At 40.8% G+C, this 114,363-nt stretch carries 137 protein-coding genes (1 of these 137 only partly in view); 29 read left to right on the top strand and 108 right to left on the bottom strand.

The features are described 5' to 3' along the window. Nucleotides 1-457: 457 nt before the first annotated feature. Nucleotides 458-1,192, bottom strand: coding sequence for a peroxiredoxin (locus HUO09_RS05055; RefSeq protein WP_223159325.1), 735 nt, complete (start codon nt 1,190-1,192; stop codon nt 458-460). A gap of 132 nt (nt 1,193-1,324) precedes the next feature. Next, nucleotides 1,325-2,122: a helix-turn-helix domain-containing protein gene (locus tag HUO09_RS05060; RefSeq protein ID WP_167413614.1), complete on the bottom strand. Its 798-nt coding sequence runs from the start codon at nt 2,120-2,122 to the stop codon at nt 1,325-1,327. A 121-nt stretch (nt 2,123-2,243) separates the two neighbouring features. On the opposite strand from HUO09_RS05060, the gene HUO09_RS05065 reads away from it, so the two are divergent. From HUO09_RS05065 to HUO09_RS05075, 3 genes are all read left to right on the top strand, one after another. Beyond that, the gene (locus HUO09_RS05065; protein ID WP_188233207.1) at nt 2,244-3,641 is read left to right on the top strand and encodes an SLC13 family permease; all 1,398 of its coding nucleotides are present in this window, start codon (nt 2,244-2,246) and stop codon (nt 3,639-3,641) included. Nucleotides 3,642-4,084: 443 nt separating this feature from the next. Continuing rightward, a complete protein-coding gene (locus HUO09_RS05070) occupies nt 4,085-5,065 on the top strand; it encodes an SLAC1 anion channel family protein (RefSeq protein ID WP_188233208.1) in 981 nt (326 codons plus the stop codon). Nucleotides 5,066-5,096: 31 nt separating this feature from the next. After that, nucleotides 5,097-5,438: a carboxymuconolactone decarboxylase family protein gene (locus HUO09_RS05075; protein WP_188233209.1), complete on the top strand. Its 342-nt coding sequence runs from the start codon at nt 5,097-5,099 to the stop codon at nt 5,436-5,438. Nucleotides 5,439-5,707: 269 nt separating this feature from the next. Here the strand turns inward: HUO09_RS05075 and HUO09_RS05080 are convergent, their stop codons facing one another. Continuing rightward, nucleotides 5,708-7,279: a sensor domain-containing diguanylate cyclase gene (locus HUO09_RS05080; RefSeq protein ID WP_188233210.1), complete on the bottom strand. Its 1,572-nt coding sequence runs from the start codon at nt 7,277-7,279 to the stop codon at nt 5,708-5,710. 347 nt (nt 7,280-7,626) lie between these two features. Then, the gene (locus HUO09_RS05085; protein WP_223159326.1) at nt 7,627-8,133 is read right to left on the bottom strand and encodes a GNAT family N-acetyltransferase; all 507 of its coding nucleotides are present in this window, start codon (nt 8,131-8,133) and stop codon (nt 7,627-7,629) included. A gap of 433 nt (nt 8,134-8,566) precedes the next feature. On the opposite strand from HUO09_RS05085, the gene HUO09_RS05090 reads away from it, so the two are divergent. Further along, nucleotides 8,567-8,905 (top strand): cytosolic protein, encoded by a 339-nt coding sequence (locus HUO09_RS05090; protein ID WP_167413792.1) that lies wholly within the window; start codon nt 8,567-8,569, stop codon nt 8,903-8,905. Nucleotides 8,906-9,069: 164 nt separating this feature from the next. Here HUO09_RS05090 and HUO09_RS05095 read toward each other — a convergent pair whose 3' ends face one another. The 6 genes from HUO09_RS05095 to HUO09_RS05120 form a co-directional block, all read right to left on the bottom strand. Beyond that, the gene (locus HUO09_RS05095; RefSeq protein WP_167413793.1) at nt 9,070-9,564 is read right to left on the bottom strand and encodes a YcxB family protein; all 495 of its coding nucleotides are present in this window, start codon (nt 9,562-9,564) and stop codon (nt 9,070-9,072) included. A 282-nt stretch (nt 9,565-9,846) separates the two neighbouring features. After that, complete coding sequence (locus HUO09_RS05100) at nt 9,847-10,107, bottom strand: DUF5062 family protein (RefSeq protein ID WP_167410567.1); 261 nt, start codon at nt 10,105-10,107, stop codon at nt 9,847-9,849. Nucleotides 10,108-10,352: 245 nt separating this feature from the next. After that, entirely contained in the window at nt 10,353-11,069 is a 717-nt protein-coding gene (locus tag HUO09_RS05105; protein ID WP_188233212.1) for a hypothetical protein, read from the bottom strand. A 95-nt stretch (nt 11,070-11,164) separates the two neighbouring features. Next, complete coding sequence (locus HUO09_RS05110; RefSeq protein ID WP_188233213.1) at nt 11,165-13,051, bottom strand: methyl-accepting chemotaxis protein; 1,887 nt, start codon at nt 13,049-13,051, stop codon at nt 11,165-11,167. Nucleotides 13,052-13,161: 110 nt separating this feature from the next. Beyond that, nucleotides 13,162-15,735, bottom strand: coding sequence for a bifunctional aconitate hydratase 2/2-methylisocitrate dehydratase (locus tag HUO09_RS05115; protein WP_373563687.1), 2,574 nt, complete (start codon nt 15,733-15,735; stop codon nt 13,162-13,164). A 130-nt stretch (nt 15,736-15,865) separates the two neighbouring features. Further along, a complete protein-coding gene (locus HUO09_RS05120; RefSeq protein ID WP_188233215.1) occupies nt 15,866-17,470 on the bottom strand; it encodes an ATP-binding protein in 1,605 nt (534 codons plus the stop codon). Between the two features lie 265 nt (nt 17,471-17,735). Between HUO09_RS05120 and HUO09_RS05125 the strand changes: the two genes are divergently transcribed. The 4 genes from HUO09_RS05125 to HUO09_RS05140 all read left to right on the top strand — a co-directional run bounded on the left by HUO09_RS05125 (nt 17,736) and on the right by HUO09_RS05140 (nt 22,054). Then, nucleotides 17,736-18,719, top strand: coding sequence for a tripartite tricarboxylate transporter substrate binding protein (locus tag HUO09_RS05125; RefSeq protein ID WP_188233216.1), 984 nt, complete (start codon nt 17,736-17,738; stop codon nt 18,717-18,719). 14 nt (nt 18,720-18,733) lie between these two features. Next, a complete protein-coding gene (locus HUO09_RS05130) occupies nt 18,734-19,219 on the top strand; it encodes a tripartite tricarboxylate transporter TctB family protein (protein WP_188233217.1) in 486 nt (161 codons plus the stop codon). Nucleotides 19,220-19,239: 20 nt separating this feature from the next. Beyond that, on the top strand, nt 19,240-20,754 hold the full coding sequence (locus HUO09_RS05135; protein WP_188233218.1) for a tripartite tricarboxylate transporter permease: 1,515 nt from the start codon (nt 19,240-19,242) through the stop codon (nt 20,752-20,754). Between the two features lie 244 nt (nt 20,755-20,998). Further along, on the top strand, nt 20,999-22,054 hold the full coding sequence (locus tag HUO09_RS05140) for a 4-oxalomesaconate tautomerase (RefSeq protein ID WP_188233219.1): 1,056 nt from the start codon (nt 20,999-21,001) through the stop codon (nt 22,052-22,054). A 59-nt stretch (nt 22,055-22,113) separates the two neighbouring features. Here HUO09_RS05140 and HUO09_RS05145 read toward each other — a convergent pair whose 3' ends face one another. The 3 genes from HUO09_RS05145 to HUO09_RS05155 all read right to left on the bottom strand — a co-directional run bounded on the left by HUO09_RS05145 (nt 22,114) and on the right by HUO09_RS05155 (nt 25,258). Further along, nucleotides 22,114-22,812 (bottom strand): response regulator, encoded by a 699-nt coding sequence (locus tag HUO09_RS05145; protein ID WP_167410576.1) that lies wholly within the window; start codon nt 22,810-22,812, stop codon nt 22,114-22,116. A gap of 401 nt (nt 22,813-23,213) precedes the next feature. After that, nucleotides 23,214-23,762 carry a DUF2127 domain-containing protein gene (locus tag HUO09_RS05150; RefSeq protein ID WP_306464306.1) on the bottom strand — a complete coding sequence of 183 codons (549 nt, stop codon included), beginning with the start codon at nt 23,760-23,762 and terminating at the stop codon, nt 23,214-23,216. Nucleotides 23,763-23,884: 122 nt separating this feature from the next. After that, complete coding sequence (locus HUO09_RS05155; protein WP_188233220.1) at nt 23,885-25,258, bottom strand: L-cystine transporter; 1,374 nt, start codon at nt 25,256-25,258, stop codon at nt 23,885-23,887. A gap of 544 nt (nt 25,259-25,802) precedes the next feature. Between HUO09_RS05155 and HUO09_RS05160 the strand changes: the two genes are divergently transcribed. Continuing rightward, a complete protein-coding gene (locus tag HUO09_RS05160; RefSeq protein ID WP_188233221.1) occupies nt 25,803-26,798 on the top strand; it encodes a transporter in 996 nt (331 codons plus the stop codon). A gap of 40 nt (nt 26,799-26,838) precedes the next feature. Here HUO09_RS05160 and HUO09_RS05165 read toward each other — a convergent pair whose 3' ends face one another. The 4 genes from HUO09_RS05165 to HUO09_RS05180 are packed head-to-tail and all read right to left on the bottom strand — an operon-like array spanning nt 26,839 to nt 29,064. Continuing rightward, nucleotides 26,839-27,393 (bottom strand): hypothetical protein, encoded by a 555-nt coding sequence (locus tag HUO09_RS05165; RefSeq protein WP_167410579.1) that lies wholly within the window; start codon nt 27,391-27,393, stop codon nt 26,839-26,841. A 17-nt stretch (nt 27,394-27,410) separates the two neighbouring features. Continuing rightward, entirely contained in the window at nt 27,411-28,088 is a 678-nt protein-coding gene (locus tag HUO09_RS05170; protein ID WP_188233222.1) for a C39 family peptidase, read from the bottom strand. 1 nt (nt 28,089) lies between these two features. After that, nucleotides 28,090-28,416, bottom strand: coding sequence for a carbon storage regulator (locus HUO09_RS05175; protein WP_102939584.1), 327 nt, complete (start codon nt 28,414-28,416; stop codon nt 28,090-28,092). Between the two features lie 24 nt (nt 28,417-28,440). Next, nucleotides 28,441-29,064, bottom strand: a complete 624-nt coding sequence (locus HUO09_RS05180; protein WP_167410581.1) for a hypothetical protein — start codon at nt 29,062-29,064, stop codon at nt 28,441-28,443. Nucleotides 29,065-29,548: 484 nt separating this feature from the next. Between HUO09_RS05180 and HUO09_RS05185 the strand changes: the two genes are divergently transcribed. Beyond that, the gene (locus tag HUO09_RS05185) at nt 29,549-30,169 is read left to right on the top strand and encodes a response regulator transcription factor (RefSeq protein ID WP_167410582.1); all 621 of its coding nucleotides are present in this window, start codon (nt 29,549-29,551) and stop codon (nt 30,167-30,169) included. Between the two features lie 64 nt (nt 30,170-30,233). Here HUO09_RS05185 and HUO09_RS05190 read toward each other — a convergent pair whose 3' ends face one another. The 9 genes from HUO09_RS05190 to HUO09_RS05230 all read right to left on the bottom strand — a co-directional run bounded on the left by HUO09_RS05190 (nt 30,234) and on the right by HUO09_RS05230 (nt 40,626). Next, nucleotides 30,234-31,217 carry an HAD family hydrolase gene (locus tag HUO09_RS05190; RefSeq protein ID WP_188233223.1) on the bottom strand — a complete coding sequence of 328 codons (984 nt, stop codon included), beginning with the start codon at nt 31,215-31,217 and terminating at the stop codon, nt 30,234-30,236. Nucleotides 31,218-31,283: 66 nt separating this feature from the next. Continuing rightward, on the bottom strand, nt 31,284-32,531 hold the full coding sequence (locus tag HUO09_RS05195; protein ID WP_223159327.1) for a BatD family protein: 1,248 nt from the start codon (nt 32,529-32,531) through the stop codon (nt 31,284-31,286). Then, a complete protein-coding gene (locus tag HUO09_RS05200; RefSeq protein ID WP_188233224.1) occupies nt 32,524-34,233 on the bottom strand; it encodes a VWA domain-containing protein in 1,710 nt (569 codons plus the stop codon). The genes HUO09_RS05195 and HUO09_RS05200 overlap by 8 nt, the downstream gene beginning before the upstream one ends. Then, complete coding sequence (locus HUO09_RS05205; RefSeq protein ID WP_188233225.1) at nt 34,226-35,221, bottom strand: VWA domain-containing protein; 996 nt, start codon at nt 35,219-35,221, stop codon at nt 34,226-34,228. The genes HUO09_RS05200 and HUO09_RS05205 overlap by 8 nt, the downstream gene beginning before the upstream one ends. Further along, nucleotides 35,214-35,741, bottom strand: a complete 528-nt coding sequence (locus tag HUO09_RS05210; protein WP_188233226.1) for a DUF4381 domain-containing protein — start codon at nt 35,739-35,741, stop codon at nt 35,214-35,216. Before HUO09_RS05210 ends, HUO09_RS05205 begins: the two co-directional genes overlap by 8 nt. Continuing rightward, nucleotides 35,738-36,688, bottom strand: coding sequence for a DUF58 domain-containing protein (locus HUO09_RS05215; protein WP_188233227.1), 951 nt, complete (start codon nt 36,686-36,688; stop codon nt 35,738-35,740). Before HUO09_RS05215 ends, HUO09_RS05210 begins: the two co-directional genes overlap by 4 nt. A 5-nt stretch (nt 36,689-36,693) precedes the next feature. Continuing rightward, nucleotides 36,694-37,677: a MoxR family ATPase gene (locus tag HUO09_RS05220; protein WP_188233771.1), complete on the bottom strand. Its 984-nt coding sequence runs from the start codon at nt 37,675-37,677 to the stop codon at nt 36,694-36,696. Between the two features lie 66 nt (nt 37,678-37,743). After that, entirely contained in the window at nt 37,744-39,042 is a 1,299-nt protein-coding gene (locus HUO09_RS05225) for an anaerobic sulfatase maturase (RefSeq protein ID WP_188233228.1), read from the bottom strand. Nucleotides 39,043-39,108: 66 nt separating this feature from the next. Then, nucleotides 39,109-40,626, bottom strand: a complete 1,518-nt coding sequence (locus HUO09_RS05230) for an arylsulfatase (protein ID WP_188233229.1) — start codon at nt 40,624-40,626, stop codon at nt 39,109-39,111. Between the two features lie 141 nt (nt 40,627-40,767). On the opposite strand from HUO09_RS05230, the gene HUO09_RS05235 reads away from it, so the two are divergent. Then, nucleotides 40,768-41,610, top strand: coding sequence for a LysR family transcriptional regulator (locus HUO09_RS05235; RefSeq protein WP_188233230.1), 843 nt, complete (start codon nt 40,768-40,770; stop codon nt 41,608-41,610). On the opposite strand, the gene HUO09_RS05240 is transcribed toward HUO09_RS05235, so the two are convergent. Beyond that, on the bottom strand, nt 41,607-42,575 hold the full coding sequence (locus tag HUO09_RS05240; RefSeq protein ID WP_167410583.1) for a diguanylate cyclase: 969 nt from the start codon (nt 42,573-42,575) through the stop codon (nt 41,607-41,609). The genes HUO09_RS05235 and HUO09_RS05240 overlap by 4 nt on opposite strands. Before the next feature lie 140 nt (nt 42,576-42,715). On the opposite strand from HUO09_RS05240, the gene HUO09_RS05245 reads away from it, so the two are divergent. Further along, nucleotides 42,716-43,153: a DUF3069 domain-containing protein gene (locus HUO09_RS05245; protein WP_167410584.1), complete on the top strand. Its 438-nt coding sequence runs from the start codon at nt 42,716-42,718 to the stop codon at nt 43,151-43,153. 70 nt (nt 43,154-43,223) lie between these two features. Here HUO09_RS05245 and HUO09_RS05250 read toward each other — a convergent pair whose 3' ends face one another. From HUO09_RS05250 to HUO09_RS05260, 3 genes are all read right to left on the bottom strand, one after another. After that, a complete protein-coding gene (locus tag HUO09_RS05250) occupies nt 43,224-44,267 on the bottom strand; it encodes an AbrB family transcriptional regulator (RefSeq protein WP_188233231.1) in 1,044 nt (347 codons plus the stop codon). A 73-nt stretch (nt 44,268-44,340) separates the two neighbouring features. Continuing rightward, nucleotides 44,341-45,036 carry an aspartate/glutamate racemase family protein gene (locus tag HUO09_RS05255; protein WP_188233232.1) on the bottom strand — a complete coding sequence of 232 codons (696 nt, stop codon included), beginning with the start codon at nt 45,034-45,036 and terminating at the stop codon, nt 44,341-44,343. Nucleotides 45,037-45,061: 25 nt separating this feature from the next. Then, nucleotides 45,062-45,529, bottom strand: coding sequence for an HAD family hydrolase (locus HUO09_RS05260; protein ID WP_188233233.1), 468 nt, complete (start codon nt 45,527-45,529; stop codon nt 45,062-45,064). A 313-nt stretch (nt 45,530-45,842) separates the two neighbouring features. On the opposite strand from HUO09_RS05260, the gene HUO09_RS05265 reads away from it, so the two are divergent. Together HUO09_RS05265 and HUO09_RS05270 are read left to right on the top strand one after the other, a co-directional pair. Next, nucleotides 45,843-46,517 (top strand): SDR family oxidoreductase, encoded by a 675-nt coding sequence (locus tag HUO09_RS05265; RefSeq protein ID WP_188233234.1) that lies wholly within the window; start codon nt 45,843-45,845, stop codon nt 46,515-46,517. A 157-nt stretch (nt 46,518-46,674) separates the two neighbouring features. Further along, nucleotides 46,675-47,358: a tRNA (adenine(22)-N(1))-methyltransferase TrmK gene (locus tag HUO09_RS05270; RefSeq protein WP_188233235.1), complete on the top strand. Its 684-nt coding sequence runs from the start codon at nt 46,675-46,677 to the stop codon at nt 47,356-47,358. 56 nt (nt 47,359-47,414) lie between these two features. Here the strand turns inward: HUO09_RS05270 and HUO09_RS05275 are convergent, their stop codons facing one another. Beyond that, the gene (locus HUO09_RS05275) at nt 47,415-47,915 is read right to left on the bottom strand and encodes a GNAT family N-acetyltransferase (RefSeq protein ID WP_188233236.1); all 501 of its coding nucleotides are present in this window, start codon (nt 47,913-47,915) and stop codon (nt 47,415-47,417) included. 230 nt (nt 47,916-48,145) lie between these two features. Between HUO09_RS05275 and HUO09_RS05280 the strand changes: the two genes are divergently transcribed. Then, a complete protein-coding gene (locus tag HUO09_RS05280) occupies nt 48,146-48,667 on the top strand; it encodes a DUF2058 domain-containing protein (RefSeq protein ID WP_188233772.1) in 522 nt (173 codons plus the stop codon). 78 nt (nt 48,668-48,745) lie between these two features. On the opposite strand, the gene HUO09_RS05285 is transcribed toward HUO09_RS05280, so the two are convergent. The 8 genes from HUO09_RS05285 to HUO09_RS05320 form a co-directional block, all read right to left on the bottom strand. Then, nucleotides 48,746-49,180, bottom strand: a complete 435-nt coding sequence (locus HUO09_RS05285) for a GNAT family N-acetyltransferase (RefSeq protein ID WP_188233237.1) — start codon at nt 49,178-49,180, stop codon at nt 48,746-48,748. 14 nt (nt 49,181-49,194) lie between these two features. Continuing rightward, a complete protein-coding gene (locus HUO09_RS05290; protein WP_188233238.1) occupies nt 49,195-49,686 on the bottom strand; it encodes a GNAT family N-acetyltransferase in 492 nt (163 codons plus the stop codon). A 23-nt stretch (nt 49,687-49,709) separates the two neighbouring features. After that, nucleotides 49,710-49,913 carry a DUF1289 domain-containing protein gene (locus HUO09_RS05295; protein ID WP_188233239.1) on the bottom strand — a complete coding sequence of 68 codons (204 nt, stop codon included), beginning with the start codon at nt 49,911-49,913 and terminating at the stop codon, nt 49,710-49,712. A 36-nt stretch (nt 49,914-49,949) separates the two neighbouring features. Then, nucleotides 49,950-50,744, bottom strand: coding sequence for a PhzF family phenazine biosynthesis protein (locus tag HUO09_RS05300; RefSeq protein ID WP_188233240.1), 795 nt, complete (start codon nt 50,742-50,744; stop codon nt 49,950-49,952). 47 nt (nt 50,745-50,791) lie between these two features. Further along, a complete protein-coding gene (locus HUO09_RS05305) occupies nt 50,792-51,262 on the bottom strand; it encodes a GNAT family N-acetyltransferase (protein ID WP_188233241.1) in 471 nt (156 codons plus the stop codon). Between the two features lie 240 nt (nt 51,263-51,502). Then, nucleotides 51,503-51,868: a VOC family protein gene (locus HUO09_RS05310; protein ID WP_167410596.1), complete on the bottom strand. Its 366-nt coding sequence runs from the start codon at nt 51,866-51,868 to the stop codon at nt 51,503-51,505. A 385-nt stretch (nt 51,869-52,253) separates the two neighbouring features. Next, on the bottom strand, nt 52,254-52,502 hold the full coding sequence (locus HUO09_RS05315; protein WP_042485816.1) for a DUF3297 family protein: 249 nt from the start codon (nt 52,500-52,502) through the stop codon (nt 52,254-52,256). A 114-nt stretch (nt 52,503-52,616) separates the two neighbouring features. Then, a complete protein-coding gene (locus tag HUO09_RS05320) occupies nt 52,617-53,111 on the bottom strand; it encodes an arsinothricin resistance N-acetyltransferase ArsN1 family B (protein ID WP_188233242.1) in 495 nt (164 codons plus the stop codon). Between the two features lie 189 nt (nt 53,112-53,300). On the opposite strand from HUO09_RS05320, the gene HUO09_RS05325 reads away from it, so the two are divergent. Beyond that, entirely contained in the window at nt 53,301-53,465 is a 165-nt protein-coding gene (locus HUO09_RS05325; protein WP_223159328.1) for a hypothetical protein, read from the top strand. 37 nt (nt 53,466-53,502) lie between these two features. On the opposite strand, the gene HUO09_RS05330 is transcribed toward HUO09_RS05325, so the two are convergent. From HUO09_RS05330 to thrS, 12 genes are all read right to left on the bottom strand, one after another. Continuing rightward, nucleotides 53,503-53,721 carry a VF530 family DNA-binding protein gene (locus HUO09_RS05330; RefSeq protein ID WP_042485806.1) on the bottom strand — a complete coding sequence of 73 codons (219 nt, stop codon included), beginning with the start codon at nt 53,719-53,721 and terminating at the stop codon, nt 53,503-53,505. An 89-nt stretch (nt 53,722-53,810) separates the two neighbouring features. Further along, nucleotides 53,811-54,086, bottom strand: a complete 276-nt coding sequence (locus HUO09_RS05335; RefSeq protein ID WP_167410599.1) for a putative quinol monooxygenase — start codon at nt 54,084-54,086, stop codon at nt 53,811-53,813. 28 nt (nt 54,087-54,114) lie between these two features. Beyond that, nucleotides 54,115-54,537: a GFA family protein gene (locus tag HUO09_RS05340; RefSeq protein WP_188233244.1), complete on the bottom strand. Its 423-nt coding sequence runs from the start codon at nt 54,535-54,537 to the stop codon at nt 54,115-54,117. A gap of 31 nt (nt 54,538-54,568) precedes the next feature. Then, on the bottom strand, nt 54,569-54,904 hold the full coding sequence (locus tag HUO09_RS05345; RefSeq protein WP_188233245.1) for a 5-carboxymethyl-2-hydroxymuconate Delta-isomerase: 336 nt from the start codon (nt 54,902-54,904) through the stop codon (nt 54,569-54,571). Between the two features lie 52 nt (nt 54,905-54,956). Continuing rightward, nucleotides 54,957-55,910, bottom strand: a complete 954-nt coding sequence (locus HUO09_RS05350; protein ID WP_188233246.1) for a D-2-hydroxyacid dehydrogenase family protein — start codon at nt 55,908-55,910, stop codon at nt 54,957-54,959. Nucleotides 55,911-55,985: 75 nt separating this feature from the next. Next, a complete protein-coding gene (locus HUO09_RS05355) occupies nt 55,986-56,450 on the bottom strand; it encodes an ASCH domain-containing protein (RefSeq protein ID WP_188233247.1) in 465 nt (154 codons plus the stop codon). Between the two features lie 48 nt (nt 56,451-56,498). Then, complete coding sequence (locus HUO09_RS05360; protein WP_188233248.1) at nt 56,499-56,966, bottom strand: GNAT family N-acetyltransferase; 468 nt, start codon at nt 56,964-56,966, stop codon at nt 56,499-56,501. Between the two features lie 64 nt (nt 56,967-57,030). Beyond that, complete coding sequence (locus tag HUO09_RS05365; protein WP_188233249.1) at nt 57,031-57,480, bottom strand: N-acetyltransferase; 450 nt, start codon at nt 57,478-57,480, stop codon at nt 57,031-57,033. Between the two features lie 152 nt (nt 57,481-57,632). Further along, entirely contained in the window at nt 57,633-57,986 is a 354-nt protein-coding gene (rplT, locus tag HUO09_RS05370; protein WP_102939616.1) for a 50S ribosomal protein L20, read from the bottom strand. 41 nt (nt 57,987-58,027) lie between these two features. Further along, entirely contained in the window at nt 58,028-58,222 is a 195-nt protein-coding gene (rpmI, locus tag HUO09_RS05375) for a 50S ribosomal protein L35 (RefSeq protein WP_167410606.1), read from the bottom strand. A 117-nt stretch (nt 58,223-58,339) separates the two neighbouring features. Further along, a complete protein-coding gene (infC, locus tag HUO09_RS05380) occupies nt 58,340-58,891 on the bottom strand; it encodes a translation initiation factor IF-3 (RefSeq protein ID WP_167410682.1) in 552 nt (183 codons plus the stop codon). Between the two features lie 3 nt (nt 58,892-58,894). Beyond that, on the bottom strand, nt 58,895-60,823 hold the full coding sequence (gene thrS, locus HUO09_RS05385; protein WP_188233250.1) for a threonine--tRNA ligase: 1,929 nt from the start codon (nt 60,821-60,823) through the stop codon (nt 58,895-58,897). A 659-nt stretch (nt 60,824-61,482) separates the two neighbouring features. Here thrS and HUO09_RS05390 point away from each other — a divergent pair. Continuing rightward, nucleotides 61,483-62,013: a hypothetical protein gene (locus tag HUO09_RS05390; RefSeq protein ID WP_188233251.1), complete on the top strand. Its 531-nt coding sequence runs from the start codon at nt 61,483-61,485 to the stop codon at nt 62,011-62,013. Here HUO09_RS05390 and HUO09_RS05395 read toward each other — a convergent pair whose 3' ends face one another. The 32 genes from HUO09_RS05395 to HUO09_RS05550 form a co-directional block, all read right to left on the bottom strand. After that, entirely contained in the window at nt 62,014-62,754 is a 741-nt protein-coding gene (locus HUO09_RS05395) for an immunoglobulin domain-containing protein (RefSeq protein ID WP_188233252.1), read from the bottom strand. 2 nt (nt 62,755-62,756) lie between these two features. Beyond that, on the bottom strand, nt 62,757-63,098 hold the full coding sequence (locus HUO09_RS05400; RefSeq protein WP_167410610.1) for a hypothetical protein: 342 nt from the start codon (nt 63,096-63,098) through the stop codon (nt 62,757-62,759). After that, nucleotides 63,095-63,718: a hypothetical protein gene (locus HUO09_RS05405; protein ID WP_188233253.1), complete on the bottom strand. Its 624-nt coding sequence runs from the start codon at nt 63,716-63,718 to the stop codon at nt 63,095-63,097. Before HUO09_RS05405 ends, HUO09_RS05400 begins: the two co-directional genes overlap by 4 nt. A gap of 6 nt (nt 63,719-63,724) precedes the next feature. Continuing rightward, the gene (locus HUO09_RS05410) at nt 63,725-64,537 is read right to left on the bottom strand and encodes a hypothetical protein (RefSeq protein WP_188233254.1); all 813 of its coding nucleotides are present in this window, start codon (nt 64,535-64,537) and stop codon (nt 63,725-63,727) included. Beyond that, on the bottom strand, nt 64,534-64,848 hold the full coding sequence (locus tag HUO09_RS05415) for a hypothetical protein (RefSeq protein WP_188233255.1): 315 nt from the start codon (nt 64,846-64,848) through the stop codon (nt 64,534-64,536). The genes HUO09_RS05410 and HUO09_RS05415 overlap by 4 nt, the downstream gene beginning before the upstream one ends. A gap of 2 nt (nt 64,849-64,850) precedes the next feature. After that, nucleotides 64,851-65,213 (bottom strand): hypothetical protein, encoded by a 363-nt coding sequence (locus tag HUO09_RS05420; RefSeq protein WP_188233256.1) that lies wholly within the window; start codon nt 65,211-65,213, stop codon nt 64,851-64,853. Nucleotides 65,214-65,216: 3 nt separating this feature from the next. Further along, the gene (locus HUO09_RS05425) at nt 65,217-65,663 is read right to left on the bottom strand and encodes a hypothetical protein (protein WP_188233257.1); all 447 of its coding nucleotides are present in this window, start codon (nt 65,661-65,663) and stop codon (nt 65,217-65,219) included. Further along, the gene (locus HUO09_RS05430) at nt 65,647-65,973 is read right to left on the bottom strand and encodes a hypothetical protein (RefSeq protein WP_188233258.1); all 327 of its coding nucleotides are present in this window, start codon (nt 65,971-65,973) and stop codon (nt 65,647-65,649) included. Before HUO09_RS05430 ends, HUO09_RS05425 begins: the two co-directional genes overlap by 17 nt. Next, nucleotides 65,970-66,551, bottom strand: a complete 582-nt coding sequence (locus HUO09_RS05435) for a hypothetical protein (protein WP_167410617.1) — start codon at nt 66,549-66,551, stop codon at nt 65,970-65,972. Before HUO09_RS05435 ends, HUO09_RS05430 begins: the two co-directional genes overlap by 4 nt. A 6-nt stretch (nt 66,552-66,557) precedes the next feature. Further along, nucleotides 66,558-67,832 carry a hypothetical protein gene (locus HUO09_RS05440; RefSeq protein WP_188233259.1) on the bottom strand — a complete coding sequence of 425 codons (1,275 nt, stop codon included), beginning with the start codon at nt 67,830-67,832 and terminating at the stop codon, nt 66,558-66,560. Between the two features lie 162 nt (nt 67,833-67,994). Beyond that, entirely contained in the window at nt 67,995-68,357 is a 363-nt protein-coding gene (locus HUO09_RS05445; RefSeq protein WP_188233260.1) for a hypothetical protein, read from the bottom strand. Further along, a complete protein-coding gene (locus HUO09_RS05450) occupies nt 68,354-68,794 on the bottom strand; it encodes a hypothetical protein (protein ID WP_188233261.1) in 441 nt (146 codons plus the stop codon). Before HUO09_RS05450 ends, HUO09_RS05445 begins: the two co-directional genes overlap by 4 nt. Beyond that, on the bottom strand, nt 68,794-69,843 hold the full coding sequence (locus HUO09_RS05455; protein ID WP_188233262.1) for a hypothetical protein: 1,050 nt from the start codon (nt 69,841-69,843) through the stop codon (nt 68,794-68,796). The genes HUO09_RS05450 and HUO09_RS05455 overlap by 1 nt, the downstream gene beginning before the upstream one ends. Next, entirely contained in the window at nt 69,836-70,246 is a 411-nt protein-coding gene (locus HUO09_RS05460) for a hypothetical protein (RefSeq protein WP_167410622.1), read from the bottom strand. The genes HUO09_RS05455 and HUO09_RS05460 overlap by 8 nt, the downstream gene beginning before the upstream one ends. Next, a complete protein-coding gene (locus HUO09_RS05465; protein ID WP_188233263.1) occupies nt 70,239-70,775 on the bottom strand; it encodes a hypothetical protein in 537 nt (178 codons plus the stop codon). The genes HUO09_RS05460 and HUO09_RS05465 overlap by 8 nt, the downstream gene beginning before the upstream one ends. Continuing rightward, on the bottom strand, nt 70,775-71,071 hold the full coding sequence (locus HUO09_RS05470; protein WP_188233264.1) for a hypothetical protein: 297 nt from the start codon (nt 71,069-71,071) through the stop codon (nt 70,775-70,777). Before HUO09_RS05470 ends, HUO09_RS05465 begins: the two co-directional genes overlap by 1 nt. A gap of 45 nt (nt 71,072-71,116) precedes the next feature. Next, on the bottom strand, nt 71,117-72,043 hold the full coding sequence (locus HUO09_RS05475; RefSeq protein ID WP_188233265.1) for a hypothetical protein: 927 nt from the start codon (nt 72,041-72,043) through the stop codon (nt 71,117-71,119). A gap of 111 nt (nt 72,044-72,154) precedes the next feature. Then, nucleotides 72,155-72,787: a hypothetical protein gene (locus HUO09_RS05480; protein ID WP_188233266.1), complete on the bottom strand. Its 633-nt coding sequence runs from the start codon at nt 72,785-72,787 to the stop codon at nt 72,155-72,157. A gap of 34 nt (nt 72,788-72,821) precedes the next feature. After that, on the bottom strand, nt 72,822-73,718 hold the full coding sequence (locus HUO09_RS05485) for a hypothetical protein (protein WP_188233267.1): 897 nt from the start codon (nt 73,716-73,718) through the stop codon (nt 72,822-72,824). 2 nt (nt 73,719-73,720) lie between these two features. Continuing rightward, complete coding sequence (locus tag HUO09_RS05490) at nt 73,721-74,209, bottom strand: hypothetical protein (RefSeq protein WP_188233268.1); 489 nt, start codon at nt 74,207-74,209, stop codon at nt 73,721-73,723. Between the two features lie 9 nt (nt 74,210-74,218). Next, the gene (locus HUO09_RS05495; protein ID WP_167410629.1) at nt 74,219-75,289 is read right to left on the bottom strand and encodes a DUF1073 domain-containing protein; all 1,071 of its coding nucleotides are present in this window, start codon (nt 75,287-75,289) and stop codon (nt 74,219-74,221) included. A 1-nt stretch (nt 75,290) separates the two neighbouring features. Beyond that, a complete protein-coding gene (locus HUO09_RS05500; protein ID WP_188233269.1) occupies nt 75,291-76,727 on the bottom strand; it encodes a phage terminase large subunit in 1,437 nt (478 codons plus the stop codon). Further along, complete coding sequence (locus tag HUO09_RS05505) at nt 76,708-77,181, bottom strand: hypothetical protein (RefSeq protein WP_188233270.1); 474 nt, start codon at nt 77,179-77,181, stop codon at nt 76,708-76,710. The genes HUO09_RS05500 and HUO09_RS05505 overlap by 20 nt, the downstream gene beginning before the upstream one ends. Nucleotides 77,182-77,378: 197 nt before the next feature. Continuing rightward, on the bottom strand, nt 77,379-78,023 hold the full coding sequence (locus HUO09_RS05510; RefSeq protein ID WP_167410632.1) for a methyltransferase domain-containing protein: 645 nt from the start codon (nt 78,021-78,023) through the stop codon (nt 77,379-77,381). Further along, entirely contained in the window at nt 78,020-79,531 is a 1,512-nt protein-coding gene (locus tag HUO09_RS05515; RefSeq protein ID WP_188233271.1) for a ParB N-terminal domain-containing protein, read from the bottom strand. Before HUO09_RS05515 ends, HUO09_RS05510 begins: the two co-directional genes overlap by 4 nt. Continuing rightward, nucleotides 79,516-80,154 carry a ParB/Srx family N-terminal domain-containing protein gene (locus HUO09_RS05520; RefSeq protein WP_188233272.1) on the bottom strand — a complete coding sequence of 213 codons (639 nt, stop codon included), beginning with the start codon at nt 80,152-80,154 and terminating at the stop codon, nt 79,516-79,518. The genes HUO09_RS05515 and HUO09_RS05520 overlap by 16 nt, the downstream gene beginning before the upstream one ends. A 586-nt stretch (nt 80,155-80,740) precedes the next feature. Next, nucleotides 80,741-80,908, bottom strand: coding sequence for a hypothetical protein (locus HUO09_RS05525; RefSeq protein ID WP_188233273.1), 168 nt, complete (start codon nt 80,906-80,908; stop codon nt 80,741-80,743). Next, nucleotides 80,905-81,723, bottom strand: a complete 819-nt coding sequence (locus HUO09_RS05530; protein ID WP_188233274.1) for a peptidoglycan-binding protein — start codon at nt 81,721-81,723, stop codon at nt 80,905-80,907. The genes HUO09_RS05525 and HUO09_RS05530 overlap by 4 nt, the downstream gene beginning before the upstream one ends. Nucleotides 81,724-81,883: 160 nt before the next feature. Next, the gene (locus tag HUO09_RS05535; RefSeq protein WP_188233275.1) at nt 81,884-82,192 is read right to left on the bottom strand and encodes a hypothetical protein; all 309 of its coding nucleotides are present in this window, start codon (nt 82,190-82,192) and stop codon (nt 81,884-81,886) included. Between the two features lie 109 nt (nt 82,193-82,301). Continuing rightward, nucleotides 82,302-82,892: a hypothetical protein gene (locus tag HUO09_RS05540; RefSeq protein ID WP_188233276.1), complete on the bottom strand. Its 591-nt coding sequence runs from the start codon at nt 82,890-82,892 to the stop codon at nt 82,302-82,304. 142 nt (nt 82,893-83,034) lie between these two features. Further along, nucleotides 83,035-83,760, bottom strand: coding sequence for a hypothetical protein (locus tag HUO09_RS05545; RefSeq protein WP_188233277.1), 726 nt, complete (start codon nt 83,758-83,760; stop codon nt 83,035-83,037). Nucleotides 83,761-83,957: 197 nt separating this feature from the next. Then, a complete protein-coding gene (locus tag HUO09_RS05550) occupies nt 83,958-84,674 on the bottom strand; it encodes a phospholipase D-like domain-containing protein (protein ID WP_188233278.1) in 717 nt (238 codons plus the stop codon). A gap of 220 nt (nt 84,675-84,894) precedes the next feature. Between HUO09_RS05550 and HUO09_RS05555 the strand changes: the two genes are divergently transcribed. Further along, nucleotides 84,895-85,227: a PBPRA1643 family SWIM/SEC-C metal-binding motif protein gene (locus HUO09_RS05555; RefSeq protein ID WP_188233279.1), complete on the top strand. Its 333-nt coding sequence runs from the start codon at nt 84,895-84,897 to the stop codon at nt 85,225-85,227. A gap of 201 nt (nt 85,228-85,428) precedes the next feature. Here the strand turns inward: HUO09_RS05555 and HUO09_RS05560 are convergent, their stop codons facing one another. From HUO09_RS05560 to HUO09_RS05660, 20 genes are all read right to left on the bottom strand, one after another. Next, entirely contained in the window at nt 85,429-86,220 is a 792-nt protein-coding gene (locus HUO09_RS05560) for a hypothetical protein (RefSeq protein WP_188233280.1), read from the bottom strand. Nucleotides 86,221-86,361: 141 nt separating this feature from the next. After that, nucleotides 86,362-86,988 (bottom strand): hypothetical protein, encoded by a 627-nt coding sequence (locus HUO09_RS05565; protein ID WP_188233281.1) that lies wholly within the window; start codon nt 86,986-86,988, stop codon nt 86,362-86,364. A 27-nt stretch (nt 86,989-87,015) separates the two neighbouring features. Next, complete coding sequence (locus HUO09_RS05570) at nt 87,016-87,399, bottom strand: hypothetical protein (protein WP_223159329.1); 384 nt, start codon at nt 87,397-87,399, stop codon at nt 87,016-87,018. A gap of 239 nt (nt 87,400-87,638) precedes the next feature. Continuing rightward, on the bottom strand, nt 87,639-88,553 hold the full coding sequence (locus tag HUO09_RS05575; RefSeq protein WP_188233283.1) for an HNH endonuclease: 915 nt from the start codon (nt 88,551-88,553) through the stop codon (nt 87,639-87,641). A 140-nt stretch (nt 88,554-88,693) separates the two neighbouring features. Further along, nucleotides 88,694-89,446, bottom strand: coding sequence for a hypothetical protein (locus tag HUO09_RS05580; protein ID WP_188233284.1), 753 nt, complete (start codon nt 89,444-89,446; stop codon nt 88,694-88,696). Between the two features lie 108 nt (nt 89,447-89,554). Next, nucleotides 89,555-90,439, bottom strand: coding sequence for a hypothetical protein (locus HUO09_RS05585; RefSeq protein ID WP_188233285.1), 885 nt, complete (start codon nt 90,437-90,439; stop codon nt 89,555-89,557). Nucleotides 90,440-90,556: 117 nt separating this feature from the next. Then, complete coding sequence (locus tag HUO09_RS05590) at nt 90,557-91,063, bottom strand: hypothetical protein (RefSeq protein WP_188233286.1); 507 nt, start codon at nt 91,061-91,063, stop codon at nt 90,557-90,559. 141 nt (nt 91,064-91,204) lie between these two features. After that, a complete protein-coding gene (locus HUO09_RS05595) occupies nt 91,205-91,732 on the bottom strand; it encodes a hypothetical protein (protein ID WP_188233287.1) in 528 nt (175 codons plus the stop codon). Nucleotides 91,733-91,838: 106 nt separating this feature from the next. Further along, nucleotides 91,839-92,753, bottom strand: coding sequence for a hypothetical protein (locus tag HUO09_RS05600; RefSeq protein WP_188233288.1), 915 nt, complete (start codon nt 92,751-92,753; stop codon nt 91,839-91,841). Nucleotides 92,754-92,873: 120 nt separating this feature from the next. Continuing rightward, nucleotides 92,874-93,026, bottom strand: a complete 153-nt coding sequence (locus HUO09_RS05605) for a hypothetical protein (RefSeq protein ID WP_223159330.1) — start codon at nt 93,024-93,026, stop codon at nt 92,874-92,876. Between the two features lie 145 nt (nt 93,027-93,171). Then, a complete protein-coding gene (locus HUO09_RS05610; RefSeq protein WP_188233289.1) occupies nt 93,172-94,269 on the bottom strand; it encodes a DUF2971 domain-containing protein in 1,098 nt (365 codons plus the stop codon). 154 nt (nt 94,270-94,423) lie between these two features. Next, on the bottom strand, nt 94,424-95,023 hold the full coding sequence (locus tag HUO09_RS05620) for a hypothetical protein (protein ID WP_188233290.1): 600 nt from the start codon (nt 95,021-95,023) through the stop codon (nt 94,424-94,426). 247 nt (nt 95,024-95,270) lie between these two features. After that, nucleotides 95,271-95,447, bottom strand: coding sequence for a hypothetical protein (locus tag HUO09_RS05625; protein WP_188233291.1), 177 nt, complete (start codon nt 95,445-95,447; stop codon nt 95,271-95,273). A 58-nt stretch (nt 95,448-95,505) separates the two neighbouring features. Further along, complete coding sequence (locus tag HUO09_RS05630) at nt 95,506-95,994, bottom strand: hypothetical protein (protein WP_188233292.1); 489 nt, start codon at nt 95,992-95,994, stop codon at nt 95,506-95,508. Continuing rightward, complete coding sequence (locus HUO09_RS05635; RefSeq protein WP_188233293.1) at nt 95,981-96,391, bottom strand: recombination protein NinG; 411 nt, start codon at nt 96,389-96,391, stop codon at nt 95,981-95,983. The genes HUO09_RS05630 and HUO09_RS05635 overlap by 14 nt, the downstream gene beginning before the upstream one ends. Further along, nucleotides 96,388-97,029: a DUF1367 family protein gene (locus tag HUO09_RS05640; RefSeq protein ID WP_188233294.1), complete on the bottom strand. Its 642-nt coding sequence runs from the start codon at nt 97,027-97,029 to the stop codon at nt 96,388-96,390. The genes HUO09_RS05635 and HUO09_RS05640 overlap by 4 nt, the downstream gene beginning before the upstream one ends. Continuing rightward, nucleotides 97,022-97,303: a hypothetical protein gene (locus HUO09_RS05645; RefSeq protein WP_167410652.1), complete on the bottom strand. Its 282-nt coding sequence runs from the start codon at nt 97,301-97,303 to the stop codon at nt 97,022-97,024. The genes HUO09_RS05640 and HUO09_RS05645 overlap by 8 nt, the downstream gene beginning before the upstream one ends. Before the next feature lie 84 nt (nt 97,304-97,387). After that, nucleotides 97,388-98,374, bottom strand: coding sequence for a helix-turn-helix domain-containing protein (locus HUO09_RS05650; RefSeq protein WP_188233295.1), 987 nt, complete (start codon nt 98,372-98,374; stop codon nt 97,388-97,390). Nucleotides 98,375-98,425: 51 nt separating this feature from the next. Continuing rightward, nucleotides 98,426-98,887 (bottom strand): YmfL family putative regulatory protein, encoded by a 462-nt coding sequence (locus HUO09_RS05655; protein ID WP_167410654.1) that lies wholly within the window; start codon nt 98,885-98,887, stop codon nt 98,426-98,428. 19 nt (nt 98,888-98,906) lie between these two features. Further along, nucleotides 98,907-99,143 (bottom strand): helix-turn-helix transcriptional regulator, encoded by a 237-nt coding sequence (locus tag HUO09_RS05660; RefSeq protein ID WP_188233296.1) that lies wholly within the window; start codon nt 99,141-99,143, stop codon nt 98,907-98,909. Nucleotides 99,144-99,284: 141 nt separating this feature from the next. On the opposite strand from HUO09_RS05660, the gene HUO09_RS05665 reads away from it, so the two are divergent. Next, nucleotides 99,285-99,917: a LexA family transcriptional regulator gene (locus HUO09_RS05665; protein ID WP_223159331.1), complete on the top strand. Its 633-nt coding sequence runs from the start codon at nt 99,285-99,287 to the stop codon at nt 99,915-99,917. Nucleotides 99,918-100,423: 506 nt separating this feature from the next. Here the strand turns inward: HUO09_RS05665 and HUO09_RS05670 are convergent. Continuing rightward, the gene (locus tag HUO09_RS05670; protein WP_188233298.1) at nt 100,424-101,119 is read right to left on the bottom strand and encodes a hypothetical protein; all 696 of its coding nucleotides are present in this window, start codon (nt 101,117-101,119) and stop codon (nt 100,424-100,426) included. A gap of 27 nt (nt 101,120-101,146) precedes the next feature. After that, nucleotides 101,147-101,431, bottom strand: a complete 285-nt coding sequence (locus HUO09_RS05675) for a hypothetical protein (protein WP_188233299.1) — start codon at nt 101,429-101,431, stop codon at nt 101,147-101,149. Nucleotides 101,432-101,642: 211 nt separating this feature from the next. Here HUO09_RS05675 and HUO09_RS05680 point away from each other — a divergent pair, with 211 nt between their 5' ends. The 6 genes from HUO09_RS05680 to HUO09_RS05705 all read left to right on the top strand — a co-directional run bounded on the left by HUO09_RS05680 (nt 101,643) and on the right by HUO09_RS05705 (nt 106,308). Further along, nucleotides 101,643-101,822 (top strand): hypothetical protein, encoded by a 180-nt coding sequence (locus HUO09_RS05680; RefSeq protein ID WP_167410659.1) that lies wholly within the window; start codon nt 101,643-101,645, stop codon nt 101,820-101,822. A gap of 10 nt (nt 101,823-101,832) precedes the next feature. Continuing rightward, the gene (locus tag HUO09_RS05685) at nt 101,833-104,781 is read left to right on the top strand and encodes a hypothetical protein (RefSeq protein WP_188233300.1); all 2,949 of its coding nucleotides are present in this window, start codon (nt 101,833-101,835) and stop codon (nt 104,779-104,781) included. Then, nucleotides 104,774-105,301: a siphovirus Gp157 family protein gene (locus tag HUO09_RS05690; protein WP_188233301.1), complete on the top strand. Its 528-nt coding sequence runs from the start codon at nt 104,774-104,776 to the stop codon at nt 105,299-105,301. Before HUO09_RS05685 ends, HUO09_RS05690 begins: the two co-directional genes overlap by 8 nt. A gap of 376 nt (nt 105,302-105,677) precedes the next feature. Continuing rightward, nucleotides 105,678-105,854: a hypothetical protein gene (locus HUO09_RS05695; protein WP_188233302.1), complete on the top strand. Its 177-nt coding sequence runs from the start codon at nt 105,678-105,680 to the stop codon at nt 105,852-105,854. 2 nt (nt 105,855-105,856) lie between these two features. Continuing rightward, complete coding sequence (locus HUO09_RS05700; RefSeq protein ID WP_167410663.1) at nt 105,857-106,084, top strand: hypothetical protein; 228 nt, start codon at nt 105,857-105,859, stop codon at nt 106,082-106,084. 11 nt (nt 106,085-106,095) lie between these two features. Continuing rightward, a complete protein-coding gene (locus HUO09_RS05705; RefSeq protein WP_188233303.1) occupies nt 106,096-106,308 on the top strand; it encodes an AlpA family transcriptional regulator in 213 nt (70 codons plus the stop codon). A gap of 557 nt (nt 106,309-106,865) precedes the next feature. Here HUO09_RS05705 and HUO09_RS05710 read toward each other — a convergent pair. From HUO09_RS05710 to HUO09_RS05720, 3 genes are all read right to left on the bottom strand, one after another. Beyond that, a complete protein-coding gene (locus tag HUO09_RS05710) occupies nt 106,866-107,912 on the bottom strand; it encodes a ParA family protein (RefSeq protein ID WP_188233304.1) in 1,047 nt (348 codons plus the stop codon). A gap of 546 nt (nt 107,913-108,458) precedes the next feature. Beyond that, complete coding sequence (locus HUO09_RS05715; RefSeq protein ID WP_188233305.1) at nt 108,459-108,980, bottom strand: hypothetical protein; 522 nt, start codon at nt 108,978-108,980, stop codon at nt 108,459-108,461. Nucleotides 108,981-109,052: 72 nt separating this feature from the next. Continuing rightward, entirely contained in the window at nt 109,053-110,090 is a 1,038-nt protein-coding gene (locus HUO09_RS05720) for a DUF4917 family protein (protein ID WP_188233306.1), read from the bottom strand. 213 nt (nt 110,091-110,303) lie between these two features. On the opposite strand from HUO09_RS05720, the gene HUO09_RS05725 reads away from it, so the two are divergent. From HUO09_RS05725 to HUO09_RS05740, 4 genes are all read left to right on the top strand, one after another. Then, complete coding sequence (locus HUO09_RS05725) at nt 110,304-110,717, top strand: LexA family transcriptional regulator (RefSeq protein ID WP_188233307.1); 414 nt, start codon at nt 110,304-110,306, stop codon at nt 110,715-110,717. Further along, nucleotides 110,717-111,304, top strand: a complete 588-nt coding sequence (locus HUO09_RS05730) for a DUF4113 domain-containing protein (RefSeq protein WP_188233308.1) — start codon at nt 110,717-110,719, stop codon at nt 111,302-111,304. Before HUO09_RS05725 ends, HUO09_RS05730 begins: the two co-directional genes overlap by 1 nt. A gap of 198 nt (nt 111,305-111,502) precedes the next feature. Further along, complete coding sequence (locus HUO09_RS05735) at nt 111,503-113,620, top strand: retron Eco8 family effector endonuclease (protein WP_188233309.1); 2,118 nt, start codon at nt 111,503-111,505, stop codon at nt 113,618-113,620. A 133-nt stretch (nt 113,621-113,753) separates the two neighbouring features. After that, nucleotides 113,754-114,363, top strand: the 5' portion of a protein-coding gene (locus tag HUO09_RS05740) for a reverse transcriptase family protein (protein ID WP_188233310.1). 488 nt of this gene lie beyond the right edge of the window; only the first 610 of its 1,098 coding nucleotides appear in the window; the start codon lies at nt 113,754-113,756; its stop codon lies off the right edge, out of view.

Here is a 114,363-nt window from a genome sequence, read left to right on the forward strand (position 1 = left end):
AGAAAGGTTGATTCTTATTGCAGATGAATTCACAAAAAAAATAAGAGTTGCTTAATATATTTTCAGCTGTGATATTGTTCAAAGAAATATAGTGGGAATATGCTACGCGCATAGAAAATAATGAGAACTGCCTGTAAATACACTATTGCTCGTGAAGCGGAACGTTCTTGCATCGTAATCTCTCAGCAACTCATATGGAAAAGTGTGGTGAAGTTTGTGGCTCGGCCTGCTACTGAACATGGCATAAGAAATGTACGCAAACTTTAGGTTGGCAGACTTTTAAACATTTCTGAGCTAGCCACATCAGTTAAATCGAAGATGGACAAAACCTTGCTAGTGTTTTTACTTAAACTAGCAAATCACAAATTACCACAGGTAATGGAAAAGATGATTGTATAGATTTGATCTATTGAAGCCGACGAATAAACGTCGGCCTATTCCGATAGTCGTTGAAAAATCAGCTCATGATTTCGTCAATAGTAATATAGTCACCAACACGACCAGCCATTTGCTCTGCTTCTGTATTTACAGGTAATGTTTTTTTACCTGGACGCCATCCAGCAGGACAAACCTCACCAGTTTTTGTTGCGTATTGCCATGCTTCAACCTGACGTAAAAATTCATTCACGTTACGCCCTACTGAATCAGCTTGTACTTCCTGAGCAACACAAATACCGTCTGGGTTAAACAAGAATCGTCCACGTAATGCTACGCCTTCTTCTTCAACCAGCACTCCAAACATTCTACTGACTTCCTGGTTTGAATCTGCACCAATGGTGAGTTTTAATCCTTTTAGTAATGGCTCTGTTTCAACAAAACGTTTGTGAGAGAATTTTGAATCAACAGAAACGGCCAGAATCTCTGTATTCAGCTCCTGAAATTCGTCATATTTAGCATTCATCGCCGCAATTTCAGTTGGGCAAACAAAAGTAAAATCAGCAGGGTAAAAACATACTACTACCCATTTACCCTTGTAGTCAGAACTAGAAACCGAAGTGAAATGTCCAGTCTTCGCATCAAAGGCATCCATGGTGAATTCAGGCATTTCACGTCGCACCATTGTTGAACTCATACTTACTTTCTCCTTAGGTAATTCCTCAGAAACATTTTGCTCAATCTTTTTACTTTTTATTGGGATTAACCCTGTATCACAGCCCATAGGAATCCACTCCTTTCTTAAACCTATTTGCATGCAAAATTATTAGCATATGCCAATAATTATTATGTCAAATGTCACAAATATGCAAGGGAGTTTTTGTGTGAGTATAAAAATAGGAAAGGCTAAACAAGTTTATTGCTCAACAAACGTAATAAAACAAAAGAATTACCTTTGAGCATATTCCTGAGGTGTACAACCAAACAATTTTTTAAAAGAAGAGATAAAGCTGCTCACACTGCTATAACCCAGCTCATGCGCAACCAAAGTAGTATTATAACCCTGAGAGATCTTCTCCAGAGAATTCATCAAACGAAAACGGCTACGCCATTGACGGAATGTGAGTCCTGTCTCTGCTTTAAACAACCTTTCGATAGTACGGACACTTGCCCCTACTTGATTTGCCAACTGTTCAAGTAACAAAAATTGGTCAGGTTGATTAACAATAAGGCTGATGAGACGTTGCAGGCGAGGATCATGTCCTGATGGAATATAGAGTTCTAATGCTTCCAAAGACTCAAGTTCATCAAGAGCAACCAAGCCTAAGTTATTTGCTCTTTCTTTTGTGAGAGAGTCTGCGCGTTCTGTAAGCCTGAGTATTACTTCTCGCATTAACGAGCTCATTTTTAACATGACGACTTTATCGGAATTCTGGCGAACACAAAACGAAGGATCGACATATAAATTCCGGGTCTGAGTGGCAGTTTCATTACTCACCTGATGGTAATGACCGCCCGGAATCCACACAGCATGCGTAGATGGAACGACCCACACCGCTTTTTCACTGGTTACACGTAATATCCCCTTAGCTCCCCAAAGAAGTTGCCCTCTGGGATGAGCATGCAGCTCGATCGCAGACTCAGCAACCATACTACGACTGTGGGTAAGCACCGGTTTAGCAGGGTCTAAGACAAAAGCAACATCACTGGGTGATAACATTGTCGTGTTAGGAATATGTTTTGACATCCTGTCTCGTTAAAACGTAGCAAAAAAAGGTATTTTAGAAATAACTCAACAATATATCTAGAGCCTATTGATCCTTTAAGTCAACAGAGCCTAATAATTATAAATTTCAGGAGAAATACATATGGTCAGCCGGCTAAATGTAAAGTCATTCGCTGTAATTATCGCTTTGGTATTTGCACTTGTTATTAGTATTTATCCATTTCCAGGTCAGTCCGGGATATTTTCCCGGAGTGCCTCAGTTGTCTTAGTTACACTCGTTTTTTGGAGCTCAGGATTCGTTCCTCCCTTTCTGGCTAGTTTGATCTTCTTTTCTTTAGTCACAATATTGGGCCTGATTTCACCATCGATCGTATTCGCGGGGTTTGCTTCTACCGCTGTATGGCTTATCATTTCAGGGTTTATCATTGGCGCGGCAATTTCCAAATCCGGGTTGGGCCAAAAACTTGCGACATTGATTTCACCCTATTTAACAGTCAGTTATCCACGCCTTATCGCCGGTTTGGTATTTAGTGCTATGGCGCTGGGGTTTATTATGCCCTCTTCTGTCGGTAGGGCTGTGGTATTAATTCCTATCGGCATGGCATTAGCTGACACTATTGGACTTAAAAAAGGCAGTAACGGGAGAATAGGAATTGCCACTGCCCTAGCAATTTCATGTAATATGCCCAGTTTTGCGGTATTGCCCGCCAATATTCCAAACATGATTTTAGCTGGTTCCAGTGAAAACCTTCTAAATATTACCTTTGGCTACACTGAATACCTGCTACTTCACTTTCCCATATTAGGTATCGTTAAATCTTTGGTCGTCATTTGGTTGGTACTGCGTATTTTCCCTGACGAAATTTCAGCTCCGTCAGCCAATAAAGACACCAGTAACGAAAGTTTCATTTCCGACCAAAAGATGCAGAAGAAAGTAGGTATTTTGCTCGCTATCACATTGTTATTCTGGATAACGGATACTATTCACGGCATTAATCCTGCCTGGGTAGGTTTAGTGACAGCAATTATTCTCCTGCTACCTAAATGGGGAGTTGTAGAACCAAAAGCATTTAATAGCTCCGTTGATTTTGCCACAGTAATTTTCGTTGCAGGTGCTTTAGGGCTAGGAGCGCTAGTTAATGAATCAGGAATTGGCTCGGCATTAGGTCAGCTATTCGGACATATACTTCCAGCAGACCAAGACAGCTCATTTCTGAGCTTCATGGCACTGTCTATCATTTCAACTCTCACAGGATTAATCGCAACAATCCCAGGTGTTCCAACGGTATTAACACCTATGGCCGGAGATTTCTCTCAAATAACTGGCTTCTCTCTACCCGCAGTAATAATGACTCAGGTAATTGGTTTTTCAACCGTGATTTTTCCATATCAAGTGGGACCATTGGTCGTTGCAATGCAATTATCAAAAGAGCCTTTGTCTAAGCTGTTAAAAATTACTCTGCCGTTAACAGCCATTACTGTTGTTGTGCTGATGCCTTTAGATTTCCTATGGTGGCAACTACTAGGCTGGATTAGTTAATAGCTCCCCGCCACTAATAACTTATTTAGTCAAAAAGCAAAATAAATAGAGCCTGACTCCTGCAATGCGGTCAGCTTCATTAATGCCTATATTGATAGTTTACATAGTAGCCCTTTGATTTATTAGAATCATTCTGCAGATAAATGTAGAAAATCTCGTATACGCATAAAGTTATTCGACCTACTTATATAGCGTATGCAATATATATGTACTCTATAACAATTCATTTGGTTAAAAGCTACTTGTCGCATTGGAAATATAACTTGGCACATTACCTACTTAAAACGCCAACCATACGAGAGTATATTAGCTTTAACTAATGGCAATACCCAACACATAACTGACGACGCAGTTAAGCGTGTTAAACCATGTGGTGGATAGACCTGAATGATAGTTTGAGGTTAGTTAGATTTCGCTACAACCTACCAAATAAAAGGCTTGATATGAAAGACTTATCCATAAACCATCTACCCTCTGAGAAGGAAGAAAGCCGACTAATACATTTCCCTATTTCAATGTTCTCTGTTGTTATGGGTTTGAGCGGGTTTTCAATTGCATGGCAAAAAGCTCTGGGGATGTCCTTTCCTCTGGTGACAACATTTACCAGTGCTTTGGCGAGTGTCGTAATGATACTGGTTAGTGGAATTTATCTGCTAAAACTCATCCGCTATCCAAATGCAGTAACCGCAGAAACAAAACACCCAATCAAGATTAATTTCTTTGCCGCTTTCTCGATAAGCCTTTTGCTTCTTTCCGTCGTTTGGCACAGGTTTGAATCTCTTTCCTGTTTTTTGTGGGGGATTGGAGCGATCGTTCAGCTGTCGTTAACTTTATTGGTTATGCATAGCTGGATACACCACGACCACTACCGACTAGAGCACGCTAACCCGAGTTGGTTTATCCCTGTTGTCGGTAACATCATTGCTCCAATTACAGGCGCTAAGCTGGGCTTTATCGAAATAAGCTGGTTCTTCTTCGGCGTTGGTATTGTTTTCTGGATGGTACTATTAACCATCATTACCAACCGTTTGATTTTCCATGAAACGTTACCAGCACGTTTTAAACCTATGCTGTTTATATTGTTAGCGCCACCATCTATTGGGTTTGTCTCCTATAGTGCGCTAGTGCCAGAACTGACTGATTTATCGAGAATACTTGCCTCTGTAGCACTATTTATCGCTATCTTGCTAGCAATCAATATTAATCAATTTAGGAAATGTGGTTTTTATCTTTCTTCGTGGGCTTTTTCATTCCCGCTAGCTGCCTTTAACGTAGCTCTATTTAGATATGCAGAGTTAACGCAATCATCAACGTGTTTATATCTTGGTAAAACACTATTAGGGGGCCTGACTCTTCTTATTCTGTGGCTTTCGTTTAATACACTCAAAGCAATAAAAGCCGGTGAAATATGCAAACCAGAGTAAATAAATTTAAATATACAACTGAGGTAACGTTATGAGCAAAAATTATACAGACATTAATCAGCAACAGCGCAAATTAGGTTCCGCTTTTCGAAAAGAGAGCCCGGATACATTTAACGCTTTTTTAAGCCTTCACAAGGCTGCTTTCGCGCCCGGTGCAATGGAAACTAAGTACAAAGAGCTGATCGCTGTTGCTATTGCTATCAATGTCCGTTGTGATGGCTGTATTGGTTCCCACGTTGAAGCGGCTGTCAAAGCAGGAGCTTCCAGAGAAGAGCTAATTGAAACCATTAACGTGGCTATTTTGATGGGAGGTGGCCCTGCCGTTATTTATGGAACGCAAGCGTTTGCTGCTGTGGACGAGTTTTACCAATAATTAATTGTTCCAGTTACTATACCCAAACTACATGGCTCTACAGGTAAGAGAAGTAAAGATTTCTTATATGAGTATCCTTTGAGAGGTTATCAAAGGATACTTTCAAAAGATGTTAATTCTTTTTTAAACTGACCTAATACAGTCATACATTACTACAGGTAGACCAATTAATGGCAGGAGAAGTGTGCACTAAGTATTAGGCTAACAACTATTGGGACAAAGGTGTGTTTACCGTAATTAGCGATGGTACACCTCAGGGCTACTACATCTCAGTTTCTCATTGCAAATGAATGTAACTCGGTACGATTTCGACCATTACGCTTAGCCTCATATAGCGCATTGTCTGCATGTTTAATCGCTTCACGTACAGATTCCGTTTGTCCTTGCCAATAAGATACACCAATTGAAATGGTCACACGGCCAACAGCCTCAAAATGACAGACTTCAATGGAACGACGTATTCGCTCTGCAACAGCAAAGGCCTGCTCGGAATCTGTATCAGCAAGAAAAATAACGAATTCTTCCCCCCCAGAGCGGCAAACGATGTCTTGAGTTCTTGCTTGGGCTGTCATTTTTTTACTCACGCGTTTTATTAGCTCGTCCCCCATATCATGACCAAAGGTATCATTGACCTTCTTGAAATGGTCAATGTCCAAGGCCAATAACGAAAACGGCCTGTTCTGCTCCTTAAATTGATCAATCGCTTTCTCAAGGCCTCTGCGATTGAGTAATCCCGTCATGGCATCAGTCAACGTATCAGAATGCAGCTTATTGATGGTATTCGATACGATGCTAAAGGCATTCAAAAAGCTCCGCCTTAAGTGGTTGACTTCAAAATACCACGCGTTGATTCGTGTTAAATTTGATACCGTGGTTTGATCATTTTCTATATCAGTAACGGCATTAGCTAACTGTTTTAGCGGTCGTGTAATAAATACAGAAAGTCCCCATATCAACAACAACGTTACTAAACCAAGTGGTAGTCCCTCCCACATAACGTCATACATTTGTTCATCAAGGCTTTCTAGGGCATTACTCTTCGGTTTCTGAACCACCACACCCCATCTGGAATTGTTCACAGGCGCATAACCCGCTAACATTTCAATTCCCTGAGAGTTGGTGATTTCAGCGTACCCATCTTCACCGTTGATAACGGCAGTGATAACCGCGTTATTTTTGATAACTTGCCCAATCCGCATTTCATCAGAGTGAAAAATGATGGTTCCGTTCCGGTCCACTACATACATATATGAGCCATCACGATAGCTGTGCTTACCTAAAATCGTATTTAAGATGTTTGCCTGCTCAAGATACAACGTACCACTGACATACCCTAGGTAGTCTCCGGTTTCAGAGTAAATAGGATGGGAAATGCTGGTAATATAATTACCCGAAGGTGATACAAAAGGGTCCGTGATGAGAGGAGCTTTGGCATTCAAAGATTGACGAGCTTTCTCTTGAGTTAAGACAACGCCTTTCACTGCTAACGTCTCAGGCGATATTGCAATGATGGTGCTTTCCGTATCCACAATAACCACTGAGTTAAAAGAGTTTGTCTGCAATCTCAAACGGTCAACTTCACTGTCTAATGCTTGAACATCGTCCATTTTGTCACTCAACTTACTTGCGCTGAAATTCAATTGAGACATTGCGGAATCAATGAAAGTATCCGTCATACTTGCCATTTTTTCTGCATAGACCCAATTCGACTCCATCGTATTGTTGAGTATCAAGGCTTTCTGTACTCGGTACACCGAATAAAAAGCATTCAGCAACGTGATGGCGACACTGAATACGCATAAAAGCAAAATCAATTTTCTTAAATTTAATTTATTAAACATTTAGAACGATTGACTCCAAACCATCATTCGGTATGTAGACCGAGACTTACACTCGGCCACATAAAAGAAATTCATTAAAAAGAATTCAAAGAATGTTACAACACATCGAACGTTTTAGCATATTAACAACCCCATAAAAACAATTAGCTGTTATGCACGCTATATATGCATTGGAGATAATATTTGGCCGAAATACGATAAGCTCCATTTTACTAAACGCTAAACTGATTAGAAAAAATAGGTCAAACATCCATCAGTAAAGTTTAACGGAAAAGCGTGCTAACTTTAAATGGGGCAAAGGTGAGCCAGCAGAAGCTAGCGCACAAAAATGAAGCTCTAGTCGATTGTCATGCTCGTTCGTTAATTTTGGACGTGAGGATATGATCTTCCCATTTCCCTGCTATTTTTAAGTATTTCCTAGCAATACCTTCTTTCTCGAAACCAAGTTTAAAAAGCACTCTTTCACTCGCAGCATTATGTGGCATGTACGTCGCCATTATTCGGTTAAGACCAACGACGTCAAACATGTAGCCTATCGAAGCTTCAAGTATTTCGGTCATATAGCCTTGGCCTTCAAACTTTTTGGCAATGGAGTAACCTAAAAAGCAGGCTTGAAAAACACCACGAGCTATAGCCGTAAAACTGCACACACCAACAATTTCACCAGTATCTTTGTCCAAAGCAACAAACTTGACTTCACTACCTTTCTCAAACGCCAACTCACTGGCTTCACACAGAGACCGCCAATTGTCTAAAGTATAAAATTCATCTGTACGAAGTGGTGACCATGGAGCTAAATGTTCACGATTTTCGAGTTCGTAAGAAAGCAGATTTGAAGCATGCCTGTTAGACATTACTTCTATTCTAGTCCTTGTCGTATTTATCATTATCTCTCCGGGCACAAAGTGCTTATTAGTGGCCTAAAGGTCGCTTTTTCATCGCGTTATTATGCTGCCAGCCTCTTAGCACATCAATTGATTATCCGTTGGTTAATGACAAGAAAATGAAGTTAGATTGCAAATGGCGCACCTCTACTCCCCCCTCGGATAACTTGAATTAGGTCAAACTGTGATTTTTGAATCTGAGCTGAAAGACAACCCTGAGAAACTTTGGGGTACTTCCGAGTTAGAAACTGCCTACTGAAACGACTTCAGGCAAAGACCGTTTCAAGTTGACCTAATGAATGCACAGAAATGGCACAGAACTACCGTCTTTAGCAACTAAACCACTACTAACTCCACCCCTGGTAATGATAAAATCTCTGCACCAGATTTACCGAGAAACCCTATGTTTATTCATCATGTTAATGGCATCGACTGGCTGGTGATTACAGCTTTTGAAGAATTGAAAACTATATTTATCGAAGAAGCGGGGGCCATCCCCTCTTACTTCTCTGCCGCCAGCGAATTAAACCCGCTTGATCAAGCCAAGCGTGCTTATGGATATTTGCCTCCACTCCAGGGCGTGATCACTGATACCGGAACATTTCAAAGCCAAGATAACGAAGAAGATTTGAACCCACAGCTTGCCTGCCTAGTTGAGGGGCATGGTCGGGTGTTTATCTATCACAGCGGCTTTGTGGCTTTTGTGAATGACGAACAAACTTTTATTACCCGAATGGGCTGAACATTATTCAGTCATTTGAAATTGGAGAATTGGCATCCTTAGTCGTTCGTCCAAAAGCGTTTTGTTTATTAACTGGGGGCGAATTGAACGGGGCCGAACCAATCGATTCACCTTTTGTTGGCTGAGGACTTGAACACTAGAGCTGATAACTCGCTACAATAACATCAGTTCGTTTTTGAGGCGGCGTGCTGCTCAATCATGAATACGATCACTTCTTCCTTTAAGCAAGATTTGCTGACATATTGGCGCTGTTTACCTAGATGAAGGATGAATCCTAAATCGGTTTGTTCAAGTTGGTCAATTTCACTCCAAGCGATGTAGCGGTCGATTTCACCGCTTTTGTAATTCACACCGTTCGCGTTAACTTGAAACACCACTTTGTTGCCACGACTTGAGCTGATGGTTTGTCGCCATAACCACCAAGTTCGCTTACAGTAAACACTGAACGCTTCAATAACACTCAATACGATAAAGAACCAACCGACATAACCGTTAGGTAACAGCTCAAACTCTAATAGAACCGTGCCAAAAATAAGAAAGAGTATCCCTTTCAGATACGCTTTTGGGAACTTAGCAGGCTGACTAGTTTGATCATAACACTCGGCAAAGAAAGGCTTATCGAGCGTATATTCTGTGGTGAAATCGAAATCTTTAGACATGTATGGGTACTTTAAGGTCTCTGTGAATAGGTATTCCAGTTGCAATCTTGGAACACGAGCATTGTATCGCGTCTCAGAGCTTATCTTTAGCAATATTGATTCTGTTTTGTAAAACAATAATACCAAAAGATGCTAGGCGCTCTGTATGCGATACACAGACAACTCAATACTAACCCTTGGTACGCAGAGGATGCGGAAAATAAGTTAGAGTTACGCTCGATACTTGATGAGTGTATGGTTTGTTTATTTCTATTTAACACCTGTTTCAGACAGCATAGTTTTTTATTTTAGAGGGTCGTTATCTGGCAATGCATTATGCATCCAAAGCGCAAGTCTGTGTTTAATGTTTGCGCCGTCGAGCTTGCTGTCAGGTAATGGAGTGATTTGTTTGGCATCGACCAAAAATAGGTAAATCGCTTTTACTCTTACTGGTTGTGGCGACTTAGGAAGGTCAAAACCTTGCAGTGTTGCCATCTTCCCACCTATCTCAAGCGCCTTCTTAACCAGTTTGTCTTCATTCTTAAGCATGGATTTTTGTGACATTGATAGAAGCCTCTTCTTAGTTTCAACTAAGAATACATTAAGTGTCTCCAATGGCGTGTTAGTAAACTCTCATATTGATAAGTTTAGGCTGCAACATTCATTAAGTGCTTAAAAAACACACGAAACAGCGAGTTAATGGGAGATTCCATGCAGAGATATTGCGCGATCTGACAACATCAAGCTGACACGTTGATGGATAAATGTGAGTCATCGCGGATTGGCTTTCTCGGTAAAAACTTAATGAATCATGAAACCGGGATGATACATACCGCTGTCCAACCATTAGGGTAATCTGTGAATGGAACCTTATTATCACTGGTTACATGGTTAACTCCGAAATGTTTTAGATCCTCAACTGAATAAGTCCAACCGTCTAAATGCCCTTTCTTATCTGCAGCAATACAAGATGGTTCTGCTTTCATTAGAGCGAAATCATTCAACTGACCGTAGATAGTAATATCTTCATTTACTCCTATGTGTTTAAAAAAATTGCGTTCTAATGTGGTTATAGTGTGCCAATGTCTCCAATCATATGAATCTGCATCGGCACCAGGCTTGAAATTCTTTTGTAATGCTCCCCCATGCCACCCTACAACAGCTCCCTTGTTAATATGAACTGAGGCAGCCGCAGTAAAAAAATAATTAGCGCAGGAGGAAAAACATTGATCCACTGTTAATGCGATATCGTGATCATAAATCCACCGTCCCAACTGCATTGCAGGAATAATATCTCCACCTTCACTCTTAACCGTCATATAACGAATATCACCTTCATATTTTTCTATTTCTGAAAAGGCATAGTTTATTGAGTCATGGGTGATTTCTCCTCGAAAAAACAACCGGTCATTTTTTACATATATTTTTTTTGCTAATGTGGAAATGTCCTGACTTGCACTCACGCTTGAACTATTAGAAAAAGAAATGCTTAAAAATAAAAGAACTAAATAACGACAAGTATTCAAAACACCCTCCATAATCAACAGATTGAATATAGGTGGTAATACTATTCCTTTTATACGAAAAAACAACTCTTAGTAAACTTCGATTGCCTGACAACCTAAATCTTGAATTTATGGACTTGCTCTGTCAGTTCATGAGCAAACCTATTTAACACAATTGAATGTTCAGCACCTTTGCTTGCTTCTTCATTTAACTGATCTGAAATTTGCTTAATCAATTCGGTGTTACCATTTATTTCACGGCTAACAGCAGCCTGCTGTTCGGCTGCAGTAGCAATATGAGTAAACATATTATTGATATCGACTGCAGAGCTACGAATGATAGAGAATACGTCCACAGCGTCACTGGTATTCTTCACACTTTGCTCTGCTAACTCATGGCAATGATTCATTCCATTAACCGCTTTCATAGCGGTATTCTGAAGTTGACTGATCATTTGACTAATTTCTTCTGTAGAATTTCGAGTCTTCAAAGATAAGCTTCTTACTTCATCCGCGACTACAGCAAAGCCTCTACCCTGTTCACCAGCTCTAGCTGCTTCAATTGCAGCATTTAGTGCCAATAGGTTAGTTTGTTCTGCAATTTCATTTATTGCCGAAACAATTAGGGTAATTCTTTCCCCCTGTTTATGCAGCGCATCAACTACGGAGCCAGCATTTTGTACTTCTTCCAACAGCTCGCTAATTGATGCCTGACTTTTATAGACTAAATCGTTCGCGTTTTGACTAACGTCCGTCATTTGACGCATGCGTTCCGCGGCGTGTTCAGCATTGTCCGCAATATCATCTGTTGTAGCAGACATTTCTGTCATCGCGCTTGCAACCATAATGACCTCCGCCTGCTGATTGACTATCATCGCTTGTCTCTCATTGGAAGCATCAGAAATAATTTCCGCTTGCTCTTGAACTTCCGCTGAAAGCTGGCTGATAGAAAATATTAAGCTGTGCATTTTTTTGACAAATAGATTGAAACTAATTGCTAGTTTTCCAACTTCGTCATTACTTTTAGAGTGGATAGATACGGTGAGATCACCCTGCCCACTAGCAATATTGTCTAGTTCAGTTGCGACTGTTTTTAGGTTTGACAACAAATATCTCAATATCATTGTCAGCATAATGATAGATACTAAAATAATAACTACTGTTGCCAACACCTGATATATTAATAGCTCTTTAACCGGCTCTAACAATAATAATTTCTGACTCATCATAACCAAGTACCAATTAGTATTCGGTACTGATGAAATCGTGCCCAAGTAATCAATACCATTGATAGATATCGGAATTAACTGCTCGCTGTCTTGTTGCTCAATGAGTGTTTTAACAGAAGAATTGTTTCTCACAGATGCAAAGATCTCATCTTCTTTAAACTTACTAGAATGCGAGATAATCTTGCCATCTTCAGAAAACAAAACAGAAAAACCATCACCCGGAACTTTCACACTCAGGATGTCATTGTGTATTTTATCCAGTGGAATAGATGCCATCGCTACACCACGTAACTTGTTACCAGATAATATTTTTTTTGATACTGTGGTAATGAGTTTTCCACTGGATGAACCAATATAGGGTTGGCTAAGGTATACCGTATCCCTCGACAATGCATTCTTATACCAAGGACGTATCGTTGGATCATAATTATCCTTGGTATTCAAACCTTCTGCTCTGTATGTATCTCCATTCGGTGTACTAAACAACACCGAACCAAATTCTCCAGCACGGCTTACTGTATCGATTTCACCTATTAGTACAGAGGCGTCATCAATTCTGTCTAGTGCAGAGGAAAAAGCTTGTAATACATTCATTCTTTGACCAAACCACTCTCCAATAGCTTCTGCATTTCTTCTTACATAGAGGCTATTTGATATGGAAATGTTATCCATTATTTGTGCTTGAATTCGATTAATAGCAATACTCGCTTGTATTACACTAAAAATAGATACAATGACGCAGCAAATAACTAAGATTTTCTTAGTAAGAGACATATAAAATTAAACCTTATCGACTTTATCTCCAATTTCTATTAAGAAATAAACGAACAAAAACTGGATCATGAAATGTACTATCCATAAAAATGGATAGTACATGTGTTGAATTAAGCAGTAAGAAGATTTAACTCTTTGTTATAAAGAGGGTCCTTATCAAAAGCCAAGTAATGATAGATTTTGTCTTTATTCTCTTGAAGTCCAGACATTGCCTCTAGATATTCGCCTACCGTCGGAAGCCGTCCAATAATTGCCGTAATTGCCGCCAGTTCCGCTGATGCAAGAAACACATTTGTATTTGTTCCCATACGGTTAGGGAAGTTACGAGTAGAGGTTGAAACAACTGTTGTACCTTCCATTGCTCTCGCTTGATTACCCATACATAGAGAACATCCAGGTTCTTCTATACGTCCACCAAATCGGACGAAGGTGTTAAAACACCCTTCTTTACGGAGGCGAACATCGTCCATCTTGGTAGGTGGTGCTAGCCATAATTTCGATTGGACAATTTGGTTCTGTTCTGACAGCAACTGCGCAACCGCTCTGAAGTGACCAACATGAGTCATACATGAACCAATAAAGACTTCTTCTACCTCAGTTCCTGTTACATCTGACAAAAGCTTCGCATCATCAGGATCGTTAGGACAACAGAGAATAGGTTCTTTAATTTCATTGAGGTCAATTTCGATAATTTCTGCATACTCAGCATCTTCATCGGCTTTAATTAGAGTCGGCTCTTTCAACCACGTTTCAATAGCATGGATTCTATTTGACAGAGCCGTACGATCGCCATAGCCGTTATCTATCATCCAGTTCAACAGAGTGATATTAGACTTCATATGTTCGATCACTTTATCTTCTGAAAGTGCAATGCTACAAGCTGAAGAAGACCGCTCAGCAGAAGCGTCCGTTAGTTCGAATGCCTCATCAACACTTAGATGTTCAAGTCCCTGAATTTCGATGATACGACCAGAAAAAACGTTCTTCTTATTTGCTTTTTCCAGAGTGAGCAAGCCTTTCTGAATAGCGAAATATGGAATCGCGTGAACCAGATCTCGCAAGGTAATACCTGCCTGCATCTCGCCGGTAAACCGAACAAGCACAGATTCCGGCATATCTATTGGCATAGTGCCTGTCGTCGCAGCATAAGCGACCATTCCAGAGCCTGCTGGGAATGAAATTCCCACAGGGAAACGCGTATGGCTGTCTCCACCAGTACCAAGAGTGTCTGGAACCAGCATACGGTTCAACCATGAGTGAATGACACCATCGCCCGGACGAAGGGCTATACCACCTCGAGAATGGAAGAAACCCGGTAATGTATCATGCAGTTTGCTATCGATAGCTCTTGGGTAAGCAGAGGTATGACAGAAAGATTGCATAACAAGGTCAGCGCTAAATTTCGTACAGGCGAGATCTTTTATCTCATCGCGAGTCATACCACCCGTTGTGTCCTGTGAACCGACAGTAGTCACTTTAGGTGTGCAAAACATTCCAGGTTTTATTCCTTCAACACCGCATGCTCTACCGACTATTTTTTGCGCCTGAGTAAACGGCCCTGTTGCCTTCTCGCTACCCTTTTCTGTTGATGGCAAGCTTAGTGCGTTACGCACCCGATTCGTTAGAGACTGACCGATTAGGTAAGGAACCCGACCACCAGCGCGAACCTGTTCCAAAATTGAATCATGCTTTAACTTGAAGGCCGCAATTTCCGAATTAGAACCGTGCTTACAGATAACACCCTGATAAGGGTAAATATCGATAACGTCGCCAGTATTTAGCTGAGTAACATCAACTTCAATTGGCAAGCTTCCGGAATCTTCCAGTGTGTTGAAGAATATCGGCGCAATTTTCCCGCCTAGTACAACGCCACCAGCCTTTTTATTGGGCACATAAGGAATATTGTCACCGATATACCAAATTAGTGAGTTAGCCGCGGATTTTCGAGAGGAGCCCGTACCGACAACATCCCCAACAAAGCAGATAGGATGGCCTTTAGATTTTAGCTGTTCTATTTGAGCTACCGGACCGGTGACACCATCTTCATCTGGATGTACACCATCGCGTGGGTTCTTATACATACTTCTCGCATGTAGAGGAATGTCGGGGCGAGACCAAGCATCCGGAGCAGGTGAAAAATCATCCGTTGTGCTCTCGCCAGACACTTTAAATACTGTCATCGTCAAGCACTGAGCAACCTCGGGACGACGAGTAAACCATTCTTTGTTTACCCAGCTATCTACCACTTCCGCTGCGTATTTATTACCCGCTTGCGCTTTAGCAACAACATCATCCGATTTTTCGTAAACCAAGATGATACTTTTCAATTGATCAGCCGCTGTCTGGGCTAATTCATCGTCATCTAGGATTGTTATGAGCTTATCAACACAATACCCGCCTACCATACTTCCTAACAGCTTTGTTGCTTCTTCTGGGCTAATACCATTTACACTTAGCTTCTGTTGCGCGATAGCAAACAGCTTTTCAGCTTTGACAAACGCTGCGTCATCCACGCCTGCTGGAGTTTGATAGGTAATAAGTTCAACCAATTCAGCAACGCGTAAGTCATTGGTCTCAGTCTCAAGCAATGAAAAGCAAGCGGTTACCTCTTCAGCAGATAAAGAGGGTTTAGTCACGCCAATCACATCACGCTCTTTACACTTATTAATGTAATGCTGGTAAATTGTATCCATAATACTATTCCTATTTTAATGAATAGTACTATTGTCATTACTTTGTATTGTCGGTAACGTGATTAATAACTAACTGCCCACGTAGCATAAAGAACACTATGTTTTTTATGAACATAAATTTTTATGATTCTTCGGCTAGGCTCATTTCCGTACTGGGAATATATATGGAGAATAGCGCGCCTCCCAACTCTGATTGATCGACTACAATAGTTCCATTAGAACTGGTTACAATATTATTTATTAGATTCAAGCCAATCCCATGATTCGGATCTTTTTTTCTGGTGAATTTTCTATCAAATATTTTATCTATTTCTTGCTCACTAATACCGCAACCACTGTCTTCAACTTCTATTATAAAATCGTCACCTTCATACACATACAGTCGAACCGTTCGGTCACTACCTTTTGTTGAAATAATAGCTTCAAACGCATTATTTAATAGATTACCAACAATACAATTCAGTTCATTTTCACTGATAGGCATGGTATCTGACTGAACATAGCTAAACGGATCGACTTCTAGAACAATGCCAAGCTCTTTAGCTCTTGAGAGCTTGCTTAAAATTAAAGCTACAAAAGTAGAACACTGAAACATTTTTGACAGGTTAAAAATGTCACTTTGCTTACTTTTATGTTCGTCTTTAATAAAGTTAATGGCTTTATCGTATTGTTCCATTTGCAGTAAGCCATATACGATTGACAGCTGATTATTAAATTCATGGATTATCGCACGTAAGTTTTCTTTGTCATTGTTGGCATAATTTATAATTTGCTCGAGTTCTTCTAATCCCTTTTTAATACGTAAGCTAATGACAACACCGGATTTTTCACCTTGCTCATCATACATAAAGCGTCTGTTCGCAATAAACTCTTCCCCATTGCATGTCATGGGATAGTTTACAATCTCATCCTTGTTTGAAATATCAAAAAATTCAATAGGATATAAGTAGTCTGAAATGTGTGAACCATTCACTTTATCGCGCCCATCTAGAATGTTTAGGTCGCGCAAAGCGGAGTCATTAATCACTAAAATCTGGTTAGATTTATCTACAGCGACAACACCTTCAAAGACTGTATTAAGTATTCCTTGTCTCAACTTTAAAGCCATCTCAATCTGCTGAGGTGTTTGGTGAGACATTTTTTTTCTGAGGTAATGAACAAATTTCAAGCTAAAGAAACCAAAGAAAGACAGAAGTAGCAACGCCACTATGAGTGTCGATAAATACCTTTTCGACAACGGACCCAAAGCCTTGTGGTAATTAATTCCAACGGATACGACACCACAAAATTTTTCATCAAAAAAAACTGGAACTCTCGCTTTTATTAAAAGCTTATTTTCTATTCCCGTACTAATTGAAGTAACGTCGTTTCCATTTTTTATTTTCTCAAAATCGGCATTCACTAAAGGCTGCCCAACACCTCTACCTTCACTATGATAAAGTCGAATTTGTTGTGTATTTGTTATAGAAACATAGTCTATATCTTCTGGAGGAATATAGTTTTCCATTAATCTAGAGATCATAAGGCTATCTTGATTATATACAGCCTGTCTCAGATTCTGATTGGATGTGATAAGTTTAGCCTGACTTAATGCGAGAGATTTTATGCTATCAACTCTTACAGAGTTAATATTCTCATAAAGAACATACTCAAATACAAATACTACAATAAAAACTGAACATAGCATTATAAGTAAAATTTTCTGAAAAAATGATATCGGCTTCACAATGGTATTTCTCTGAATAAAATTCACTAGCTCAAAGTATACATAAAATCCCTATGTAAGAAACTAATAGAGTTAAAAATTTCATCCTTTAAAAAACATGAAGTTAGGATAGTTATCTTATTTTGTCCATTAACTTCATACTATCAATTATGTTCCAGATTGATATCAATAACCATCACAATCCTAATCTAATTGGAGCGATATGATTGGTTCTATATTCAAGTTTTTGAACCAGCATTAAATCCAATAATTTGAGGATGTAAATATGAAAAAGTTAATTGCTCTATCAAGCGTTGCAGCTGCATTATTACTTGCAGGCTGTGGGCAAGAAAACAAAGCAGAAGATAAAGCAGTATACCCAGCAAAACCCATTGAAATGATTATTCCTTTTGGTGAAGGTGGTGCTAGCGATACTTTCGCTCGTAAATTTTCTACGCTAATGGCCAACGATATGTCTCAACCTATTCAGGCGATCAATAAAAAAGGAAGTAGTGGCCTTGTCGGAATGGTTTATGCGGCTCAACAACCTAGCGATGGATACACTATCTTAGAAGTGACCCCTTCTATGGTGATTGCGGATGCGCTAGGCGTCAGTAAGGCGGTTAAATTTATGCGTGATTTTGAACCGCTTGCACGGATTCAATCAGATGTATACGTATTGTGCCTACCTGAAAACAGTCAATTTTCGTCATTCGAAGATCTGGTTAAATTCGGACAAACTCACCCGGTCACATTTGGTGGCGTAAGCCCTGGCGGACTGGACGATTTAACTCTTAACGCATTAGCTGATGAAACTGGCGTTCAAGTAAAATTCATCCCTTACCGTTCTGGTTCAGAAGTAAAAGCGGCTGTACTGGGCGGTGAAGTCGACATTTACTTGGACAAAATTGTATCAGCGGTCAATTACATTAAAGACGGTAAAGTGAAACCAGTTCTGGTATTGAATGACCAACGTATTGATCAAATTGATGTATTTAAAGAAGTGCCAACTGCCGTTGAACTTGGCTACAACGTTACTATCGGTTCATGGCGTGGGTTTGTTGTTAAGAAAGGTACAGCTCCAGAAGTTAAACAGTATCTGATTGATAAAATGAAATCGGCCTATGACACAAAAGAATATAAAGACTTTGCAGAGCTGAACTTAGTTAATATTCGCCCAGGATACCTTGATGCGGAAGGTTTTTATAAACAATGGGAATCTGAATATAAGAAATTTGACAAAGTCGCCATTAAAGTTGGGCTTAAATAAGCGAGGTAAATAAAATGGGCGAGATAATCTTCCATGTATTTCTTTTAACTGTGCTAGGGTTATTTTTTAACGCTTCACTCGATATCAACACTGCTCGCATGAGTGACCCAATTGGTCCTGCCGGATTTCCTCAGGTCGTTATTATTTTGGCTGTTTTACTTTTAATCCCTTCACTCTATAAAGCCTTTAAGGCTTATAAAGCCCAAGGTGAAATTAGTAAGAATAACGGCAAGATTAAAGAGTTAGATCCAGGTTTCCTTGCGGTTTTATCCGTGATTGTCATGTTCGTATTGGTTATTGATTATGTCGGTTTTTGGTTTGGCGCGGCCATTATCGTTTCGTCGGTAATGTACATTCTTAATCAAAGAAAGCCATTACAACTGGCCTTAACCACTGTAATTAGTGCAATCGCGTTCACTGTTGTATTTGGTAATATTTTGAGCATACCACTTCCGCGCGGTATCAGTATTTTCCAATCAATTAGTTACCTACTCTACTAATATTAATCTGGAGTAAAATAATGGACTTCTCATTATTGTTAGACGCATTACAAGTTATCTTTGTACCTGCGAACTTTATCTTGATCATCGTCGGTATGTTCTTGGGTGTGTGTTTTGGTACACTTCCGGGTATCAGTTCCTCAATGGGTATCGTTCTGATGATCCCATTCACCTATTACATGGGGATCTACCCTTCTATTATTCTGCTTGTTGCGTTGTATGCTGGTTCCGCTTACGGAGGCTCAATTACTGCAATACTATTCAACACACCGGGAACAGCAGAGTCGGTAGCGACCACATTTGACGGTTACCCAATGGCACAACAAGGCAAAGCTGGTAAAGCTCTTGGGCTTGCTATGTCTGGATCTTCATTCGGTGGCATCTTTTCCGTATTAGTCATGCTATTTCTGGCACCCGCACTGTCTACCATCGCATTAGAAATCCAAAGTGCTGAATACTTTGCCCTCACTCTTCTTGGTATGGCATGTATCTCTTCTGTGGGTTCAAAAAACCTTGGAAAAGCACTTGCTACAGGCCTTATCGGTATTCTTATCGCAATGGTTGGTATGGACCCAATGACCGGGGTTTCTCGCCTGACATTTGGCAGACTGGAATTCCTTAATGGTATTGAATATATCCCTATCATGATCGGTTCATTCGCCATGGCAGAGGTATTCAAACAAATCATTGACCGTGCAAATAACAACAATAATACGACTGGTGACACTGGCAAAGTCTCGCTTGAAAGCATCAGCCTTAAAGAGTTCTGGTCTTACAAGGCTACTGTGCTTAAGTCTGCTATCATCGGCACTGCTGTTGGTATCTTACCGGGTACAGGCGGCTCAATTGCTTCTATCGTTAGTTATGGCGAAGCCGCTCGCTCAAGTAAACATAAAGAACAGTTTGGTAAAGGTGCGGAAGAAGGTGTACTAGCTCCAGAAACAGCAAACAATGCTGCGGGTGGCGGTGCGATGATTCCAACGTTGGTACTGGGAATTCCAGGTTCACCAACAACCGCGATCATTCTTGCTGCATTGGTATTGCAAGGTTTGCAACCTGGACCACAGTTGATGACAGAGCAACCTTTACTGCTTTACTGCATCTTCTTCTCAATGTTGATTGCAAGCATCATCGTGTTCTTCAGTGGTCGTATTGCGGTGAAAGCATTCGCGGCAGTTCTTAGATTACCTTACGGCTTAATTGCTCCAATGATTGTGATGTTCTCAATTATTGGTGCTTATGCAAGAACGAACGATGTGTTCCAAATCTGGATTATGTTAGCGTTTGGTATTTTCGGCTACTTTGTTAAGAAATTTAAGTTCTCTTCTGCTTCTTTAATTTTGGGTATTGTATTGGGAAATATGATGGAAGAGACCTTCCGTCGCCAACTACTTATTTCAAATGGTGACTATTTATCTTTCTTCCAACGTCCAATTACCGTTATTATTTTTATTGCTGTAGTGGGCATGATCTTCTGGCCAATGATTAGCTCAAAGCTTGCTATAAGAAAGGAAAAGAAAATAGCTTCAGCTTAAATCGAATTAAACATAACCTAAATTGATCTTAAAAGAAGCCGTTGCATAATATGTAACGGCTTTATTTTTATACCTATTTCATTTTTATCTGAAATTAGTAAACAAATAGGAAGCGTAATTTTATCCATTACGTTCATAGTATCTTTTATTTCCCAAGCAACTCGCTTTGATTATCGCAATTCTCTCTCTTCATTTATCCGAATATAGCCTGACTCCACACAAACAATCTATTAATGAGGATCTTATGACTGAGCAAAAGCTGCCATGTACTCTAATGAGAGGCGGTACTTCCCGCGGGCCCTATTTCCTTTCTACCGATTTACCACAAAGCCAAGAAGAAATAGCCAAAATTTTAGTGAATGTAATGGGTTCAGGTCACGAACTCCAAGTAGAAGGCATTGGTGGTGGCAATAGTTTAACCAGTAAAGTAGCGATTGTCGGCCCCTCCAACCAACCAGATGTTGACGTTGATTATTTGTTTGCTCAAGTAGGCATAGAAGAGCGAACTGTCGATTTTTCACCTAACTGCGGAAATATTCTCTCTGGTGTTGGCCCTTTTGCAATTGAAAAAGGATTGGTTGAAGTTCAAGGAGAAATGACAACGGTAAAAATCCGCAACGTGAATACCAACAAAATCATTCACGCGAACGTACAAACACCAAACGGAAAAGTAAGCTACGAGGGTGACACCTATATCAGTGGTGTAAATAGCCCAGGAGCGCCAATTGAACTTAACTTCATCGGCGTTGAAGGCGCGAAAACGGGCAAGCTATTTCCCACTGGGAATACCACCGACCACATTGGCGAATTTAGTATTAGTTGTATTGATGCAGCCATCCCCGTAATGATTGTTGATGCGACACAATTCGGTAAAACGGGTTATGAATCTCCTGCTGAACTGGATGCCGATACTGAATTCACGAATAAACTTGAAGCACTGCGTTGCCAAGCTGGTGAGATGATGGGGCTTGGAGATGTATCAGAAAAAGTGATACCTAAACCTGTATTAATTGCTAAGCCAGCCAGCAGCCGCGGTACAATCTGCGCTCGATATTATGTACCCAAACGTTGCCACAAAGCGATTGCAGTTACAGGAAGTATTGCTATTACCATGTCACTTTGTCATGACGGAACGGTAAGTTCAGATTTGCTTAAGTTAGAAGAGAAACTTGTAGAATGTTGCATTGAACATCCATCTGGTTTTATCGATCTTAAAATTGCCAGAGAAGGCGATAAGGTATCTTCTGTTTCTTTAATCCGAACGGCTAAGAAAATTTTTGAAGGCTACGTATCACTTTAAAATGACAAATCCTCAGTGACATACCTCATATATAGTATGTCACTGAGGACATCAACAATTTAACCTTTCTGCTTATTATATACTTTGCGAAATACTCGCTGAGGCCGGCCTACTTTTCCATATTCAATATCCGCAACAAGCTGACCTATATTCGTTGCATATTCTAAATATCTTCTGGCAGTTGTTCTGCTAATTGTCGTTTTCTCACTAATATCTACAGAGGTATAACTTTCACCATTATCGAATGCTTCCAATACCCTTTGCAGAGTAATTGAATCAATCCCTTTTGGTCGTTTGGTCATGCTGTCAGAATTGAGGTGTGTATTGTATATCCGTTTCACAAACGACTGGTTGATATTCTCACCTTTCTCAATATACACGCTACGATTAAACTCAAAATAGCGTTCTAATGAGTCAGTAACCTGCTCCAAAGAGAAGGGTTTTAACAAGTAATCAAAAGCACCGTATCGGACAGTTGTAACTGCAGTCTGAGAATCATTGGCAGCTGTTACAAAAATAACATCGACTGGATTGTCCTTGGCTCGTAAATATTTTAACAGATCAAGACCCGTACCATCAGGAAGGAAGTTGTCTAGAATAATTAACGCAGGTTTAAGATGGTTAATCATCACCTTCGCTTCAGCTATGGTCGGGGCTATGCCAATCACTTGGTAAGGATAAAGTCCAGAAATATGCTCGGATAACATACTGGACATTTCTTTAATGTCCTCAACTATTAAGACTGGAATGTTAAACATAGTATGCTCGCTCTAAATACATAAAATTTGTGCACTAAGTTTCATTATTATAATCGTGCTAAAAAAATACCTTTTCTACTAATGTGGCTGAGCACGCACACTATACTCAGTTGACTTAACTAAAACGTAGACTTGTGTACGTAATTTTTTGGCCACAATAACCAGTATGGTTTTAATGGTATTAATTATTAGCGGTGAGGGTGAAAGCAATAATATATGAACGGCTATTGCCGAGAGATGAGATGAGTCAAACTACCACGTGAAACATTGAATCTGATTATAGGTCGCAGTACATACTATAAGGTTAACAGTAAGGTATCTTTAAGCGTCAAATCCAACCACCAGCATACCCACAAGTAAAAGTGGCATACCGGCATGTTGGATCACCTATCACCACCGACTCAAACTTCCTCAGATACCACACGCCTCTCTTTTCGTTTGATCAACAGAATACGCGCCATGTACCAGACAACTACGACATTCACCAAGAAAATACCAACCCCGATAGCACTAATATGAGTAACCATTTCATAAATTTCGAAAGGTAAATAAACACCACCACTTATCAGGGCAAACCACTCAATCCAAACAAAACCTCGCCACAGCCCATACGCTTCAACAAAGCGAATCATTGCATATACAAAGACACCGATAGATAGAATCAGTATTTTCCCTTCCGGTAATGTGCTCATATCGTGGATAAACAAACTGGGAATACGGCCAGCTGGATTCAAATGGGCATGGCTCACAATGGTTTCAGCCACGCGTTGAAGATTCTGCCCTGCCAAAACATGAAGCCCAAAGGCAACGATAAGAGAAAGAAGACCTTTAAATGCTTCTAAAGCCGCAATGGCCTTTAAACCTTTTTGAGAAGAAGTCATACCCACCTCGGGAAACTCAAAATGCATAGCAATCAGACGGCAGTCATCAATATAAGTTCCTATGATCATCGACTACCTTCTGCCACTTTTCCACTTTACCACTTTACCAACCAATTTCTGAACGAAACAGCTAGAAACAAAAAAGGCAGGTTTCAATTACCTGCCTTTATAAAATCAATTAACGTATTTTCTTATGCTTTTTGAGTTTGCAGCTCTTCGTCTGAAACTGTTTCACCCAAAATTCGACTCGTGATAGTACCCGCCGTCATTGCACCTGAAACGTTTAGCGCCGTACGTGCCATATCGATTAGCGGTTCAATCGAGATAAGCAAAGCAGCAATTGTTACTGGTAAGCCCATCGCTGGCAGAACAATCAATGCCGCAAATGTCGCACCACCACCCACACCAGCAATACCGAATGAGCTAATCGTGATCATCGCAACCAGAGAAACAATGAAGTGAATGCTCAGTGGGTCAATACCAACACTAGGCGCAACCATCACAGCCAACATCGCGGGATAGATACCCGCACAACCATTCTGACCGATTGTCGCGCCGAATGAAGCCGATAGGTTTGCTATCGCAGGCGGAACACGTAACTTCTCAATTTGCGCTTCCACGTTTAGCGGAATCGTTGCCGCAGAACTGCGTGAAGTGAAGGCAAACGTCAGCACTGGCAGAATTTTAGTGAAGTACTCTTTCGGACTTACACCAACAAAAGAAACCAACACACCGTGCACCACAAACATCAAAGCAATAGCGACATAAGAAGCGACAATGAAGCTCAAAAGATTCAAAATGTCTGACGCGCTAGACGTCGCCACCACTTTTGTCATCAATGCAGCAACACCGTATGGAGTCAGTGCCATGATCATTTTTACAAGGCGCATAACTACAAACTGAGCGTTTTCCACAAAGCTACGGATAGACGATGCTGACTCTTCTTTTTCAATCATCACTTTGCGTGCTGCAATACCCGTTAGAACACCGAAAATAACCACGGCAATGATTGATGTTGAACGAGCGCCAGTTAAATCAGCAAACGGGTTTGTTGGAATAAAGCTGATGAGCATTTGAGGAATAGTCAGATCGCTTACGCTAGCAGAACGGCTTTCCAGTACCGCAATACGGGCAGTTTCACGCGCACCTTCCGTCAGGCCTTCTGCACTCAAACCAAATACATGGGCAATACCAATACCGATAAACGCAGAGATTGCCGTGGTGAAAAGAAGCACACCAATGGTTAGAGCAGAAATTTTGCCCAGTGAACCGCCTTTCTCCAGTTTTACAACCGCAGAAATCATGGAAACGAGAACAAGTGGCATGATGACCATTTTCAGCAAACCGACATAACCGCTGCCAACCACTTTTACCCAGTCTAGGATTTGACTAACAACAGGGTTACTTTCACCGAAAATGAGTTGCAGACCAAGACCAAATAAGCTGCCTGACACAAGGCCCAAAAGAACTAGACGTGAAAGTGTGTGTGTTTTTTGCTGCTGTTTAAACAACAAGAAGAGAATACCGGTAAATACTGCTAAAGCAGCGATAACCGCAACTGACATACTGCATTCCTCAGACATTGGAAAATGGGAGGTTAGATATAATTCTAACAAAGGAGCGTAAAGTAGTTGTTTATGCTGCATTAATCCAATGAACATTTGTTCTTGGATATGCAAAATTGTTCTTAATCGTTCAATCGAAACAACAAATGGTCAGTAGCAACGGAACCAAGCCAAACCGTTTCATAGATATCCATGAGTCTAGAAAGGGTTCATTAGGAAATGAACAATGACGTCTCAAGCAATTTCAACTGGTATCCATAAGTTCTTATCATTCCCATAGATCGTCCAATAAATAGAAGAGACCGCTTCAATTTGAAATATTTTAACCATTAGTATGATGAAAGTAGGATAAGAAAAAACATCCATAAACTTTACTATTATATTTGCTGTCTTATTTAAATTTTACACACAATATCCCACTTACAAAGTAACAAGAATTACAATTCCAACAAGCAATAACAGAGCATATTCAGAACACCATTAATAAGATTTTTCTCGACTATTTACCTAAGTTAAATAGAACCTAACAAAATAGAAAAATCATATGTTAATAAAATATAAATCGGTCGTTTTTCTTCCAGTGGTATTCAGCTTATTTCAACCCGTATTTGCTGAAGATAAAGATGAGGCGAAGCGCCCACAATCCGTCAGTGACATAATTGAAAGACCAGGTGTTTTAACGCCAAAAGGTAAATTCGCTGTCGATACTTCAATAAGTTATACCCAAAATTCATCGAATAAGGTTTCCGTGGTGGGTTACACTATTTTGCCAACCCTTCTCGTAGGTAGAATAGAAGTCTCCGACTCGGATAGGACAACAATTACCACGGGGCTAACCATGCGCTACGGATTAACCCGAAGCACTGAATTGGAACTCCGGCTACCTTACGTTTATCGAAATGATCAAATCTCCACCAGACCCATACAAGACGGGGCTGAAGCAAACACCATCAATACGACCCTAGACGGTGGAGGCCTTGGCGATATTGAGTTTGCGCTTCGTCAACAACTCAATTTTGATACCACTCCCTATTGGGTAGCGGGCTTAATTGTGAAATCCGATTCGGGTAAATCCCCTTACGATGTTGAAGTCGATTCAACCACCAACTCGTTTTTGGAAGTCCCTACTGGTTCGGGTTTTTGGAGCGCAGAGCCTTCAATTTCCATGATCTTCCCCTCTGATCCCGCCGTCATCTATTCAAGCCTCAGCTACATCTACAACTTTAAAGACGATGTGGAAATCGGCAACCAGCAGGTCGAAGTTGATTTAGGAGACACGATTTCACTCAGTGGTGGATTTGGTTTTGCTATTAACCCTGACTTTTCATTTTCCGTTGGGCTTAACCATAAAACCATATTGAAAAGCAAAATAAACGGTGTGGAAAATGACGATGCGAAGTTGCTCCAACTGGACTCCCTTAACTTTGGAATCAACTATGCGATTAGTAAGAAAACATCACTGGGAATAAGCGCTCAAGCGGGTCTTACAGAAGACACTCCTGATTTCCAGCTCTCAGTAAGAGTACCTGTAACGTTTTAAGATATCCTTTCTACAAATAGTAGAAAGGATATAAAGGTTATCAATAGAATCGAGCCATAACGGCTTCTTCAAGCTGCTTTGCCACACGTACTTGTTGCAACGCAGAACCTACCTGTGCGTCCACGTCAACAATCGTGCTCAAACCAATCACACTGTTATCCAGTGTATTTTGAACAATATTGGTGATAGAAGAAGCAGTGACAACTTCAGGACGATATGAAGAAGAGATCTCATCGACAGAAATATGGTTTCCACCACCATTCTGAATGACGTTCACTAGGCCTACATCTTGTTGGCTTTGCTCGCTCGTAATGGCGAGGTTTTTCAAATTCCCATTCTTTATCACTAAATTGGCAATTCTTGAATTGAGCATCACATTACCATCAATGGCAGTCTTGATACTCAAACCAATATTCACAATATAGTCATTTTGAAATTTAAACCCACCGCGATAACTGGCTAGTTGCTGGTCATCGAGGGGATTAACAGAGCCAACCATTAACAGTGAGTCAGCGTTAGTATTTGGGTTCGCCACCACCTCTCCTACCGGAATATTTAAAGCTATCATGACTCCAAATAGGTAACGATATTTCATACATCCCTCCATAGAATTCAATACTGTCCTACGTTTGGCCGAAGAACACCGAGATTTCCGGAACTTGCTCTTATGACACCTTGCTTAATGGGCGACGACGCATATACCGAAAAATCGTTATCCGTAATAAACGTGGTTCTTCCCACTTCAGCACGATTGCGAATAAGCAAAACAATTCCCTGATAGTGTTCCTCAAACCTTTCGTACTTCATTTTCATAGTCCCTCTTGATGGATCACCCAAAATGACAAAACCATCATTCATTCCTTTAATCACAACAAAATGTAGGTAACCGTCGAAGTTAACCAGCGTAATTCCTGGTACACCAAGCTTACGGATTTTGTCTAAATTGAGTTTAAAGCCATCGGATTTAAGACCAACAGATTCCAAGTACATTTTCATATCCAGCAATGAAAATCCCTGCTGTTCAATAAGTTTTTTATCACCTTTATCAAACATACTCTGGAATATGTCTTGCTCTTCAGAAGGCATATCGTAATGAAAGGAAAGTAAGGATGCCAAAGCAGCTGAACCACAACTGAAATCGTATTTTTGGCGTAATACTTTGCCAAACACAACTTCACTGTAGCTCTTTACTGGCACTGAAAATTGACCACGACTGGGCAGTATATTTAATGAGTGTGACGGTGCTGACACGAACAGCACCGTCACTATTAAAAAACGATAAACGTTCATATTATTTGAGTGTCAGGTTTACGACCGTTGAGTTTTGTATCAGCACGTTGTTTCCACTATTCTGAATAACGCTGTTAATGCCGGAACTATTGGCCAATGCACCTGAAGACATAATATTGTTACCTGTCACAGAATCATTAACCGTATTTCCAGCATTGACACCATTCAGTTCAGACGATGCCGTTATACTCTCAATGTCGATGTAATATTGACCACCTCGTGAACTTTCCATGACATCTGGAGACAGTTCTTGTTCAGTCAAATTAATATCATCGGCACTAGCGGATAGCGAAGCCATCGCACTCAAGGCGATTATTGCTAAGCGCATCGCTTTCTCCTGCTTAGATATTAATTAATCCGTAAACAATGATGCGTTAGTAGTCACCGCTTGTTGTGTCAATGAGTTCGCACCAGAGTTCTGAGAAACAGTAACAATACCTGCTGCACCGCTCATTCCATCTAGTGAATTCATGTTGTTAACACTGACACCCGCACTAACAAAACCACCACCATAACTGACGCCAACACCAGATACATTACCGCTAAGAGAGGCATTCGCCACCACAACTTCGGAATCAATGCTCAACTCATAACTTTCTGAATTGCTGTATGTGTTTGCACTGTCAGTCCAACTCGCGGAGTTTGAAGAGTTGCCACTGTTGTTCACACTGTTGTCAGTATTGTTACTGAGCAGATCAACATCTGTATCATTGTCATTGCTGGTCAGCGTATTCGTTTCAGTGTCGTTATTACTCAATAGATCAACGTCAGTAGAGCTGTTGTTGCTGTTCGTATCATTGAAACTATTGTTATCGCTCAAGTCTGTATTGGTTGTTGTCGTTGTAGTGTCACTCGCATCAACATACGTTGTGTTATTACTCAACACATCATTATTATTGTCTACTACTGCCCAAGCAGCACCACTAGCCATTAATGTGCTGACGGCGATAGCGATACCTGTTTTACATATATTCATAATATCCACTCCATGTGAATTAAGTGTTTTATTTACTGCTTAGATGCCAATTGGCAAATTCATTATAGGTAGTAATAAAAAATAAATTTACGTTAAGAATAAATATGATAAATATTAAATAAATTAACCAAACGTGCAGTAAATAAACTTAATCAAAATCAAATCATTATGAACACTTTTTAACAAGTAGTATGCAAGTATGTTTTTAAAAGAAATTTAATCCAACTAAAAAAATACTTTTCACCTTTCAAAAACTGACAAAACAACACAAAGAAAAATCAAAAAACCAATCACAGAAAATTCAACAGTTTATTTAATATAACATTATTAATAAAATTACACTTAGTGGTACTAAAGTTTATTTATGACTAACTTTCTAATATTTACATCCTAAAAAATGGTCAATTCATCCAGTCATTGCTAATCTATTAAAAATACCATGAATACAATTACTACCCATATAACCCAATAACTAGGTTTTTCTATGAACATCAAAAACTTGTTGATAATCTCAGAGAACGCCTTGCAAAATAATTTAATAAAAAATCAATTAAATGAAATTGAGAATATAAAGATTGAGACGAGTGAAGTATCCGAATTATCAACACAAAATAAAGTCGATTTAGTGGTCATTGATTTCAATGTTTGTCAGGAGCTAGAAGCATCAAATCAACTGCCTGATTTTGATGTGCTTAACTTAGGGGTGCTGGTTTTCAATGTGCCAGAAAAGAAACAAAATGATGTCTGTATTCGCTGGAAAGCTTTGAAAGGACTACTGCTAGAGGACGCAAAGATAGAGCACTTACGTGAAAGCATTGCGTGCATCTTAAACGGTGGGTTATGGCTCCCCCGAGATTGCTTAGAGAGAATGCTCAACATATACCGGATTCCTGGTTGCTCAAGTCATCAATGCTTAGAACAATTGACTAACCGAGAGAGACAAATACTGAACCTCATGTCTAATGGCAGCTCAAACTGTGAAATTGCCAAATCGCTTTTTTTGGCTGAAAGCACAGTCAAAACTCATATCTATAAAATCTACAAAAAGCTGGATGTTCATAAACGACGAGATGCCGTAAAACTAATGAAGCTGGCTCGGGCTTAATTAAAAAAGCCGCTATCAGTGAGTCAATTGCGGCTTTTTCAAGACATTTTTTTATTTCATTAGGTTAGTTTGGATAAACAGTTTTCCACTCTTTCGCCATGTCCACCACTGTCCAGTCTTTGGCTTTGGCTTCATCTAGACCTTTATCTAAACGACCAAGTTCTATTTCGCGATCGTATTTGTACTCGCGTTTCGCGTCAGTGTGATGGATGTACATTGGGAAGCGTAAACCTTTACCTGCGTATGTCCATTGCAGCATCGCTAAATCGCCATCTGAGTTACCAAAAGCAGCGATTGGGCGATGACCAATACGCTCATAAATTTCCAATGGTTTCGTTACTTTATCATCGTTAACCAAAATTTCTGGCAATCGCTTGATCTCTGGTACGTCGTTATTCATCACAAACTCAGTTTTGAAGGTAGTACCTACTACTTGCTCTGGTGGAATACCGTAAACAGATTCAACCCAAGCGCGCATAAATCCAGTACCGCCACCCGATACGATGAAGGTTTTAAAATCATTAGCGCGCAGATAATCCAACAGCTCTAGCATTGGCTGATACACCATTTCTGGGTATTTCTTTCCTGTGACTGGGTGTTTCGCGGTTGCAATCCAGTCTTTTACAATCGCATCAAATTCATCCGTATTCATGCCAGAATGAGTGACATACATCATCTTCACAAGATCTTCTGTGTGCAGGCTCTTCAAATCACCTTTCAGAACGCTGGCAAACGGTTCTTCTGTCTGCCAATTAGGGTGTGAAGGCGCTAATGCTTTCACTCTATCGAGCGCAAACTGAACCTGAAAAGGAAGAGGTTGCTCAGACCATAGCGTTCCATCGTTATCAAACGTGGCAATACGTTCAGCCTTTGGAACAAAGTCCGGAGAATCTACATTGGTTACCGACTGAACAAACTTAATAATCGCGGTTTTTGAAGGACCAGAGTTCCATGACGGAAGGGGATCTTCAGCAGCCCAAGCAAGATTTAGAGAAGCTAAGCTAAACAATATTGCTAAAGCATAGGTTTTTAATTGAGCCAATTTCACGTTGTTCTCCTTATTAGTATCATTCACTAGCCAGATATCAATGACTTACAACAAATAGTATCAGTTTCATTTTTCCAACTCCGGTAATGCTTTGGGTATGATGTTTCTGCGGTTCACTTTGCGTTTTACGTTCTGCCATAGCGTCGACATAACCATACGGTTAACGTCACCCACCTGAACTTGCAAAGATTTGGTTTGTAAGTGTTCTGGCATTGTATGGGAAATTTCTAAGCTGCCAGAAGTCTTGCGAACTTTTCTGTACAGCAAGGTACGCGCTTGCGGCCACTGTCCTTTAAACACAGATAAATAATAATTCACCCATGCAGGAGAAGGATGAGTACGGTAATAACGACGGGCGGTAAGCATAAGCATTACCAACGTGAACAGAACCATAGCAGTAACAAGGATCATATAACGATAGGCTTTTAACCATGAGGCTAGCGTGTGCTTAACATGCACCTTGTACCCTTCTATCGTGATTTTCTCCAAGCTTTGCTTTTTCGAATTCCACCACCAAATTTCATAACTCGGCCAAGTAATGTCACCACCTTGCTGTAATACATAAGTGAGGCTGTCTTTACGTTTTGATAGGTAACCATCACGGCTTTGAGTATCCGTTAGTTCAGGAGGATTTGGGTACCCCTGCCATGCGTCATTGACTGAATTAGTCATTAAATTCGGCAATAATACTGATAGAGAATCTTGCGCCTGAACTTCAATTAAGCGAGTGATAGTGTCGCCAACTTTAGGTTCGTCTGAAGAAACTTGCCAATCTTGTTTAACCTTAACATCACTGGCGGCGAACCAACTTTGCGTCCCGCCAAGTTCAGCACTCGGAAGTTCTACTCTGAATTGCTGAGGAGTTGTCTCTAATATAACTTTTTGCTTGTCGCCGTTTGAACCAGTAACTTGTACCTCCAGAGAGACTGGCGGAACAATAAAGTCGCCACTTTTCTGCGGATAGAGAACCACTTCCCACAACTGACGAGACCATGTTTGTCCTTTGTCGCGCTGCGTTGAGTTCACAGCAAAGGGGTTGCGGCGTTTGACCAATACATCCGGTATTTCTAACGATGAAATTTTTGTGCCTGCGGTATACCAAGTGTTAGTAGACACTTCGATATTGAGGATGATTTGTTGAGTAGGCGCAAACACTTGCCGCTCATCTGTCGGTTTGCTACCAAGCCAGGTTTTCACTGTCACTTGTGTAGGCTGAGCCTCGTCAGCAAATGTCATTCCGCTCAAAATCAGCAACACCACTAATGTCATGGCGCGCATAAATTCTGAAAAGCGTTGCAGAGTCCACTTAATCATTTCCCGTATCCTCCGCTCTGTTCACTGCAGAACCTGCTTGGTTGTACTGAATCTGGAACTTAGACTGTAAGAAGCGACTTGGATCGGCTTCTACACGCTTCAGCCATACTTCCGCAAACTTTGGGTCACCTAAGATATCGTCTGCACTGAGCTGCTGCTTTTTCATATTTTCTTCAGAAGTGTTTTCATCTGCGCCATCAGCTGTTTGCGGCTGGCCGTCAGGCAGTTCAATGGAAACCTCCTGATCGAGATCTAAGCTGTTGGCCTGAGATTCACTCATGATGTTGATTTCATCAATGATTGCAGTGATGGCTTTAAGGTTGTGAGCGATATTCTGTTGCAGAACGCTATCGAGATCGGGCAACTCGTTTAATTGCCTTAACAGAGCACGAGCTGCTACGTACTCGCGTTGTCTGGCTAATGCACTAGCCGCGTAATAAAGCCCTTGTGGGGTGTTATCTTGCATAAAGGCAGAATGCGCCAGTTTGAACTCACCTGCGTAGTAATATGCAATGCCTTTGTTCAGAGGTTTTTGATAGTGAGCGGCCGCTTGCTTGTAATCGCCGCGATTAAACAACCTCTGCGCTTGTTGATCAGGCGTTAACCATAAATCCATCCACCACTGTTCGGTTTTGTCCCATAACGTCGCTTGCTCTGTAGCAACTGTCGATTCTGTTTTGCTCGATACCATACCCGCAGCGTTCGCAGCGTTTGGCATAAGTGAGGGCATACTCACTACCAACACCAAGCTCCACTTCACTAGCCAACCTTTACGGAACCACAGCAACATCAGCAATACTAGTGGATATAACAGGCGATAGCCTTCATCTTGCCAGGGCATGGAAGAATCACTATTAATCAACATAAAGCGCTCAATTTGGCTATTAAGTTGAGTAACATCAGCTTCATCAATACTCATTTCAATCAGCTTGCCATTAGTCTTTGCTGCCAGTGTGCGCAAAGAGGCCATATCCATCGGAGAATCAACAGTTACATTCGAATTACCGATTGCGAGAATGAGTAGCTGATAAGGCTGATTTTCAAAATAGCGTTCAAACTCGTTTACCGCGTTGGCATCAACGCCATCCGTCACTAATAGGATTGAGTTGCCCTTATTGGCTTCAATTTGATGTGATAACAAAGGTAACGCGGTTTGAGGAGCCTTCCCCGCAAGTGGCATGATGTCTGAGTTTAACGCCGATAAATATGGAAATATTACCTGATTATCTTTGGTAAGCGGCATCGCCACATGGGAGCTGCCCGCATACACCATCAGTCCTGTCTTACCACCAGCACGCAACTCTGTTAAATCAGTGATCTTGTGTTTTGCTCGCTCCAATCGACTCGGTGCGACATCTTTCTGCTGCATGCTTTCGCTATTATCAAGCAGAATCATTAGCGACGCTGAATCTTCACCAAATGGAGAAGCTTGTCTTTGCCATGCCGGGCCAGCACAGATCAGAACAGACAGGACAAGCAGTACCATAAGCATTTTGAGCGGCAGTTGATTTGCCCAGCCTGAACGTTGCACGGTTAATGCCTTGCGTAGATGAGGTGGAAAAAAAGCAAAGCGATTTTCATCAGAACTCTCCTTCCAGCGTAGATAGAAAATCACTGCCAATGGTATTAATGCCAGTAACCACCAAGGGCGTAAAAAATGAAACTGCAAAAGATATTGCCATTCAAGCTGCCAATCACTCATTTGGCACCTCTCGAATACGTTTGATGGTGAGAGCGCCAAACACAAACAGATGCATGACCACTAAAGCAATAATCAAATAATGATGAAGACTGATTTTAGGACGATTGGTCGCCATGCTGTAAGTTTGCGGTTCCAGCTCATCAATCAGCTTGTAGGCATCACTTAGTGCTTGTTGATCAATTGCGGTAAACGAGCGTGCTTTGGTCAGAGCGGATACCCGTTCTATCACGTCCATATCCAGCGGTTGTTCACCGACAGTTTCAGGATCACCCATTGCAATCATGTAGATTTTAATGCCTTTAGCCGCAGCGATCTTGGCTGCATCAATAGGCTCAACGAAACTGCCTGTATCATTGCCGTCAGTCAGTACAATCATTACTTTTTGCTGTTCTGGATCGCGGTTCTGCTCAAACACTTTAATACCAAGCCCCATTGCATCACCAAGGTTAGTGCTCTGTCCTGCCATGGCGACATCGGATTCGTTAAGTAAACTCAGCCACACGGAGCGGTCTGCGGTAAATGGCGTTTGTACAAATGCAGAATCGCCAAACAGAATCAAACCAAAACGGTCACCTTCTCGGTTAGCCACAAATTCTTTCAATACCTGTTTTGCCGCTTGCAAACGCGTTAAACTTTTTCCGTCTGTTGTAAAATCTTGTTCTGCCATCGAACCGGACAAATCGACCACCACCATAACATCACGGCCAAACTCTTCTCTGGTTTGAACTTCGCCCAAAATACTTGGATGAGCCAAAGCCGTCACAATCAATAACCATGAAATAAACAGCGTGGCTTTTTGCCACAATTGGGAAGTAAGCAAACCTGCCGCTTCTTTCGGTGATTCGTTTAAGGCTTCAAGGATCTGAGAAAAGAAAGGCACTTTAATTGCGCTTTCACGGCTGTGATAAGCCGGTACCAACCAGTACACCAGCAAAGGAAGTGGCAACAATAAAAAGTACCAAGGGTGCGCAAATTCAATACTACTCATGCTCACCTTCCGATATCACTTGATGCGTTTTTACCCAAACAACTAAGCCACTTCGCACACGGTCAAAATCCGGCTTTTCCAACTTGGAATTTTCGACACAAGCCAACCATTGAAGATATACATCATCATGTTGCAAACCCGCTTGTAGCCCAGCAGAACTGTTTTTTTCAGACAAGCTATCTGTAGATAAGTAATCCATTTGAGACAGTAATTGAACCCCATACAAAGCTGCGTTTCTTTTGTCCAGATACACCATTACAGCTTTCACTATCTTAACCATTTGATAGGGCCAATTGGCGTCATCAGGAGTGAGAGACAAAAGTGCGGCTATCGCTTCCTGACGATAACGGTTGTTCCACCAGTGCTTCGCATAACGATAAATACGATAACTGGCGTATAACACGATCAAGGTAAAGACGATTTTCCAGCCTATCGTCTGAGGAAACCAACTGAATACTTCCGGCAACTCAACATCGCGAATGTTTCTTAACATGTAGCTGTCTGGCGGCTTAGGGATCATTTCATCACCTCCAGATATTTGGCGAGCTCGACAAAGTGGTCACCATGAGTACCAATTTCTATACACGGCAGTATTTGCGCAGCCATTAGCTTTTTCAGCTGTGCTCGCTTTTCTTCATGACGTTGCTGCAGGGTTTCATAAGCCTTTTCACTCTGTTTTCCTTGCTCCAAAGCAAACTGATATTCGCCATCACCGATAACCCAAGGTGAACCCGAGCTGTGAGTAGGCATAGACGACTCTAAAGGATCAGAGACAAAGACACTGATTACATCGTTGTGTTGATGCAAATATTGCAGTTGGCGAAGCGTCTGGTCATCGGCATCGGTAAAGTCGCTGATGATGATGAACGTGGCTGATTTTAATTTTTTCGCCTGTAACGCTTTTAGCCAGTGGCTCATACCGACAGTGGCAGAGTTTTGCACGTCGACATTAAGCTTATGGTTAGCTTCCACCAGATCGTTCAGACCAAGCAGATACGATTTACCGCCGCGTTTAGCAGAGCGCCAGTGGAATCTTTGATGGTCACAAATGAGAAAACCCACACGGTCATTCTGTGCTAACGCCATCCAACCCATCAGTGCTGCAATTTCAGCTGCAACCACAGACTTCATATGACTTACCGAACCAAAGTACATAGCGCTGCGTTGATCAACACAGAGGATAATTTGACGATCTTTCTCTTCGGTATAACTACGGACGTGCGGCTTGCCCGTTCGTTGGGTCACTTTCCAGTCCATCTGACGAATATCGTCACCTTTTTGGTAGTGACGTAACTCTTCAAAATTCAGACCTCGGCCGCGAGCGTGGGAATGATAGCGGCCTGACATCTGCGCACGAGAATAACGAGCACCCAGTAAATTAATGCTGCTTACGTGGCTTTGCGTACGATTGAGCTGTTTGATGTCAACGTAAATGCGTGGGTCTAAGCGTTCTTGCTTATCATCCATATCAATTACCCAATATTGACGACGTCCAGTAGTTCCATGACCAAATCTTGCTGACTGATACCATCAGCGAGTGCTTCATAAGACAAGCTCAGTCTGTGCCCCATCACCATCGGTGCCACGGCTCGAACGTCATCTACAATCACATGGTCACGGCCTTCTAACCAAGCCAGTGCTCGGGAACATTTGTCTAAAGCAATAGAAGCACGAGGGCTTGCACCAATGGCAAGCCAGTTAGACAACTTAGACTCTGGATACTGCTCCGGCTCACGTGTCGCCATCACCAAATTGACGATATAGGTTTCCACCAGTTCGGAAAGCTCAATTTTCGTAATTTCTTTTCGTGCCAGAGTAATACAAGCTGGATCGATAGAGACTCGTTCCATACCAGAAGAAAACCACTCTCCCGCCTCTTCCTGACGCACTAAACGGATGATATCGCGTTCAGCGCTGTGGGTTGGGTAATCGACACACACTTTGAGCAGGAAACGGTCCATCTGAGCTTCAGGCAGAGGATAAGTACCTTCTTGCTCTATTGGGTTTTGCGTAGCCAGAACCATGAATAACTCAGGTAAGGAGTGAGTCTCACCTGCAACCGTAATAGTGCCTTCTGCCATTGCTTCAAGCAGTGCTGCCTGAACTTTGGCAGGAGCTCGGTTGATTTCATCCGCCAGAACAATCTGGTTAAACACTGGCCCCGGTTGGAAATGCAGTGAAGATTTACCTTCTGATTCCTGCAGTACCTCAGTACCTGTTACGTCAGAAGGTAACAGATCGGGCGTGAACTGAATTCGACCAAATGAAATAGACAGGGCATTCGCCAGCGCTTTAACGGAACGAGTTTTCGCAGTTCCCGGTAGCCCTTCCAACAGAACGTGCCCGCTGCTCAACAGACCAAGTAGAATTCCTTTGACGACCGATTTCTGACCAACAACTTGTGAATCTAAATAGTTTAATAATGTCACCACATCAGAGTGAGCTTGATTAGTCATATCGTCAGTTGCTGCCATTGTTGTTTCCTACTAAGTCGTTTTGTCCAAGCCAATATGTTGTTCAATCTATTTGTTGTTTTGCCCAAGTAAGACAGAAATGCCCGTTAAGATCGGTAGTGAGTAGTCAAAGAAGGCCTTAATACCCGGGCATAGATAGTTCAGCCCGTCTTCGCCGTCAGGCGTTTTTAACAGGCGGTTTTTCGGACATTCACCCCAACACAACTTCAGGTATGGACACTCTTTACAATATTTAGGCAAAGAGTCACGTTTTGCGGTACCAAAGGCTTGTTGTCGAACAGAGAAAGCCATCTCATTCAACGGGCGATCTTTAACGTTGGCGAGTTTGTATTCTGGGTAAACATAGTGGTCACAGCTAAAAACATCACCATTGTGTTCAATAGCGAGTCCTTTACCGCAAAACTCAGCCGTAATGCATAACTGGGAAGGCTTACCCATTACTTGAGCAACTGCAGTTTCAAATAAGTTAACCAACACTCGACCAAGGTCGTTGTTCACCCACTCTTCAAACGTCGCAATCAGGAACTGCCCCCAGTCGTCAGCATCTAGAGACCAGTCCGTTACTACCGACATAGGGTGTCCCGGCTTAGCCAGTTCACTGCCTACCGTTGGAATCATGCTCTCATTCCAGAACTGTGGCGCTGTGGTTTTAAAATCGCTTGGCTCTACAACAGGGTTGTACTGAATGTAGGTAACCCCTAACTCCTGAGTAAGGAATCGATACACTTCGAGTGGATGTTTAACATTGTGGTTATTGACTGTCACCAAGGCATTAAATCGAACACCATGAGCTTTCATGGTTTCAACTGCTTTCATCACCAAATGGAAGGTAGGTTTGCCGCTGCGTGTGACGCGATATTTATTGTGGATCTCTTCCGGCCCATCGATTGAAAGGCCGACGAGGAAGTTGTTCTGCGCAAGAAACTCACACCATTCATCATTGAGTAAGATACCGTTGGTTTGCAGGTCGTTCTCAATACGAACACCTTGCGGTTGATATTTCTTTTGCAAAGAGACGATTTGGCGAAAATAGTCCAGACCAAGTAAAGTAGGCTCCCCACCCTGCCAAGAAAAGACGATTTCTTCGCCATCTTGACTCTCAATATAGCTCTTCACAAAGGCTTCTAAAGTTTCATCATCCATTTTGGGTTGTTTTGGTTGATGAAGCAGATCTTCTTTGTGCAAGTAAAAGCAATATTGGCAGTCAATGTTACATTTCGCGCCGCCCGGTTTTGCCATCACGTGAAAACGACGTTGGTATTGAGGTTTATCACTTAAATCTTTATACGCTGACTTTAACGCCACCACATCTAGCATTGTTGAAGCGCGCATTGAGGTTTTTGTCATTTATACGTCCTTATTTCAAAATAGGGCGCTCCGTAGAGCGCCACCATTAAATTACAACCAATGAGGTTATTTTGGAACGAAAGAACCCGCTTCCATACGAGGAGGGAACTCTTTGAACGTTTCCATCATCTCAGCCACTTTAGCTGCAGCTGGTCCCATCAAGAATGAACGCTCATACATCCATTGGCCATAGCCAATACCGGTATCACCACGCTCAAATGGGTCAATACTTAGATCGTACATCTGTGGAACACGTAACTTAGTCAGCGGTTTTTGCCAAATTTCTAAGCCTGTTTCGTTCTCTTGGATATTGAAGTGGAACTTCATTTTGCCTTGACGTAAAGCAAATAAATCACCGTCATCACTCCAGTAGAAGAATTCATTACGTGCTGACTCTTCAGATTTACCAGTCCAGTAAGGAAGTTGGTTATAGCCATCTAGGTGAACCTTATATGACTTACCGTCCGCTTTCTTACCTTTTAGAAGCTCGTCTTTCACTTTGCCGTTACCAGCCGCTGCGACTAATGTCGGGAAGAAGTCTTCTAGGGAAGTAATACCATTTAGAGTCTGACCTGCTTCAATGTGACCAGGCCATTTAATCATCATTGGAACACGGAAGCCGCCTTCCCAACCCGTATTTTTCTCACTACGGAATGGGCTCATACCAGCTTCTGGCCATAGGTTGATCATAGGGCCGTTATCAGTGGTATACACGATGATAGTGTTGTCTTCGATGCCTAGATCTTTAACTTTCTGCAGAATTTGACCGATTTGGTCGTCATGCTGTTTCACACCATCAGCATAGAAGCCATGGCCTGTAGCACCTTTGTACTCATCTGGAAGGTGAGTAAAGTTGTGCATACGTGTGGTGTTAAACCATGTAAAGAACGGTTTTTTCGCTTTTACCTGTTTCTCCATAAAGCCTTCAGCAGCTTCAAGGAACTCACCATCCACGTTTTCCATGCGCTTACGAGTCAGAGCACCAGTATCTTCAATTTTACCGTCAGCGTATGAGTGAATCACACCACGAGGACCGAACTTCTTCTTAAACTCAGGATCTTGTGGGTAATCCACATTTTCTGGTTCTTCTTCTGCATTCAAGTGGTAAAGATTACCAAAGAACTCATCAAAGCCGTGGTTAGTTGGCAAGTGTTCATCTCGGTCACCTAAGTGGTTTTTACCGAATTGACCAGTTGCATAACCCATGTCTCTCAGGATGGTAGCAATCGTTGGATCTTTCTCAGAAATACCCTCTTTTGCCCCTGGCATACCCACTTTACTTAAACCAGTACGTTTTGGCATTTGACCTGTAATGAAAGCGCTACGACCCGCAGTAGAACTTTGCTGAGCGTAGAAGTTAGTAAACTTCGCACCATCTTTAGCAATACTATCGATGTTCGGAGTTGTATAGCCCAACATACCTTGGTTGTAAGTACTTAAATTCCAGTAACCCACGTCATCACCAAAGATAACTAGAATGTTTGGCTTATCTGCCGCGTATGCGGTCGCAGAAGCGGCTCCCATCGCAAGTGTGCATGCATTTAGCAGCAACTTGCTTGAGCGCTTTTTAGCACCTGTACTCATAAAGACTCCATTTGACGGTTGTGAATTAGTTACATCTATTCAAACATGCACATATCAAAAGTAGTCTAAACGTAAATTAAACAGGAAACTATTCACCTTTTGTTTTATTATCCATAAATTAAATTTATGGATTGATGAATTATGGACCTTAATTTAGTACGTACATTTTTAGTTGTGGCTGATAATTTGTCTTATACCAAAGCCGCTGAACAGATGAATATCACCCAACCAGCCGTAAGCTCTGCTATCAAAAGGTTGGAAAAAGAGTATGGGCAGGCACTGTTCGTCAAAAGTGGTCGAGGAATAGAGTTGACAGCAAAAGGTTATCAACTGATGCCACTTTTTCGCCAGGCATTAGACATTATCGAAAATGCCATTCACATGCGCGAGCATTTCAACGTATGCTGTAATGAAGCAATCCTTCACAGCCTTTGGCCGATGGAAAACATTACTTTTACTGAGTCACCTCAAGACAAAGGTGCCTTGTTCGAACTTATGCGGCAGCAGAAAGCGGATTTGATCGTCGATACAATTCTGACTAAAGACAGTTCATTTGTTATTGAAGAAGTACATCGAGAACCCTTGGTTGTGGTCTGTCGTAAAGGACACCCACGGATCAACGGGGCAATAACGAAGCAGCAATATTATCAGGAACTTCATGTCCTTAATTCCGCGATGTGGGAAAACCTGCGAGGATTTGAACAAATTACTCAAGAGCCGATTGAAGAAAGAAAAGCCGATATTATTAGTGGGTCTATCGCGGGGGTTGTCCTCCACGCTTCACAAAGCGATGCACTAGCGTTTGTGAATAAGTCATTTGCGCAAAAATGGGCAGAAAAATTAGATTTGCAAGTTTTACAGTGCCCAATCAAAACAGACTTGGCACCTTATCACTTGGTCTATCACAAAAGAGAGCTTAATAATCCTGCTCACAAAGCGTTGAGAGAAAATATTAAACAGAAACTAGCCAACGTTAAGCTCTAGCTCTCAGTGTACTGTACATGCTTGACCACATAACGATCACGTCCCTGTGATTTAGACTCATAAAGGGCTTTGTCTACCACTTCATAGACATCTGATAAGGTTTCTTTACCTGTCGGTGTGACAGAAACGACACCTTGGGAAACCGTCACATATTCAGATATAGAGCTAAATGCGTGGGGATAACACAGGGCATGAATCGCATTATGAATTCGTTCAGCGGCAATTTCACAATTTTCATTGTGAGAAAGCATGACCACAAACTCTTCTCCACCATAGCGCCCTACATATTCACCGCTACGGCAAAACAATTTGCTGGCAACTTGCGCAATGGTGTACAGGCAATGGTCTCCCTCTATATGACCATAGTTGTCGTTAAACAACTTAAACTGATCAACATCGAATAGGACTACCGTAAAGGAACCACCATGACGTCCATGCCAAGAGATCATTTCTTTGAGCTTTTCGTCCATAAAACGGCGATTAAAAACTTGAGTTAAACCATCTTCATTGGCTTGATGCTGCAACACTCTATTGAGCTCTTCCAACTTAGCACTGGTACGTTTCAGTTCCCTTCTCATATTAGCAATCCGCTGCATGGCGAGAAGTTTAGAGTTCAGTACCACTTTATCTACTGGTTTAATTAGGTAATCATCGCCACCAGCCTCTATAGCCTGTGCGATAACCTCGGGTTCGTCATGTCCACTAAGAAAAATAATGGGGATCCAGTCATCTTGGTAACGAGAACGTAATTCCTGAGACAGTTGAAAGCCATCCATATCAGGCATAGAGATGTCCAGCAACACCAACTCGGGATCAAATTGCGGGTAAAGTAATAACGCTTCGCGTCCACTGGAAACGGCCTCAACATTATGTCCAAGTTGTTTTAAACGAATCGCTAACTGCATTCTGTCTAGCTGCACATCGTCAACCAACAAAATTCGCATCGAGGAACCGGAAGCTACCATGCTATTCTCGTGTCATTACAATAATATAGTTACGTATAGCATAACTTTCACAGCCTTTCACCGCTTAATATTGAAAAGCTTATGTTGACATTTCACCTAAAATTTCTAGCATTACAGTTTTTCATATCGAGAATTTTTTCATGTCTGAGACAACTCAAAACGAAGTAACGACAGTGGACTTAGAAGCCATCTCTGCAGAGTTACGCCAAGTAATCGAATTTGACCAAGTACCAGAAGAGATGTACCACATGGTGACATCTATCCATGAGGTGTCTGAAGAAGCTGTTCGTGAAGCTTGGGATGAACTTCCAGCGAGTGCACAAAACATTTTGGACAATTTTGAGCAGTTTCATGCACTTATTTCTGTTAGCCAAGCGTTTGCTGGTATTAATGTGATGGAAGAATTTCCAAGCATTCAACTGCCAAAAGACATGACTGAAGAAGACAAAGAGCAATATCGCTCTCAATTGCTTGACAAAGTTTTGTACGACTGTGTGAAAGACATGGCGAAACAGCTTAAGAAGGCTCGTCGTGACCCAATTCTAAAGCGTGATTTCAAAGACGTATTCGCAAAATAACTCTAGCGACATACAGACAAAAGCCCGCTAACAATTGCGGGCTTTTTTACATCCAAACATTCATTAGGGACTACTGCTGTTCTCTCAATTGCTCCAAGCGATTTTTCAATACAACAGGCAAGGTATAGAGCAATAGCAAACGTATCGCATGATTCACCATGACAAAAGCGGGCTCCAAACCAAGAAGCAAAGCAACAGCCGTCATTGCTTCTACGCTTCCCGGCACCCACGCTAACAGCACAACCACCCAACTGAGTCCCAAGACATAAGAAGCAACATAAGATGTCACCGCAGCGACAAGAAGACCAATGATGGTGACAAACACACCTGCCTTTGAATAGGTCAGCGCCTCACGCAATGTTGTTTCGGCAAGGCGAGCACCAATCAACGAGCCCAGTAGCGCCGTGGCAAAAACAACAATGTATGAAGGGACGGCTAAGTCTATTTCGGAGATATAGCTGTTACAAAAAGCAGCAATCGCTAGCGATGCAATCATATACGGTGCGGGTATACCGAATCGAAGTGATAGTTTGCCGAAAAACATACTGATAACAATGACACCCGAGAGCAATGCCCACTGTTGCCAACCAATTGCAATGTACTCAATTGCTACATCAGCGGTGGTATTTGAAATAAAGCCAGCTAACACAATCAGGATGATCAAACGAACTGAATGGGAATAAACCACTTTGGGTGAAGGCTTGTTTCCTGATTCACTAATGACCAAAATGGCTGCCATGGCACCGGGTACAGCACCAAGTAAAGATTCAAAGGGATTCCATTTTTCTTTGTGGTGGAGCCACCAATAGCTGCAGCTCGTTTGCAATGTCAGGCAAATCACTAGACCAAGAATCACCGCCGGATTCAAGGTGTGGGAAAGCTCACTCAATGAGATCGTCGCCCCCACGCTGATCCCCAACATCACTTGAATAAACATCAACAGTGAAGTGGGAATGACGACTTGTACATTAAAGCGCTTTCTTAAAAAAATAATCGCCGCAGCTGACATAAATAGTTCAGCGAGAGGTATAGCAGACAACAACCCAACAGACGCAGCCATCAACGCAATGATGGACATGATAAGTAGACTATACCTAGAAGAACCTTCAAACATAGTTTTGTATTTACACCTCTTTTGCCAAAGCGAGTTTTATCTGCGCTTTATGAAGGCAGTTAGATCGGGATGGTTAGTTGGAAAGAGCTTGCTTTACCGCTGCTTCAGCGTGAATTTTTGTCGTGTCGTAAAGTGCTACTTGGGTATGTTGTTGCTCAACCAACAGAGCGATTTCTGTGCAACCCAGAATTACCGCTTCGGCACCTTGACGGCGTAAGTTGTCAATGATGTTAATGTATTGCTCTCTGGATTCGGAAAGGATCTGTCCCTGGCACAGCTCATCATAAATCACTCGGTGTACGACTTCACGCTCTTCATACTCAGGTACGATTACTTCAATGCCAAATTTTTCGCTGATCCTACGTTTGTAGAAATCCTGTTCCATAGTAAAAGCCGTGCCAAGCAACCCTACTTTTGAAATGCCATCTTCGATAAGTTTGTTCGCCGTCGCGTCAGCAATATGAAGAACGGGAATGTCGATTTGTTCTTCAATTTGAGGGAGAACTTTGTGCATAGTGTTGGTGCAGATCAGTAAAAAATCAGCGCCACCCGCTTGTATGGATTTAGCTGCTTCACCTAAAATCACACCTGCTTTATCCCAATCTCCAACCCGTTGTAATTTCTCAATTTCTTCGAAATTAACACTGTAAAGCGCTATCTTTGCAGAGTGCAATCCACCTAGCGCCTGCTTGACACCTTCATTAACCGCTTTGTAGTAGCTCACTGTCGATTCCCACGACATTCCACCCAACATTCCAATGGTTTTCATTCTGTGCTCCTTTTATTGTTACGGCTTAAATATGAGTTAACTCGGTCAACGAGGTAATCGTTCTATAAGATGGGTGCTTGACGCCCGAATGACTGAGCCAAACTGCATTTAGGCCGGCTTTAATTGCTGTTGCAACATCATTCACTTCGTTGTCCCCGACCATTGTGATGCTCTCAGGGGATACACCTAGCTTGTTGGCAATTCTTATATAGAAGTCAGGATCTTGCTTGTTTAATCCTATATTTTCAAAACAAAAATAACCTTTGATGAATGGGGCTAAGCCTACCCGTTGGAACGCGGCTTTTATATCCTGTTCACGAGAATCCGCTGCATTTGTTGCAACGTAGATTTCATGTTTTCGAGAAAGTATCTCCAGTGTTTCTAATGCGCCTTCAACCGCTTTAACGCTCGGCCAATCGCACATTTTCCCGATGGCATCGACATAATCGACCATCAGAGTATCGCCCCAATCGAAAAGATAAATCGAAGACATTTCATTTCCTTATGTTGTTGCCAAATAGACCCGCTTCAATGACTTAAATTCGAGTATAGATTTGCCTTCAATCGAGCGATGAGAAGGAAGAGACAACAAATCCCAACAGCGTAAATCATTCATCAAATCATTGAGTTGATGTAGCAACCATCGTATTCGTTACTAAACAGGACTTCAACCATACAGATTTCCAAGCAGTACCCCTAATTTCACATCATAATCACCTTATTACGGTACGCATCTCTCTTTACGAAGACACTGGATACTGACACTATCTATACATCACTCACCTTGTCTATAAAAGCGAATAGCTATGAATATCCTCATCACTGGAGCGACTAGCGGCATCGGCTATGAACTCACAAAATTGCTGGCGTCGAAAGGCCATAAGATTGTTGCGACTGGCAGAAATACTGAGAAATTGGCCGAGCTACAAGCCGAGACTCAGTGCTTCATCATTGAAGCTGACTTAAGTTGTGCCACTCAAACTGTCGATATGTTTAATAAATCTTATCACCAGCTAGGCAGACTGGATGTGTTGATCAACAACGCAGGTATGAACTCAAGAAAATGTGCCATTGAAGAGTTCACTCTGGAAGAGTTTGATCACCAGTATGCTGTGAATCTGCGTGCGCCTGCACTGTTGAGCCGAGAAGCAGTGACGGTGATGAAACCGTTAAAGAAAGGATTCATCATCAATGTCGTCAGCACAGTGGCGAAACGCGCCAACGAAACCATGAGTGTCTATACTGCGATGAAGCAAGGGTTCGCAGGTTTCAGTTCAATTCTGATGAAAGAAGCTCAACCTCACGGCATTAAAGTAACAACGCTGTTTCCGGGCGGTACAGATACTAACTTCCGCGAAGTGGAACGCCCTCAATATATGAGTGCTAAAAGCGTAGCCTACACCATCAACCAAATCCTCGAATTACCAGAAGATGTGGTGATGCATGAGATGGTCTTCCGCCCACCGGTTGAACTCGAATAGCTTTACAAGATTGAAAGAGGGGCAAACCGATAGCCCCTCTTAGTCAAACCCACCTAGCCACATATTTACCATTTGCACAGCCCTACCTCATATCTGTTTTCTAAGCTGCGGAAAACCTCTAGAATGCGGCCGTTGAAATAAGCTTTAGGTAAATCCGTTGAAACTCAGCAAACGACTCAAACAAATCGACCAAATGATCACAGCGTCTTATGAACATATTTGGGACTGCTGCTGTGACCACGGTTTTCTCGGTGCATCGTTATTAAATAGACAGGCGGCGAACAATATCCACTTTGTCGATATCGTGCCTAGCCTAATGTCAGAAGTTGAGAGCAAATTACAACGCTTTTATCCAAACTCTGAATCTGCGTGGCACACCCACTGCTTAGATGTCGCCAAACTACCGCTAGAGCATTACTCAGGCAAACATTTAGTGATCATTGCTGGTGTAGGTGGAGATTTGATGATGCACTTCATCAGTGAAATACGCCGTCAATATTCAAATCTAACAATCGACTTCTTGTTGTGTCCTGTGCATCACCAGTTTGCCTTACGCCAGAAACTGATTGAGCTTGAGCTCGGACTGATTGATGAAGTACTGCTTGAAGAAAATGACCGCTTTTACGAAATCATATACGTCTCAACCAAAGCGGAAGAAAGGAAAACGATCGCGATGACGGGTAGCCGTATTTGGCATTGCAACAGTGAACAACAAGCCACTTCAGCAGACAAATACCTGAGTGCTACATTAAACCATTATCGCCGCATGCAAAGCGGTAACTCAGCAGATGTGCAGCACATCATCAATGCTTATTCGGAAGTGAAGTTGGAATACTCTTGAGATCAAGTGGCTGAATAATTCATATACAGCCACCATGTTAAGACAAATTGAACGGTTTACTTTAGGGTTTTCTCATAGCAGGCAAGTGTCAGCGTTTTTCCATTAAGGATAAACGCATTCTTTTCTTGTCCTACGCGAACGAAACCTGCTTTTTCGAGCACACGCATAGAGGCAGGATTGTTTATGGCGGCTTTTGCGGTTAATAACCGAAGCTCCAACTCTTCACGGGCAATTTCAATCAGCTCTTTCACAGCAAAACTGGCGACACCTTTACCACTCCACTGTTGGCAAACTCGATAACCAACTTCACATTCATCATCGGTGAGTTCAATAAGATTTGCGCGAGCGATCACCTCACCGTCTTCAACCACGACATAGAAGTAACCTGTCCCTTCGTCATGCTCTTCAATCAAACTATTCGTGATATCACGAAAGCTAGCAAAGCTGTCATAACTCGATGGTCTAGGTGGTACAAATTGCTCAAACCAGTCACGGTTGTTTTTCTCAAACTCAAAAAGTGATTGGAAATGTTTTTCTTCTAATAACTCTAATTCCATATCTCAGATCCACGCGGAAATTTATTAAATGGTACGAGCCGAAATTTGAATATAACGCCCAGTGCATGGACTCGCAATGCATAAATATCACATCTCGAACAATAAGATGCCGTATCAGAAAACGGCTACATTCACCAAGTTCACGCCAAAAGACCTCAATGTCAGTCGATGCTTTATTTGCACTGCTTGAGCCGCTAAAATGGCACAAATTTGAGGAACTGGACAAATCAATGGCAAAGCTAACTCTCCAAGAACAGATGCTAAAAGCAGGCTTGGTTAACGAAAAAAAATTGAAGAAGGCAAAAAAAGGCTCGAAAAAATCTCGCGTTCAAGCTCGTGAAGTAAAAGCCGCAGTCGAGGAGAACAAACGCGCTCAGCTAGAACGTGATAAGGAACTTAGTCTGCAGCAGAAAGAGCAGCGTCTAAGCAAAGAAATCCGAGCTCAAATTAAACAGTTAGTAGAAATGAATAAAATTGATATCGCCGATGGTGACATCAAGTACAACTTCACTGATGGAACATTAGTGAAATCTCTGTATGTAACATCGTTGATCCGAGATCAACTGATCAAAGGTATTGTCGCGATTGCTCGCTACGAAGAGACTTATGCAGTGATTCCAAGCGGTGTGGCAAACAAGATTGCCATGCGTGATGACAACACGGTTATCGAACAAAAAGCACTTGAAGCGGATCTTCCTGCAGAAGATGACCCATATGCGGATTTCGTTGTTCCAGACGATTTGATGTGGTAATTCCCATAGCGGCAACACCCTGTTCTACAATAAAAACGGCGCTAAGAGCGCCTTTTTTATTGTCATCAAAGAGATACACTAGACGTTTACGTTATCTGAGCTATTAAATGAATACATGGTTATCTCGTTGCGAGGATTCCAACCTAATTTGTCATAAAACCCTTTAGCACTGTGGTTCTCTTTGTACACAAATAAATGCGTTTTCGAGATGCCAAGTTCCGCCAATGCACGGATGGATTGCTCAACCAACCCCTGCCCGATTCTCTGCCCGCGATAACGATCATCGACCGCTAGGTGTTGCAAATATCCACGCCGACCATCAGTGCCCACGAGTACTGCACCTACAATGGTATCGCCGTCAATCGCGACAAAACTAAGCCCCGGATTTCGCTTTAAATAGGCTGCAATATTTTGTTCAGAGTCGGCGTCTCTGAGTGACAAATTGTCCGTTTGTCCCCACAGTGTAATCACAGCTTGATAATCAGAAATATCCATTTCTCGTATGTTGATCATCCTACATCCTCAAATCAGTCTGATACCCGCGCCATATGATAGGCAGAAACGTATTCACCATTACGAAATGCGTAAGCCTTCGATTCACCTTCTATGGCAAAACCAAATTTCTTGTATAAGTTAATCGCTCGATCATTGTCACTGTATACCGTCAGTTCAATCCGTTTGAGATTCAACCAGTTGTCCGCCAAACCAATCACAGTAGCAAGCAAAGCGCTGCCAACACCACGGCCTTGAATATCATCTTTCACTCCCATTCCCAAAGAAGCCACATGACGTCTGCGTGGGCTGGTGCACACTTCAAAACCCAAGTTACCGACAACTTCTCCATCCACAAGCGCAACATAGACATACACATTGTCTGGTACATCAGTCGTGCGCTTTTCCCACAAAGCCAGCGACGGGTGAGGGAGTTGGAGTGTACTCGAATAGGCATTTTTACCTTCATAAATCTCTTTAATGGCTCTTGCATCTGATGGCTCAGCCCGTCGAATTTCAACGCTCATAATGACTCCAACACTCTCTTCAATTAACAACGTTTCCGTTGCACTTTTCTCTGTTTACATCGTTCTATAATCTGGTTTTTTTCTGCGTCGGACGACGCGCTCCAATGAATGATTTCTTCTAAGGACCGAAAACACCCAACACAAATATCTTGTTCATCCAGGCAACACTGACGAATACAAGGTGATGCTGGGGAATTCCCTGCCCCACTGTCGGCTTTCAAACTCATCTTTTTTCCTAGATCTGCCACATATTTCTCTGAAAGCTAAATATAAATAGTTCCACGAGAGTAAAGCACACCAAATCCGGACACGAGCACCCGATCATCAAGCACTTGGCAATAAAGCACTCCGCCACGTTTTGAAGCCTGATAGGCAATCAGTTCACTTTTCTCAAGTTGCTCTGCCCAGTAAGGTGCAAGTCCTGAGTGAATCGAACCGGTAACAGGGTCTTCATCTCCGCCGTTTGCTGGCCAAAAATATCGTGAAATGAAATCAAACTCGCCTTCCGACTGAGCCGTCACCACTGCGTCATAGGGCGCTAATAACTTAAGCTGTTCGCTGTGATATTCCACATCTCGAACATCTTGCTCGCTCGGTAAAACAGCGAAATACGCTTGTCTGTTTCTGAGCACTTTTACTGGCTTAATCGATAGACTTTCCAGCAGTGCAGTTGGAATATCGTCAATGATTTGTGGTTTTTGATTCGGAAAGCTCATTTCGATACGCCCATCAGCCTGTTGGTTAACCTGAAGTTCACCGACTTGTGTGGTAACAAACTCAATCTGACCTTCACAGCCTAAAAATTGGAAAAGAACATATGATGCGGCCAACGTTGCATGCCCACAGAAATCAATTTCCGTCAGTGGTGAAAACCAACGTATTTGGTATCGATTGGGGGCCAGAGCTTTGATAAATGCTGTTTCTGATAAATTGTTCTCCGCCGCGATATTTTGCATAAGCTCGCTGGAAGGCCAATCGGCTACAGGCACGACTGCGGCTGAATTTCCCTGAAACTTCTTATCAGTGAACGCATCCACCACAAAGACTTTTAATTCCATCTGATTGGCTCCAACGATTTATCAAAGACGATACTCAAAGTTTATATCTATAAACTTAACTGCATGATGTGCTGTGGGCCAACAGGTCCGCCTGTATACAACTCACCACTATCCACAAAGCCACATTTCAAATAACACCCATAAGCGGCCTTGTTGCGACAATTTACCGTTAACTGCATTACTTCATAGTCAGGATAATGCTTCGCTACATAGCTTGGCAGTGCTCTGATGGCTTGGGTCGCAATACCTTTGCCTTGATATTTCTGGTCCACCAACAAAGCCCTTACGCCTATCGCCTTCTGCTGTCCAAACTGATATTTGGCAGAGTAATCCAGATCCAGCAAAAAGAAGCCGACGGCTTTGTCTTCGAAAATAATAAGGTGGGGATGTTCGGACTCTGTTAACTGCTCAACCACATGGGGAACATTGCTGACCGTAAACTGAGCTTGGTCGCTTAGAACACTCAACAGGCTGGCTTCTTCTTCCCTGACTGGGCTGTATTTCTCAATCGTTACCACAACTATCCCTGACCCTTTTCACTTTTTGTAAACGAAACAGATGCTCTCTCATTGTAAGGAGAACATCATCGTTTACTGAACGTAATAGTTATGCAACAAAGATTCAACAAGAAAATAAATTAACCTGTTGATTTACTGTCATTCATAAGAAGCCGAAGAGATAGTTTCCGAACTGATAGCTTGGTCCTGATTTTGTAAAACCCATCATTTGTGCATTACTTCGCTACCTGCGTTTAGCAATTATTGTTCGCCTAAACCTTCAGACCAAACAGCAAACTCATTGCCACTGGGCTCTGTAAAGTGAAAACGACAACCTCCGGGAAACTCAAAAATAGGGCGGACGATATCGCCTCCATTGAGCAGCACTTTTTCTAGTGTCTCTTCAATGTTGACACTGTAAAAGATCAGAAGCGCACCGCCATTGGCGCTTTGGCTGCAAGCGTCTGCTTTGTAAAAACCACCGTCGATGCCTTGGTCGGAAAACGCAGCGTAGTCTGGCCCGTAATCAATAAACTCCCAGCCGAAAACCATAGAGAAAAAAGTCTTAGTGGCGATTAAATCTTTCGCGGCATATTCAACGTAATTGATTTTCTCATGTTGTTTCATTGTTATCCCTTCCTACAATAGATGCTTGTTATCACGACATATTCTCAAACAACAATCGGTAATAGTTTGATTCAATACTTTACTTAAGCCTAGCACTCTATTGGATTTCAGGAAGTTTCAGCAAAGGAATCTATTGGGAAATTACAGTTTAAGATCAGCGATATAAAAAGTGGTTGGGATTGCTTGCGTCAGTTGAGCCAACAACTTCGTAATTAGCAGCAAGCATAAGTGACAGCGTCACGAAATATGTTCACAAGAAAGCAGAGTTTGGTACCAGAAGGTTATATAGGAAATGAAAAACTGAGAGAAGAGATACATAGAGCATGCACCCTATGTATCGAATTCAAGTGGCGAATAGTGCATATTCGCCAAAGATAAGAGCGGCTTACTTGTAGAAAGCTTCTACTTCACCTTTTAGAGTGATTAGCATTGGATTACCCCAACGGTCTTTTGCTTTTGGTGAAGGAATTTTTACCCAACCTTCACTGATGCAGTACTCTTCAACATCAGTACGCTCTTTACCGTTTAGACGAATACCAATATGGTGTTCAAAGCACTCAGCAACAAAATGCGGGCTGCGTGGATTGCCTGATAGATGATCTGGTAAAGCTGGTTTAGAGTTGTTTTCGCTCATTTTTATGACCTGATATAAAAAAAGTAGGCCATTTTAAACAATGCGAGCCACAGGCTCAACAAATAACACCCTTCATCACTCTATGGTTATAGGGTTATGAATTTCAGTACAATTCTAGCGGCTAAGTTCCAACTGCCAATACCCCACTGAAACCTGTTGATCAAATTTAAACCCTATATTGATGAACTCCCCAACTTTTTTAAACCCCATGCGCTCATGCAAAGCCACACTTGAAGGATTAGGCAGAGCAATAGAACCAACTGCATTCTTGTAACCTGCACTTTTCAACATCTCCAACAGCTCGCCATAAAGCGCTCGACCAATGCCGTTACCTTTCATTTCATGGGCAACGTAGATAGAGGGCTCAACGGTGTAGCGGTATGCGCTGCGGGCTTTCCACTGGTTAGCGTAAGCATATCCTCTCACCTCCCCGTCTTGCTCTAGAACAATCCAAGGCAGTCCCTGACTCAACACGTTTTCAACACGGTTGGTCATCTCTTCTATGCTTACGGGGAATTCTTCGAAAGATATGGTGGTGGTAGCGATATAGTGGTTATAAATCTGAACAATTGAATCAATATCTGAACTCGATACTTTACGAATGAGCATACGTCCTCCATGACGTCATCTTGTTGTTACTCTGCGCTTCAACAAGTAAGCGATTTTTACTCAATTTAAAACAAATCTTACTTTTTTGACATAGTAATTGATGCTGTTGGTTCAACAAATACATTAACCTCAGCTATGCTTGTTATTTCATAAGCAATGAGGGCTGGTTTTATGGTGGAGAAATTGAAGATGCCATACATCACGGAAACCGTCTTGGTTGATGGTGTATATCACGCTGAGCGTCGGGTCATCATTGAACGACGCCAAAGTAAAAAACATTGTGTGAATTATGAACGCAGAAGGAATCAAGACCCACGCTTACCTGCATTTAAACCCATCAACGAAGTCATATAGGTACGTTACCAATCAAATAAGCCCTTTCGCAAATAGCTTAACTGAAGGTTCGAATATAGAGAGCTTCTACCTTGTCTCTCGCCCACTGAGTGCGGCGTAAAAATTTCAGCGATGACTTGATGGAAGGGTCGTTATAAAAACAATTCAAATGAATCTCAGCATCTAAACCTTCCCAGCCATAGTGTTCGACCAACTGAGTAAGAATTTTCTCTAGGGTTAGACCGTGTAATGGATTATTAGCTTGCGGTTGGCTCATTTGGTGCTTCTCAGTAACAGAAAAATTGGAGGGGCAGTTTAACAGAAAGGATAAACAAGACCTTATCTATCTCAAAATTCCCCGCGAAATTATTCAACAATCTCATAGTAACGCTCTACATCTCGCGTAACTTTGCCCCAATAAGACGCTTTGACTCGCTGCTGATGATGTTCAAATGAAGCTCTGTCTAAAAACTCTTCATAAACATCAAACCGTTGAGGGTTATCGGCGTTTTCAACTACTTCAAAGACTAAACATCCTTGTTCTTGCAGTGTTAGCCTTTTGTGATTGATGAGTTCCTGTTTCACGGCATCCAAATCCGTTTCAGGAACAAGTATAAAACCTTTTAATACGACTTTAGACATAAACATCCTACTGTGTCTTTCTGCGAGCTTAAGCGTTGGGGAGCGTCTCAAACGATGGAATGTTTGAAAGGTCTTTAGACCAACTTGCACAACTGCCTACAAATATTTTTGCTGTCGGCAATAGGGATGGTGCGTCATCTAAACTGCCAGCGGGAACGACGACACTCTTTATGCTGTCCGCAACCATAGGTAATGCAGAACCGCAGTGTTGACAGAAACTTTTGGCGTGTCTGCTGTTGGGATGAAGATACGTTTTCACATCGCTTTCTCCCTGCGTCCAAACCAACTTAGCAGACGGTGCAAATAAGTTTGAAGCATGCGCTGAACCAGTATCTTTTTGGCAACGAGAACAATGACAGAGAAAAAACGACTGGAATTCCCCGATAAGTTCAAATTTCACCGCTGAGCATAAACAAGACCCTTTGTATGTTGCTACTTTTGCATTAGTCATATCGCCTCCTGAACGTCCTAAAATTATCCAATTACACTAAACATTTTGCGTAACTGCCTCTGTCGATATCAACTATCTCTACCGTCAACGATGCCTCAGAAAGAGATAAAGACTTTAGCTGATCTAAAACCGAATGCGATAGCTTCATCTTACTCTCATCATTTCGCCCAGAGAGGATACGTATTGTCACGTGAATGAAGTCCTCACGCTTTGAACCTGTTTGATAATGCTCATACGCAATACTGCGGACTTTAATATCACTACCATCCGGCGCAAACAGATTCGATGCCATCGCTCCAGCAAAAACTTTCTGGCTCAATTCGTCGTTTGGGATAGTTGCAGCATGTTCAATAATACAATGAGGCAATTTATATTCCTTTTTAAACAATGTTGATCGTAGGCTATGCGTCGATGGCTGATTAATTCTTTTCAGCTCGTTCTTTCACAAAGTTTAGGATGTTTTCAAAAGCGAGACGAAAGTAGAGCTCGTAGCTGTTTTTCTCGACATAGCCTAAATGCGGAGTTGCGGTGACGTTAGGCAGAGTCAACAGAGGTTCATTGCTTGGAAGTGCTGGCTCGATATTAAACACATCGACCGCGGCTCGTTTGGTCGGAACAGAAAGCAACTCGTTATACAAGGCTGAATCTGCTACCAATTCGGCTCGACTGATATTCACAAATAACGAATCAGGTTTCATCCGTTTAAGATCGTCCCCTGTAACACAAAATCGGGTGACATCATTAAGCCTCAAGTGAAGAGAAACGATGTCCGAATCAGAGAAGAATGCTTGTTTCGTTTCGGCCGCTTCGAGGCCATGCTCTATGGCGAGTTGCCGCGACTTTTCACTTCCCCATACCAATACCGACATTTCAAACGCCTTGGCATACTGAGCAATGCGCTGCCCAATGTTGCCATACCCCCAGATACCCAGCTTCAAACCTTTTAAAGTTCGTCCTAAACCCAGACTGTCTGAACTTTGCCACACGTTATTGTGCAGATTGTGGGTATAACTTGGTATATGGCGAGAGGCAGCCATTATGAGCGCCCAACAAAGCTCGGACGGCGCAATGGGAGAACCCCTACCTTCTAACACTTCAACACCGAACTTGGCGCACAAACTTGGGTCAATATGATTGCTGACTTTTCCTGTCTGGCTGATCAACTTCAAATTGGGTAGCTGACTAAGCAGAGATTCTGTTATTACGGTACGTTCACGAATAAGCACAATCGCTTCGAAATCGGTCAACATAGCGACGAGCTCTGACTCAGAATACGTCTGTGTAAAAACAGTGACATCATGATTAGCGAGCAAGGTAAAACAATCCAACGCATTTACGACGTTTTGATAATCATCCAGTATGGCTATTTTCACTGCGCTTTCCCCATTTTAATCCAGACAATTGGTAGTACGTGACCAGTACGGGTTATGAACTAACACTTTATATTGTTAAGAATAAACAACCTTAAAACGTTCCAAGACCAGAAGCATATCTTCTGTTGGTTCAATCCCTAACTCCTCACATTCCAATGAGAAGAAATGCCAGTGCGCTTCTCGCCACCAAGCCAGCGTTTTATCCCCTTCACCTTCTGCTGCGGCAAATTCTTGAGTGACATCTTTATATCGACATTTTTCTACCGACGTGATTTCTACAATGCACTTTGGCTCCCCTTCCCAGTCAGTCACCACCTGAAGATGTCCTACTTCTGGCATGGGTTCGCCTTTGTGGCTATACCAGTAATCCATACTGCACGATGCTGTCTTTTCTCCCTTTAGAATCAGATCCGCACAGACATTAGCGTTGTATTCATCCGCACAAAAATAATCAGAACTAAAAGAGGTGTATTGCTGCGCTATTTCGACAGGTAAAGCGCTTAGGTACTGTTCCAGAAACAACTGGCTTCTGCTTTCCATAATTTGCGGTACTCAACTAAAAAGAGGTGAAATAAGTAAGATTAATTCTTAATCGATGTTTTTGATCATTAGGAAGTTCTTGAGTGTTTGACCACGCACTTCCATCAGTTGCTCTTTTACAACAGTAAAACCCATGTGTTCGTAAAAAGGCCGAGCAGTAATACTGACATGAGAATAGAAACGTTTGATACCTTTCTTTTTTCCTATACTGAATACATGATTCATCAAAGCCTTGCCGACTCCTTTGCCCTGAAACTCATGATGGCAAAAAAAGTGGTCAATTAATCCGTCCAGTTGTAAATCTGTATACCCAACAATGACGCCATCTATCATCGCGACAAACGGGTTCAAAGCGTCCACTCGTTTTTGCCAGACAGAAAGGTCAAAATTATCTGGAGCCCATGCTTCTATTTGTGCCTGCGAGTAGTGACGCACATTAATGTTGCGGATCGTGTAGTGATGAATCGCCCAAAGCGTCGGAGCATCTTCTTCTTTGTAGTCTCGGATGGTAATCACACATTTCTCCATACTGTCAGTGTCTTTGGCACAGTAGCGTTTCATGTTGAATATGATCAATCTATTACGCTGATTTTTCAGGAGTGTACTGCATTAAATATTCAAACTCTGTTTCCCCTACTCGCTCAAACCCAAGTCGAGAATAGAGCCGCTGTGCTGGATTCGTTTTAACAACACTTAAACCCACCGTTGAGCCTGATGCGGCGGCTTTGCTGATCAGTCCTGAAATTAGGCGATGAGCGATACCTTTATTTTGGTAATTAGGATGAAGTTGAATCTGAACCAAATACCACTCGTTGATTTCTGGGTTAAATTGGGCTTTAAACAAGCCGGCAGGAGCGTCATTAATAACGATGATGTTAGCTTGGTCAAAGGCGTAATAAACTCTTTCAAGATAAGCATCTCTGCCAGTTGGCATTCCAACTTCCCTTAAATATTGTCCCATGGTGGTTTCACGTAGACCGAGCAGGAAATCGACATCCGTTTCAACTGCTTTTCTCAATGAATATTCCATTATTTCTCCTTGTAGCGTTTTCAAACCGAACGTAGTCATTCTTCCCTGGCATTTAACATACTAATAACACGACAAAGTTTTTATACAAGTACAAATTTCAGGCATAAAAAAAGGAGAGCTAATGCTCTCCTTTTTCAAAACTTGACTGCTAATTAAAGAGCAGCTTTTGCTTTTTCAACTAAAACAGTAAATGCTGCTTTGTCGAATACTGCGATGTCCGCAAGGATCTTACGGTCGATCTCGATAGATGCTTTCTTAAGACCGTTGATGAAACGGCTGTAAGATAGACCATTTTGACGAGATGCCGCATTGATACGTGCAATCCAAAGTTGACGGAATTGACGTTTCTTAGCGCGACGGTCACGGTATGCGTATTGACCAGCTTTTGTAACTGCTTGGAAAGCTACGCGGTAAACACGTGAACGTGCTCCGTAGTAACCTTTAGCTTGTTTTAGAACTTTCTTATGACGTGCACGAGCTTGTACACCACGTTTTACGCGAGGCATTATGTCTCTCCTAAACTAAACGATAAATAAACTAAAAAGAATTAAGCGTATGGCAACATACGGATAACTGCAGCCACTTCACATTTTGGAAGGATTGAGTTAGGACGTAGTTGACGCTTGTTCTTAGTAGTACGCTTAGTCAGAATGTGACGTTTAGTAGCGTGCTTGTACTTAATACCACCAGCAGTTTTCTTGAAACGCTTAGCAGCACCTTTGTTGGTTTTCATCTTAGGCATGATGAATAACTCCGCATTGTAGTAGTTTAATAAACACGTAATTAGGGCGAATAAAACCCAGCCATGACCTTTTATTCAAAGGGACGCGGCTAGGTTCAATTACTTGTAAGCCGTTAATTACTTCTTCTTAGGGGCAAGCACCATGATCATCTGGCGACCTTCGATTCTCGTCGGGAATGATTCAACTACAGCAAGTTCTGCAGTGTCCTCTTTCAAACGATTCAGAACGTCAACACCGATCTCTTGGTGAGCCATTTCTCGGCCACGGAAGCGAATTGTTACCTTCACTTTGTTGCCTTCTTCAAGGAAACCAGTCAGGTTGCGTAGTTTTACCTGATAGTCTCCGATATCAGTCCCAGGACGGAATTTTACTTCCTTAATCTGGATCTGTTTTTGCTTCTTCTTCTGCTCTTTCGCAGCTTTACTCTTCTCGAAGAGGAACTTGCCATAGTCCATCACACGACAAACTGGTGGCTCGGCGTTAGGGCTGATCTCTACGAGATCCATACCAGCTTCTTCGGCTGCAGCTAGTGCTTCTTGGATTGACACAACGCCAACTGATTCACCATCGGCGCCTGTTAAACGAACTTCACGAACGCCACGAATTTCACCGTTTAAACGGTGCTGGTTTTGTTTGGCCGGAACTTGGCCACGTCTTCCGCCTTTAATAGTTTATTCCTCCAGATTAAGCTTACGGCTTTCAACTTCGGCGTGGATGTATGAAATAAAGTCATCCAACTTAAATTTGCCTAGGTCTTTGCCCTTACGAGTACGTACTGCAATTTCGCCAGCTTCCATTTCTTGGTCGCCACAAACAAGCATATACGGTACACGCTTCAAAGTGTGTTCGCGGATTTTAAAGCCAATCTTCTCATTTCTCAAGTCCGCTTTTGCTCTAATACCACTTTTTTGTAGCTTTTGAGCTACTTCTTGAGCGTAATCAGCTTGTTTGTCAGTAATATTCATGACAACTGCCTGTTCTGGTGCCAACCAAGTTGGGAAGAAACCAGCATACTCTTCAATCAGAATACCGATGAAGCGCTCAAGAGAACCTAAAATAGCACGGTGAATCATTACAGGTACTAAACGCTCGTTATTTTCACCTACATAGGTCGCACCAAGGCGAGCTGGTAGGTTGAAATCAAGCTGAACAGTACCACACTGCCACGCGCGATCTAGGCAGTCGTGTAACGTGAACTCAATTTTCGGTCCGTAGAACGCGCCTTCACCTTCTTGAATCTCATAAGCAATGCCCATCGCTTCAAGTGAAAGTTTCAGTGCTTCTTCGGAGCGATCCCAGATTTCATCGCTACCTACACGCTGTTCAGGACGTGTAGAAAGTTTTACTGCAATGTTATCGAAGCCGAAAGTAGTATATGTGTCATATACCATCTTAATGCAAGATGTTACTTCTTGCTGAATTTGGTCTTCAGTACAGAAGATGTGAGCATCATCCTGAGTGAAGCCACGAACACGCATAATACCGTGTAGAGAACCTGATGGTTCGTTACGGTGACATGAACCGAACTCAGCCATACGTAATGGCAGATCACGGTATGATTTCAAACCTTGGTTAAAGATTTGAACGTGACCAGGACAGTTCATTGGTTTAATCGCGTATTCACGGTTCTCAGAAGACGTTGTGAACATTGCGTCTGCATATTTGTCCCAGTGACCAGAACGTTCCCAAAGAACGCGATCCATCATGAGTGGACCTTTCACTTCTTGATAATCGTATTCAGTCAGTTTTTGACGAATGAATACTTCTAGATCACGGAATACTGACCAACCATTGTGGTGCCAGAACACCATACCCGGTGCTTCTTGCTGCATGTGGAACAGGTCAAGCTGCTTACCCAGTTTACGGTGGTCACGCTTCGCTGCTTCTTCAAGGCGAGTTAGGTGAGCCTTAAGTGCTTTCTTATCGTGGAAAGCAGTACCGTAGATACGTTGTAGCATCTTGTTGTCGCTGTTACCGCGCCAGTATGCGCCTGCAACGTTCAACAGTTTGAAGTGTTGACAGAAACCCATGTGTGGTACGTGTGGACCACGACACATGTCGATGTATTCTTCATGGTGGTAAAGACCAGGACGATCATCGCGAGATACGTTCTCATCCAAGATTTCCATTTTGTATGGTTCTTGACGAGATTCAAAAGTATCGCGAGCTTCCTGCCAGCTTACGTTCTTTTTAATAACTTGATATTTGGTTTTCGCCAACTCTTGCATACGAGCTTCGATCTTCTCTAAATCTTCTTGAGATAGAGGTTGTTCAACATCGATGTCGTAATAGAAGCCGCTATCGATCGTAGGACCAATGGCCATTTTTGCTTCTGGGTATAGCTGCTTAAGAGCATGACCAAGTAAGTGCGCACAAGAGTGACGAACAATTTCTAAGCCATCAACTTCGTCTTTAACCGTGATGATTTCAAGGCTTGCATCGTTTTCAATCAAATCACAAGCATCAACACGAACGCCATCAACGCGACCAGCAATCGTTGCTTTAGCAAGACCAGGACCGATAGATAGAGCGACATCCATTGTAGAAATTGGGTTATCAAATTGACGTTGGCTACCGTCAGGAAGAGTAATAATAGGCATGAATTGTCCTTACAGTGGTGTTGCACACCAAGCAACACATATAAATTTTTTATAGCCTTAAAAAACAATAAGTTAATTAAGCTTTCATCTTTCAAGAACCGGATTTGGTACAGCTTTGGTACAAATCAAAACATACATACCAAAAAGTTCAAGACGGCATAGAGTACAGCCTTTCGTGATTTCTATCAAACAAAATGACAACTATTAAAAGTCTTTTGATACCAAAACTTGCCCCTCTATATAGATATACCACTACAAACTGATACCAAAATGCCTTTACTCGAGAAACCGGCAACTCGATATTTGATACCAAATATCATTTCGACGCCCGAGCTTTTACCGACATCTAACATTGTCGGCTGGAGTTCTTAAGGTCAGAAGTATTCAATGTCCCACACTTGTACCAAATCGACGTACCAAAATAAGAGATATAAAAATGAGCCATCGGACAAGAACTTCACGCTCAGAGAAACCCTTTTTATTAGCCCAACATTCACACCATCAAAAGCTCACTATGCATTGAATGACATTTCCCGCGTTGTTATCAATGATGAAACCTATGATCTGCTTTCTGCTTGATATTTAACCTAAACAACACAAACACATAGCCGTTTTTCCTTATTATTGACACAAAAGACAATATGGATATAGGTAGTAACATGTATGACGTCACTCTGAACCAAATACACACAACTCACCCTAGAAATAATGAATGGAAAACACTGGTTGATACTTTTACATACTCGAGATTAGCCCATGAGTACAATTTAGCTCTCAACCCCATAGAGGTTCTTAACGTGCTTGGCTTCGAATCTTTTCTCCGAATCTTCTCCAATTTCACCCCGTACAAAAAAATCTTCATCAACTTCGCTAGCTGGGCATCTCTTCGAAATATCGGTATCACCAAACAACATATACCTGAAAAGCTATATATCAATATGATTGAGGCGTTGATGTCTAACGACATTATGACCTTGAATAGAAACGCTATATTTAATGTCTATGTAAAAATGAGAAAAACCACTCGCTTTTCTCATATTTGTAGAGCGTTATATGCTGCCGCCACGGTTGGCACTGATACCGTTGCTAGTCTTGACGCCTCAGCGAGAGCCTCATTTGACTACGAATTAGAACGAACGATTCAAGAACAGGAGCTATTTTACATACTCAAGGAAGCTACAAATCAATAGTTAATTAGGTGAAAATTGAATATTCACCGACAGTGTCGAACCTGAACTGGTACTCAACAACGCCAATAAATTCGCGGAGGTTGTTGAGTCAAATAAGCAGCCATAACTTCCCACTCCAAAAACATCATCATTAGTTGAAGTTTCACAGTTGATAGTGTCGAGTCCCTCAATATCAATTATGACTTGGCCTGATTTATAAGAGCCTGTAAATGTAAGACCACCGAATTGGGAATCATCTATATAGACCGTAACACCAAGATAGGTACAGCTATCACCAAGATCCGTGTTGCGAGGCTGAAAGTCACCAATAGTTTCTTCATCTAAGAACCCCCAAATATCATAGAGAGTGGCCGTCTTATGGCCTACCGTTAATGTATGCCTGCTACCATTTGCTTCTACAGTGACATTGACACTGTCACTTTCCACATAACCACCAAACCCACTCACCTTGCATTTAAATGTGTATTCATTAGCGACTCCAGAAGTAAAAACATACGAACTATCTGTTGCCCCAGAAATAGCCACACCATCTTCATACCACTGATAGCTAAGCGTTGACCCGAGCCCATCAACTTCAATCGACAAATTATGGCTGTCACCTTCAGAGATAGAACCGCCAACCGGTTGGGTCGTGATAGATGGCTTTCGTGCGACAACTACGCCATCCAAAGTGACAGTTTCGATTTCCGTCCCATCAAGAGTTAAAGCAAGTATTTCCTGTTCATTTAGATATAAAGCCATAATTAACTCGTAAATAAATTTAATGCTGAACCTTCGGCTGTATAACGAAAGCCACCAAACCCAGAGCCCTCATCCGCACTGTTTACAGCCGCTGGAATATCCGTCGCATCTAACTGTTCAAAGAGCTGTGATAAATAACCTCGTTTGGTCCCAGTGGCGTGTTCAAAAATCAATTGTGGATTTTCTGCTAGTTCTTCTGCAGAAGCTGCGGGTAAATCAGCAATAGCAACAGCACCTGTCGGCTCAGCTCTGGAATTTTTATCTAACAATTGCTTAATAATTGATAAGTCTCTTGAAAGACTCGTCACCGATTTTTCTAGCTGTTCAATTCGTTCTAATGTCATCGTATTTCCTTACTTACGGGAATCTCACTAGTTGCAACAATGCCTTCTGCATTGTTAGTCGTTAGCCATTGGTTATCTTTGGTTTCGAGCATGTAGGTCGTATCACCAAAACGTACATCGAGATAGGTACCAGATGGGTTAGCCAGAATATGGAGCACTTTGAGCAGTTGGTTAATGGTGAACTCAGAATTGGATTGCGTGGCTATAATACCGAGACCAGCCGAACTCACCAACCATAGACCTGATGTTGTCGTTAACTTGAGAGAGGTTTTGTCTATGTTGGCTATATTAATCACAAGATGCCTTGGACTTGGTGTTTGATATTCAATCGCTACGCCATCACCTAATACTTGTTCAATTAAAAAGGTATATGAGTCATAAACACCGGCACACGCCATGGCTTCCAATATAGCCATGTAATTTTCAGCAAAAAAATCTCGGTCAATGTTTGTCATAACGGGGAATGTACCGTTGTCATACAGCACATAACCAAACACTTTTGAACCAATCACTTCTTGATTCATTTTGACCATTTCTTTAATCAGAGACTCTTGCTTTGCTGACAAGGCAATCGAGTAAAACAGCGAACTCATTTCATCATTTCGAAATAATTGCGTCATAAGCGGTTACTCAAAAATCACATTGGAAACATCAAGTTCAGGCACAAACTTCATGTTATAAGGAGAAATATACGGATTGCTTTGCCATGAATCCCCGCCATCTAGAGAGTATTCGGTGATAATTTCAGCCGCATAAGGAGCATCCCGAACAATCTCAAAATATCGCTCAGGCTCGACATCCATACCTACCCAATAAAAAACCTCGAAATTAGCTAAAAACAAACTCACGATGCTTTCTGGAGTATCTTCGACAGCCGTTGAATTGCGAGAACGTTTGATTCGAATACGAAAACGCATCGCTTGCTCAGTTGCAGCTACCCATCGATAAGTCTCAATACCTCCTTTTTCGAGAACAATGTCTTGCTCAATATCGCCGACCATATAGGTACTGCCGACTACGGCCGTTTTCTCAAAGTAATTGGCTATCTGATAATTCAAATCAGCATCTGGTGTGTAATCGATGGCCACATGCATTTTCCCTGCATTTTCTACAGTCATCTGTTTTACTGACGAACGAAAACCAAAGCGTTCGAGCAATCCTGCAATTAACGCATTGGGGGTAGTTGTGGGGTTTGATATTCGTAAATTGGTAACGCTGATAAATTCAGACAGAATTAAGAATGTTTCAGCCATCAGGTTATCGATATACATGTCAATTTGTACAGATGGATAAAAGACCCTGTATTCATCGCTCGCCACGAACTGGTTGTATGCGACTGCGTTATACTCCGGTCTAGAATTAACAAAGGCGCTGTAATAGCGCCCCATATGTGTAGCGAAACTTTCGGGAATAACCCCGAGTTCTGGATCCCATTTCATCGTATTACGCCACCATAGTTATTTGTGATTGATTGTGTTCCTTGAATACCAGCAACTGTGTAGTCCAACTTCAAAATAAAACCGTCAACGAATACTGAACTGTTAAGCATAATGATTGAGCGTTTGACAGATTCGCTAATGATCCATGTGTTGAATGCGGAAGCATTAAAATCAACTCCTGCCATTTGCCAATACGAAAAATCAAAACCCAGTTGCGGAGCAAAATAGAGAGAGCCTTGCTGTGTCTGAAATTCATTTTCAAACCTTGCAACGCTTCTGGCTTTACCTAAAAACCCAGTAAGTGAGCCCATCGTTACCTCAATTTCAATTGTTCAAGATCTTGTTTTAGTTGCTCCAATGCTGACTTTTCATCAGCGGCCAACACTTCAACCTTACCCACAGCTGGAGAACCAGAGCCGCCAGAGACTTGTGTGACGACATTCTTACCCGCTATTGAAATAGCTTGCTGCGCGATACCAATCGCTTTATTGATAGTGATTTGGGCATCAAGCTGTGTATTGGTGAGATAAACCGAGAAGTCTTGCCCCATCAGTAAAAAACCATCGCTATCTTCTTGTCCCGCGCAAATGTTTACCACATCACCAGGTCTATAAATTTCATCATCCAGTTCTACTTCAATTTGTGCGTTGCGGATCCGAGCTTGTAGTAACTTCATAATTCACCCAAAAGAAAGGGCACCTTTAAAAGTGCCCGTGGTTAAATCAAACTCGCCATCAATTTCGATAATTCGCCCATCTCCATATGGGTAGTGCAACTGTGGTAGGTGATTTGTGACAAATCGATATTGCCCTGTAACCATGATCTTACGGTTTGCTCGCTGGTGAATATCTTCAACACAAACAAACTCATCAGAATAAATGTCATAGGTTAGACCAAGTTCTTCGAGAAAATCCTCTGCACTGTTAATAGCCCTTGTTCTGGTAGGCGTAGCACCTAGGAAAGCAGTACCTTCTATCATTTGCTCAGGAACTTCGCTGTACTTTGCAAAGGAGTATCCAAGAATAGTGGGAATTAATTGAGGTAGGTTTGATGTGTATAGATGCTGGCGTTCCCAGTACTCAACAGAGAACAGATAGCCCCGCTTAGTGTTAGCTCGAACTCTCATTTCGGATCCCCAGAAGCGCATAACCATCACTGCGTTTAACTGTGGCATATTGGCCATCAGATTTAACGTAAAAATCGCCATTTTCGTAAACTGGTAGGTAGGTACTTCGGAACCAGAGAGCGACTTTGATTGTGCCAAAGTCAGGAACCACCTCGTCACTGATTACGGCGACCGTAATACTCTCATTATTGATGGCCAGTTCATTGACTATCTGAGGAATGCCTCGAGCGGAAAATGAATCGACTTCTCCCACTTCATACCAATCAAAATCTTCCGTAGTTAGCCCCATCAGAACCAAATTTTCACTCATTTCACTACCTCAACCGTTTTAGGAATATTGGTAGGTGTTTGAGTATTAGAATTATCCCCTAATATCGATTTATCACCTTTTTGCATTTCCAAAGTAAGCACCTGCTCCGTAGAGTCTGCTTTATTGGCTCGTGTCATATTGAGTAACGTACCGCCTATAATCACCATTTCTGGACTAAAAAAGCACACACGCGGCAACGCATCATCTTTAGCAAAAAACCAACTAGCAATCCCCATCATGGCATTAATGAAATCATTACTGCTGCTTTTAAGAGTCACAGTCGCGGTATTCACATTGCCTTTTAATACGGGGACACCACCAGCCATATCGATACTTTTCACCATGCTTTGTTTATACCCTTCGGGGATCATGCCAATCAGCTCACCAACAACAGGGACAGGTATCGGTGTTGTAGAACGTAAATCGTAATATTGGTTAGTTAACGTATCGATACGTTCAAGCTCTGCAGGTTCTAGCTTCGCTTTAGCATTCAGCTCTAACAGTTCTTTTCGTTCCGCTTCGGACAGAGTTTCATCCATGTAAAACAGAAAAATCGGAGGCGCGTTTTCTGTGATCATATATCCTCACTTCATTGCGTTAGGACCGACATCAGCGCGGTTTTTGTTCTTCTCTGCATGCTCTTCAACATACTGAACCAACGCACTATTCATTTCTCGACCATGACGGTCGGTATAATCACTCAACAACTGTATTCCATTTCTCCCTGTAGTCGCTGTTACCGGGTTATGAACGCCCCACACCCACAGTTTGCCCATAAAGTTTTGCCAGTTTTCTAACGAGTTAATCGGTTGACTACCTGCGGCCTTCAAGGCTTTCCATTTATCCCCTGCACCATGGAAATAAGAAACCGCCCCTTTCATGACTTGTTGCTCGATCTGAACGGTTTTGATTTCCGCTTTATCAGCAAGCAGTTTGCCTTTCACTTTCAAATCCAATACTTCCAAATGTGCTTGTATCCTACTAGCCTCTGAAGCATCCGCTTCAACAACGCTTTTCGCTTGCACTTGGGAAATACCATCAATGATTTTTTTCTGGAAAGCATCACCATCACCACGAGCTAAAATAGCAGCGCTATTGGCACCTTGATTTAAGGCCGTATCAAGATCGTTTGTTCTGACTTTCCCTCCGAACATTGTGTCCATAATATTTTGAAAAGAGAGAACCCCTTCATTCGCGATAATTTGTTTAAACGGCTTCATAAAACGCGAAGCTAGCAAGGCATCTTCATCACCAAAGACTTGGTTCATGTATTGAGCCGTCGTTTCCGGTTTCATTTTTGCCATGGTGCCAACAAAATCTAAGAAAGAGTTTTCGATACCATTTTTCTCAGCAGAATCCTTATAGAGTGCCATCTCTGGTCGCTCTAACGCACCGACGAAACCTGACAATATTCCGCGAATATCGGATTGATCTAATCGCGCAGAGATACCAACGGCGCTCAACGCTGCATAGCGCCCTCGGTTAATGCCTAATGCATCAGCGTTATCATTTAAATCAGCCATATCATTCAACCGCTCTCGTGCGACTTGAGCGTATTCTTCTGCACCGTCAAACACTTTGGTCGCGATCTCTTTTGCTGCACTTGCAGCCGCCATCACCGCATTGGACGCCAGATTTGCACCAGTGATCATCAAAAAGCCTTGCAAGTTTTTCAGCTTAGTTTTGACTTTTGTCGCGCCTCTTTCTGCTCCACGTTCAAAGCCTTTGCCAAACCAATACTCAAAATCTTCAGCCGCTTGCCGAGCGCTACGCTGTAACGACAATTCCATTTTCTTGGATTCTTCACGCATTTTCCGCTCATCGATACGCGGAGCGAGGATAAACTCTGAACTAGCCATTGTTAGCCATAGCCTCCTCTTGTTTAATTTGGCGATAAGCTTTGTGTAGGACGAGGGCAATGAGAGAAGTGCCATCAATATCGGGATTTTTCTCGACAAGATCAGCGGCAAACCCATCCCCTACAATTCGGTATTGGGACAGCTCATTGAGTTCTTCTGGATTTAAAAAAAAAGACCTGCATCTTTCTCTTGAGCGCAACGCAGTAGGGTTTCCAACACCATGTCGGCTAAGTCACTAAGGCCATAGTTATCGATGGTAGAGGAATCAATCGCCATTCCATGTTTATTTTGGTGAACAGCTAATAAAGCCATCATGTCGTAATGATCGATGCGTTGGACACTCATCAACTCAATGAGAATATTGCGCCGAATATCATTGTCTACCTCTCGAAAATATTCATTGCATTCATCTGTCGTAATGAAGTTTTTCAATCGCATTGTGCGAGCTTTATACAGATGAAAAACGAAACCGACATAAGCCATATACGCATTCCAAGCACGAGCACCTTTGAACTGAGTGATCATGCGGCCACCGCTTTAAATTCATCTTTGAAATTACGAGGAGCGGTCTGAATAACCAAATTAACGTCTAGCGTCGATTCCGATTCATTGGCAGTACCATTGCGGGGATCCGCTTTAATAATGCTTTGCTTAGTCGTTAATGTACGTCCATTCTTCTTATTGTAAGAAGTGTAATCAAAGCGAGCTTCCGCTAAGAAAATCTTGGTGTACAGTTCCAAATGTTCTTTGCTGACATTTCTCAGTTTGACATTAATCTCTATCGGTTGTGTTAAGCCACTGGAAACCAATTCACCATCACCATAACCATTCGGGTCACAGAACATTTGCACAACCTTAGGATTGTTACGGCCTAATTCCAGTACTGACATATAGCCGTACTCCACACCATCATAGTTAACGGTGGTTTCCATCTCACCAATGTTGAATGAACTGGTTGTCATTATTGTGCCTCCCGTACTGAAATTTGCGCTCGCCAAATAGGATCCGCAACTTTTACTTCTGCTTCACCATCGACGTAATACATATCGGAACTCTTAACGATATTGATGTAGTTGTCTTTATCACTATCGAGATAGAAATAGGGGTAATGTTCATATTTGCTGATAATAGCCATTGCTGCCTCTTCAATGTTCACACGCTGCACAGCAGTATCATTAGGCTCGTTAGTTTGAATGTATGAAGTGATCGCTTCTTGAGTTTCTAGACGGATCAAGCGATTTAAATAGGCTTTGGTAATGGCATGACCCGCATTGCCGAAAAAGCCCAGTGTTGGACCATCTGAGCCATTAAGATAGAACGATATACGTTTGTTAAAGAGATCATCCGCTTCCCCGACAGTGGATACGGTAGAGGCAGGGTTAGCACTGTCCAACACGTAATACTGATTGTTACGCCAGTAAACCTGAGATAGAAAGCGACCAAATTGCTCATAGCATCCCGAATAGCTGCCTTTATCATCATAAAACACCGTATCCGTCTGACTCAGTTCTTCTGCTTTGGATTTGTCACTGGCAGAGTAAGCTTTGATACCCGAAAAGTTTTCAAAGTCGATTTTAATGGCATCATCCAGTGCATAATCTTCAGAGAAACACAGGGTAAAATAATCAGTTGGGTCAAAATCAACAGCGACATCATCTTCTGGGTCGACTTGAGTAGCCAACATCAACAGGTAGACAGTATTTAATCCACCGGCCATGAAAAACGATACATGAGCATTATCGGTGTAAGCTTCAAAGCTACTTGAGTCATACACTGGCACGACTTTAAATTGGGTCGGATCAGTAAATTCACGCACCACCGTTTTACCCAACTGCTTAGTTTCCTTTTTAACGGTTTTCAACACCTGTTTTTTAGCAACTTTGGTTGGGGTACCTCCAAACTTACCATTTACCAAAACAAGACATTTATTGAGAAAGCTATAGTCAACTTTTGATGCGGTTTGCGCTTCCTCGATACTGACCGCATAGTCAAAGACAAGTGTGTTACTCATAATCAATCCACCTAAATTTTTTGATTTTTTCGCGTGTTTTATCGTGTTCAATTTCACACGCAAAATTGAAATCTTTAGACACTGAAAGTACTCCCTGAGAACGCCAATCAGATTCAGCAACAGTATTGATGGCTTCAAGTGTCTTGCTTGGCCCACTACGTTTGATATAGCGGTCAAACTTATAACCGAGCACCCCAAAAACAGGCTTATCTCTACCAACAGCATCGAGTGACAATCGGATAGTTCCAAAGAAACGAATATGGGATTCAGAGAAATATTGCTCCCGCACATTCAGGTATTCGACATAAACCACATTGCTACCTTCATGCATGGCTCCAGCCCAATCCACAGCCTGCATACCAAAGATATTGGTGATCTCACGATGTAATTCCGGTCTAAACATATTTGGCCTTTATTGAGTTGAAGAATGTACCGGTATCAATCATCGGCCAGTCAAAACCCTTACCTCTAAAATGATGCCCACTAGGCGTTGTCCAGCCATCAATCGTTGCTACAGAATTACTACCAAAATCTTTACGCATAATCGGATTTCTTATTAATGCCCGGGCACCACTCTCGATACGGTTAATCATCTGTAACGTTGGGCTGCTCACACCAAAGGTTTTTATTAACGCATTAGTAACCCGAATCACATCCTGATTCATAAAATGGCTCTCAGCTTTAGAAAAAACACCATATCGAGCATCCATGAACTCAGCCAACTTCGACAACTTCAGTGTTGTCTTTCCTTTATTGTCAGTTTTCACGCTAGAAGCTTGCTTCTTCCGAAATGACTTAAGTGGCTTCTCACGATCGGCTTTTCTGGCTGTTATATTTTTATCCAAGATACCGATACGAATATGATGAGAATTGAACGCTTGCACTTCCTTTTCTAAATCCGTGAAGTCCAGATCGATATCGAGCGTAAACATCAGATACCTCCGCCAATAACGAGAATTCGCGCAGGGCGAACTGCGGGTTCCTTATCGGATAGAGAACAATCGGCAGCTTCAGCAAGCTTCTTCAAGCGCACTAAAGTGTATTTCTGATTACTATCAACAGAGACCCGTTCAACTAACACGTTTTGAGTAAACTTGTAGTAGTCACATTCACTCTCAGGGTTAGCATTAATTGCATTGGCAAAATCAATCTCATCCTGAGTCATCGAATCAGAGCCGGACTGACGCAGGATGGTATCGATATGGTTTTGTGCATCTTCTGAAATCATAAAAACTCCTTAAAACAAAGGGAGCGAATCGCTCCCTAACCGTTCTTATTTTTTCTTTGTCTGAGCTTTTGCTTTTAATGCTTTAGACGCCGCTGTTTCTGTTTTCTGGAAACAGTATGCACCTTTCGATTCGAGTTCATTAGCAGCGCTTTCGTAAGTGAAAAGGTTCTTTTGAGTTAAACCATGTGAACCATCTTCTTTGGAGTAGATGCCAGGGATAGAGCCATGGTGGTTATTCACCGATGGGCGGAAAGTTAACGAAATATGAGATTCGGTACCAAGAATAGAAGGTACCTCAACCATTTTGAGGTTTTCATAAGCTCGGGCTACCGCCGCCTTACCTGTCACCACATCACCACCAGAGGATGTGATCGGTTTACGCATAATCGCGGCAATATCTGATGTGTAGCTTAAAGTCATGTTTACATGATCTGCTTCCCCCGTACCAAGCAATGTTGTCTGCTCTTCATAAAGCGCATTAACAACCGCTAGTACAGAGCTGATATCAGATATAACTACGACAGTAGAATCGTATTCCACAGAATTTTTGTTTTGCATCATGCCACTGTTGCCATGCTTACCGTGGAAGTGCTCGTAGTCGTACTGCATCAATAAGCGGTTCAAAATACCTGCGTTGATGTTTACGTCGTTCACGTTCTGCATACTTGATAAACGAAACTCGACATGAGTTGGTTGACGATGGTAAGAAAATTCAATTTCTTTCGCGTGCGCTTGTGCAAGCTCTGTCGTTGCCGGTGTTAATGCTTCAGCAAACTTATCATTCGGAAACTTACCCGAAACATCGTAGTTAATATGAATTACCGTAGATTGCTGTAACTTACCGTCTGAGTAGTTATTGTCATTCGCAGCCAAATTTGCGGTATATGGGACATATGTACGCTTGTTGCTTCCCATAATTTTGGTGTTATAACGGCGCTCCACCTTACTTTTACATACAACATTCGTTGCCATATTTTAATTTCCTTCAGGTATCAAAAAGGGCTAGCCGGTTATCCTGGCATAGCCCTTTTAGTTTCAGTTTTAATGTGGCCACACTCTGTAGAATGTGAATTTTGGTATCAGTTATTTTTTGGCTTTTACTGATTCAGGTGTTGGCGCAGCCGCTCCCGTAGCTGCAACCCAACCCGCATCTTGACGGTTATAAGGACTTCCATCTTCTGGCGCTTCTTCTGTTGCACCAAGTTCAGCGGCCGTCAAAGTCACATCACCTGCTTTACCATTAACACTGGTAACGCCTGTACCTTCAGAACCAGCAGGTGCAGTACCGCCATATGCGGTTACCAAAATGCAGTTTTCCACCGTTTCGCAGTTTTCATCTAAACCAATCACACCCACTTCATCGATTTTTCCCATGATGATGGTGGAAGCATCAGTACCAATAGCCACCACTTCACCTGTAGCGTTATCAACCGCGAAACCATTGCCAGCACTCAACGTTTCACCTTCTTTTGTACGTAAACAAATACCTTTACCTTGTTCAATAATACCGGTCACTTTGCGAATGCTGCATAAGTCATGTACAGCGAACCCAGCAAATGCCTCACCATTAAATAGGGCAACTTTGGGCTGTTCACCACTAACCGCAACCGACGAAACCGCAACACCAGCAACGAGTATTCCCTCATACACACAAGGCAGTACAACATCACTATTACCCGCATAACGAGTGGAACCTAACGGAATTTCACGAGCCATTACACTCTCCTTCTTTTGTTTATTGATTTACGTTTTATGCAGGTTCTACGTTATTGGCCTGCTGGCCGATTTCAAAAATCGAACCGTACTCTTCAATCGCCTTTTCTTCTTTACCAGTAGGTGCAGGACTCCCCATCTCAGAGAGTTTGTTCTTATTGAAAATAGCGCGTTCGATTAACGGCCAAGCCTGCTTGCGATCGATTTCATGAGACTTAACGCCCTCTTTGATGATCTTATCTTTCACCGTATTGCGGTCACGCTCTTCCAATAGGTCGAGCATTTCAGAATTCTTGAAAAAAGCCCGAACGGTGGCAGCAGCGAGACCTTGAGAACGTTCACTAGGCGTTTTCGCCCATTTATCTACGTCCTCTTTGATTTCTGACACGTTGAACCAACTCGGGAACATGTCATCGTTCGCTTGGACAAACTTGTCAAACGTCAGTCCAAACTCAATGGCTTCTGTTAAATCCGCTTCTGAGTCAACTTGTTGGTTATTCTGCTCAAACCGTTTCTGTAAACGGGAAAGGATATCGTCTTCATCAATCTCCTTTTTCTTACCGTTGAGCAAATCAGCAAGCTGATCTTCTAAGGTTTTCTCCTGCGTTTTCCCCGTAGCTTTCTGCAAAAGCTCCATCAATTTTGATGAGTCGAACTCCTCTTTCTTCGGAGCCTGCCCAGCCGTTACAAGCTGCAATAACTGAGAGTTGAGACCATTCTGTTGAAACTGCTGTGGTTGATTCCCTGATAGCAGAGCAAGCAATTGAGGACTCAATGTGTTTTGAGCTTGCCCTGTAGCCCCACTTAACGCCGACACTAACAATTGCGATAAATCAGGCTGCTGGTTGCCACCAAGTAGTTCTAACATCGGGTTTTGTTGTTGAGACTGTCCACCAGCCAATAATTGCAATAACGCGAGTAAGGTAGGATTCATGCCTATTTCCCTCTATTAATTTTTTTGATGATTTGCTGTGCATGTTTTTGCCCAGCGATGATTTTCATTCCGCACTGACAGTTGTACTCAACCCCAAGCCCTAATCTTTCAGCTTGTTTTATGGTCATACGTTGTCCGTAATGCAGTGCGTGTGTAGCGCGCTCCTCTTCTGCAGAAGAAGGTTGCCATTCGATGGTGATTTCTGCGGCGTTCTCAGAATTCGCAAGGTTTTGAACAATCTCGCTACTGAGTGTGCCGGTGATGGTGTTTTGGATATTTGCCGTGAAATTGATATTGGCTCTGTTGCTTGATTTCTCTAAGCGTTGAATGGTCTTGTAGGCGTTCGATTTCGCCCCAGTTAGAATTGCGTATTTATTGATGAGCTTTAATTGCTCTCGTCGCATCCCTCCTTGTTCGTTGTATATGCGTTCAAAGTTAATCCCAAACCAATCGAGCAGGTTTTCAGCCATCTTGTAAGGGAACAAATACATGTCACCCCCTTACGATTTTCGAACAATCCCCAACTCAGCGATTGGTAAAACTGTTTCAACAATCTTTCTCTTTTCGCTTTCATCAAAAATTGAAGACATTTCGAGTGAATTAAGAAAATCAGCGAGTTCGGGCAGTTGCTCGATATCAGGTTTAAGTTGAAAGTCACAACCAAACACCGATTCAAAAATACCTCGTAGGATTTCATTAAAGTCACGCACAGAAGCTTGTCGGTTAATCTTACGGTCACCGTCTCCCGTTGAATTAAGTGAACCAGCCATCTGACCATTTATAAACGACATGGGTCGACCTGTAGCGTTACAGATAAGCGAGTAGGCATATTCCAACTGCTCTTTGGTTGGCTTCATATCAACCTTAGGCATCTCTATTGATGATTGAGCATCGATGTACGCCCCTCGACTTTCCTTCAACGCGATGTTTACCTGCTTTACCTGAGTCTCAATGGCAAGCAGTACTTCACGGTCAGAAATAAGCTCATTCAATTTGTCGATTTTGAACACTAAGGCGCCACCGATGCGAATTAACTTAGCCGCGCCGGCAATCGCATCGAATACCATAGAAAAATAGGCTTCGAGCAATTCAGTTCGCTGGAACTCTTCAAAGTTCAATGTCACCAAATCCAACTTATTTTCATTTTCTGTCGATAGTGAATGGGTCCTCTCTTCAAAGAAAAACGCATTCTTGCGCTTTTCAAATGGACGCTTACGCAATACAACCTTTGACTCGTCCGCCATCGAATCAATGATGTAGTACATCAGGCCACGAAGTAGTTCTGGTGAATGGGTGTCGTATATTGTTTTGGCAAAATCTGAGAGCCCTATTTCATCGGGTACCGCAACACTATCTAATGTGATGTACATGATCCGCGAGTAAAGCTCCCGTATCGCGATTTCCACATAACGTTCTCGTGCTAATGAAAACGGGTCAAACTCAGTGATCAGCGGCAGCGTTCTTGGGTCTTTAGCTCTTAGGTATTTGTAATAAGCTTCAAAATCCTGTTTTTTATCTGGTGACGAGGAAGAGTCACCGGCTTTGTCTTTCGGCTCGTCATACAGGCCCATATCAACGTCTACCCCTTATTTTCATTTTATCGGAAACAATACCGGCTCGAATCGCTGCATTGGTTAATGAGTCGGGAGCATCGTCATATTCCGATTCTTTATTGAATTTCAATGTGTGGCTTAACCATGTTTGGCAGCACCAAGTACTCACAAACCTTAATCGCATTAGGTTTAAATAAGCACCAACCCGAAATATGCGATCGTGTTTATCGCCTAATGTAGTTCTGGGAATTGCATCCACTCCGTGAACGGCGAAATAGTCCTGTGGTGCCGAGCCTACCCCGTTGTCCTCATAGTAGAATTCCATCCAAGAATGCTTGTTTAGCTCATCGACGATTTCTTCAACCACATGGTTCCACGCTTGATGCCAGCAACGTCCCCAAGCAAACACATACCCTCTAACCTGAGTCACAAAAGAAAGGGAGGTGAAATCACCTCCCTTATAGGACACATCAAGAAATGCTGTACATGGAGGAGACTCATCACCATCGTCCGCCTGAACGACAGGTGTTTCCATAAACGGATAACCCGATATTTTAGGTGAAGGTTTACCTAGCCATACGTGGTCGTAATACACCTCACCCATTTCCGCTTTTGCCTGAGCAAGTAATTGCGGATCTTGATAGCGAGCTGGTAAGTCGAAAATGTTGATATGCTCAATTCGAGCGTTTTCACCAAAAGTGCGCACTTTGGTGATAATCGGGTCTTCAGCAAAGTTAGGATTCATTGCAAAGAAGAATCGCGCTTCGGTCACGTCTACATCGTCTTCGCCAAAGGCAAGCCTCAGCAGTCGCTCATATTCCGCAGTAAAGGAAACCTGCCCTGAACGGTTAACCGTTGGAAATAGCACGTTAAGCGAATCTTCAGAGGCATCTTGAGCCTCATCCATAAACACCATGCGTACTTTGTGCTTACCTTTGATTTTGTTGACCTGACTAAAAGCAGTTTTGCCCCCTGTCGCTCGTAACCCAGTAAAAGCAAATTCAACATTAGTCAGTTTGTTTATCACCTTGTTATTGGTGATTTTAAAATATGCTTCGAGTCCCGCCTGTTTAACCAAATCGACAACGACCGAATACACCGAATCTTCAATTGAGTTCTGGATTTCACGCAATATTAAAAATAGTGAGTCGCGGTATTTCTCATCAAATGACTGCTCCAGCATGTAACAGATGATCGCGAAGGTTTTCCCCGAACCTCGACCACCTTTTAAAACGATGTACTTAGCGGCTGCATCTCCAAACAGTTTTCTGTAAAGCGGAGGAACACTGAATTTTTCTTTTGTCACTAACAGCATTTTTTTAGCGAAAGCTCGAATCATTCGCTGAATGTGTCTTGCTTCCTTAACACTGTGTCGTTTCTTTATATCGCTAACAAACTCGTCAATATCATCGATACGACTAATGAGCTGAAGAACGTCATTCGGTGTCGAGGTCATCGTCAGTAACCTCCTTGAATGCTCGTAACGTATCGCCGAGGTCTTTGGCAATATATTCTATAGAGAGATCATCAAAGTCTTCCGACAATTCTGGTAGTTTGTAGTTATCTCGATATTTGTCTGGAGCTAAGGCTTTAAGTCGAAACTGTAATAGCAAATCGGAATACCGGCGAATTTGAACAATCTTGTTTTTGCCATCTGGTCCCTTTAATGATTTGTAGTCAGGGACACCTTTTAGTGCGCGTCTATCAGCTTCCTTTTCTAATCGCTCAACAATATCTAACTTGGCATCTTCTAAACGTTGAGCAAACGTTGGGTCTTGTGCTGCATAGTCATAAATAGAACGACGAGAATATCCCGCATTTTTTGCAGCCTCGCCAATCGTTGAGTCATTTTCTAACGCTTCAAAAAATTGTTTATCTCGTGCCCTTGTTCTCTTACATGCTCTGGACACTCTAAATTCTCCAAAATGGATGTTTTAGTTAAAACGAAATTCGCACTTCAACTTCCTGTACCTGAGCAAAATGTGCGAAATGAAAATAAAAAAAATCGCCACAATCCCTCTGTTAAAAGAGACTGAAAAGCGATTTTCTCTATTTTCGATTATTTCCAATATTGCTTGTTTTGTTCTTTCATTAACGGTTTGAGTTACTACCCTTCAAACAAATAGCCGCAAAAATCACCTATCTGAAACCACTTTTGAAACGAATTCAGCAATTCTTGTTTTATTGGTCGTTGTACCCCTGAAAGCGACAATTCCTTTTTGAGAATTTCTGCAGCATCACAACCAGCGGCCAGTTTGTTATGTAGGCTCATCCGGTTAATCACGGTGCCCGCATAACCTATTGATGATTCCACTTTGTCCATGATGAGAACGCAGCCACCTTTGTTGACGTTTTTCATTAATTCAATAATGAGTGTTTCTCTATAGCTGGGTTTAACAAACATTAAGCTCAGGAACAGGACGCAAACGTCAAAACGTGGAATTTTGAAATTTTCGATATCTTCTACAGTTAACTCCCCAACACCGATAAACTGTTTTTTCATTTCGACGGAATTATCGATATTGATGACCTGTGCTTTTCTTAACTCAAGAACTTCTCTAGCACTGTAAGTCATGTTGCCAATCGCACACCCCAAATCCACTAGTACCCCATCTTGTGGTAAGTAGTTACGAATGAAGTGTACGGTCATGCTGGTTGCGATGTTATACCAAGGAAGCTGCTCTCTTACGTGGTTATCAAAGCTCTTAGCTATCTGCTCATCTTTGAAAGTCCATTCATCAGGGATAATCATAGTGATACCCCCAAACGATGACGGTAAGCTTCTAGAGCTTCATCCACCAGCTCCATACGAGAGCCATCCGGATACGGAAGATTAAACTCAAACTCAATCGCCGCTTTTAAATCTCGCAAAATATGAACGCGATTAGGTTTAGCGCATATAGCTCGAACGTTGTTGAGTTTGTTGTCGACTTTCACGATATCGAAATAGCGCTTAAATAAGGCGTAGAACTCACTCGGTGAATGGTATTTCTGCACTTTGGGCTTTTCTTTGAAATCACCAATCGTAATACCGCTTTCGTAATCCAGTTTGAAGGTGGCGTATTTGGACTCTCTCTGACCTAATCCATCAGCACCTTCAACAAATCGATAGCTGGTACAATCAACCGAAACCGCGCAAGCGTATAACCTTGTTTTCTCACTACACAGCGCAGCACATAAACAAGCGATGTGTTGTCGGTCTCGTTCAAAGGGCACACTATTGAGCACCGAACTAATGAATATCGAGGTATAGCTTTTTCTTGATTTGATATCGTGAATAAACGCTTTGGCTATCTCAATACTCTCTTGGATATTGATAGTGTCATTCTCACCCAAACGAAATGGCTCAAATGGGCTGACTGATACACCGACAGAACGAAGTAAATTGGTTTCTGTTAAATGCCCAGCTCCGAAATCAACCACAGAAGTACCGTGTTGCAATTTCCACTTTTTGCTGTTTTTCGGTTCGAGGATATCGAATTCTTTAGAACGTGCATTCGGCGCAACCGCAAAAACAAAACCTTGCCCTAATTCAGAGCGCTGACGACGAGCACGACGAAACGAGTTGTAGCGAAGCAATTCTTCGTACCGGCTATGAATATCAAAATCCATACTCAGCAGGTTCAACATGGCATCGCTGAGTTTGGCCTCTGCTTCATTGATATAAACCACATCGATGTGCTCAAAGCCTTTCTCAGCAAAATACTGTAATCGACCTATTCCGTTAACCACTCGCTTATCCGGTGTGCACACTAAAGGCATATCGATTCCTTTACCGTGAAGTAAACGAGCCATGTTTCTGGAATAGTTAATCCAGTGGCCACGATTAATCTTCACCAACTCAGATACAGATTCTTTGGTTGTGTGCATGCAGCGATATAACGCTTTACCACTTTTATCATTGATACCCTGACTGAGCTGAACCAAATCCACTCTCGATAACGCATCGGTAATGTTATCCGGTGTATCTTCCGGCCTTAAATCGTTGGTACCACGGTTAAACGCAATGTTGATGGCTTTCCTGTCGGCTAAGTCCATAGGACCCGTATAGACAACGGGGATCTTATCGATCCCCATTATTTTTGATACATGATGTCTTTGGTGTCCCGAAAGAATTTCACCATTTTGAGAGCAAAACAGTGGAAGCACGAAACCAAGTTTACGAATCGATAATTCTAGAATCTCAAGCCTACGTGGATCGGCTTTACGTGGGTTATACGTTGATGGCTCAATGTCATCGATGTTTACAAGTCTAAGCATAGCCCTAGCCTCTTTGTAATTTCATCAATCACATCTGATTTTTCAAATCCCACTTCACCGCGAATGTCATCGTGCCATTGCAAGTAAATCTCTCGAGGGATTTTTACCGAGTATTCCCCTATCTGCAATTTGGTACCTGATTTTTCAACATCACCATCTGGATCACCAACGTGACCATCCGATAATGAGCCAGGGGCAAAATCATCCAAACTGAGATAATCGATACCAACCAACTCTAAATCGAAACCTTCCACCTCTAACGCATCAATTTCTGATTTTAGAAGTTCGTCATCCCACACTGAGCCATATGGCAGTGCGTTATCAGCAATGACATAGGCACGTTTCTGTGTTTTGGTTAATCCTTTGAGCACAATACACGGCACCATTTCGATATTAAGAAGCTTTGCTGCTTCCCAACGCCCATGACCAGCAACAATCTCATTTTCTTCATCAATCAAGATTGGATTGGTAAATCCCCATTCTGTAATTGATTTAGATAATTCTTCGATGTTTTTGGCACTGTGGATATTGGGATTATTCTCGTTTTCGACTAACTCGTTAATTGGTTTGAGAATATATTCGTGCGCTTTTTCCGATTTTTTACTTTTTCCGATTATCGTCATGGTTTGATTCCTAGTGAGTACCTAGAATTTCCACCGCATCTCTGCAGAGGCGCAGTGGGCTTTGATCTATCCCATGACCTTGTGTGTGGGACGGTGGCTGTTAGATGCTACAACATCTTTCAGTCGCCCACTTTTCATAGACTTAAGCAAAAGCACACAAAAATAATTATTTGTACGCTTTTTCAGATTTTCTGATTTGTTCGGTTTTTGTCTTAGTTTGACAGCTGATGACTAACTAGAATTTCCAGTGCTTCTCTTACTAAACGAGAGCAGTGGGCTGAAAGCTACCCCATTACGGGCGTATGGGACGGTGGCTGTTAGGCGCTCCACATCTATCAGTCGCCCACTTTCTACAGATTTAAACCAAAACACAAAAATCAAATTTGCGCTTTCGTTTACACCTTAGACAAAACCCACCGAACGATGGGTTTCTCTTACTTCTTAATATTGCAAACATTCAGCACCACACCTTTGGAATCTTTATCATCACAAGAGGTAGTGCCATTTCGACTATTTTGCTCAATATGGTAATTAGTGCAGCCAACAAAAGTGATAGCCACCAGCACTAAGATATAAATTGATTTTTTCATTCTTTTGATTGGTTATCCCCTTTACAAATACTCACAGCCTTAAGCCCTGTTTCATTGATGCTAACGGTATTCTCGCATTCACTGCCATTAGCCCCATTTTCAACGTAAGCCACCGATGTGCAGCCACTAAAGAGCACAACACAAATAAGCAATAACGCTTTCATCTTAGCCCCCAGTAAAATTCATCTTCGATTTGCTTCCATGTGTTACGGCCAACTACACCGTCAGGCTCCAACTCGTTTTTGTCTTGAAATGCAATAACGGCATCTCGAGTTTTCAAGCCAAAGATGCCGTCAGGTTGTTGGTTTAAATTGAGTTGCAGCTCTCGAACATCAGCACCGCGAGAGCTTTGGGAAAGTGTTGCCCGATTGATAAAGCCGCCAAAGGCGAGTTTAACTGCTCGTTCAAACTCTTTAGCGTAGCCAGCGATCACTTCAGCTTTATCTCGACCATTAATGATTTGTCTCGCGCCCACATAATCTGGATCTTCCTGATCTAAATAATCCGAATACTGTTTTCCAGTAAACAAACCGCTTTTCATACCGATGATCGCAGCCTGTGCAGAATAAGCGGGAATGAGTAAGCGATCGGGGTAAGTGACTAAATCGATACCTCTACATAGTGTTCCCAAGTTGAAAAGCTGAGAACTCAAACGTTCATAGTTTCGTTTCCATGTAACCTGAACATCACCACGACCGTAATACGTTTGTCCTGTAGCTTCATCTGGGATGCCGTAATCGTATCCCTCTCCTTTGCCTATCTCGCTAACAGGTTGCATGTTGTAACCTGTTTCGTGGTACACCGTCGCCAGTGTATAGGCTAGATAGCTAACAGGGATTCGCTCCCCCATAGATTTCAGCAGTAACCATACTGCCATATAACGAGAAACGCCCCTTTGTTGAGAGGCGCGTATGCAACCATCAAACAAAGAGGCGTTAACTCGAGTAGCTAAGGCTACTTGAGACACTTCAATATTCATTTTGTGGACCATTTAATTTAGGTAATATTCAGAAAAGAGATGTATATAGGAGGAAATGCCGAAAATCAGGCACAAAAAAGCCGCTCTATATAAGAACGGCTAGCGTGGGGAATAGTGGACTAAAAGTGTCCGATGGTCAATAGCCTTGTGATTTAGGTGGTTACTTTGGAGGTACAGTGTCACTAATCAATTCGTCAGACAATTGTGAGAGCAAATCTGGCTCAACCAACTTTTCTCGTCTCATTAACATCAATTGCAATAGAGCACTATTACGAGAATGGCTATCGAATATTGACGCTATTTGTTTCTCAGCCAATTTAGTTAACTGAGCAATCGTATGAAGCCGTTCACTTGAGCTAATGATATCACCAGACAAAATATCACTGATGCTTATTAACTGTTTCTCGCTGTATTTTTCAATAGCAACTTGTTTTATCTTACAGAATACTTTCCAGTCTGATTCATTCATAGCGTTGATGCCAGTAATTTACTCTTAAGACTAATTATAGAAACTTAAACACAAAGCCCAACCTTGAACTGAGAATGCCATTCACTGAGAATTAGTCTTACACTGTTTGTTAGCATTTCGGAGCTTCGATGTACTCCATCCCTCCCCAAGTAACTACATCAGCTTTAAGTCCATTTTGAGTAGCTATATTGGTTTGATAATCTCTCTCTGATATTGAGCCTGAAAACATTGCTTGTACTAAATATAATGAATGGATTACGCCCGAAGCCAAATAATTTATTACTTTCTCTTCCCCTGGATTGACTATAATAAAACTAGTTACTTGGTCAACTCCCTGATGGACAGCGGTGATCTCACCCTTAACTGATTTTTCATCCATATTTCCGTCACCAACTGGAGCTAAAACAACTTGAGAGCGTTTGAGATCAATACATTCTGGATTAACACCTATGTTCTTAAGAGACACTTTTATAACAACCAGATTGTCGTAAGCTGATAAATACTTTGTTTGCATTGAGACTTCAATGATCCCATGAACATTCGTTTCATGCTGAAGCTTCATTAATTCAGCTTTTGCCTTTTCAATACTGCGTATAGAAAAAAACTGGAATAACGCCCATCCGCCGCCGATCACAATTGCGATAACTAAAGCAAAAGACTGAAGAGCTGCTGCTAAATTTTTTACATCTAAAATTGTCATAATACCTCTGAATGCTAAACCCGCTTAAGTGATGCGTAACGCAATACGATGTTTCCGCTGACCACCTTAACCACTAAAATGAACGCATGGTGAAAATGCCACGCGTTGCGAATCCCTCTTAAACAGTTTGTTATGTGCGTGATTAACCATTACTAAAGGAAATATAAGCTTGGATAAGTCCAACGAATATTAGTGCAAAAGTCAGCTTAGTCATTGCTTTTGATTGACGTAAGGTTTCCTTATGTTTTCTATCTTCTTGTTCATGTTGTGACAGTGAAATCAATGCGTGGTTAGACAAACGATAAATACCTTTGTCTTTTTCAAGATCACCACTTGCTACTAGCGACTCCAAGAGCAACTCATTGTAATTTTTGTTCCGCTCGCGATCAGGGTGATAATACCAACGCTGAGTATGTAACAGGCTCAATAACCCAGAAACAGTTATACAAAAATCTCTGTCATCAATAGTTTTTTCAAGTATCAACTGTAAAGCTGCCATTCGTTCTGAACGACTTAATTCCTTTCTATTATAGAAAACTTGCGCAGCTTTATTGAAATGTATTTTAACTTGATAGTATGGAAGAACACCTTTTAAAAGGTAATCATGTAAACTAAAATATTGAATATCATAAGTTTTATAAAAGTGGGTAATTTCTATGTTAGCTTTATCAACATCTTCAAAGGCTACATGTGACTTTTCAGTGTAACCCTCGTCACTCCATTGACGCCCTTTTATTCCTGTGTTATCCATACCCTCAGCGAGAATATTCCAAGAGTTATCTTTCGCTTTGATATACATGACAAAGCAGTCTACTTCTGCCGCTTTTTCACCTGTTCTCGGAACTCTTTCTGGTGCAGGTTTAGACAAAATACTCCGAATTGCCCACCGATAGATTCTATTCAATTTACAACCTCATTTTGCTTGTTTCACTGGAGCATATAACGCCCAATCAAGGTGTGAGCCACTCAACCACAACACTCAATTTGGACGCGGTAAACACTGAACTAAACCCAACCCAAAAATGCCAAGCATGGGGAATCACTCTTAAATTGTTTGTTAGAACCCTACACCCCCAGATGCCACTCTGGTGACATCCAGTCTTTAGTCCAATCAAGTTTTTCAGATATTGCTGCTATTTGTGTATATTCTCTAAAGTAAGCATCGACAATCGTTTTATCTGTAATGTAGAGAGCATTCTCCAGAGAATTAGTAGCATTAAAAGAAAAATTAAACGACCCAGTCCACACGGCATAAGGCTCAATAACATTGACTGGATAGCCACAATCAGAGACGACCTCCACATTAGCAAATACTAAAAACTTATTGTGCATCCTTGGAAAGGCTGGCTTTTTATACTTATTAAAACCACCGACACAACGAACTGGGTCTAAATGCTCATCTTTACCCATTGACGTCATACCTAACAACCAGTATTCAAACTCTCCTCGGTAAATTGAACACTTCAATCTTGAATATTGTTCTCGCAGTTTGTTCTTATTAAAGTTTTCTGTGCCTTTTGGATCAGGCTTAAGAAATTCTTCTTTCTGGACAATAACTTGAACATGTTCTTTTTTAGACATTGCTTCTAGAATCGGGGAACTGGTCATCCAAGCAACAGCACCAAATACAGAATTGGCTTCGTTGATATGTCTGATTAGTTTTTCTTCCAAGTTTCTGAAGTAAACTGAAACTCCGTTTTCACCTACTACACTATTGTCATCAATGTTGTGCCCAGGCCAAACACCAGTATTTTTTAATTGAAATTCATTAAGATTATACATCTAGCTCCCTTGGTTTCTAACGATAAGCTAAGTGGCTGCAAACACCACCAAACTTGAACACAACAACGTAACCACCGCGACTCATTGGAACTGGACAGTTCAATTTGAGGCGTTTTTTATACCGTGCTCCCATATACATGGGAGGAACTTCTTTATCAATTGCCATAGTCCCGTATAATCGCGGCCAAATTACACCACACCAATCAGCAGTGAGTTTCAAATGTCCAAACTATTTTTCAAAGGTCGAATCGATGCTAGACAAAACCACGTTATTTCGGGCTATAACGTAAAGCGTGATGTAAAAGCAGGCACTGAAGAATCTCCTATCAATGTTGTCGTTCCAACCGAAGCCCGTAAAGCAGAGATCGAAGCATTGCTTTCTGAGCACTCTATAATGGCTCATATTGTCATAGACTCAAAACAACCAGAGAACACTATTGAGCTTGATACTCTATTAAGCAAACCTAAAACGATCACCTACGAGAAAACACCAAACCGTAATGATCCGTGCATTTGCGGAAGCGGCAAAAAGTACAAAAAGTGCTGTGCTTAAACTCTCGATAATTCCATTAAAAGCCGTCTTCTGACGGTTTTTGTATACTAGGGCTAATTCTCACACTAGGCACATAACGCAGCGTCAAGTAGTAAGCAACGTAACCACTTTAACTCAACTATTACACCGTAAGCACAAAAGCCAATTCAAACCACCGCCAAGCATTGCGAATCCGTCTTAAAGCGTTTGTTATATACGTTTTTAACGGAGTTCATAAATATCTATGATACGCTCCCACTCACCTAACCGGCCTAGACACCAGATGAGAAACTCTAAATCCTTAGTATTTTCAGTTAGAGTTTCAGTGGTTATTTCCGATTCTAACGACCACCCCAATTTGTACAGCGTATAACAGTATGAACAAGAGTCATATTCAAGTAGTTCTGCAACTAATTCAGGGGCAGTTTCACCAATTTTTGTATACAACTTAGATATATAACTATCATGCGAACATGAATCGGCTAGAAAATGGCGCTCTTCAATTAATATTTCGGATTCAAAGTTTTCGATTATGATGTCACAAACTTCGTGGTCTTCAAATTTATTACGCGCAGCAATTAGAATACCTTGATATTCTTGCTTATAGTATTTTTTAATAAACTTGTATGCTCTCTTACGAAACAGCTTCCATTTAGATAGAGCTAAAACAACTAAAATCTCTAGTTGTGTCTCGATCTTTAGGTATGGAAGAATAACACTTAGAGTCATTACGGAGCTCAACGCAACCTGATATCGAGCACTTTTCGTTATTTCAAGTATTTTACTGGCTAGCTCTTCATAACAATATTTTTTTCCGCCAGACAGATCAAAGTGTATTTTCCTGTTAACCAAATCTCTAACAACAAGGTCATGTTCAATCGAATAAATCAAAAGTTCTGATGTTTCTCTTGTATTCAAACAACCTATTAAGGCTCTGGATAGCGCTGGATTCACTTTACAACCATCTTCGACTTGTTCCTCTAGCCTTAATATATAGTCGACCCTGTCTGTCATTTTTTCCTCTTGAGAATATAAGGCCCGTTTAAGTGGTGAGCAACACTAACATGGCACTTAATTATTACACCTTAAACACATAAGCCAATTCAAACCAAAACCGCCGAGCGTTGCGAATCCGTCTTGAAGCGTTTGTTAGTACTAAATTTTTACACCTATATTTTCAAAACCAGTTTCTTTAATTTTTGAAGTTTCAATTTGCTCGTCAGTAAATCCTTCACTTTTAAGAATTCTGATTGTTGCAAAGTTTGAATCGAGATCGTCTAGAGAGACAAACCTCTCTTGTTCATGACGGATTGCATTTATTTCATAAACTAATCGACAGGATAACTTAATCGTATTTTTTACCGACTGAATACAATATCTTTTTTCATTAACTACCGAGTCAACCGAACTCTGAGATTGACGTATAATTTCATGAACACTATTAGGAATACGTTTAATTGCAACTCGTTGAGAAGATGTAAGGATTAAAGCCGATTGTTTGTATAAATCAACAAGTATGTCAACATCGATAGCAGTTGGCATAGGTACAGGCAATCTACCTGATTGAGCTAACTCGTGCGCTGTGCGGATATTACAGAGAAATTGAAAGTGTGTACTTAAATGATCACATAGCACTTTTTGAATATCGTCTAATTCTGCCATCAGCTCTTGATAACGTTCTTTTCGCTGAAAATCAGCCTTCTTCTGTTCAATTCGAGGAACCAGTAAGATTGAAAATAATGCACCTAGAAAAAAGATTCCAAACTTTACTATTGTATCCATAAGTTTCCTATTTATTACTAACAGTTGTTATGTGCATTTTTCAACTGAGGTCAGTTGGATATATGAGAGTTCCAAACGTTCAATGAAAGGCTCACTTATACCCGGAAGACCTGAAGTAAAGGTATCAACATACGATATTTCAAAAACATCGTACAGAAAGCTATCTTCTACCTTGGCAACATGTATTGGTGAGTATGGTCGAAGAGCAATCAGAACGTCGTCTAATTCATTGGCATCGATTAGGTTGTATTGATCCCCCGTGATATCAACAGCAACTTCATCAATTTCTATCCAATAATGCGTGATTAAGCCATTATCAGTACGAGAGCCTCCAATACCTTTAATTTCCAGTTCTGGATAGAGATTGAGGAAATGATAAACAAGGATCATTGACGTCAGCTTACAATTCATTACCGGAAAATCTTCAGTCACTAATTTTATTTTGTCTGGGTCACAAAACTGAATTAGCTGCCTAAACCTAACAGCTTCTCTCAATATTTCGAGCCTACTTATAACCACAAACTCTCCTATCCACATAACGCCCAACTAAAGGGAAAAACCAAGCCCATTAACTCAACCGAACTAGCCGGAATCCCAAAAACAAACTGAACCCAAAATGCCGCGTGTTTTTGTCCCTTTGAATTGTTAGGCTACTTCATGAGCGCAAGAAGCGACATTTTTTCATGTTGCCCTGACTCTATATCAAACTTATAGACAATACCTTGAGGCTCGTAGAAACCCGAATTTGATCCTGTATATATTACTGAAGACAGTTGACCAAATACACTAACCACACAGAAATTTCGAACGATGTAAACCCAATGGTTCTTATCGTCAAATAGTGATGTTAGCTCATCCAGTTCAAGCTGATTAGTAAAGCTTACGTCACTTGAGAGCTGCTGATTTTTCAGGCTAAGTCGAATTAGGTTGGCAACGTGATCTTCTAGATACTCTTGGCCAAAATGATAGACCAATAGTTCATAAGCTATTTTTAAATGCAGCAAATTATGATCATTAACATCCCATACGAAGTTACCTGTAAATTTAGGCGTTTCTATCGAACGATTTGTGACAGTTGCATTATCCCAAAAATAGGCTTCCATTTTATCTAGTTGTGCTTTTGAAGGGGACTTGCCTTGATTTTTGAAGTAACGTTCTAGTTTTTTTCGTAACGCTTTCTTAGCTTGAGGCTTTTCATACTTATCTATTTTTAGAGATATGCTGAAGTTAGATTCTTTTTGGTCAATATTAATTTCAGGGAAAATAATCATTTTGTTTTCATTATCGACCCTTACTTTACCTAAAGTTTCATGTTCATACACGCCAGTAAATGCATTAGGAGCGGATAATTGCTTACCCTTAATATCATGCACTTGCCGAGCGAGTTTAAAATAGAAATTATTAGCTAGACGCCCTTCAAAACCACTTCCGAAGTTACAATTACAAGTTTTGCAAACGTTCTTAACTACAAGGTTTCCGCCAATAAACTCTGGAATTATATGTTCATCTGTTAACGGGTTGTCGTCTGATATTTTGTGTTCACCAAGACATATAATACAAGTCAAACTTTACCTCCTACCTTGTAGCCTAACACCATGTTACGGTGTGAGCCACGCAACCACAACACTCAATTTGGACACGGTAAACACGGAACTAAACCCAACCCAAAGATGCCAAGCGTGGGGAATCACTCTTAAATTTATTGTTAGAGTTGTTTAATTAGTAGCACGATAGCTATGAACCCCATTAAAATTGGCAATCCTAACTCTAAAACTAGCCACCGTAAGTTTTGTGTTTTCAAAAAAAGTTTGAACCGAGAATCATACCTTTCAAGTGACACTGGAATACGTTGAGAGCTAATAGTTTCTTCAGCTACTCTAATGCTTCGTTGTAGATCATGGATACTCTTACTTAGACGACTAATTGATGCACATGAGTTGGCAATATTAGTCGGGTGTTCACCTTTCTCTTCTAATCCATTTCTTACATCGTTTTCTAAAGTTTCTAATTTTTTATTAAGTGTATCCAGTGGTTCCGATATTGAACCTATTGAATTAGCTTGCTCCGTCCACCATTGATAAAGACTTGATTGTCGTGGGTCACTCGGATAATCGCCATATTCAGAGGAAAGTTTTGCAGTTGTGATAAAAGCGAGCTTTGTTCCGCTAACACGTAACCCCCACTCTTGAAATGCATCAATACTTACCCAAATAAAGTGAACAAGCATATAAGCGTTAATAGCTAGAAGCCCTAGAAACATAGAGCGACTATCTAGATTTTTAAACTTTAATCCGACAATACTTGATGACGTGTCTAACTCAAGCCCTCCAAGAGTTAATGCAATAATAACAACACTCAGCATCATAAGGTTGTTACGAATTTTTCTAGCATAATCACTTAATTCAGCTGTAACTGGTTCTCCCAGAGCTTTTTGTACTTTTTCAATATCGGTAGACAATTATAATTCCTCGAAAACTCTAGCGCCGCATTAAAGTGTGAGCGGCGTTTGGCTATACTTAAGCGAAGCGAAACTGCCAAACGTTGCGAATCACTCTTAAATACTTTGCTATGCTCGTTTTTTTAGTTGTATAAGAGGTTCCGATTTCATCTGTTGTATGAAGCCAATATTTTCAGTTGTTTCAGCAAAAGAACGTAATTGAGCTAGTAAACCACCTATTGCATCTGGGGCATAGTTTAAGAACTTGACCATCTCTTTAACACTGTAGCTATACATAGGACATGTTGGGTGTACTATCCCATTTCTCTTCCCTTTGAGCTCAATGAACTTAGAACGATATTTTGATGATTTAAATTCTTTCTGCTTATGAGCAGCAAACGTTGTGACCCATGCATCAAGTCGGTCTTCAAGAGGAGCTTGAGAGTTTAAGGTCACTATATTTGTATACTCATCTGAGTTAGAAACCAACGTATTTACGTGAAATGTATACTTATGCAAAAAACAATCAACTAGGGAGACTGCACATTGAAGGTAGGAGCGATAAGCTCTTGTCAAACCGGAAAAATCGTTAGCAAGAATTGCCTTGTATGCCTCTTTTCGATAATGCGTAATATCATCAGCAAAAGATATTTCTGGAGACTCAATTCCCCCGGGGAATTTTACGCTTTCGGAATAGTTTGCATACTGAGAACCCAGATCAAACTTCATTCCCGTCTCATCGCCCATTATTGCAATGGAGATTGGTGAACTGAGAAAGCGATCATTGAGATCTAGCATTTGTTGCAAGGCTTTTGCCTTGCCATTTTTACGAACACAATCAATTTCACTTTTGAGATCTATAGTAAAAGGTTCAGCTTGTTGCTGGCTAACTTTCACCTCTCGATACAGGTGCTTTTTCTGAATTTTAGGCAGGTTAAGATCTCTCCAAACTTGGAGTACATATTTTTCTGCTTTATCTTTTCCCACTCTCATTTTATGCAAATCAGCTTCCAATTTTCCTCCTAGCGCATAACGCCCGGTTAAGGGGCTAACACGCTTTACACTAAACCCAAAATAGCCGCCTTAACCACTAAAACCGCCAAGCGTTGGTTGTCCCTCTTGAACCGTTTGTTAAGCCATTTGCTCGACATTTGCACGCATATGTGCATTTATATACCTGACATTAATGCCTTCCAAATTATGAAGTTCTTTAGGAAAATCATGTAAAGCGCATTTAAATTCACCATGAAAGGCGATTCGTGAACCGTTACTTTTGTGAAATTTAGCAATCTGATTTGCCTTTGCTGAGCTAATTTCATCAGTTATATAAAGCGAACCAATCTCTCCAGCTTTAAAGCTTTGTGTCTTGATATGCTTAACTTTTAAAGAAGTACCAGCACAATTAAACTCAATCTCTGCTCTATCAAGTTCAACATCAAAAGGAGACATATTGATAATCCTAAAGTAAATTCGATGCTCCGCTATTTTTCCAAGATTAACCTCGACAGATGTGTGACGAGCTTGTACATCAATATATATGAGATCTGCTAAACGTTGCTTTGAGAAAACTTTTCTCAGAATAAGTTTCGGTAACCAACGTAAATACTTCCATATTTCGACAATTGATAAAGTTTCCAATTTTCCTCCTGTGGCATAACACCCCCTTAAGTGGTGAGCAACGCACCACAATACTCATCCATTACACCGTAAACACAAAAACCAAATCAAACCCAAACTGCCGAGCGTTGCGAATCCGTCTTAAAGCGTTTGTTACATGATTTATTCCTCGATTTCGACAACCCACACTTTGTGAGATTCTTTCAATCTTGGAAATGGTTTCCCGATCATCGCACGAAGATAAGCAAGCCTACGGTTTCCCTCAATCAGATGATAGGGTTCAAGCATGAGATTGCCCTCTTCACGTTGATGGTGGATATGATTTCCTGCATCTTTCGTAACAATCATTGGGCATGGTGAAGTACCATTTTCAAACATAAACTTTGCAGTATCGTGTTCATTTAAACACCCTTTTAGAAACTCCTGACCTTTGCCATCTAACAACTTCAGGTCATATTCAAAATGCTGAATTTCCATAATTTTATCGTTATCAAAATCTTCAAGTGAAAATTTCCACTTTGTAAAATCATATAACTGCGAAAATTCCACAACCTGCTCATTGTGATACCACATCCAGTTTTTAACTACGTCCTCAGGGATATGATTTAACTCCTGAGGAAAGCGAGCAAAATAATCTTCAAAAGGTTCACATTCGAAATCTGATGGGTCATTTCTCTTTGGTATTTCCACATTTCCTCCGAATCACATAACTCTAAGCTAAGTGGCTGCAAACACCACTAAACTCAAAATAACCACCGTAAACACACTAGCCAACTTGAGCCGAAACCGCCAAGCCTTAGTAATCCATCTTGAGCACATTGCTAGCTTCGTAACTTGATTCAGCCCTATATTTGTCTGATAACTCTTCCACCTTCGTTGTATCTACATAAAAAGGAATCATTAATTTAATAGCTCTAGCATCACCGTCAAAGATTGGAAAGAAACCTAGTTCTTTTATTTCATGTACTAAACGACCTATTGAGTGCTCTTTTAAGTGAGGGATATCTAAAATAATCATTTTGTCATCTAATTTTTGACCAGTATGTATAAAATAAATATCTACATTTTCCAGTTGTTTATTTAATACATTATTGATTTCTTCTAATTCCTCTACCTTTTTAATCCTTTTATTAAGTTCTAGCTCTAGTTCCGAATGGTTAATTTTGAACTCTTCATGTTCCTGCTTAAGCTTAGAATAACCTATAACTCTTTTTTTTAGGCTTTCATGCTCACTATGAAGATTATTATAATCACTAATAATTTCAATATTTTTTGCATTTAGGTCTTCGATTTTTCTATCATAGGAAACAATTTTTGAATTGTATGATGATAATTTATCGCTATATTCTCCTTCTAACTTCTTATAGTCATCTAGTTTAACCATAGTGCCCTTTTCAATACGATTTTTTATATCTCTCTTTTTGTCTCTGACAAGCTCTTGCCAATAAAAAACCAATATAGATAATAGGGGATTAAATATTATAAATAATACTGAGAATAACAAAGGCTTGCCTACAAATGAAAAATAATTTGAAGAGGCATTAGAAATTATATTAATTTTACTCTCAATGTCATATTCACCAAATAAAACTCGAGCGACCATTCCATAGTTAATTATACACCAAGATATAACAAAACATCCAAAAAATGGAGAACTAACTCTTTCATATAATGACGCTTTTATCGCCTGTTGCAAATTAATTACATTCAATTCTACACCTCTTCTCTAAGAAAGCTAACGAATGACATGGACTTCCGCTCCCGAGGATCTAACACACTTACGTAGCACTTATTTACACAGGAGGCACCATATCCGATACAGGAGAAAGAGCTAGGTTAACAGTTTTTGTAACGTGCCTAATGCCTTGCCTATTTCTTTAGCTGCTGGTTGTATTGCATCTTCATATACAGGAACAGCCTCAACTAAACCAGTAACCGCGTTTATAGTTGAATTAACATTATTATTATCATTGTCGCTGAACATACCTTTTCCTTATCACTCTAACTCCGCCTTAAGTAGTGAGCAACACTAACCACCCAACCTAATCTATTGAGCTGTAAACACTTAAGCTGAATCAAACCGAAAATGCCACGCGTTGCGAATCTGTCTTAAACGCTTTGTTAACTTTTCAGCATCTATTGATACCTAACTCATTCAGAATACTTTCAAGTGCCTCGCCTTTCAATATTTGCTTAATCACCTGATTCGAACCTGATTCGTGAATAATACACTTACTCCCTGATTCTATTTCTACTTTTCCAGCACTAGTTAGTTCAGAATCAAAGGTTAAAAATGCAGGAGTCCCTACAGGTAAGAAGAACGAATATTTTTCAGCTAACATTGAAGTTACTTTCTCTTTGTAACTCTCTGAGCAATTAGAGCCAAATATAACCCCCTTTATTACATCAGGAGCATGATGAAAAATCTTACTTTTGTTACTCACAGGCATTAGGGATGTCGAAGAAACCCTGAGAGAACCAAAGCTTTCACTTAATAAAAGTCTCATTTCTTTCTCATATGACCAAAATAAGCTTTTATTAAGCAAGTTGCTCTCAATGAGATTAGGTCTAGTGTCAATATCTAATATATCTATTACTTTTTCCTTATCTTCATAATTCACTTCTTCAAACCTGAATTTTTGTACCTCGTTTAGCAAAATATTCGGTCGAAGATTGAGTGAGCAATTCGGAAGAGTTTTATAAATCAAAACACACCCTCGGAATCCACCTCCATAATGAGCCCACATCTGAGGATCCAGAGGATCTTTAGAAAAAGAGCAGCTGTGATATCGCTTATCCCACCCTCTAATCATTTTCTCCTTGAGAAAATGCACGCACATTGAACTAGCAGATTTAGAGTCAGTGTATAAATCATCCCTATCTTCAAGAAGGTATTGTACAAAAATATTAACCAAGTTTTCTTTTTTAGCATCTATTGCAGAAATAAGGCTCGAACTATCATCAACCTTCGTACCCTCAAACTCGTCATTTATTGCTTCAATTAATTCACTATTCTCAATATCAACTATCCTTGCCATATTCCAAGTATCGTAAGGTTCACTACTTTTTAAAATACCTCTCCAAGCCTCAACACTACTACCAAAATACGGCCTTATGATGAGGTCATGTGGATCATTGAGCTGTTCGTTGGATGCAAAGAAAATCTCATCATATCTAAGAGACTTCTCAAAATAAAAATCAGGTCTATAATATTTAAATAAATGCATAAATTTTTTTAATTACCCCAAATAAAGTTAACGCCCGCTAAAGTGGTGAGCAACGCAATACAGATGATGACGCATACCACCTTAAACACTAAAACTAACGCATACTGAAAATGCCACGCGTTGCAAATCCCTCTTGAACAGTTTGTTAGGTGAATTAGTATACGGCAAACCGGACTTCTTCTGGGCTATATGGCTCTAGGGCCCCGGCATTATTCTCTTTGAAGAACTGAATTCTAGTACTAGACATCTCGAAACAATATTTAGGGTCAAACTTCAACATAGCTTCATGTTGGAAACATCTTGGAGCGAACTTTATTTCACTTTGCCATGTAATTTCGTAGCCGTGCTGTTGAATCCAGAACTGAATAGCTTTTAAAGACTCTTTCATAAAGTCATAGCTTCCATGGGTATAATGCTCTATAAGAACAGTATTTCGAAGAAAAGCGAACTCATTATCTTTGTATTCAAAGTTTGAAACCACGACCATAGGGCAATTTCTACTCGTGTTTCGCAGCTCACCATGTTTGTAATAATCACCTGCATCCACGATTAAGTTTTGTGAGAAACACATTTCATTCGTTTGTCGGTCACTTAACTCTGAAAAATCCACTTGGTGACGTAATGCTATAGAGATCCCCCCTGCTAAACGAGTTACATCCGATAAGTCTGGTTGAAATGCAAACTGCTTTACAAGAAGTAGATTTAATTCTTCCCATGGTTTAATAACATCGTTTATGAACCTATTTTTGTTCATTTTTCCTCCTTCATCACCTAACGGTTGTTACATTGAACCTCTCCACCCTGACGGTTCAATATAAACTGAGCTAACTTCCAACATACTGTAATGTAACCACATAAATTACTGTGGAAGTTCGAGTACTTACTTGATTTTTCATTTCAAAATGAGGAGACGGTCAGATTAAGAGTGGAGAAAGGAAGGAAATGAATTTGGCCTAATACCCATGCTCAAAGGAATCAACACAGGTATCAGTTATTAGGAGTTAATTTTGATAAGGTTTGATATATCGTCCTAAAGCAATCAGTCCAAGTAGGGCAACAATCGGGGTACCAATGATAGACAACACAAAGTAGCCAAATCCGTTATGACCTAAACGTTCTGCTACACCCCACACATAAATAGCCACAATAACATACACACATAAAGCCCAAATACTCATAAAACCTCAATAAATCAATGAGAAAACGTCACTGTACCTAGGTAACTCCCAACTCTCATCAAGAATAGGTCAATTTTTCTCCGACTCTCTCACCAATCTGCTTTTCCCAACATCGAATAACTTGCACCACCGTATCAACCGCGGAGCGAATAGTCGTGGACTTACGATAATAGGTATCACGAGAAATATTCATTACAGTACAACGCAGAGTGACTGAGCACCCTTTACGCTTCGTATCTTCTGGTGCATACATCAGACACTCCCGTAAGGTAACTTTAACTAGGCCAACAAGCGACTTAGACGGCAACTCTGGAAATTTACGAGCAATGATTTTCGCTAAACGAGAAGTTAGGAACGACAAAGACTTTTCATCTTCAGTGTTTGAATAAGCGTACATAGCCCATGCAGTCGCTTCCTTGCTTAACCCAGTTAATGCATGAGCAAAATCCATTTGTGTGTATTCAGGGATACCACCAACGCCAGTATCAAAGCGAACTGTCTTCAGCCCTGCTCTACCGATTTTTTCCAATGCGCTATGCTGATTCATAGTAATACTCCCAGTGAGAACTCATAACATCGGCTTTTACTTTGTACGATTTTTCGATTTGATGAATTTCTTCAGCAGTCCAATGCTGTGGTGGATGATAAGACTCAACAACTTCGAGGCGTCTCAGCCCCATTTTTTCGATAAGACAGTTTCTGTATTCGGACTTGTTAGCAGACTTATAACCGTTGCACTCACGACACTGGCCATGGCAATTATCTTCATCAAAGCGAAGCTCGGGAGCCGCACCGATTGAACGATAATGCCCTGCATCCAACTGACCATACTCAACATGTCGACCACAGCTGATACAAGGCTTACCAGCATCTCGTAAACGAATAAAGCGATTGAATTGCACTTGAGCTTGTTCTAAACGATAAGAGCGATTTCGGTTTCTCATGCGAACTCCATATGTTGATAAACTGCGTTCTGCATTTCCAGTTCGTCATTGAAAACTTGGGAAAGAGATTTGTTCCAAATAACGTTAAAACAGCCTTTGTAAATCTTCTCGAAATGCTCTTGATCCATATTGTCGAATGCAATCGACCAAGGGCGCTTAACTGTCCCACCATTAGGAAGAAACTCTAAGTCGAAAAACCCCGCCTCAATCATCACTTGATAACGATAATTTTCCTCACATTTGTATGCTTCTGGGTCACAATGCCCTTCTCGCTTTTTCCTAATGTCAGCAAGAACTAACTCCGCGATCTCAACTCCATGCGAAGCGTACATTTCTGAGCGTCCAGCCAACTGGCAAAAACGTTTAGCCGTTTCATGTGCAATGTAATACTCAGGCCCACTAATCAAACTGACATCTGGTGACCAATACTGAAAACCGAGATTCAGCAATGCAAAGAATTTTCTGTGATGTTCAAGAACTCGAACAGCAGCTTTCGATTTAGGTTTTAGCGCTACTACACGTCCTTTCATTGCAGACGCTTTTTCTCGCATAAGAGGGGTCGCATATTGAAGAAAACCACCAGCCGTAATCACTCCAACTATTTCATCATTTGGTTTTTTAGCCTTAACACTACGCATAGCGTTTCTCCCCTAAGTCGATTCGAGGCTTAGCCAGACGTTGGAGTCTTTTCAGTTTCTCGATTTCTGATTCAACCCAATCTGCATCATCGTTTGCCGCCTGAAGATTCTGGAAGTCTTGCAATGTGATGCCATATTCGTTCACAAACCTAACCAAAGCTCGGTTAGCGTTATTTCTTGCTAGACCAAATTCATCTCGATTGAAGTGAAATTTATAAATTTCTTCATACTGCTCACTAGCAACTTTCTGGTTTTCAGGGTTCAAACGTTGCAACTTGCGCTCGATGAATATTCGATCTGATGGGATACCCCACCTCTTCGAACCGGAGTATAGAAATCTGGGACAGAAATAAATCATCTAGTACCCCACCAGCGCTTGACGCAAAGCGAGTTGTTCTTTGATAAAACTCTGTAATCCTGAGATTTCATCCTTAAAACTCTGTATTGCACTTGCCGCAAATGAATTCTGGTAATCCGCTCGTTTTTGAATATCGCTTTTTAATCCTGAAATTTTGGATTCAGCGAGATGAATGTTGTTGTTGATCATATCAACATCACTGGCTTTGGAGACCGCAGGAACTGAACTGGCATCGCTACGCCCTCGGTCTTGCTCCTTCGAAAGCCAAGAATTAATAAATCTTGCCATGCCGCTTTTCGTTTTACGCCGAGAAGGATTTGCTCTTAGCCAGCCAAGCATATTTCTAAATTCTTGCATCACGTCCACCGCTTGATACAACGCTCTAAAATCAAAAATATCGTTGGTGTATACCGCGTAGACTTCACCAATTCGATTTGTTGGTAATTCAAATTCTGGTTTCGGTTTGTCGGTTTCGAGTAAATCGTCATTGCTCGGAACAAGATCTCTTAATGGATCTTTTACTAATGGATCTATAACTGATGGATCGTAGCCAGATTCTGGCTGTTCAAAATCAGTGATCTGGCTCCTCAAAACTGGCTGTTTTGAACGTTCATAATCTGGACGTTCAAAATTTGTACCCTCATTATCTTTCAATGGGTTAGTTGAAGGTCTAAGTTTTGAACATACAGAATCTAGACTTTCAAAAGCTCCTGAAATTACCTTTCCGATATTTAAGTAATACGCATTGGACGTTGCGACTCTCCGACCACTATCACCTAGCTTGGAACGTTGTTTCTTTTGCAGGAAGCCCCCTTCAACTAGACGTTTAATCACTCCCTTAGTCGTGCTCTCAGCAATGCCCGACTTTCTTGCGATCGTCTCAATCGATGGGTAGCAATACCCTTCATCGTTAGCAAAGTCAGCTAAGCAAAGCATCACTAACTTGTTATTGCCTTTTAGCTCCATGTTGTCCCACACGAAACTCATTATTTTTACCGACATAATTCTGGTATCTTTGTTATTAGTGAATGAGAGCGCTTAACTGATAGAGCGATAAACACTGATCGTCGATAGCTTGCCATTAAGAATCTTGGATACCGCTTTCATCGTGACATCCCTAATAGTCTTAGCTTCTTTCTCATCAATCTCACCGTCTTTTAGAGCATCAGCGATAGCAACATTCATCTCTCCAATTGCAGCCATTTCAGCTATTTGGATTTCAGAAAGCTCTTCAGAATCAAGCTCTGTGGGAACAGACTTGATTAAGATGCAATTAGCTTTGTTAGCGTAATACTGTGCAACGTGAGAAGTACCAGTTATGAACTGAATATCTTCAAGTTGTTGAGCATCAAATGGCTTGTTGCCATTCTTTTCCTCTAGCCGGTTACGGAATTGGTCATAGGTCATACCCATTCGTCTAGCTAACTCGGCACGCCCACCAACGAAGAACTTCTCACTTTTTAGGATTGCTTCTTTCAAGGTCTCAAATTGTTCAACCATTTGGGCTTCTCCGTGGTAGTTACAGTTTATCCTTTGCTGGAATAAGCTTGGGCTGTGGATCTGGGAACACGTCGTCAAATGAACATGAAGCTCCAAAACAATTTAGTTCTTTTACAATTTTCCATGCCATTTCGTAACTGGGCTTTCGATTACCTTTGACGTAGTGGTTAATTGAGCTTTGAGAAACACCAACTTGTTTAGCTAATTCATCTTGAGACTTACCTAAAGTTCTAAGAACCTGCTTAATATTTGTCATAAGACCTCCATAAGATAAATATTATTACATATTGGAATTTTGAATTACAACAACTATTACACAATGGAGATTTTATAAATAATTACGATAAGTAATAATTACACTATGAATATGTATTGGAATGACCTGGTTAAATCCAGAATGAAAGATGCAGGTATCACCCAAAGCATCCTTGCGGAAAGGATGGATAAATCCCAAAGTGCGATAGCACATTGGCTTGGCGGTAATAGAAAACCTAGCATCGAAGAAATCGCTACCATGATGAAAATCGTGGGGTTGAGTCGTATGACTTTGAATTCGGATGGCTATGTTGAGCCTTTAGAGTCAAGCTCCCCAAATTCCCCTATGATTAATTTTGAAACTAACACTCAGCTAATGTTTCCAGTTTTAGATGCTGTACAAGCTGGTAATTGGACTTGGACTAGTGCAAGCAACGCAGGCACTAAAGAAATATCGAAATGGTTAGCTACTACGGAAAAAGCTAGCGGGAAGAGCTTCTGGCTGCAAGTAGAAGGAGAATCGATGACTTCAGCTTCCGGAGTTAGCTTTCCTGAAGGGACATTAATTTTGGTTGATACAGAAAAGGATCATAACAATGGTTCTTTGGTTATCGCAAAGCTAGCCAACGTAGATGAAGTTACATTCAAAAAACTAATTGTTGATGCGGGACAAAAATTTCTGAAATCTTTAAATCCCGTTTACCCAACAATTTCAATAGATGCTAACTGCCGTATAGTTGGTGTAATAGTTGATGCAAAACTGCCTATTTATTAACCACATACAAAATCGCTAACTAACCGCCTTAGGGCGGTTTTTTATTACCTTAAATTCATTCCTCAAACTTATACCTCTCCTTTTCTTACAAAATATTCCATTTTGTAATTTACATCAATATTCCAATATGTAATATTAGCTGCGCAAAACGAGTTCTACTCTAGCTCTTTAACAATACGAACCATGAACGACTAACCGCATAGCAATGTGTTAGATCACTCCGAGTACCAGTGACGGAGGACAGAAATTCACTGAAATAGACCTTATTCATCGAATCGGCGACCGGGTGTTATTGCTTACAGATAATAGGAATAGTACTTACTGGAATGGTTTAACTGAGTGAATGACCCGAGAAGATGAGTGAGCCCCGCCTAGTTTCGGCGGTGAGGTAGAAACAATAAATGACTTTCAAAGAAAGTCATCTGAAATGCTTTTGAGGGTCAGACTACGAAGCTATGGAATACCGACAAGGCCTAAACTAGCGACCTTGAAGGCATTTCAGATTGTTAGAAGAAAAACTGATTTATCTTTTGTAATAATGATTTCTTATAAGGTTTCCTTAATTGGTTGAGTAATCTATGGTTGGCTTGGTTTGTTTTGCATTCTAATGAACAACACTTACACCCATAAGCAACATTAAAACCCTTAGATACTGCATCTTTCAAAAGCATATTTTTACCATACAATAATCCATGAGTCGCACGTACGTCTTCATCAGCACAAGATGGTCCCCATGTAATTATAATGCTGTCATCATTTTGAATTAATAAATGAAGAAGTGCATGAGATACATAGGAGATAATGATGTTCCTCAAAAAACGTTCCCCTCGTGGGTTTATTTTTTCGTGAAGCTCAAGCTCATTAGGTAACATCTCTTTAAGCACTATATAGCATTGCTCACGACTCATTGCTGAGCCTTGCAGCGCATCATCTATTTGTTCATATCGTTCGGCATTCGAGTCATCTGAAATGAATTCTTCATAAGCATCTGAATAACAAATTTTTCGGCAAGCATCAGCCCCAGCATCTTCAAGCATCGAATGGATAGTTCTATCTGCTTCATGCATAAGCTCAAAGGACAGCATAGGAAAAATCTGCTTTATCAACTCTCGATTAAATGATTCCCCGTTGAACAATGTAGCAACGTTAATACGACTCGAATTCAATCGTAATTCAATTAACGTACGAATATCATTTTTCATACAACACCTTAATAACGCCACAAAACTTTAAGACCAATTTCTTAATGGGTTGGTAAGCCAAGTAATCACTTCTGGTGAGTATGAGTTTTGTAGCCAGTCACCAAAATATAATTTGGTAACCGTGTAGAAGGGACCGTCTGATTCAGTGATATAGCACAGAGTATCTATCACCTCATTTTTAGAAAGAGGGCTCTCTAAAAACCAGCAATCTTCACTAAATCTAATTGCCTTTGAACCATACATGACCTCGGCAAGGACAGATTTAGCTTCCAAACTCGATAATTTTTCATAACCAATTGAATATACAGACATAGTTAACCTACAAGTGTCACCGTCCAATCATTGAACAATAAGCCAGCAAGTAAGTAGAAAAAACACGTTGGTGACTATTTAAGCAATATCTGACATGGCTATAGAGTTAATTGTGAAGTCAGCCCCAAACCATGGCGGCGCATAGACAAGTTTTTACGATTCTACTCTCATCAATCCTACCGTCGCCCACCAATCCATCTGGAGTTTTGTTATGAAAGCCCTAACAACGGCTGCTTTCCAACATTTAAAGCAGCAACTAAAAGCGTTACCCAATAACCGAAAGCTTTTGACTCACTACTGCCGTGAGCATGGTTTCCATAACCCACCTTCAATACTGACCCAATTCGATAAATCCTCTTCCATTCAAATCCAAGGCTCACTAGCCGTATAAGGAACACTACATGGCAATCAAATATTTTTTGGCTACTTGTGAGAAAAAAATCTCCAAGCATCCTGTAAAAGAAGGTCAATCACTGATTATTTCGATAATGGCGACGACACAGGCTGATGCAAAAAACGAAGTGCGATCACTGGTAGATAAACGAGACGTAGAGTTAGCCAACTCAGAGTTCACTTATAACGATTGGTACAAAACACCCCAGCTACAGCAAATAACTGAAGAAGAATATAACGCTGAACAGCTTGCTGCTGAGAACAATCAATCTGGAGAATACCCAACACTTAACGATGCGGGTTATTACGATGATAACCATGAAAGTGCTCAAATTTCTCAATTCATATACACCAATAACGGCCAAGAGTTTAATGGTGCGAAAGTCTTCATTTTGAATGTGGCAGACAACCAATGGTCATACGGTTTCAAATTTGCCAGCACTCATTCTGAAAAATACGAGCCAATGACGGAAGATAGATTAGAAAACACTCGTGACAATGCTGTCGACAAAGCAATTGGTCGTTTAGAGCGATTTCTTGATTACCATGACGAATTTGGCTCAGCTGAAGACAAACCATTCATATCAGCAGTGCTAGAACACGATTTTTATGCAGGATTTTCAATTGAAGGCACACTCGAAAATCAACTAGCAATAACGCTCACTGACGAGACTAAAGCCAGCCAAATACGTTTAGAAGGCGTGTTCAACAAAGCCGCTGCAAACGACTCCGTTCTAGAGCCCATCATCAAAAAAGCGGTTATGAATATTACCGATGATATTCATACGGTGATGGCCACAACTAATCTTGGTGATGAAGGGTTTGCATATGGGTTTGAGGTTAATTCTAAATCCGAGCATTTAGCGGGTAGTACTGATAGGTTTAGTGACGAACGATTTATCACCGAACGGGAAGCAATTAAAAGCGCTGGTCAGGCTATTTCTGACTATTTAGTTAGCTATGACACATCACTCACTCTCTATAAAGCATTCGCTCAAAGCAAATACATCGATTACTTCGAAGAAAATTCCATGGTTATGGGTGAACAAGAAGACCCTATAAAATCAGCTATTCGAAAGCGATTTGAAGCTAGACCAACAGCTCAAACCAACGAATCTGAAGTCTCTCAAACCTACGAAGCCATCTCTCATCTCATAACTGAACACACCAACATCGAAGAGCTTATCAAAGCGATTGAAACTACCCAGAAGTGCAATGAAATGTACATGTCACCTCAAATAGACGAACTTGTTGCCAAATGTACATCAACACCTTCAAAGCTAAACACCACTATCTACAAAGCAGTACAGCAACGATTAAAGAAAGCTGGAATTACTGATGAAGATAAGGTGATGACTGCTCACGATTACATAGCTCCAAACATCACAGACAAAACAGACATCAACAAACTGTGCGATACCATTGCCAAGTTGAAGAATCCCCACAACTTGCTCGTACCAGCTAACGCTTGCTTACTGGCAATGCAATGTGAGAAACAGAAATCCTCTAACGATTTCATTGAGATTTCTTCGTTCAAGGAAATGCCAAACCCTCACACATTTAACGAAGATACCGGAGCCACTATTGAAACGTGGCCATGTTTGAAAGTGCTTACTATGGATATCGGCGATGCTCTCAAGGCTCACATCAGCATTGGAATAACCCAAGTTCAGAATCGTCTTTACCATCACGAATTCATTGGGATAGTTGAAAACCCAAATGGTGTCTTTTACGCGATAACAAAATCACTGAATAAGCCAAACGTTAATAATCAATTAACAAATGCAGTGCATGGTGCATTAAGTGAAATTGAAAAGATCATTAACAGTAAGTTCCTAAACCAAACAGACGCAATCTACACACTCAAGCAATGGAGAGAGAACAAAGTTGGCTCTGAATGGTTTTCTCAGCATTCACACACATTTGATATCAAAAAAAGCTTACCAGAAGAGCACACAAATGAACCCAATTACACCCAAAGTGAATCAGAAGAACCAAAAACCTTACCAACCAAGCCAGAAAGTTTACCAACAGAAAAAGCTCCACCAGAGAATCGACAAGATTCTGATGAGCATCCTACCGATAGCGATAACGTTGTTCCTGTTGTATCAAGCCATTTCGTAGAACAAGAGCCAGCTAACGAACCACTTGTCGAAGTCACCACAATTGCAGACTTACCCGAAGATTACCAAAAGAACCCTAATCTGAAGCTCTGGATGCAGGGGTTCAAAACCGACCTCCAGCACGTTAAACCAGATCAGAACGGACGACTTTCCATAAAAACTCAATATCGCTTAATGAAAGCGACTGAGATTTGGGGACCTATAGGGGTTGGTTGGGGTTACAACGTGTTAAGAGAATGGATTGATACTGGTGCTCCAATCATTATGAACGGTGAAATAACTCAGTATTTTGAGCAAATCCATAAATTGGAAATTGAGTTTTGGTATCTGCACGAAGGCGAGAAAGTATCATTCACGCAATACGGGGATACTCGCAAACTCTATTTAGCCCGTGGTGGTTACTTCGTTCACGACGATGAAGTAGAAAAGAAATCGCTGTCTGATGCTTTGGGTAAAGCTATGTCAATGACGGGTATCTGCGCTGATGTTTATCTCGGTACCTATGACGGTGATTTAATCATTAACAAAGCAGAGCAAATTAACCTAGCCAATCGTCAACTTAAACAGCTTGAGTTTGATGGACAAGCGGCAGAACTCGCCATCAACAAAGCCAAGTCATATGCCGACAAGTTCTCTACCTCACCTTCACTGGCTGAAATTAAACGCCTTGAAAAACTCGCAGTTGCGGCATTAGAGGCTTACCCCACACAAGATGAAGATAGTAAACGCAAAAAGAGTAAAGCGATTGGTGCAATTGCGGTTCAAGCCCAAAACGCTATCGATGATTTCAACAAAGACTTAAGCACCACTCAAGAGGAGCAAGCAAATGGCTAACACTAAAGAATCGATGAATGATATCAATCAACAGGTTTTCGCCCTACTAGAGCTTGCCAAGGCCGAAAAATGGGATGAACAAACCATTGCTGATAACTTGGCGGGTCTTGAATGCAGCATCGATGACAAGCTGATGGCCTACCGCAGATTCATGGATAAGTTAGAGCTGGACGCAAATCTAGCTGAAGCCGAAAAGAAGGTCTACAGCGATTTAGCGAAGCCATACGCTGACCGTTCAAAAAGCCTGAAAGATGAAAGAAGCCGAATGACCTACCCACTGCTAAATCTCTTTAAAATGTTGGAGATTGAAAAGATGAAAGGTGCGTACGGTACGTTCTTCATCAAAAACAATCCCACTAAGCTCCGCTACAAAGAGGCTGAACTACCCAAACGCTTCCTGCAGCGTGAGGTTCGATTTGTTCCTGATGAAGATGCAATTAAAGCGGCTCTTGATGCGGGTGAGGAACTGGATTTTGCATGGTACGAAACCCAGCCTCAACAAGTCGTATTGAGAAAATAGGCTTATGAGATTAGTCGCACTAAAAATAGAGCCTCATTTAGTTGAGGCTTTTATGGGCTACCTATACGCCCATAACTATCAAATACAGAAGTCCATAAGCCCTACTCAGGGATATTGGGTTAACCATAGTACAACCACTGAAATCAGCCATATAACCAAAGTTGACCATTGGGGCAATCTTATTGTTCCGGAAAGGCTTTATGACGTAGCAATGAGGTTTCTATGCAATGGCAATACAAAATGTATCTAGCAATCAGCTTTGCCATATGGGTGACCATAATTATTGAAGTTAACCACTGATACCAAAACATGAGGGTAACTCATTCTAAGAAACGCCCAATAGATACCAAATTCCATTTACTAGAGGATTAGCTTGATGAGTAATCGGCAAAGAGAAGATCTAATCAGACGCATGAAGAACGTCGTCCAAAACACTTGTAACACTATTGGATGTGACAAATGCGGTTTGAAATGGGATGACGGCTGTAGCGCAACTGACCTACAAGACAAGAGCATGACAATCGAAATCGAAAAAATGAACTCTAAGGGGTAATCATGGCTTTCACGGTACGAACAACCGAAGATGACGAACAAGCAATTGAAGTGGCAAAACTCTACATTAATGCGAACAAAAAAGGAGAGATACTTTTGGAATGCGCCCGCCTTATCCCCGAACTCAAACATCAAATAACTGAACTAAACCGCGAAATATACCGCTTACAAGAAATCGAGCGCGGTACTCAAAGCTTCAAACAATCCATTCGACAATTCATTAAATCATAGGGAGGTGAACTATGAATACAGGTAACCAGATGATCACAGATACAGGCACTACACTTGAACCCTTAACGATAACAACCCGAGAAGTCTTAGAAACCACTGGTTTCAGTCGCTCTACACTAACTCGCCAAGAAGCCAATAACGGCTTCCCTAAAGCTACTGTGGCGCGTGGCATGTATTCTAGGAAAGCTGTTTATGATTGGCTTAGAGAGAATGGGTTGATGTAATTGAACAATAACCACAGAAGGTAGTGTACTAAGTATTGATATTAACCTCTTAGTACACTTCATCTATTTTTTTGCCAAGATACGTATGTTTTGCTGATGAACATATAGGCAAAAAAAAGTAGTGTTAATGGAATTAACCACCTAGCATAGTAAAAAACAATCAAATAGTTAGCTAGCACACCGTCAGCGTTGTAGCTAACACCAACTGCCCATACAAGGCTAATCACCGTTAAATATGAAAATAGTGTACTCATGCCGACGCCTAACCAAACAAAATGGTCAACTAGATCATATAATTCGAACAGTAGATCTTCGAGTAGTGATTTCTTAGACATATTCCCGCTTAATCAGATTCAATTGGACTACACCTCATATTGTGAAACCTCCAAGCATTGATAAATCTCAGCAACTATGTCGTTATTAGATGACCTGAGTTTAAATTTTAGATGAAAGATCCCTTAAGTTTCCAAACTAGTCTTCAAATTCAGCAACCGTTTTTATCACAGTTCGAGACTGAAAACATACGTTGTCAGTCTCACTCGAACCGTTTGCTATCCTTATTTTTTGTTCTTTAGCAGCACCCAAGCTGTCAGAATAAAGCCAGCAGCTCCAGTTAAGGTAGATGTGATGCGCCTTATACCATCAGAGTCATTTAACATTGACTCAAACCAAGACATATCGATCAGAGGATACAAAATCCCTGAAAATCCGATTACCAAACCATAAACCAACAAAATTCTATCCCTTACATTAAAGAATCGAAGTTTGCGCTCTAATTTATCGTGACCAAATGGCTTAGGCCTGAAATCATCTACTGTAGTATTCCAACCTAACTTATTCGAAAGCCTATTCCACGATTTAGCAATAGCACTTTTGTAAATTGTTCGGCTAATATCATCCCAAAAATACTTTGTCCCAAAACTTCGCATTACATCCATATCAAATGGAACACCACCAATATAATCAACACCTGATGAAACTCCCTGATCAAAATTTTCATTTTCAGAACGAGTCTTGTTACACAATCTGAAAATTAAATTATCCGAGTCCTCTTTCAACTGATTGATTAGATTATCTGATGTTATCTTAGAAATACTATCTTCCTCTTCAACACAAATAGTTACATCACTAATAAAATGACTTGCTGCGACCAGTTCATCATACCCTGCACGACTATCCAATAGAATAAAGTCATACTGCTTTGTAAACTTACTTAATAGAGTATTTAACAAACTAATTGCTTCACTCTTGGTATCAGGCATTAAATCAGTAAATTTTAATATTTCGTCAACACGGGACACAGATGGAGCTACATCAAATGAGCGGTACCTTGCTATCGCGACTTTACTAGCACCCGATACTTCTAAATCGCCTTTATCAATAAAGAAGTCAGCTATAGCAATTTCATCTTCTTCAATTAATTCAAGTCTTTCTTTTTTGTGATAGTACAACAGAGAGGTTAACCCTCGAACAAACACATCCAAATCAACAATGAGCGTAGAATGGTTTTCGTTCCCCAACAAATCAGCCAATACAGCCGTTAACAGTGTCTTACCTGTACCACCTTTACCACTTACTATATTAATAATTTTTGGCGCTGACATGTTAACCTCTTTTAAACAGAGTTATTGCTATAAAAATGATAGCTTGGAGTACATATGAATACATAATCGTAGAAAAAATCACAGGCAATACACTTTCGTATTCAATTACAAACGTTTTATGAAATATGTAATAGATAGGGAGCATAACCAAAGAAAACCACAATAGGCCTAGAGCCGTTTTGCCCAACACTGTATCAAAAAAGCCTTCACTCTTGGTTTTGTCTCGAAAATATGTGAACACGATGTATGACCATGTATGCCCAGACACCCAAGATAAGATTAATGTTGTTAAGATCTTGGGGCTACTGATTAAAAAAGTAACAATTGCCTGGACTATCTCATCAGGAATTTTGATTTCCAACTTAAATTTCTCTTTATAAACATCACATTATACGCACAGCTCACATATCGGATATGTGTACGATAAAGATAGCGTCTGTCTATTAGTATTGAAACGCTACAACGATTTTAATGATTACACTATAAACACGAAAGCCAAGTCAAAACTGCCAATTGTCGTGAGTCCGACTTAAAGCGTTCGATATGTTAATTTATTCTCTTGTTTTTTACCATTTGTATGAGAGCTGCCAAATTAGTATTTAAACTCATGATACAAAAAGCCAGTTGTTCCGACTCCTCAAACTTCGTTGAAAGAGATTGATAAGTGTTATCATTTTTTCGAACAAACGAGACTAAATCGCCTATCTTATTACCTAATGATTCACTTTCTTCTATTTGATGCGCTAAATAATTTCGCAATCGGTTTAGCTTTTTTAAAGCTATCCAAAGCCACTCTTGTTTTGGGCTTTCTGGTGTTATCGCTTCAGCTAAGCAGATCATTTGGTGGCAATCGAATGTCGCTCCTTGCGAACCTATGAGGGCTTGTCGATGAGGCAACTGAAGTCTTACGACCTCCCTCACTTTTTCTTCAGCCAATATGTGACCTTTTAATATTTGTAAGGTTGTATCTCCCGAAAAAGGAAACACTTCCATAAACCGCTTTCGTTCTTCATTGGAAATATTCATTTTCTTCTCTAGTGTTAAAACTGTGATACGAGTTTTTGTCATAACGCTACTATGATAACTGCATATTTCACTATAGAAATGACACATTTATCATTTTATTTTGTTATTAACAATCTACGCCCAAACATTGGTTGTTCTAGCATCAAACAGTTTAACTTTGCATTTAAATTTCCCTTTAATCCTTTCAATATGTTTTCTGTCCTCATCGCTATAAACACCAATATAAATACTAAAAAGCTTGTTGCCGACCTTTTTACCTTGCTTCGAGGCAATATTTATCGCATCAATTATATGATAGTCATATTTGCCAAAATTAAACCCAAAAGTAACTAATGAGCCTTCAATTTCACACAATGAATCATAACAAAATGTTAAATATTGATTATGTAGAATATGTTCTAATTTCTCTGTTCCATTACCAGAAGCTACAAATACTGGATAGTGCCCATTATCAATTCTGTTTTTTATATTCTCTAGCAAATAATGTCTGACCGTATACTCTTCTTTGATAATGTGTACTCCCTCGTCAAAGATAGGTAGTGCACCATGAAGATAAAAAATGTTTTGACTGCGTTTGTTATTACCCCAGCGAAGCTCTGAATACTCTGGGTCGTCGTCATATCCAGCTTCATCTATTCTGTCTCGACCAAATCCATCTATAGCAAATTTTGAGCTTTTTCGCATAAGAACCCAATAAAGCAATAAATCGTAATTGGTACTAAAAACTGAACCTTGATTATTGATAAAAAATGACAAAAACTCGTAGCATTTATCTATAGAAGAATCTCCCAGCTTAAATACATGCTCAGGATGCAATGACTCAACGGCTTCAATTAAGCTTTCCTTTAGACGCTCACTTGCGGTTTTGATTTTTTCTAGCAAATCGTTATCTGGATCAAACGCCTCGATAAGTTCACAGAAGTTATCTAGTTGCTGCATAACCAGTTCGAAGTTCTTAGTATTTACTATATCGAAAAGAGATGTAATTAATGGGTCTTCCTGTGTCTCAATAAACTGATGTAATGCGTTATAGGAAAATATTTTGTGGTTGTATGCCATACTAAAACCATTCCCTAGCAACAAATGAACTGTTCTTTTTTGTTTTCTTAAGTATTCCTGCACTTCACTGTACGTTTCAAGCTTACTGGCCATCCTAACCTCTCATGAATACACAACTCTACGTCTTTATGTGAGAGCGTTTCTCACAATTTTGACCACAATACTAGGTAACAAAATGGCATGCGGCAACTTTGTTAAAAAAAAGCGTTAACAACTTCACTTTTGCCAATCGCCAAGCATATCAATCTTGACGTCGAGTTAAATTAGACTCAAAATCACTGTATATAAATACAGTGATTTTGATATATGAAAGTTATTCCTATCCATGCAAGCGCTGGTATTACTGGCTTTGAATCCCCTGCTGCTGAGTACGCGCAACTTGGGATGAATCTAGACGAACTCCTGATTGAACACCCTAGCGCCACGTTCATAGGACAGGCTATTGGTGAGTCAATGCAGGGTATTGGTATCTTTGACGGTGATTTATTAATTGTTGACCGCCACGTTACCGTTCAGAACCTAGATGTAATCGTGGCAAACTACAACGGCGAGTTTGTTTGTAAGATGATCGATATGACTAGAAGACAGCTATTGTCAGCGAACGAAACTATGATGCCTGTTTACATAAACTCTCAAGACACTTTTTCTATTGAAGGTGTGGTGATCCGTTCTATCCGATGTCATCGCCCAAGCTACCTACTTTCTTCTAAGGTTAAGTAATGTTTGCCTTAGTTGACGCAAATTCTTTTTACTGTAGCGCAGAACAAGTATTTCGCCCTGATTGGCGGGGTAAACCAGTTATCGTTATATCAAACAATGACGGTTGTGTCATAGCGGCAAACAGACAAGCAAAAGAGGCGGGTATTCCAAAATTTAAGCCTTACTTTCAAGTTAAGTCATTGTGTAAGGTGATGCTCTGCCTCGCTTTTAACTCACCATTTGACGACAAGCCACAGAGCTTTCGCGTAGTTCGTCATTTTCCTTACCCAACTTCTGATTCAATTCAATTGGTTAAGATAGCCACTGAAGCAGCCAAGCAGTTGTTTAAGTCAGGTGTTCGCTATTACAAGATTGGTGTGGGATTAATTGAATTAGTTGATGGGCGTCACGAGCAATTAGAGTTACTAAACCCTTCACCTAGCAACGATAAACTTATGAAAGTATTTGACGGACTTAATAACAGATATGGAACAGATACCCTATTTATAGGCTCTCAGGGAATAGAACCGAAGTGGAGTATGCGAAGAAAAATGCTTACACCCGAGTATACAACTCGATGGTTAGACATACCCAAAGTAAAATGTTGATAATGGCACTAACAGTTTTACAAGGAAGCCATGAGTAGTATTAGAGCATATTGGAAATCATCCTTCAGGCTGTTGATACAACATCTAAATGAAGATTGCATCGAATTGTAAGTTGAAAATGAGAAGTCGATCTATTTTAACTATGGATACAACAGATAACCCACTGATAGAATGAGTAAAAACTCACGCACTCATAGCATGTCAATAGAATCTATAAAAATTGAAAATGTACTTTCATTTGAGAACTTACAAATAGTCGATATGAAAGACATGAACTGTATCGTAGGTAGGAATAACGTAGGAAAATCCAATCTACTCAAAGCATTGAAATTTTTTTATAACAAACTTGAAGAAAAAGAAGAACTGCCACCTAAATTACACTCTAACTACTCTTACAAAGGTAAAATAGCAATTACCTTTGATACAACAAGAATATTTCATATTGCTAGGAAAAATCCTAGCAATAGCTATTTTTCATTTATTATCAGAAAACTAATCCCCTTACATAAAAGACGATTTCATGCATTAAGATCATATGATAATACGAAAAGCACTTTCACTTTAACACTTAACATTTATAATGACGGGTCTGTCAAATGGTCAACAAATGATAAACAAACAAGAAATTTAATACTATATCTTTTCCCGTTTTTTCACATTGAACCTAGGCATATGGATTTACATGAATGGGATAGTTTATGGGATCTAATATCAAGACTAAAATCGTTTAACTTGTCTAAAATCGATGATGAATCTGTAATTGAGTTTTTTGATAAATCCATTAACACAGATGGAGAGAACTCCTACCATAGATACGTCAACGATCTAAACAGTATTATATCAACTAAGAAAAGTACACAAAAAGAAAAAATATTAAGTTATATAAAAGCTGGTTTAAAGGGCTACAAGTTTGAAATTAATGAAAGTGACTTGAAATTTCAATCTGATGGTACTAACTCATTTCATTTTATAACAACATTTTTAAAGATACTTATTACCATTTCACGAAGAGAATATATAACTCCATTTGTTTTTATTGATGAACCTGAATTAGGCTTACATCCAAAAATGAATGAGGTACTTGTTAACGATATTTATGAATATTATAAATATGAGGGAGAGGTAGATAACAAAGTTACACGACCTAAAGTTTTCATAACTACACACTCACAAAACATAGTAAAAGAAGTTATCAAAAAATTTAGGCAACGACAGTCAGTGTTATGCTTCCAAAAGGCCAATAGTTCATCTACGACTATTCACCGTCTGAAATCAACGTATAACAGTGAAAGCTTTATAAATATATTCAGCGATAACGAAGCTCGACTATTTTTTAGTAGCTTCATTTTATTTGTTGAAGGGGAAACTGAATTAGAGGTCTTCGGTAATATGAGACTAATCGAGCACTTTCCTCACTTGAGAAATATTGATATTTACAAATGTAGTAGCAATATTATAGGAGAACGAGTTAATCCATCATACTCTAACTCGTCAATACCCTATTTATTTCTATTTGATGCGGACAAAGCTTGGAATTTGGCTGGAAGCCCAAAACAATTCACATTGGATTCAAAAAAAAATGGGGATTATTTTAGCATCAAGAAAAAGGATCTTAAGAAAGAACATGATAGATATAAGTTAGGATTCAGCAAAAAATATTCTGAGATTAAGAACGATATTTATACTCTGATGGTAAGTGAAAATATGCCATTAGCGTTTGACCTTACTAAGCAAAATTTTCATTTCAATACTAATCTTGATGATTTTTTTAAGTCTCTCAAAAGTTATATGCTCCAAAAGAATTGCTACATAAACAACACTACTTTTGAAGGCTGTTTAATTAATGAATCTAGTTCTCCCATTTTTTATGAGTGGTTAAAAGCAGAACGAAATGTTGACATGAGCCCAATTTTATCAAGGGTTTCGTCAAGTAATATTCTAACTGATAGTATGCTTGTCGACTATATGAGAGTTATTTTCAAAGGAAAAACAAAAATTTTATCAGATTATAAATCATTTAATTTAGATGAATACGATAAGGCAATAAAAAACAGTGCAACTCCACACGCTCGGTTACTAAAAACAAGTAGACGTGCAAAGTTGATAATGAAAGAACTTGAAAAGAGGACAATTGCTAGCAGTAATGTTGACAAAACTAATGGTTGGACGACGAGCTTTTTAAATTTTGCAGTTAATCACATAGAAAATGAAATGGTTACTAAAAATTCTACTTTTGGCAGTCTATTTAAGATTTATTTTCCAGAATTATATGATATTATAAGAATGCTTCAACCCGATAGTAGAGGGGAGATATGAGTCTAGTACGAATATCTGAGAGCTGGTCTCTCCTAGTCCCAATAATTGCCATTTCAATTGGCCATATTATTAGTGTGCTTAAAGGTCACACCTACGGTGTAATGATGTTCTTTTGTATCGGGTTGAAGCACTTATGAAGAAAATCAACAATGAATTTTTTAAAGGCGCAATTTTAAAAAATAACGAAGCTCTTTTCGATGAATTTAAACCTAGTATTTCTGAATTCAGAATAGGTGGTGATAATTTTTTTAAAATATCGCCCAATACCCCTCATCATGACATAAGTGAAAGAATTACGAAGATAGTTTTTTCTCAAGTTGAAATCAATTCAAGCGCATGCGGATTTGTTCAAGGAAAATCCTACTTTGATTTTTTGAAACCGCATATTCATGGGTATTATTTTCTAAGACTAGATATAAAAAAGTTTTTCCATTCGATTAAAATATCTGATGTTTCAGCATTGCTGGAAGATTGTTTTAGCAATGAAAAAGGTAAATTTAAATACTCTCCTTATGACATTGCTCTTATGTCTGTTACACATAAAGTATCTAGTAATTTCTCTGATATCAAACTTAGAGAAAAGGATATTTTACCTATTGGATTACCCTCATCACCAGTTATATCAAACATCATTTTTAGGCGCGTAGATATCCTTATTCAAAAATACTGTGAGAATAAAAAAATTACATATAGTAGGTATGCTGATGATTTGCTATTTTCCTCATTAAACAGCAACTTCATAC

The sequence above is a fragment of the Vibrio sp. Y2-5 genome (assembly GCF_014596725.1).
GTDB lineage: Bacteria > Pseudomonadota > Gammaproteobacteria > Enterobacterales > Vibrionaceae > Vibrio.

Bases quoted from the DNA above. Each gene is read 5' to 3' on its own strand.
- HUO09_RS05055 (WP_223159325.1), bottom strand. From the start codon at position 1,192: ATGCAAATAGGTTTAAGAAAGGAGTGGATTCCTATGGGCTGTGATACA.
- HUO09_RS05060 (WP_167413614.1), bottom strand. From the start codon at position 2,122: ATGTCAAAACATATTCCTAACACGACAATGTTATCACCCAGTGATGTT.
- HUO09_RS05065 (WP_188233207.1), top strand. From the start codon at position 2,244: ATGGTCAGCCGGCTAAATGTAAAGTCATTCGCTGTAATTATCGCTTTG.
- HUO09_RS05070 (WP_188233208.1), top strand. From the start codon at position 4,085: ATGAAAGACTTATCCATAAACCATCTACCCTCTGAGAAGGAAGAAAGC.
- HUO09_RS05075 (WP_188233209.1), top strand. From the start codon at position 5,097: ATGAGCAAAAATTATACAGACATTAATCAGCAACAGCGCAAATTAGGT.
- HUO09_RS05080 (WP_188233210.1), bottom strand. From the start codon at position 7,279: ATGTTTAATAAATTAAATTTAAGAAAATTGATTTTGCTTTTATGCGTA.
- HUO09_RS05085 (WP_223159326.1), bottom strand. From the start codon at position 8,133: ATGTCTAACAGGCATGCTTCAAATCTGCTTTCTTACGAACTCGAAAAT.
- HUO09_RS05090 (WP_167413792.1), top strand. From the start codon at position 8,567: ATGTTTATTCATCATGTTAATGGCATCGACTGGCTGGTGATTACAGCT.
- HUO09_RS05095 (WP_167413793.1), bottom strand. From the start codon at position 9,564: ATGTCTAAAGATTTCGATTTCACCACAGAATATACGCTCGATAAGCCT.
- HUO09_RS05100 (WP_167410567.1), bottom strand. From the start codon at position 10,107: ATGTCACAAAAATCCATGCTTAAGAATGAAGACAAACTGGTTAAGAAG.
- HUO09_RS05110 (WP_188233213.1), bottom strand. From the start codon at position 13,051: ATGTCTCTTACTAAGAAAATCTTAGTTATTTGCTGCGTCATTGTATCT.
- HUO09_RS05125 (WP_188233216.1), top strand. From the start codon at position 17,736: ATGAAAAAGTTAATTGCTCTATCAAGCGTTGCAGCTGCATTATTACTT.
- HUO09_RS05130 (WP_188233217.1), top strand. From the start codon at position 18,734: ATGGGCGAGATAATCTTCCATGTATTTCTTTTAACTGTGCTAGGGTTA.
- HUO09_RS05135 (WP_188233218.1), top strand. From the start codon at position 19,240: ATGGACTTCTCATTATTGTTAGACGCATTACAAGTTATCTTTGTACCT.
- HUO09_RS05140 (WP_188233219.1), top strand. From the start codon at position 20,999: ATGACTGAGCAAAAGCTGCCATGTACTCTAATGAGAGGCGGTACTTCC.
- HUO09_RS05145 (WP_167410576.1), bottom strand. From the start codon at position 22,812: ATGTTTAACATTCCAGTCTTAATAGTTGAGGACATTAAAGAAATGTCC.
- HUO09_RS05150 (WP_306464306.1), bottom strand. From the start codon at position 23,762: ATGATCATAGGAACTTATATTGATGACTGCCGTCTGATTGCTATGCAT.
- HUO09_RS05155 (WP_188233220.1), bottom strand. From the start codon at position 25,258: ATGTCAGTTGCGGTTATCGCTGCTTTAGCAGTATTTACCGGTATTCTC.
- HUO09_RS05160 (WP_188233221.1), top strand. From the start codon at position 25,803: ATGTTAATAAAATATAAATCGGTCGTTTTTCTTCCAGTGGTATTCAGC.
- HUO09_RS05165 (WP_167410579.1), bottom strand. From the start codon at position 27,393: ATGAAATATCGTTACCTATTTGGAGTCATGATAGCTTTAAATATTCCG.
- HUO09_RS05170 (WP_188233222.1), bottom strand. From the start codon at position 28,088: ATGAACGTTTATCGTTTTTTAATAGTGACGGTGCTGTTCGTGTCAGCA.
- HUO09_RS05175 (WP_102939584.1), bottom strand. From the start codon at position 28,416: ATGCGCTTAGCAATAATCGCCTTGAGTGCGATGGCTTCGCTATCCGCT.
- HUO09_RS05180 (WP_167410581.1), bottom strand. From the start codon at position 29,064: ATGAATATATGTAAAACAGGTATCGCTATCGCCGTCAGCACATTAATG.
- HUO09_RS05185 (WP_167410582.1), top strand. From the start codon at position 29,549: ATGAACATCAAAAACTTGTTGATAATCTCAGAGAACGCCTTGCAAAAT.
- HUO09_RS05195 (WP_223159327.1), bottom strand. From the start codon at position 32,531: ATGATTAAGTGGACTCTGCAACGCTTTTCAGAATTTATGCGCGCCATG.
- HUO09_RS05200 (WP_188233224.1), bottom strand. From the start codon at position 34,233: ATGAGTGATTGGCAGCTTGAATGGCAATATCTTTTGCAGTTTCATTTT.
- HUO09_RS05205 (WP_188233225.1), bottom strand. From the start codon at position 35,221: ATGAGTAGTATTGAATTTGCGCACCCTTGGTACTTTTTATTGTTGCCA.
- HUO09_RS05210 (WP_188233226.1), bottom strand. From the start codon at position 35,741: ATGATCCCTAAGCCGCCAGACAGCTACATGTTAAGAAACATTCGCGAT.
- HUO09_RS05215 (WP_188233227.1), bottom strand. From the start codon at position 36,688: ATGGATGATAAGCAAGAACGCTTAGACCCACGCATTTACGTTGACATC.
- HUO09_RS05220 (WP_188233771.1), bottom strand. From the start codon at position 37,677: ATGACTAATCAAGCTCACTCTGATGTGGTGACATTATTAAACTATTTA.
- HUO09_RS05225 (WP_188233228.1), bottom strand. From the start codon at position 39,042: ATGACAAAAACCTCAATGCGCGCTTCAACAATGCTAGATGTGGTGGCG.
- HUO09_RS05230 (WP_188233229.1), bottom strand. From the start codon at position 40,626: ATGAGTACAGGTGCTAAAAAGCGCTCAAGCAAGTTGCTGCTAAATGCA.
- HUO09_RS05235 (WP_188233230.1), top strand. From the start codon at position 40,768: ATGGACCTTAATTTAGTACGTACATTTTTAGTTGTGGCTGATAATTTG.
- HUO09_RS05240 (WP_167410583.1), bottom strand. From the start codon at position 42,575: ATGGTAGCTTCCGGTTCCTCGATGCGAATTTTGTTGGTTGACGATGTG.
- HUO09_RS05245 (WP_167410584.1), top strand. From the start codon at position 42,716: ATGTCTGAGACAACTCAAAACGAAGTAACGACAGTGGACTTAGAAGCC.
- HUO09_RS05250 (WP_188233231.1), bottom strand. From the start codon at position 44,267: ATGTTTGAAGGTTCTTCTAGGTATAGTCTACTTATCATGTCCATCATT.
- HUO09_RS05255 (WP_188233232.1), bottom strand. From the start codon at position 45,036: ATGAAAACCATTGGAATGTTGGGTGGAATGTCGTGGGAATCGACAGTG.
- HUO09_RS05260 (WP_188233233.1), bottom strand. From the start codon at position 45,529: ATGTCTTCGATTTATCTTTTCGATTGGGGCGATACTCTGATGGTCGAT.
- HUO09_RS05265 (WP_188233234.1), top strand. From the start codon at position 45,843: ATGAATATCCTCATCACTGGAGCGACTAGCGGCATCGGCTATGAACTC.
- HUO09_RS05275 (WP_188233236.1), bottom strand. From the start codon at position 47,915: ATGGAATTAGAGTTATTAGAAGAAAAACATTTCCAATCACTTTTTGAG.
- HUO09_RS05280 (WP_188233772.1), top strand. From the start codon at position 48,146: ATGGCAAAGCTAACTCTCCAAGAACAGATGCTAAAAGCAGGCTTGGTT.
- HUO09_RS05285 (WP_188233237.1), bottom strand. From the start codon at position 49,180: ATGATCAACATACGAGAAATGGATATTTCTGATTATCAAGCTGTGATT.
- HUO09_RS05290 (WP_188233238.1), bottom strand. From the start codon at position 49,686: ATGAGCGTTGAAATTCGACGGGCTGAGCCATCAGATGCAAGAGCCATT.
- HUO09_RS05295 (WP_188233239.1), bottom strand. From the start codon at position 49,913: ATGAGTTTGAAAGCCGACAGTGGGGCAGGGAATTCCCCAGCATCACCT.
- HUO09_RS05300 (WP_188233240.1), bottom strand. From the start codon at position 50,744: ATGGAATTAAAAGTCTTTGTGGTGGATGCGTTCACTGATAAGAAGTTT.
- HUO09_RS05310 (WP_167410596.1), bottom strand. From the start codon at position 51,868: ATGAAACAACATGAGAAAATCAATTACGTTGAATATGCCGCGAAAGAT.
- HUO09_RS05315 (WP_042485816.1), bottom strand. From the start codon at position 52,502: ATGAGCGAAAACAACTCTAAACCAGCTTTACCAGATCATCTATCAGGC.
- HUO09_RS05320 (WP_188233242.1), bottom strand. From the start codon at position 53,111: ATGCTCATTCGTAAAGTATCGAGTTCAGATATTGATTCAATTGTTCAG.
- HUO09_RS05325 (WP_223159328.1), top strand. From the start codon at position 53,301: ATGCCATACATCACGGAAACCGTCTTGGTTGATGGTGTATATCACGCT.
- HUO09_RS05330 (WP_042485806.1), bottom strand. From the start codon at position 53,721: ATGAGCCAACCGCAAGCTAATAATCCATTACACGGTCTAACCCTAGAG.
- HUO09_RS05335 (WP_167410599.1), bottom strand. From the start codon at position 54,086: ATGTCTAAAGTCGTATTAAAAGGTTTTATACTTGTTCCTGAAACGGAT.
- HUO09_RS05340 (WP_188233244.1), bottom strand. From the start codon at position 54,537: ATGACTAATGCAAAAGTAGCAACATACAAAGGGTCTTGTTTATGCTCA.
- HUO09_RS05355 (WP_188233247.1), bottom strand. From the start codon at position 56,450: ATGGAAAGCAGAAGCCAGTTGTTTCTGGAACAGTACCTAAGCGCTTTA.
- HUO09_RS05365 (WP_188233249.1), bottom strand. From the start codon at position 57,480: ATGGAATATTCATTGAGAAAAGCAGTTGAAACGGATGTCGATTTCCTG.
- rplT (WP_102939616.1), bottom strand. From the start codon at position 57,986: ATGCCTCGCGTAAAACGTGGTGTACAAGCTCGTGCACGTCATAAGAAA.
- rpmI (WP_167410606.1), bottom strand. From the start codon at position 58,222: ATGCCTAAGATGAAAACCAACAAAGGTGCTGCTAAGCGTTTCAAGAAA.
- thrS (WP_188233250.1), bottom strand. From the start codon at position 60,823: ATGCCTATTATTACTCTTCCTGACGGTAGCCAACGTCAATTTGATAAC.
- HUO09_RS05390 (WP_188233251.1), top strand. From the start codon at position 61,483: ATGTATGACGTCACTCTGAACCAAATACACACAACTCACCCTAGAAAT.
- HUO09_RS05395 (WP_188233252.1), bottom strand. From the start codon at position 62,754: ATGGCTTTATATCTAAATGAACAGGAAATACTTGCTTTAACTCTTGAT.
- HUO09_RS05400 (WP_167410610.1), bottom strand. From the start codon at position 63,098: ATGACATTAGAACGAATTGAACAGCTAGAAAAATCGGTGACGAGTCTT.
- HUO09_RS05405 (WP_188233253.1), bottom strand. From the start codon at position 63,718: ATGACGCAATTATTTCGAAATGATGAAATGAGTTCGCTGTTTTACTCG.
- HUO09_RS05410 (WP_188233254.1), bottom strand. From the start codon at position 64,537: ATGAAATGGGATCCAGAACTCGGGGTTATTCCCGAAAGTTTCGCTACA.
- HUO09_RS05415 (WP_188233255.1), bottom strand. From the start codon at position 64,848: ATGGGCTCACTTACTGGGTTTTTAGGTAAAGCCAGAAGCGTTGCAAGG.
- HUO09_RS05420 (WP_188233256.1), bottom strand. From the start codon at position 65,213: ATGAAGTTACTACAAGCTCGGATCCGCAACGCACAAATTGAAGTAGAA.
- HUO09_RS05425 (WP_188233257.1), bottom strand. From the start codon at position 65,663: ATGAGAGTTCGAGCTAACACTAAGCGGGGCTATCTGTTCTCTGTTGAG.
- HUO09_RS05430 (WP_188233258.1), bottom strand. From the start codon at position 65,973: ATGAGTGAAAATTTGGTTCTGATGGGGCTAACTACGGAAGATTTTGAT.
- HUO09_RS05435 (WP_167410617.1), bottom strand. From the start codon at position 66,551: ATGATCACAGAAAACGCGCCTCCGATTTTTCTGTTTTACATGGATGAA.
- HUO09_RS05440 (WP_188233259.1), bottom strand. From the start codon at position 67,832: ATGGCTAGTTCAGAGTTTATCCTCGCTCCGCGTATCGATGAGCGGAAA.
- HUO09_RS05445 (WP_188233260.1), bottom strand. From the start codon at position 68,357: ATGATCACTCAGTTCAAAGGTGCTCGTGCTTGGAATGCGTATATGGCT.
- HUO09_RS05450 (WP_188233261.1), bottom strand. From the start codon at position 68,794: ATGACAACCAGTTCATTCAACATTGGTGAGATGGAAACCACCGTTAAC.
- HUO09_RS05455 (WP_188233262.1), bottom strand. From the start codon at position 69,843: ATGAGTAACACACTTGTCTTTGACTATGCGGTCAGTATCGAGGAAGCG.
- HUO09_RS05460 (WP_167410622.1), bottom strand. From the start codon at position 70,246: ATGTTTAGACCGGAATTACATCGTGAGATCACCAATATCTTTGGTATG.
- HUO09_RS05465 (WP_188233263.1), bottom strand. From the start codon at position 70,775: ATGTTTACGCTCGATATCGATCTGGACTTCACGGATTTAGAAAAGGAA.
- HUO09_RS05470 (WP_188233264.1), bottom strand. From the start codon at position 71,071: ATGATTTCAGAAGATGCACAAAACCATATCGATACCATCCTGCGTCAG.
- HUO09_RS05475 (WP_188233265.1), bottom strand. From the start codon at position 72,043: ATGGCAACGAATGTTGTATGTAAAAGTAAGGTGGAGCGCCGTTATAAC.
- HUO09_RS05480 (WP_188233266.1), bottom strand. From the start codon at position 72,787: ATGGCTCGTGAAATTCCGTTAGGTTCCACTCGTTATGCGGGTAATAGT.
- HUO09_RS05485 (WP_188233267.1), bottom strand. From the start codon at position 73,718: ATGAATCCTACCTTACTCGCGTTATTGCAATTATTGGCTGGTGGACAG.
- HUO09_RS05490 (WP_188233268.1), bottom strand. From the start codon at position 74,209: ATGTATTTGTTCCCTTACAAGATGGCTGAAAACCTGCTCGATTGGTTT.
- HUO09_RS05495 (WP_167410629.1), bottom strand. From the start codon at position 75,289: ATGGGCCTGTATGACGAGCCGAAAGACAAAGCCGGTGACTCTTCCTCG.
- HUO09_RS05500 (WP_188233269.1), bottom strand. From the start codon at position 76,727: ATGACCTCGACACCGAATGACGTTCTTCAGCTCATTAGTCGTATCGAT.
- HUO09_RS05510 (WP_167410632.1), bottom strand. From the start codon at position 78,023: ATGATTATCCCTGATGAATGGACTTTCAAAGATGAGCAGATAGCTAAG.
- HUO09_RS05515 (WP_188233271.1), bottom strand. From the start codon at position 79,531: ATGCTTAGACTTGTAAACATCGATGACATTGAGCCATCAACGTATAAC.
- HUO09_RS05520 (WP_188233272.1), bottom strand. From the start codon at position 80,154: ATGACGATAATCGGAAAAAGTAAAAAATCGGAAAAAGCGCACGAATAT.
- HUO09_RS05525 (WP_188233273.1), bottom strand. From the start codon at position 80,908: ATGAAAGCGTTATTGCTTATTTGTGTTGTGCTCTTTAGTGGCTGCACA.
- HUO09_RS05530 (WP_188233274.1), bottom strand. From the start codon at position 81,723: ATGAATATTGAAGTGTCTCAAGTAGCCTTAGCTACTCGAGTTAACGCC.
- HUO09_RS05535 (WP_188233275.1), bottom strand. From the start codon at position 82,192: ATGAATGAATCAGACTGGAAAGTATTCTGTAAGATAAAACAAGTTGCT.
- HUO09_RS05540 (WP_188233276.1), bottom strand. From the start codon at position 82,892: ATGACAATTTTAGATGTAAAAAATTTAGCAGCAGCTCTTCAGTCTTTT.
- HUO09_RS05550 (WP_188233278.1), bottom strand. From the start codon at position 84,674: ATGTATAATCTTAATGAATTTCAATTAAAAAATACTGGTGTTTGGCCT.
- HUO09_RS05555 (WP_188233279.1), top strand. From the start codon at position 84,895: ATGTCCAAACTATTTTTCAAAGGTCGAATCGATGCTAGACAAAACCAC.
- HUO09_RS05560 (WP_188233280.1), bottom strand. From the start codon at position 86,220: ATGACAGACAGGGTCGACTATATATTAAGGCTAGAGGAACAAGTCGAA.
- HUO09_RS05565 (WP_188233281.1), bottom strand. From the start codon at position 86,988: ATGGATACAATAGTAAAGTTTGGAATCTTTTTTCTAGGTGCATTATTT.
- HUO09_RS05570 (WP_223159329.1), bottom strand. From the start codon at position 87,399: ATGAATTGTAAGCTGACGTCAATGATCCTTGTTTATCATTTCCTCAAT.
- HUO09_RS05605 (WP_223159330.1), bottom strand. From the start codon at position 93,026: ATGTTCAGCGACAATGATAATAATAATGTTAATTCAACTATAAACGCG.
- HUO09_RS05610 (WP_188233289.1), bottom strand. From the start codon at position 94,269: ATGCATTTATTTAAATATTATAGACCTGATTTTTATTTTGAGAAGTCT.
- HUO09_RS05620 (WP_188233290.1), bottom strand. From the start codon at position 95,023: ATGAACAAAAATAGGTTCATAAACGATGTTATTAAACCATGGGAAGAA.
- HUO09_RS05625 (WP_188233291.1), bottom strand. From the start codon at position 95,447: ATGAGTATTTGGGCTTTATGTGTGTATGTTATTGTGGCTATTTATGTG.
- HUO09_RS05630 (WP_188233292.1), bottom strand. From the start codon at position 95,994: ATGAATCAGCATAGCGCATTGGAAAAAATCGGTAGAGCAGGGCTGAAG.
- HUO09_RS05635 (WP_188233293.1), bottom strand. From the start codon at position 96,391: ATGAGAAACCGAAATCGCTCTTATCGTTTAGAACAAGCTCAAGTGCAA.
- HUO09_RS05640 (WP_188233294.1), bottom strand. From the start codon at position 97,029: ATGCGTAGTGTTAAGGCTAAAAAACCAAATGATGAAATAGTTGGAGTG.
- HUO09_RS05650 (WP_188233295.1), bottom strand. From the start codon at position 98,374: ATGAGTTTCGTGTGGGACAACATGGAGCTAAAAGGCAATAACAAGTTA.
- HUO09_RS05655 (WP_167410654.1), bottom strand. From the start codon at position 98,887: ATGGTTGAACAATTTGAGACCTTGAAAGAAGCAATCCTAAAAAGTGAG.
- HUO09_RS05660 (WP_188233296.1), bottom strand. From the start codon at position 99,143: ATGACAAATATTAAGCAGGTTCTTAGAACTTTAGGTAAGTCTCAAGAT.
- HUO09_RS05665 (WP_223159331.1), top strand. From the start codon at position 99,285: ATGAAAGATGCAGGTATCACCCAAAGCATCCTTGCGGAAAGGATGGAT.
- HUO09_RS05670 (WP_188233298.1), bottom strand. From the start codon at position 101,119: ATGAAAAATGATATTCGTACGTTAATTGAATTACGATTGAATTCGAGT.
- HUO09_RS05675 (WP_188233299.1), bottom strand. From the start codon at position 101,431: ATGTCTGTATATTCAATTGGTTATGAAAAATTATCGAGTTTGGAAGCT.
- HUO09_RS05680 (WP_167410659.1), top strand. From the start codon at position 101,643: ATGAAAGCCCTAACAACGGCTGCTTTCCAACATTTAAAGCAGCAACTA.
- HUO09_RS05685 (WP_188233300.1), top strand. From the start codon at position 101,833: ATGGCAATCAAATATTTTTTGGCTACTTGTGAGAAAAAAATCTCCAAG.
- HUO09_RS05690 (WP_188233301.1), top strand. From the start codon at position 104,774: ATGGCTAACACTAAAGAATCGATGAATGATATCAATCAACAGGTTTTC.
- HUO09_RS05695 (WP_188233302.1), top strand. From the start codon at position 105,678: ATGAGTAATCGGCAAAGAGAAGATCTAATCAGACGCATGAAGAACGTC.
- HUO09_RS05700 (WP_167410663.1), top strand. From the start codon at position 105,857: ATGGCTTTCACGGTACGAACAACCGAAGATGACGAACAAGCAATTGAA.
- HUO09_RS05705 (WP_188233303.1), top strand. From the start codon at position 106,096: ATGAATACAGGTAACCAGATGATCACAGATACAGGCACTACACTTGAA.
- HUO09_RS05710 (WP_188233304.1), bottom strand. From the start codon at position 107,912: ATGTCAGCGCCAAAAATTATTAATATAGTAAGTGGTAAAGGTGGTACA.
- HUO09_RS05715 (WP_188233305.1), bottom strand. From the start codon at position 108,980: ATGACAAAAACTCGTATCACAGTTTTAACACTAGAGAAGAAAATGAAT.
- HUO09_RS05720 (WP_188233306.1), bottom strand. From the start codon at position 110,090: ATGGCCAGTAAGCTTGAAACGTACAGTGAAGTGCAGGAATACTTAAGA.
- HUO09_RS05725 (WP_188233307.1), top strand. From the start codon at position 110,304: ATGAAAGTTATTCCTATCCATGCAAGCGCTGGTATTACTGGCTTTGAA.
- HUO09_RS05730 (WP_188233308.1), top strand. From the start codon at position 110,717: ATGTTTGCCTTAGTTGACGCAAATTCTTTTTACTGTAGCGCAGAACAA.
- HUO09_RS05735 (WP_188233309.1), top strand. From the start codon at position 111,503: ATGTCAATAGAATCTATAAAAATTGAAAATGTACTTTCATTTGAGAAC.